This window comes from Hungatella effluvii (genome assembly GCF_003201875.1).
In the GTDB taxonomy this organism is placed as follows: Bacteria; Bacillota; Clostridia; order Lachnospirales; family Lachnospiraceae; genus Hungatella; species Hungatella effluvii.
This window is the reverse complement of record NZ_QJKD01000009.1, coordinates 115,343-230,685: the sequence shown is the minus strand read 5'-3', so window position 1 is coordinate 230,685 and position 115,343 is coordinate 115,343. Positions and strand designations below refer to the sequence as shown.

Here is a 115,343-nt window from a genome sequence, read left to right as displayed (position 1 = left end):
GTGTATAGTAACCAAATTGTTTATTTGATATTACCTATACCTTGTAAGTTACACGCCATAGGCTAATACTTACTTTATTACAAATAATCGAAATAGTCAATATTTCATTTCATTTCTTTTGTTATTTTTTTTACAATCTTGTAACAGTTCAGCCTTCGCTTCCGTCAGCCGCTGTCCGGTCCGGCGCTTCCGTTTCCCGAATCGTTCCTGTGACTTTGCAGGGTATTAGAAGTTCTTAACGCGCAAAATTTTTCGTTCAGGGGAAATGTCCACTTGTTTGAGCAACGCGAGTTTGGGCATTTCTCCTGGTTTTTAGAAAAATTCTGCACGTTTAGAACTTCTTATGCCCGAAACCGGAACTGGAACGATTCGGGAAACGGAAGCGCCGGACCGGACAGCGGCTGACGGAAGCGAAGGCTGAACTGTTACACAATCTTCCAGATTCATCCGCACAAATGAGGCAAATCTGATAGTGATTTTCATTTCCAACGTTTCCGGTAGGCAAGAGGCGTCACCCCCTCCATCTCCTTAAACACCTTGATAAAGTACTTATCGCTCTGGTAGCCCACCTTTAAATAGATCTCTGATACCAGCATATCGGTCTCCAGAAGAAGCTTTTTTGCCTCCTTCATCCGCTGCTTCGTCACAAAATCCGTCACGGTCGTATTCATCTCCCGCTTAAACAGTGTGGACAGATACGCCTTGCTCACATGGAGCGCCCCGGAAATGTCATTTAAAGAGGCTGCGCCGTCCAAGTGGCTGCTTATGTATTCCACGGCCTGTGATATCAGCTGGTTCTCGCTGGAGGGCGGAGTTTCCACCAGTTCCGGGAACTCCTTCACGATCTTCTGCGCCATCTTCATCTGGCTGCGCTTCTTCAGTTCTCCGATGGCCACCTCCGTCTCCTTTAAGATCTCCTCAATCGAAAATGGCTTCACGATGTAATTCTGAATCTGGTAATGGATCAAATCCCTGGCAATGGCAAAGTCCGTCATGGCCGTCAGAATGATCACAGGCATCTCGTACCCCTGTTCACGAATCCGGCGGACCAGCTCGGTGCCGTCTACCTCCGGCATGCGGATATCCGTAATGATGATATCCGGAACCCGTTCCTCCAAAAGCTCCAGCGCCTCCCGTCCATTTTCAGCGGTCAGAATATCAGTAACCTGGGGCTTGTGGCAGAGGATGGCATTCTTCATGCCATACAGAATATTCCGCTCATCCTCCACCAGCATTAGTGTATAGGTCCGTTCCATGGTTTCCCCCCTTCTCCGTCCGTCTTTATCAGTCTATTCCCATTCCGGTCCCTTCTCTGCGGTACACTGCATACTTGAAATACGCCCTGGCGCTGCGGTACGCCATGTCATGGCATCCCAGGCCAACCATGGCTCCCGTGTAAGCCCCTTCCTCCGGATACTCGTCAGACAGAAGCGAGGCATCCAGCGTATTTCCTGCCGGCTGCCACGCCCCCTGCTCCAGGCTGTAGTAACAGGAAGCCTCGGTCCGGCGCACCACCAGCTTAAGCCGGATGCTCCGCCCCTCCGGCACCGCAATGCCGCAGTCAGGCATATACTCCGTCTTTCCCCGGTTCATCTGCATTACATCGATAATCTTCTGTCCGCTCTGTCCGTGAGTCACACGAAGGTAGTAAAAATCACACTCGTCATAAAAATACAGAATTCCCGCCATCTGCCGCTCTGAGGATGGTTCAAAATCCAGTTCGGTCTCAAAGCTGAACGCGAAATCCTCCTGTCTCCGCGCGATCAGGCTCTGTTCAAACCTGGAATTGGGAGAATCCTTTCCCGTCAGCCGCAGACACCCCGGACGCTCTGTGAGTGACAATGCCTCCCCCAGAGGCACTCGGAGCGAAAAGAAATCCGGGCTTAAATCCGGCCCCTGGAACGAATACCGGATCTCCTCCTCCAGTTTCCGTTCCACCGGCCACGATACCGGAACGCGTACCTGCGGTTCCTTTCCCCCATCCGCGAGACAGAGCCATCCGTCCTCTGTCCATCTCACATGCTGGACCGCTGTCTCTCTCCCAAGAATGCACCGGCGAAACGGCGGCAGCGGCCGACCGCATAGATGCACCATATACCACTCCCCATCCGGCGCTTCCACGAGATCAGCATGTCCGGTCTTCTGTAAAGGAAGTGTCAGATCATTTCTTGACGTTAAAACCGGATTATAGGGCGACAGCTCGTAGGGACCGCCGATCCTCTCCGACCGGCCCATGGTGACCGCGTGGCCGTATTCCGTCCCGCCTTCCGCAGTCATGATATAGTAAAAGCCATCCTTCCGGTAGAGGTGAGGTCCTTCCGGAGCCGTCAGCCCGCTGCCCCCGAAGATCTCCGTCAGCAACCCCGTCATTTTCTTTAAAACAGGGTCGTATTCCTGCAGGGCGATCTTCTGAACGCGCATCTTCCGGTAATGCCTCACAATGCTGACCACCCATTTTCTCCCGTCATCATCGTGAAACAGCGACGGATCAAAGCCCATGCTGTGCAGATAGACGGGTTCTGACCACTCCCCCCGGATATCCGAGGCCGTCACCAGATAATTATGGCAGTCCATAAATTCGTACCAGTGTGTCCTCACATTGGTATAAACCAGGTAGAACACGCCGTTGTCATAGGAAAGACAGGGGGCAAACACTCCGCCGGAGGCATCATTGCCCTTCATGTCCAGCTGGGAGACACGGTCCAGCGGCCTGGCCGCCAGTTCCCAGTTCTGTAAATCTGTGGAATGGTAGATACAGACGCCAGGAAACCACTCAAAGGTGGACACGGCCATATAGTAGTCCATACCCACCCGTATAATGGACGGATCCGGATGAAATCCGGGTAAAACCGGATTAACAATATAATTTTCCATCGTATTCCCCCGTTCAGCTCTTCACCGCGCCCGAGACCATACCAGCCTGAATCTTTCCTGACATCAGGATATAGACTATGATAATCGGTATCGCGGAAATAGTCAACGCCGCACTGACCGCAGCGTAGTTCGTATTGTACGTTCCCTTTAACGCCAGAAGGCCTACCGGCAGAGTCTTCTTAAGCGGGTCAGAGATGATGATATTGGCAAATATGAACTCGTTCCACACGCTGATGGCCGTCAGGATCCCGATGGTGGAAATCACCGGCTTGGCCAGCGGCAGAAAGATGTAGAGAAACATCCGGATAACACCGCATCCATCCATTCTCGCCGCCTCCTCCAGTTCCATGGGAATCTGCTGGTAGTGGCCGTAAGTCAGGAAGATGGCCAGCGGCAGTCCCGACGCCACATAGGGAAAAAGCAGGGCCCATAAGCTGTCCAGCCATCCCAGTCCGTTCATCATACTATAGAGCGGAACGAGAGTACAGTGAACCGGAATCATCATGCCTGCAAAAAACATTCCAACCAGAAGTCCGCCCCCCTTAAACGGAAAACGGGCGACCATGAAGGAGAACGCACAGCTTAAAATAATGACGATAAAAAGCGTAGCGATGGTGATCACAATGCTGTTTATCATATAGTCCTGGATTCCTTCTTTCCAGGCCGTCACGTAATTGACAAACTGAGGATTCTTGGGTATGGACCATGGATCTGCAAAAAAGGATACGTTGTCCTTTAAAGAGGACACGATCATCCAGATCAGCGGGTACGTGGTGACTGCCGCCTGAATTGCCAGAATGAGGTACAGAATCCATTTGCCTGGTGATATACTGCGTTTTTTCATTCGGAAACCTCCTACGATAATATTTAATCACTGGCCGATGACGGAGCCAGTATCTTGTTATAGAGAACAATAAAGAAGATTCCCATAACCAGCAGAAGCACCGCCACTGTATTCGCATAGCCGATCCTCATGGAATTGAACGCGTTCTTTACCACATAGGAAGCCAGAACCTCGCTGGCGTGATTCGGTCCTCCGTTTGACATGATGTAGACTAAGTCAAAGTATTTTAAGGAGTTGACCGTAGCCAGTATCAGGGTCAGACGGATCACCGGCCACATCAGAGGCAGTTCAATATAACGGAACAGCTTCAGGACACCGGCTCCATCCAGCCTGGCCGACTCCAGCACATCCTCGGAAATATTATGCAGGGCCGTATAGTAGATCAGAATATAATTGCCGATAAACTGCCAGACCACCACCGCTATAATACATCCCAGCGCCAGCTTCATGTCCCCCAGCCAGATCTGCTGCAGCTGTTTTAATCCCACCGCCTCCAAAAGACCGTTTAACAGTCCGAAGTTGGGATCGTAGATCTGTCCCCATAAGATACCGATCATGGAGGAGGACAGCACCACCGGAAGGAAGTACACGGTCCTGAAAAATCCCCGTCCCTTCAGCTTCCGGTTAAAAAGAATGACGGAAAACGCCATGCCGATAGGCAGCTGAAGCAGAACGCACCAGAATGCCATCTTCAGGGAATTGGTAAGGGACTTCCAGACGACCGGATCCTTAAACAGTTCCCTGTAATTATCGAAGCGGATAAACACCTTGGCGGTCACCCCGTCCCAGCTGAAGAAGCTGTAATAGACCGCCATCAGGACCGGCACGATCACTGCCGCAAAAAACCACAGGACCGCAGGCAATATGAAGAGGCACCGCACCGCCGGATGTATTTTTTTCATACTCTGTACCTATTCCTTTCGGGGCCGCGTATTCGGAGGTGTTCCGTGCGCGGCCCCAATATTGTACCAATTTGTGAAATCTATTTGATCTTTGCAAGCTCCGCCTTGACGTCGGCATTGTCTTCCGCAACGATAGCGGTTAAAGCGTTTAATAAGTTCTCCGCCTGTTCCGGAGGCAGGGCCTGATCCGTATACGGAATGAAGCCTTCCACACCATCGGATACGTACTGGCTGAACTGGTATGCCAGCGGGTCCATGTTCTCTTCCTTCGGAGATACCTTCACGGTCGAGAAGGTTCCTGTGCGCTCTACACTTAAGGTCTGCTCTTCCTCACTCATCATGTACTTTAAGAACTTCACAACCGCGTCTTTATTCTTCGTTGACCTGCTGATCGCCAGGGTATTGGCAACGCCGCCGTATAAGTAGCCGGCCTCGTCCTCTTTTCCGCCCTCTGCCACCGGGAATGGGAAATAGGAGAAATCCTTTGCGCGCTCCGGGTCTTCCGTAAAGGTCGGAATCGACCAGGAACCGGTAATTAAGATTGCGCCCTTACCTGCCGCGAATAAGGCTTCTGCCGTCGTAGCATCTACGGACATGCATCCATTGATAAAGCCTTTCTTCGCCAGAGCCTTGATTTCCTCGCCAGCCTGTACATATGCGTCTTCCGTGAAGTTCTTATCTCCGGAACACACCTCATTGTAGAGATCGACACCGCCGATTCTCTGTGCCAGGTAGGAATACCAGCCGAGAAGTGGCCAGCGGTCCTTGGCTCCCACGATAATCGGTGTCACGCCCTTATCAGACAGTGTGTTGATCACACCCTTTAAGTCCTCAAATGTCTTCGGCACGTCCACTCCGTTCTCCTCGAAGATGGCCTTGTTATACCAGACAGCCATACACGTAATGGAGGTCGGCGCGCCGTAGACCTTGCCGTCATAGGATACCGCGTCTAAGCTGCCCGGCACAAAGGTATCGCGAAATGCCGTGTCCTCCTCAAAAACGGAAGACAAATCTTCCACATTTCCGGAGTTTACAAGCGTCTTAAACTGCTCTCCCACCCAGTATCCGAAGATATCCGGCAGATTGTTGGCGCTTACCACAGTCTTAATCTTAGTCTTGTAGGCCTCGCCTTCCATTCCCTCATATTTTACCGTGATTCCCGGGTTCTCTGCTTCGAACCGCTCGATCATGGCCAGCTTGGCCTCACGGTCCGACACGCTGCCGACCGTATCCCAGTATGTAATCTCCGCTGCTTCCTGGCTGGCCGCTGTTTCCCCGCCCGTCTCCGCCTTACTCTCTTCGCCTGCCGCCTTCTCCGCGGCCGCCGCTGCGGTCGTCTCCGTACCTGCAGCTGTAGTCTCCTGCTTTCCTGATGCACAGCCAGTGAGTGATGTAACCCCCAGCGCGGCTGCACAGACGATTGCTGCTAATCTTTTTTTCATCTGTAAATCCCTCCTTCATAAGATATGTTTAGTATATAATAGACAACAAAGAAAGAAACCACACTATTTTTTTGTAAAATTCCACTATTTTTTCTTCTTGATGCATATCTTTTGATTTTACCATATGAATTTGATATGATGATGCTGTAACATAAAAATATGCTGGTCCACACGCAACCGGAGGCGCCATGAAACAGAAACTGAAATTATTGGGAAACACCACATCGGGGCAGATCTTCATCTCCTCCATGCTGGTGATGGCCATCGCCTTTCTCTGCATCGGCGGTTACTTATATAAAAATATGTCCGGCTACATCCTTCAGCAGTCTTCCAAATATATAGAAATCACCGTCAAGCAGGCTCAGGAGCGTTTTAACTCCTCGCTGACCGAGATGGATTCATCTCTTCAACGTCTCTGCAACGACCTGGCGGTCCAGACCATTTTAAACGACTATAATCAGAACGCGTCATTTTCCTCGGAGAGTTTTTCCACTCTCCGGTTAAAAACCATGAATACGATCAATTACGCGGACAATTTAGAATCCATCGAACTCTACAGTAAAAAGGCCCAGATCTATCCTTACACTAAGGAGCCGCTCTCTGCCGCCATCCCGGAGACCGCCCTCGCCCTGGCCGACGAATACAACGGTAAGGCCGTATGGCTGCTGTCAGAATCGGAGTCCGGAGGCGGCCATACCATCATGGCGGTCAAGCGGATTCTCCTGGCGGACTACGCCTTTGAACACGGCGGATACGTCGTGGTTCATTTGAAGCCGGATTTAACGGTCTCCATCGCCCAGGATTTAAACGCCCTGGGCGACTGCACGCTGGAGCTGACCGACTGCGCCGGCACCCGTGTTTCCTATGGAAAGACGCTAAAGGACATGAACCCGGAAGCCTTCGAACGGAATTACCAGCTGGCCGATTCCACTTCCTCGTACTCCGGCTGGACATTTTCCATCTATATTCCGAAGGAACTGACCTCCAATGATATCTCCTGGATGAGCGGCATCGTGATCTGCGGCTTTCTCATCGGAACCGGCGTTTTCCTGATCTGCAGTCTCTTCATTGCGCGCATGATCTCAAAGCCATTGTCGGACATGAGAAAGTCCATGGTGATCGCCGACGGAAAGCTGCAGGCCAACGACCGGCATTACTCCAATTCCGACATCAATGAACTGAACATCCATTACAATGCGCTGGTGGAAAAGAACAACCGTCTGATCGAGCAGGTATTTGAAAAAGAACTTTTGCGGACCAAAGCGGAAATCACTGCGCTGCAATCCCAGGTCAACCCTCATTTCATCATCAATGCCCTGGAATCGGTCTACTGGAGCCTGATCCAGAAAAATGACATGGACAACGCCGGAATTCTCATGGCCATGGCCAAGCTGTTCCAGTACATTTTAAAAGGGAGCGACCGCATCACCATCGATCAGGAGCTGACCTTTGTGGAACAGTACCTGCAGGTGGAGAAGTTCCGGTTCGGGGACCGTCTGACCTGGGAATACCAGGTGGAGCCGGAGGTGCGCTCCATACAGATTCCCAAGCTGCTTATTCACCCGTTAGTAGAAAATTCCATGAAATACGCGGTAGAAACCACCTCTTCACCGGTTCACATCGTCATACGCATTGTGGAAAATGGCGACGGCTGTGTCATATCCGTCACCGACAACGGCCCCGGCATCGATCAGGAGACCATGGAACGGATCCAGGAATCCTTTAAAAATACGAATCCGGTGGGCTCGGTCTCGGGGAGCTACGGCCTGGCCAACCTCTATAAGCGGATCAAGCTCTATTTTAAAAAGTCGTCGGAGCTCACCATCGAGTCAGAACCGGGAAGCCGCCGTACCACCGTAACCATGAGTATTCATACAAACAATTTATCATAAAACAGGAGGAATTCACATGAAAACAACCGTAGCCATCGTCGGCCTTGGAAGCAGGGGAAGAATCACCTATGCGCCATTTGCCTTGCTTCACCCGGACAAAATGGAGATTACCGCAGCCGCGGATATCGATCCCGGCGCTCTTCGGGAGACCGCCGGGACGTACCACATTCCAAAGGAGCGCTGCTTTGCCAGTGCGGAGGAGCTGCTGGCCCATCCCAAGATGGCCGATGCCGTCTTTATCTGCACCCAGGACCGCGATCACGTCTCCCAGGCGCTTACCGCTCTGGAAAGAGGATACCACATTTTGATGGAAAAACCCATCTCCCCCGATCCCTCTGAGTGCCGCCAGCTCCTGGAAGCGTCAAAAAAATACGACCGGAAAATCGTTGTCTGTCACGTGCTCCGCTATACGCCATTTTTCTCGAAGATGAAGGAACTGATTGCTTCCGGCATCATCGGCGACGTCGTCACCATCCAGGCCATCGAAAACGTGGGCTACTGGCATCAGGCGCACAGCTTTGTCCGCGGAAACTGGAGAAACAGCGAGACGACCAGCCCCATGTGCCTTCAGAAGACGTGCCACGATTTCGACCTCTACTTATGGCTGGCTGACAAGACCCCGCTCCGCGTTACGTCCATGGGCAGCACCTATTTATTCAAGGAATCCTGCGCCCCGGAAGGCGCCGCGCATCGCTGCCTCGACGGCTGCGCTGCCAAAGACTCCTGTCCCTTCGATGCAGAAAAGATCTACGTTACCAACGAAAAGACCGGAATCGCCTGTGGCCACACCGAATGGCCGGTGGACATTTTAGCCCTTCATCCGACGACGGACACGATCTACGAAGCCATAAAGACAGGCCCCTACGGACGATGTGTCTACCACTGTGACAACAATGTGGTGGACCATCAGGTGACCAACATCGAAAACACCGACGGGAGCACCATTAATTTCACCATGAGCGGCTTTACCAGCGACGGCGCTTCCCGATACTGCAAGATCATGGGCACCAAAGGCGATCTCACCGGCGACATGTACAAAAACACCATCGAGATCGGTCTCTTTGGAAAACCGCGTCAGATTATTGACATCTCCCGGCTGGCCGAGGATTTCAGCGGCCACGCCGGCGGCGACAACCGCATGCTGGAAGAATTCCTCGACATGCTTCAGACCGGAAAAGAGCCGGAGGGGATCACCTCGCTGGAGCAGTCCATTAACAGCCACCTCGTCGCGTTTGCGGCGGAGGAGTCAAGACTTTCCAAGGGAAAAGTGATTGAAATTTAAAAGGGAAACCTCAGTATTTTACTGGTGTTGGATCATCAATAGGGGGGAAGGAAACGATCTGCGTTTCCTTTCCGCTATTGCTGGTCCCTCCCTTCTCTCACTTGATGCGGCTGCAAATTTACACTTACTGCAACTACAAATTTACTGCATGACATTACAGTAAATATATGTTATAATTACTTCATACTTGATTATTATTCTGTCCTTTGGGACGAAGACTGATCTCTCATTGTCCTTCAGACAATCTCCCGTACGGAAGTACGACAGAAGACCATCTCGGTCACAATTCCTGATATTTAACCACAAAAAATGTGCAGAAGGAGGAAATGCCTATGAATGCCTATTGCTGTTCATCCGAATTTTCTATATAATAAAAGGAGAACCATATGGAGCACAAACCCTTACAATGGCATCCGGCATTTCAAGCCGTGCTGCAGATTGAACTGGAGGGCGAGAAAGAGTATCTGCAGTTTCATGAAGAGTTTAACCTGACAAAAAAACCTCTTCAGATTGATACACTGATCATAAAAGAGTCCAATCGAAAAATTACCAAAAGTATCGGCCGTATTTTCAGCCGCTATAATATCGTGGAATATAAAAATCCTGGAGCTTCATTCGGGATCAATGACTTTTTCAAGGTAAACGGCTATGCCTGTCTTTATCAGGCCGCTGGACGGGAACCAAAAATTCAGCCTTCGGAGATAACGGTAACACTGGTTGTAAACCAGTATCCGGATAAGCTGATAACGTTTTTAAGAAAGACATATGGCAGTGATATTACAGAAAAATTCCCTGGAATCTATTACATATCCAAACTGCTGTTCAAATTTCAACTGCTGATTATTCATCAGCTATCACCGGTAGAAACGATATGGCTCAGCCGTCTGCGCTCTGATTTAAAGATAGGAGAGGATATCGAACCGCTGGCAAAAGCTTATAAAGGGAAAGAAAACACCCCCGTCTATGAGGCGGCCATGGATTTAATCATAAGGGCAAACTGGAAAAAATATAAGGAGGGATGCAATTTGTGTAACGCACTGGAAGAACTTTTTGCTGACAAACTGGAACAACGGGAACATTTAGGAATTGAAAAAGGCATTGAAAGAAGCATCATAGAACTGCTTTCAGAATTAGGCCCTGTTCCCGACGCACTTCATGACAGAATTCATTTACAAAAAGACGTAAATATCCTGACAGCCTGGCTGAAGTTAGCCGCCCGTTCTAAAAGTATCTCAGATTTTCAAAAAAATACAGACAATCCTGTATCATAGAATGAAACAAATCCCCGTCGCCTCCTGATCTCCAGAACTGTCAATAGAGAAAAATATTTTTTCTCTATTGACAGTTCTTTCGTTCCCGCATATACTTTTATTATAAACTTATAAAAGTTTCCAACAAAAGTTTCAAGGAGGCGTTCTTATGGACACATTAACCGCCAGACCACGGCTTTTAAAACAGGCGAATCTTTCACTGATCCGCAGAGTGATCAAAAACAGAGGCACTGCGACCAGGGCGGAAATCGCTGGTGAGACGCAGATCAGTTCTACGACGGTCCGCTCTCTTCTGGCCGAGATGATGGAAAACGGGGAAATCGAGAGCATTGGACACGACGAATCCAGCGGTGGACGAAAGGCGGAACGGTACCGCTTCAAGCCGGATAAGTACTACGGCGCGGCGATCTGTATCTCGGGCAGTGAGATGCACGGACTGCTTGTAGGAATCTGTGGAGAAATTTTAGAGACTTGCAGACTGGAGTTTACAGGCGACGACTACGAGCCGGCCATCACCGCGTACCTCGATGAACTAATTGCGCGAAAGGATATAAAGTCCATCGGAATCGGCGTACCGGGCATCGTCGAAGACGGTTCGTTCTGGAAAGGGAGCGGCAGCAGCGACGAATTATGCCGCCATGACTTAGGAGACCGCCTCGCCGGGCGGTATCACATTCCCATCGTTATGGAGAATGACTTAAATGCCACAGCCATCGGCTTCGGCCGCTGCTATGCCAGGGAATTTCCCTGCGAGGCCCCGGATCTCACGAATATGGCGTATCTTCACCTGGAAAAAACGTGTGTCAGTGCCGGTTTCATCGTCGGCGGGCGGGTCGTCCGCGGCTTTCGCAATTTCGCCGGGGAGCTGGGACTGGTTCCCATGGAGGATGGCCGGATTCTCGATGAGTGGCTGATGGAAGCAGCGGATGACAAAGCTTACACCAATCTGATGATCCGGATCATCGGCTGGATCTGCGGCATTTTAAATCCCCAGTATGTCGTCCTGGGCGGCCCCGATCTGCGCAAAGACTGTATCGGTCCCATCAGCGACGGCTTCTCCGCTCTTCTTCCGAGACACATGTCCGCGGAGATTCTGTATTCGGCCGATCTCTGGCACGACTATCACGACGGCATGGCGTACTTAACAGCCGGGAAAATCTTTGACGACGTTCAGTTTATAAAGGAGCAGCCATGAAACCCCGGCCCGGGGGTGAGGGCCTGCCGGACTCCCGGCCCCGTGCCTGCTTTCTCGTCCAGGCCGGATTCGGCACAGCGTTTACGTATCTGACCAGCGGCGTTTTCTTAAGCGGCCTCGCGATTCTCATGGGAGCCGGTGACATTCTGGTCAGTTATTTAAGCGTCATCGTCAATATCTGCGGCGTGCTGATCCTCGTATTTCCAGCATTTCTGGAGCGATTTACCAGCCGCAAAAAAATGACGATAGTACTCACGATCCTCTCCCGCCTGGCAACACTTTTCCTTGTCACCATACCGGTTCTGTTTCCAGCCAGGATGCAGCTTTACGTATTTGTTCCCACCGTCGTTGCTGCCTTCGCACTTCAGGCCCAGACGACAGTGGTGCTGAACCAGTGGATGCTGGGTTTTATCGATGAAAAAAGGAGCGGCCGGTACATTTCCCTAAGGCAGACGCTGACGCTCACGGTCACAGTGGTTCTGTCGCTGGCTGGCGGCCGTTTTATGGACCTCATGGAAGGGAAATATATCGGTTTCGCCATCCTGTTTGCCGCTGCAGCCCTGATGGGAATCTTTGAAGTGATTCTCCTGGCAGGAACACCAGACGGGGAACCGTACCAGTCCTCCAGCAGAGGCTGCCGCTTCCGGGACATCGCCGGACTGCCTCTCAAAAACCGATGCTTTACAGGCTTTGTGGCTTACATCTTTATCTTTTACCTGCTGCTTACCATTTCCGACAGCTATACCATGGTTTACATGATGAAATATCTGGCGCTCCCCTATCAGATCGTGACCGGACTATACATGATCATCTCTCTGCCGCAGATCGTTCTGCTCAGTTTCTGGGGAAGGTTAAGTGACCGCTGCGGCCATGAATTTACCTTAAAAATGTCCATCTGGTTCTTTGCAGGTGAGACTCTGTTCATGTCCTTCGCCTCCGCTCAGAACTGGTACCTTTTTATTCCGGCCGCGTTTCTCATATCCTCGGCAGCCAACGCCGGATTTGTGATCTCCGTATTTAACCGCAGATACGAACTGATGCCGGCGGATAACCGGATTGTCTATGATAATTTTTATACGGCAGCCATCGGTCTCGGCTCCATCCTCGGCCCGATGATCGGAGGCGCAGTCAAAGGATTGATCGACGCCCGCACCGCAGCGGCCGGTTCTGCTGCGGCCGGTCCCGCCGCATTTACCAGTATCCGGATTCTCTACCTGATCTCAACCGCAGGAATTCTGCTCCTGCAGTTTATTTACTTTTATTTCCGCAGGCGGCAGAAAACTCGGGAATCGCAGAAACATTGACCCGCCTTTATTTTGTAATAATCGCAGAGCCCAGTCACACCAAATAATACATCCATCAAAGAAACAGAAGGGAGATCTTCAATGTCAAAGCTTGATTTACACATCCATTCAGCAGCCAGTGACGACGGAGAATACACACCACAGGAAATCGTTGCAATGTCCAGGGCACAGGGCATGGACTTAATCGCCATAACGGATCACAACTCGGTCCGCAGCGTCGCCGCGGCCCAGTCAGAAGCCCTTTCGGACTGCGCCGCCTTCGGCCTTCGCGTCATCTCCGGAGTCGAGCTGGACTGCACCCATAAAGGCAGGAACTTCCACCTGCTTGGATACTGCTTCGACCATACGCGAAAGGAATTCGCACAGATCGAACAGGATATTCTGGAGCAGGAGAAAATGGCGGCCAGAGAGAAAATCCGATTATTTCAGAGCGCCACAGGAATCCCGGTCGATGAGGCTGAGGTCCTGACGGCCTCCAGCGACGGCGTCGTTCCAGGCGAGTTGATCGCGGATATTCTCCTCGCAAAAAAAGAAGCCCCGCAATATGAAATACTCCGCCCGTATCTTCCGGGCGGAGCAAAAAGCGACATGCCAAATGTGCGGTTTTATTGGGATTTCTTCTCAGAAGGTAAGCCTGCCTATGTACCGATCCACTACATTTCCCTTGCCGACGCCGTATCTCTGATCCACGATGCCGGAGGAATCAGCGTCCTGGCCCACCCCGGTCAGAATCTCGGCCGCGGCGAAACCGAGCTGCTGGAGAGTATGCTCTTTCGCGAAATCGACGGAATCGAAGCATTTTCCTCTTATCACGATGAGGAGACAGCGGCCTATTACGTGGAGGTCGCTGAGAAAAACCGTCTTCTTATCACCTGCGGCAGTGACTTTCACGGCAGACACAAGCCTGCAATCCGTCTCGGCGGCCACGGAGCCTTCTGGGATGACGGCCGGATTATGAGAGGTCTCGCAGCCCTTCCAGAAAGGACACCAGAACCGTAAAAACACCGTCTCCGTATTCGCAGACCAGACTGCCACCGTACTTTTCCACCACGCGCTCCGCGCTCTTAAGTCCCAGCCCATGGCCGGTTCCCTCCCGTTTCGTCGTCACCAGGCGGTTGTCCTTGACGGAGGGCCTGCCGGTCATGGAGTTGGAAAGTTCGATGAATATCATGTCTCCCGCCTTTCGCATTTTAACGGTAATCCAGCGATCTTCCTTTTCCACCCGGTCTGCTGCCTCCACGGCGTTGTCCAAAAGATTGGAAAACAGGCTGCACGTCTCCCGGTCTTCCATATCTCCCAGTGTCAGCGCATCCGCCTGAATGGTAAAGCGGATTTTTTTCTTTGCCGCGCTGCTTCTGGCATTGTTCAACAGCACATCCAGCACCGGATTGCCCGTCCATACCATCATCTCCAGCTGGCGCAGCGGCTCTCCCATTCGCTCCAGATACGTTTCCGCCTCTGTCATTTTCCCTTCTCCGATCATGGAAGAAAGCACAAGCAAATGATTTTTCATGTCATGCGACAGCTCTTCCTGCTCCTGCTGCTGCCGGACCATCAGATCGTACTCCCTGTCGATCATCTGCTCCTTCAATTCCAGGGCGAGGCGCTGCTTCTGCTCTCCCACGTATTTCGAGTAAAACAACAGTAGGAAATAGATGAGAAACAGCAAGATAATGCACATGCTCCACCCGAACAGCGCATGAAGGCTCGTCTCCTGAATCGTGAGCCATGACAGAAATCCGACGCCGCACAGCCCCAGCCCCGAGGTCAGGAACATCATCCGGGGATTATAGGCCAGCTCCCGGCGAAATGCTTTCCTCGCCAGAAAATACGCCCCGGTCAGCAGCAGCTTGTCTGCAGCCTGATACACCAGACGCCACTGCGACAGCTGTGCGATGACCATCTGTGCGAACTGCTGGTTCTTCAAAAATACCCCCATCACCGAAATACAGAAGAAATCAATAATGTAGACACACAGAATATAGAAGCTCACCAGGGAAACGGCATAAAACACATCCACGTGGAAAATGAGAACCGTAGTCATACAGATATAAAAGACAAACCACAGGGTAACCAGAAATGGATACACATGGAGAGAATCCGCAAGCTGCAGCGTCAGAAGCAGAACACCGGACAACAGGAAAAAGCTGAGTTTCCCCTTCGCTTTCTCCGGAAAAAACAGCTGGATAAAAAAATAGCAGATCAATGCCTCCAAAAAATAGGCCGCAAATTCACAAAGCTGAAATATGGTATTCATCAAATGCACATGGAGACTTGTGTCTTTAGACATGAGAGAAAATGTGCCCCTCCTGACTCTTTCGCGAGCTCCTTCTCCTTTTTAGTTTTTCAAACATTTGTTTGCCTTTTACTCTTTAATATGGTAAAATATACTTAGATCGTAAATCTATTATGAGGTATCAAATCTATGAAATCTATTACCATTACTGCTAAAATCAAACTATACCCTACCTCAGAACAGATGCTTATTTTGAATAAGACCCTGTCCGTTATTCGGGATGTTCTGAACTTTGTCTCCGTATTCGTTTTTGGACAGGAAGGAATACGCTATCTCGCATTAGACCATGCCTTATATTACCCTGTCAGACAGCAGTTCGGGCTCCGCTCTCAGATGACTCAGAGTGTATTTAAGACGGTCCTTGCAAAATATCAATCCATGAAAAGCAATGGACACCCTTTTACGAAAGTATCTTTTCGAAACTTCGAATATGATCTGGTCTGGAACCGGGATTACTCCATATCGAACCAGTCCATTAGCTTAAATACCCTTTCCGGCAGGTTACATATCCCCTTCGAACCCAAAGGGATGGAACACTGGTTTCGTGCCGGCGGACGCTTTGGCACTGCTAAACTGATTCGAAAAAACAGGAAATATTATCTACATATTCCGGTCACCCTGGAAGTAGAGAACAGGAATATCTTAAACCATATCGTTGGAATTGATCTGGGTGTGAACCATTTGGCAGTTTCCTTTGATGATAAAGGGTACACCAGGTTCTTTTCCGGCCGCGCGGTCAAGGAAAAGCGCGCGAAAGCCCTTGGCCTGCGGAAACGCCTGCAGGCATGTGGGACAAAATCAGCAAAGCGGAAACTAAAAAAGCTCCGGGAGAAAGAAAACCGTTACGTAACCGCGGTAAACCACGCAGTCACGAAGGCACTTATCTCACAGTATGGAGCCGGGACGCTTTTTATTATAGAAGATTTAACCGGGATACGCACTGTCACAGAACATGTCCGTTTAAAGTCCCGGTATGTAATGGTCTCCTGGGCATTCAGCCAGTTCCGGGAGATGCTGGAATACAAAGCCGTGCTGTCGCAGTCAGAAATCCTTGCGATCAACCCGAAGTACACCAGCCAGAGTTGCCCGGTCTGCGGGAATACGACAAAAGCTAACCGCAACAGAAAAAAACATGAATTTTGCTGTACTATATGCGGTTACCGAAGTAATGACGACCGAACCGGGGCCATAAACATCTACCATAAAGGCTGTAATACTCTGTTCGCAGAGGCCTGTCAGGCATAACCAAAACAGGCGGGCTGCCGTCAACTATTCCGCCGAACGTATGTGAGGGGGACTTTCCCGCAGCCTATTGTAGCCAGCGTTTGAGGTAGGAGACATGAACAACATGTCGTACTACGTGTAGTTGAGTTACAAGCCTGTGTCTGGGCCTGCCCCACTTCATCGGGCATTAGACATGGGTAATTGACAGATGCCTCCGGAAGAAACCGGTAATGGTCTCTCTCACTTCTTTTACATGGCTCTGGCTCACCGGCAGCACGGTCCCATCGTCCATAACCACGGATGCGCCTTCCATTTTTCTGACATGGTAAAGGTTGATCATGTAGCCTCTCTCAATCATCAGGAACTCCTCTCTGCCAAGCTCCTCTTTCACCTGTCCCAGCGCCTTTCGGACCGGCACCTCCTCCCCAGGCAGAACCAGACATGAATATTTCTGTTTTTTATAGATATAGAGAATGTCGCTCATCGCCACCTTCATGATCTGGCGCGGTGCTTCCACCACGTAACACTCCTTCACCTTCCAGGAAAGCAGCCGAATCCCATCCGAAACCGCCATGGATAAGCAGCTTTCCACCTCCGCCTTCGGTATATAGCGGAAGATGGAGAGCTCAAAGGACTTGACCGCGTACTTTGTATGGGAGGTTATAAAGGAGACAAGCGCCTGGGGCAGCGAATCCTTTATTAAATCCGCCAGCTCCATGCCGGAGAAACCAGGCATCTCGATATCGAGGAAAAGCATATCGAAATACCGCTTCTCCCCGATGTCATAGGCCAGCATGCCGCTGTCGGTATAGAGAACCGTCTCCGACGAAACGGAAAGCGCGCGGCACTCTGCTTCAATGAGCGTCTTCACCCGCTCTGCAAATGCGGGCTCATCATCACAAACTGCTATCCGAATCATGGTGTCACCTCACTCTCCCAATGCCTGTTTAATAATTTCTCCCCCGATCTCTTTCACCCGGTCTGAGTTCTGATAGTCCTGATCTTCGTATAGGAATTCATGAAGCGCCGTCACATTGGATTCCAGCGTGTTGGGAATCAGACAGCTTCCAAGCTTTCCAAGCGTGGCCGCCTTGTATACCGTCGGAAAGCCTTCGGTTTTTACAATTCGGTAGTTTCCGGCGTTCTTTCCCAGTTCCAGATAGTCGCCTGCGTCTATGCTGGTTGCGACCTGTGGCAGCACAGTCTCCAGAAGACGGTTGATCGTCGGAATATCCGCCTGCTTCAGCTTCTCCAATACGGCCTCGATCACCTTCCGCTGTCTCTCCGTCCGGTTCATGTCGGTGTCCATCAGACGCAGCCGGCTGTAGGCGACGGCCTGGACACCATCGAGATGAGTCGGCCCCGGGCCCGTTAAATGTACCGAAGGAATTCCCGTACTATCCACGGTTTCTGTGATAAATGCATTGATATACGCATACTCGGCCTTTGTGATATCCATATCGATTCCCCCCAGCAGGTTGACCGCGTCGGCAGCTGCCTTCCAGGAAAAGGAAACGTAATCCCCGATTTTCAAATCCAGGTTTTCATTTAATGCCGTGACGGCCTGCTCCGGTCCGCCTTCCGAATAACTGGAGTTTATCTTCCGGCACTTTCCTTCCTTCACATTGCTCATCAGCAGCGTATCGCGGTAAACGGATACCAGCCGGATTTCCCCGTTGGCGCGGTTAAGCGTGAGAAGCATCTGAGTGTCCGCGCTGGTTCCTTTTCCAAGGTCGCCGTTGCGGCTGTCCACGCCGAAAATAGCCACTGTCCAGTAATCGTCCATCTGCTTCTCCGTCGCTTCATTCAGATAATCATTGCTGATCGCCTTGATGTCCGCATCCGGGATTTTCTGTGTGGATGTCGCCAGCTTTGTTACATAAAGCAGCGCGGAGCAGGCAAAAAATAACAACAGCGCCAGAATACATGCCGCCGCCTTTTTCCATACGGGTTTCTTCGTTCCTTCTTCTTTCTTTTCTCTGAGTTCATACATAAACTGTCATTCCTTTCCGGGTCATTTGATGGTTTTATTATAGTCTTTTCCGGCCTGGGCCGTGTGATCTGACCGCGAATGACCATTTTTTTGCCGTAATTCATGCAGACAGCGAAAAACCTCAGGACCAGCCCGAGGTTTTCTATGTAATCACGCAGACACCAGTGTGGCTGCTCACCTATTCCTTTACTGTCCCGTCTGTAAATACGATCTGCGTCACCGTATACTCTGATTTTAAGTCTTCATACGCTGTCGTATACAGCTTCATATGCTCGTCGATAAAATCATTAATTTCAAAGCTCAGATCATCGTTGACCACGGTCTCCCCCGCCGGTATGGTATGTCCGGTAAAATCACATCCGGCTGTTAAAATCTCTTTGCCGAACAGATCCATGATCTTTAATTTTCCCTGGATTCCCTGTATATCTTTGTCCGTATTGTTTGTAATCTCAAAGTTCAAATTGCTGTAGCTGTTAAATATCCATTTGGAGGAGTCTTTCTCCACGTCCTCTTTCCCAATCAGTCTGACGACCACATCCCCAGCCTGGATTTCCGCTTCCTTAGCCATCTCGTCGATCGTCGCCTGTAGAGACGCGGCTTTCTTCCCAGCCTCTTCCTTCTGCTCCTTCGCCGACGCCAGTTCGGAGGAAAGGCTTTCCTTCTCGCCTTCAAGACTCTCCTTTACCGCTGACAGGCTCTCCACCTGCGACTTCAGCTCCTGGTTCTGAGCCTCCAGTTCCCCCGTACCGGAGCACCCGGAAAGCAGCCCCGCAGCCAGAAGACCAACGATTCCATATCTCAATACCAAACGCCTTGCCCCTCTTCTCCTCATCCTCTTTATCCCCCGTTTTTCCGGCATCGCTGCCTCATTTGTCATACTGCTTCTTCTAAACTATTATACTCGATCAAATGGTATTACACAACCGCCAACACAGTCCCCGTAATCCTGGTCCAATCGCTGAAAAGGTATGCCATGGGCCTTCATCCTTCGGTATTTCCGTGGTTTCAGGCAGCTTTTCCGCTATTTTGCTTCCTGTAAGCAAATTATTTTTCCATTTATTACCACATATTTGACTTGCTTCGGTAACATTTTTCCACTAATATGGGGAGAACCATGATAAGAGGTATCATATGAGCGAGACAGGCTGTCCCTGAAGGAGGAGATCAAACGGCAGACATCCTCCGGCAAAGTCTTCATGTATGAAAATCGGCTGATCACGAAAGGCGGGGAAGTCCGCTGGGTCTGGACCAGTGCCGAGCTGAGGCGGGACGCCCGGCAGCGCCATACTTTCACTGTATTTTCCATGACATTACCGCCACGAAAAAAGACCAGGAGAAGCTGGTCTTAAATAAAAAACGCTATGAGATTGTGCTCGGCCGAGGCCACTACTGCATATACGGAAACGAGGAATCCCCTGTTCGCCGGCTGTCATTTGAGGAGCCGCTCCAGTCCTATTCTTCTGGAATTTATCGGGCGCGTCTTCCGCGACGACCGCATTTACCTGTGCCAGAAAACAGGAGGAGAGCCGTTTAAAAATATTTATAACTGGTGCAGTGCCGGAACCCATTTCATGGCGGACTCTTTAGAGGAGCTCTGCTCGCTGGACTGGAATATCACTCCGGAGTTTCCCGCCGTCTCATTTCCTGACACCGCATCCGTTGAAGATCCCCGCCTCAGAAGCTGGTTTAAGGCACGCGGAGCAAAAGCCGCGTTTCTGTTCTGTCTCGGGGATCCCGGCAAGCTGATAACTATCATCGGTATTGAAGACTGTCCCCCCCCCCCCGGAGACACTGGAGGAGATGCGGTATTCTCTTCTTATGGTCAGTGAGATCTTAAACCTGTTCAGGAATTATATTTATTTCATTTCAACAGCCGGTATTTCTCGTACTCCTCTGTTATTTAATCTGCACCTTTAAGCTTTTTCCTAATGATCCAGCCACTTTTATTTGCATATGGCTGGACAGGAGATAACAAAAGCGTCAATTAGCCTAAAGAAAGTCCCAGGGGTGCAACTCTGGGACTTTCGCTTTGTGTATACATATATAATTAATCTCTTTCGCCTGCCTGTATTTTATCACACAGTCTGCAAAATCAAGCGGTAGTTTCTGTATAAATCGCAATATTACTTATTATTTAACTTCGCCTGAGCCGCAGCACCCTTGGCAGAGCATTCCCTCCCCCATAAAACTCCTCCCCTTTTCTCAACAAAATAATATAGTTCAACTTTGATATTTATGATATACTATTTGTGTTGTCGCACCCAATCTGGCAACAGAAAGGGGTGCGACAAATGCAAGATATAATCTCTTTTATTGTTTCTGTCATGGTAAATGTAATTGCCTATTACATATGCAAGTGGTTAGACAGAAATAAGGACGACAACTAACCCAAATAAAACCCTCAGGAATTGCGGTCCTGAGGGTTTCGCTTTGTGCTACAAATAGATATAATCTCTTTTGCCTGTTTACATTATATCAAACACCGATTACAAAATCAAGTAATAGTTTCGACTTGAACCGCAATGTTATTTGTTGTTCAACGCCGCCTGTGCCGCTGCGGCCATAGCAGAGCAATCCCAAACCCACTCGACATATCGATATCATTTCTACATTTTTATTATAGAACTACCCCATCACTCATGCTATACTATATTTGTTGTCGCACCCTATACTGGCAACAGGAAGGGGGTGTATACATAATGGAATTACTCTCTTTTATTCTCTCTATCACAGCAAGTGTTGTTGCCTACTTCATTTGCTAATGGCTAGATAGGAGATAACAGCGACAATTAGCCTAAAGAAAGTCCCAGAGTTGCACCTCTGGGACTTTCGCTTTGTGTATACATATAGAACTACTCTCTTTTGCCTGCTTATATTATATCAAACACTATATACAAAATCAAGCATAATTTCCCACCGAACAAACGGTCTCTATTTATTGTTCAGAGCCGCCTGAAACGCGGCGGCCTTGGCACAGCAAACTCTTCCCTATTAAAGCCTTCCCCTTTTATCGACAAAATAGTATAGTTCAACTTTGATATTTATGATATACTATTTGTGTTGTCGCACCCAATCTGGCAACAGGAAGGGGGTGCTTACATGGACTTAATGATTTCTTTCTTACTCTCTGTTATGGCAGGTGTAGTTGCCTACTACATATGCAAATGGTTAGACAGAGATAGCAGCGACAATTAGCCTAAAAGAAAACCCCAGAGTAGCCGCTCTGGGGTTTTCGCTTTGTGCCCACATGGACATCTGATTTCTTTTGCCTGTTTACATTATATCAAACATTACTTGCAAAATCAAGTATGGTTTTTTATCGAACAAACGGTCGCTTACTTTTGGTTAAGGGCCGCCTGAGCCGCAGCCAGTCTTGCGATCGGCACACGGAACGGAGAACAGGATACGTAGTTTAAGCCTACCTTGTGGCAGAACTCGATGGAGGACGGATCGCCGCCATGCTCGCCGCAGATACCAAGCTTGATGTCAGGTCTTGTCTTTCTGCCCTTTTCAGCAGCCATAGCAACAAGCTGTCCAACACCGGTCTGGTCAAGTCTTGCAAATGGATCAGACTCGTAGATCTTAGCCTTGTAATAGGAATCTAAGAACTTGCCAGCGTCATCACGGGAGAATCCGAATGTCATCTGTGTTAAGTCGTTGGTACCGAAGGAGAAGAATTCTGCTTCCTCAGCAACAGCGTCTGCTGTTAATGCAGCTCTCGGGATCTCAATCATGGTACCGATGTGGTACTGGATGTCAGAGCCTTTTTCTGCCTTAACTGCTTCTGCGGTCTCAACTACGATATCTTTTACAAACTTTAATTCCTTCTTCTCGCCTACGAGCGGGATCATGATCTCAGGAATGATGTCGTATCCTTCTTCTGCCTTTACTTCGATTGCAGCTTCCATAACGGCTCTTGTCTGCATCTTGGCAATCTCAGGATAAGTAACTGCCAGACGGCATCCTCTGTGGCCCATCATCGGGTTGAATTCGTGTAAATCCTCACATTTTTCTTTAATTGCTTCTACGGTTAAGCCCATATCAGCAGCTAAAGCTTCGATGTCCTCTTCCTTTGTCGGAAGGAACTCATGTAACGGCGGATCTAAGTAACGAACGGTCATTGGTCTGCCTTCCAGAGCCTTGTACATCGCCTTGAAGTCACCCTTCTGGAACGGAATCAGTTCATTTAATGCTTCTTCTCTTGCTTCAACCGTATCGGAAAGGATCATCTTTCTGATCTTCGGAATTCTGTCTTCTTCGAAGAACATATGCTCGGTACGGCAGAGGCCGATACCTTCTGCGCCTAACTTCACTGCGTTTAAGGTATCTGCAGGAGTATCAGCGTTTGTTCTTACATGGAGGGTTCTGAACTCATCAGCCCATCCCATGATTCTGCCGAAGTCACCGCTGACGGTAGCTTCCTGTGTAGCAATATCGCCAATGTAGATCTTACCTGTGGAACCGTCTAAGGAGATGTAATCGCCTTCTTTAATGGTATGTCCGCCAAGATCGAAGTACTTTGCTGCTTCATCAATCTTGATCTCGCCGCAGCCGGATACGCAAGCGGTACCCATACCACGTGCAACAACTGCTGCGTGAGAGGTCATGCCGCCGCGAACGGTTAAGATGCCTTCTGCCGCATGCATTCCTTCGATATCTTCCGGAGAGGTCTCAAGACGAACGAGAATGACTCTCTCACCAGCCTCATGATGAGCCTTTGCTTCCTCAGCGGTAAAGTAAACCTTACCAGCCGCAGCACCAGGAGATGCAGGAAGAGCGGAACCGATTACTTCGCCGGCTTTTAATGCAGCCGGATCAAATGTTGGATGCAGTAACTGATCGAGGGATTTTGCTTCGATTCTTAAAACTGCTTCCTTTGGTGTGATCTTTCCTTCATCGACTAAGTCGCAGGCAATCTTAATGGCCGCCGGAGCAGTTCTCTTGCCGTTACGTGTCTGTAAGAAGTATAATTTGCCTTCCTGGATCGTGAATTCCATATCCTGCATATCGCGGTAATGGTCTTCCAGCTTATGAGCGATTGCCATGAATTCCTTGTAGCATTCCGGTAAATCCTGCTCCAGCTTCGTGATCGGCTGCGGTGTACGGATACCGGCAACTACGTCCTCGCCCTGAGCGTTAATTAAGTACTCGCCGTAGATACCGTTCTCACCGGTAGATGGGTTACGTGTAAATGCAACGCCTGTACCGGAGGTATTGCCCATGTTTCCGAATACCATGGCCTGTACGTTAACCGCAGTACCCCAGTCGCCAGGGATATCGTTCATACGTCTGTAAACGATAGCACGAGGGTTGTCCCAGGAACGGAAAACAGCCTTAACAGCTTCCATTAACTGAACCTTCGGATCCTGTGGGAATTCTTCGCCCATTTTCTCTTTGTAGATAGATTTGTATTTTGCGATAACTTCCTTTAAATCATCAGCAGTTAAGTCTGTGTCGTACTTAGCTCCCTTAGATTCCTTTACTTCATCAAGGATGCCCTCGAAGAAAGTCTTGCTCATCTCCATAACAACGTCGGAGAACATCTGGATAAATCTTCTGTAAGAATCGTATGCAAATCTTGGGTTGCCTGTCTTCTTGGCAAAGCCTTCTACTGCAACGTCATTAAGTCCCAGGTTTAAGATTGTATCCATCATACCAGGCATGGACGCCCTTGCACCGGAACGTACAGATACTAATAACGGATCTTCTGTATCGCCGAACTTCTTACCCTGAATTTCCTCTAATGTTTTCAGTGCGTCAAAGATCTGCTCCTGAATTTCTTCAGTAATCTTCTTGCCGCTGGTATAGTAGTCTGTACAAGCCTCTGTCGTAACAGTAAAGCCCTGTGGAATCGGCAGACCTAAATTAGTCATCTCTGCTAAGTTAGAGCCCTTACCGCCTAACAGGTTTTTCATATCGGCACTGCCTTCTTTGAACAAATAAACCCATTTTGTTGCCATAAGTATTTCCTCCTCAAATAAAGTTATCGGTTCGCTTTCGCACCGTAAGAAAAAAAACGCGCAAAAGACCTGTCAATATTATATCATAATTCAATTTCTAGTAAAGAGGTTTTCTTGATTTGCTGGCAAAAATTCGCTCTTTTTTCAATACAATTTTATGAAAGTACTTTCAAATTCTGTCATTTTCTGATATGCGATTTTTGTTCGTATATACGATTTGAGAAACGCACCTTTTCAGGACGGAAGTGTCTGGAGGCGCGGTGAAAGACCTGGCGGAAAAGCAGTTCCTTTATAATATACAGCGTTTTTGCAAGGTATTCCTTTTTCGGCGTTTCCCGGAAAAAGTCGTCCTCCATTCCGTCGCGGCTGGAATTATCCAGAGTTCCCTCGTATAAGAAATACGGCTCCAGCAGTTCGGAAAACAGCTTTGGCGTATAACGGTAATAAGGCTGGTGGAGTTTGATTCCCGCCGCCTCCAGAACCTTCGCGACAAACTCGCCGCAGTGAAACGCCTTATAGAGTGGATGACCTCCGAAGACCGGGATCAGGAGCATATGGATTAAATTGTACATGATCTCGGGATCATTTTTCACGTCTTCCATGTATTGGATGGCGTTTTGGTATCCATCTTTGGTGACTGGCACCCGGAAAATCTTCGTGTAAATGGGCACATCCTCCCCCAGCGTATAATAGATCCTCTTCTCCTCAATATATCCGGAGATGGGAGGCGTCTTTGCCCGTAGCCTGGAAAACGCATAAAAATGGGTGTACGTATCGTCCAGCGACACCGCCGCATGGGTGTACCGGTAGCCCGTCGCCCGCTGTGTCAGGCGGCCGAAGCCGGAGGGAAGGTAGAGCAGAAGAATATAGATGTATTCCATCGGAGTTCCTTTCTTGCCTTTTTCCCTATTCTACCATATAATTTGATCAGAGGACAGCGCAATTGGAAGGAGGAATGGTATGATTCTGCTGGTAAAACCGGAGGCCGCAGACAGCGGCTTCAGTCTGGACATGGCTCTTAAGACGGAGCCGCTGGAACTGGAGTATATAAAAGCCATGCTGAAGGAATATGATGTGGAAAGCATGATCTATGAAGCCTCCTTCGACAGGCGCAGTTTTGATGAGATTTTAAACGAATACACCCCCGACGCGGTGGCCGTTACCGGCTATATCACGCAGGAAAAACTGATGCTCTCCTACGCCCGGCGCGCGAAGGCGCTGCGCCCCGGCTGCATCACCATCATCGGCGGCTCCCATGCACAGCTGAACCCGGAGCGTTTCTTTGATCCTGCCGTGTCTTACATATGCCGTTCCGACAATATCTATGCGATTGCGGAGGCACTGAAGGCGGAGGGGCTCATTCCGCCGGAAAATGGTTTTTGTCCGCCGGAGCTGTCTGTGATTGACGGACTTTGTTATCCTGAAAATGGGGGCTGGCACAAAAATCCCATGAAACCGTTTGATTTAAACAAACTCCCAATCCCCGACCGAAGCGCCTTTTCCACCTGTCAGGACCACTACCGCTACTTAGACGTCTCCCCTGTAGCCCTTTTAAAGACCTCATCTTCCTGTCCCTACCACTGCGCCTTCTGCTATGGCCGGGAGCTCAACTGCGGCACCTACTGCCAGCGGGACTTGGAAAAGATCATCGAGGAGCTGGAGACCATCCCCTGCGGCAATATTCAGATCGCCGATGACGACTTCCTGTTCGATGTTCCGAGGCTGAAAGAATTTATGCGGCTGCTCCGGGAGCGGAATATCAGGAAGACCTTTATCTGCTACGGACGCTCGGATTTTATCGCCGTTCATGAGGACTTGATCCGGGAACTGGCGGAGGCCGGCTTCCGTTACATCATGGTCGGTCTGGAGGCGGTTTCCGACAGCTTTCTGGACTCCTATCAGAAGCATTCCTCCCAGTCTCTCAACATTAAGACCATCCGGATGCTTCAAAAATACAACATTAATCTGGTGGGGCTCTTCATCATCGACAGCCGTTTCAAGAAAGAGGATTTCCGGAACATGCGGCGTTTTATCCACGCACACCGGATCACCTATACGGGAGTCTCCATTTTCACACCCATACCGGGCACGGCGCTGTTTAACGAATACCGTGACAGGCTTACCACGGAAAACTGTGAAAAATGGGACTTCATGCATTTGGTAGTCAAACCGGAATGCATGAGCCGCTTTCATTTTTACCTGGAATATTATCTTCTCGTTATGGATTTGTTTCGAATTGCGCAGAAAGCCGGGATATACAGCTTTCTGCGATTAAAAGACTATAAGAATATATTTCTGAAGCTGCTCTTTACAGACAGCTTTAAGTACTAGACGGCAGTTTTTTATTCTGACCTGCCAGCAGAAAACGGCAGATGATCAGCGTTACAAATTCCGTCACAGGCATGACGGACCAGATTCCGGTAACGCCGAAAGCGATCGGCAGAAGGAAAACGAGAATTCCGTTTATCACCATCCCTCTCATCATGCAGATGAACAGGGAGTATCCCGGCTTCATCACGGACTGGAAATAGGTGCCGTACAGGATATTAAAGCCCATGGCGAAGAATGACAGGAAATAGATCCGCACGGCCGGGACCGACATGGCCAGGATCTCCGCCGTCGGCTTCACGAAGGCCGCGGTCACCAGGGCCGGCAGAAGAAGGCCGATTCCCGTAAACAGAATGCCCGATATGGTCACCGCCATCTCTCCCATATGGCGCGTCTCTTTTAATCTGGACTTTCTGCCCGCACCGTAATTGGTGGCGAGAATCGGCTGTACGGCCTGGGAGATGCCGTTGCTGATGGACGCTACGATCAGCGCGCTGTTGGAGATAATTCCGTACACGACCACACCCAAATCGCCCACGTAGACAAGGAGCTGGCGGTTGAATAAAAATGTCACCACGCCGTTGCACATCTCCAGCAGGAAGCTGGCAAATCCGTTGACCACGACCTCCCACGCCTTCTTCCACCCGGGGCGGGCCACCACCTTCAGCGTGTTGTCCGGCGAGGTAAGATGGGTCAGCAGGATTCCAACCGTCAGGAGGGAACCGATCACCGAGGCGATCGCTGCCCCGGCCATTCCCATTTTCATTGGAAATATAAAAATATAATCCAGTACCACATTGGTCACACCGCCAGACACGACCGCCACCATGGATACCTTCGGCGCCCTGTCGTTCCTGACAAATGCCTGTAAAAAGGCCGAGAACAGGAAGACCGGAGCGCCTGTAACCAGAACGCGGCCGTACTCGTCGACGTAATTTCCCATGGTATCATTTCTGCCCAGAAATTCCGTCACAGGCTTAAAAAGCAGGTGCCCGCCAGCAATGTAAAAGACCGCAAAGGCCACGGCCAGCCAGAGGGCCACTGTAAAATACTCTTTTGCCGCCTGCTCGTCCCGGCGTCCCTTCGAGATTGAGAGGAGAACGCCTCCTCCGACGCCGAAGAGCATGCCCGTTCCAAAAAACAGGCTGAATAAGGGAAGCAGCAGGTTCAAGGCCGCGATTCCCACAGGCCCCACGCCCCGGCCGATCATCAGCGTGTCGGCCAAAATATAAATAGAAGTAACCAGCGTAGCACTGATGGACGGCATCAGATACTTGATAAACAGCTTTTGTACCGGCTCTTCCAGAAGATTTAGTTTCTGCACAATATTCCTCCTTCTGTTTAAATCCTTTATCAGTTTACCATTTTTTCTTTAAATAACAAGCTGCTTTATAATAATTCTGTAAAATTGCCCTACTTTACATTGTTTCTGTTTCCAAAATATGGTAAAGTAGAAGTAGCTCTAATAACAATCTTTCAAACGATAGGAGGAATTACGTATTATGAAAAAGAGAGTATTAGCAGTAACACTGGCGGTCATGATGGCTGCATCCTTAAGTGCATGCAGTTCTTCAAATTCCGGCTCCGGCAGCACGACAGCTGCTCCTGCTGAGACGACAACTGCCGCGGAAACCAAAGCGACAGAGGCCGAGACGACAGCCGATACCGCAGTAAAATCGGAATCTTCCAACGGTTATGAACTGGCTCTTGTTACCGACTTAGGTACCATTGACGACAAATCCTTCAACCAGGGCGCATGGGAAGGCATGAAGAAATACGCGGAAGAAAACAGCATTTCCTACAAGTACTACCAGCCTCAGGAAGGAACGACGGACTCTTATTTAGAGACCATCGGTCTGGCCATTGAGGGCGGTGCAAAACTGATCGTATGCCCTGGATTCTTATTTGAAGAGCCTGTTTATCTGGCCCAGGACCAGTACAAGGACGTACATTTCATCCTTCTGGACGGCGAGCCTCACAGCGGCGACTACTCCGAATACAGAACCGAAGCCAATGTTATGCCGATTCTGTTCCAGGAAGATGAGCCTGGCTTCCTGGCAGGCTACGCGGCAGTAAAAGACGGCTATACCAAGCTGGGCTTCTTAGGCGGTATGGCGGTTCCGGCCGTTATCCGTTACGGCTACGGCTTCGCGGAAGGCGCTGACTTCGCAGCCAAAGAGATGGGCGTGGACGGCATCGAGATCATGTACAACTATACAGGCGCATTTGCCGCGACACCGGAAGCGCAGTCCATGGCTGCCTCCTGGTATCAGAACGGCACGGAAGTCATCTTCGGATGCGGCGGCGCGGTAGGTAACTCTGTTATGGCGGCGGCAGAAGAAAAGAGCGCCAAGGTCGTTGGCGTGGACGTTGACCAGAGTTACGAATCCGACACTGTAATCACTTCCGCTATGAAACAGCTTTCCGTATCTGTTTACGACGGCGTAAGAGATTTCTACGCAGGCAGCTTCCCGGGCGGCAAGACCAGTATCTTCTCCGCGAAGAACGACGGTATCGGCCTTCCGATGGAGACCTCCAAGTTTACAGCTTTCACACAGGCGGATTACGACGCAGTCTATGCTCAGTTAAAGGATGGCAAGATCACTCTCGTACAGCCTTCTGAAGACAACAACGATCCAACCAAAGACTTAAAGCTTGAAAAGACAACTATCAACTTCGTAGAATAATCGGATCTACATAAGAAAGGAGATGTCGTTTGATTTCCCAGTCACAACTGAAGACGGGTATCTTACGGCATCTCCTTTTTTGCACTGCAAGGGGGTTCTCATGGATAATTATATTATCGAGATGCTGAATATTACGAAAGAATTTCCCGGCATCATCGCCAACGACAACATCACTCTGCAGCTGAAAAAGGGTGAAATTCACGCCCTTCTCGGCGAAAACGGCGCAGGGAAATCGACGCTCATGAGCGTGCTGTTCGGCCTCTATCAGCCGGAAGCGGGCGTCATTAAAGTCAGAGGAAAAGAAGAAAAGATTACCGGGCCGCTGGATGCCAACGCGCTGGGCATCGGCATGGTACATCAGCATTTCAAACTGGTACATAATTTTACGGTTCTCCAGAATATCGTCCTCGGCATGGAGACCACGAAACACGGCTTTTTGAAAATGGACGACGCACGGAAAAAAATCATGGATTTGAGTGAGAAATACCAGCTCACCATCGATCCCGACGCGCTCATCTCCGACATCACGGTCGGCATGCAGCAGAGAGTCGAGATTCTGAAGATGCTTTACCGCGACAATGAGATCATGATCTTCGATGAGCCCACGGCCGTCTTAACGCCTCAGGAAATCGACGAACTGATGCAGATCATGAGGGATCTGGTGAAGGAGGGAAAATCCATCCTCTTTATCACGCATAAGCTTAACGAAATCAAGGCGGTTGCCGACCGGTGCACGGTCCTGCGCCGTGGAAAATATATCGGAACCGTAGAGGTAAAGGACACCACACCGGAAGAAATGTCCGAGATGATGGTGGGACGCAAGGTGAATCTGACCGTGGAAAAAGGCGCCGCCTCCCCGAAGGATGTGGTGCTCGAAGTGAAGAATCTGTCCGTCAAGGCCAACAAAGAGGGCCACACAAAAAATCTGGTGAGCAACGTCACCTTCCAGGTTCGAAAGGGTGAGATCGTCTGTATCGCCGGTATCGACGGAAATGGTCAGACAGAGCTGATTCACGCCATCACCGGCCTGGCCGAGATGAGCGAGGGAATTGTGCTCTTAAACGGTCAGGATGTGACAAAAAAGAGCATCCGTTATAAAAACACCCACGGACTCTCTCATATCCCGGAGGACCGCCACAAACACGGACTTGTCCTGGACTATAATCTGGGCTATAACCTGGTGCTTCAGCAGTATTTTGAGAAGGGATTTCAGCAGTGCACTTTTCTAAAGAACGACAGCATCTACGGCTATTCAGAAAAGCTGATTGAAGATTACGATATCCGAAGCAGTGAAGGGCCCTACACCAGCGCCAGAAGCATGTCCGGCGGCAACCAGCAGAAGGCGATCGTAGCCAGAGAGGTCTCCAGGGATCATGACATCCTGCTGGCAGTACAGCCCACAAGAGGTCTTGACGTGGGGGCCATTGAATATATCCACAGGGAATTGATCAAGCAGCGTGACGCGGGGGCCGCGATTCTGCTGGTATCCCTGGAACTGGATGAGGTCATGAACTTAAGCGACAGGATTCTCGTCATGTTTGAGGGCTCCATTGTGGCTGACTTGGATCCCAAGAAGGTTACAGTGCAGGAATTAGGCCTTTACATGGCCGGTTCGAAGAAAGAAGGTGGCAAATCATGAAACAGAAGCAACCACGGGATTACAATGGAATACTATCTTCCATCTTTGCCATCGTGCTGGGACTTATTGTCGGCCTGATCATCCTGTTTCTCTGCAATCCTGCCCAGGCGCTGCCCGGATTTGCGACAATCCTGACGGGGGCGTTTACTCACGGGGCCAAGGGCATCGGACAGGTATTCTACTATGCGACGCCCATCATTTTAACCGGTCTCTCCGTTGGCTTCGCCTTTAAAACAGGACTCTTCAACATCGGTACACCGGGCCAGTTCATCATGGGCGGCTTTGGAGCCGTCTACGTGGGAATTCTCTGGACCTCCCTGGGGCCGGCTCACTGGTTTGTGGCGCTGCTGGCCAGCGTCGTCATGGGCGCCGTGTGGGGACTCGTACCAGGACTCTTAAAGGCTTACTATAACGTAAACGAGGTTATCGCCTCCATTATGATGAACTACATCGGCATGTATCTCGTCAACTGGATCGTAAAGAGCAGCAAGCCCCTGTTTAACAATCTGAGAAATGAATCGAGAAACGTGGCGGCTACCGCAAATATCCCGAAGATGGGCCTGGACAAGATTTTCCCCGGCTCCAGCGTCAACGGAGGCATTATCATCGCCATTATCGTCGTTATCCTGATTTATCTGCTGTTAAACAAGACCACCTTCGGTTATGAGCTGAAGGCGGTTGGCTTCAACCGCGATGCCAGCAAGTACGCCGGCATCAATGAGAAGAAAAGCATCATCATGTCCATGATGATCGCAGGCGCCATCGCCGGACTGGCCGGCGGCCTCCTCTATCTGGCCGGAACCGGAAAACATATTGAGATCAAGGATGTTCTGGCTTCCGAAGGCTTTACCGGAATCTCCGTCGCCCTGCTGGGCTTAAGCAACCCGATTGGCGTGCTGTTCTCCGGCATTTTTATCGCCTACTTAACGGCAGGCGGATTTTATCTGCAGCTGTTTGAATTTTCTACGGAAATCATCGATATCATTGTCGCGGTGATCATCTACTTCAGCGCCTTTGCCCTCATGGTAAAGATGCTGATCGGAAAGGTGCAGAAGGCGCGCCATGAAAAAGAAGAGGCACAGGCGAAAGGAGGAGGAGACGCATGAGTGTTATTTATTTTATATTTCAGCAGACCATGTATTTCATGATTCCTCTTATGATCGTGGCTCTGGGTGCCATGTTCTCGGAACGGAGCGGTATTATCAATATCGCGCTGGAGGGAATCATGACCATGGGCGCGTTTACCGGAATCCTGTTTATTCACTTTACGGGAGGCACCATGAGCGGCCAGATGCAGCTGATTCTGGCGGTCTTAATCTCCATGGCGACAGGCATGTTCTTCTCCCTGTTCCATGGATATGCGTCCATCAATATGAAGGCGAACCAGGTTATCAGCGGTACCGCCTTAAACATGTTCGCCCCCGCATTTGCCATCTTCGTGGCCCGTGTCATTCAGGGCGTGCAGCAGGTACAGTTTACCAATACCTTCCGGATCACCTCGGTTCCCGTACTCGGCAGGATCCCGTTTATCGGACCGCTGCTGTTCCAGAACGCCTACATTACCACCTACATCGGAATCGCAATCTTCGTACTCTCCACCGTCGTGCTCTACAAGACGCGGTTTGGACTTAGGCTGCGCTCCTGCGGCGAGCATCCCCAGGCGGCCGACGCGGCAGGCATCAACGTCTACCATATGCAGTACGCGGGCGTCCTGATCTCAGGTGCCCTCGGTGGCTTAGGCGGACTGGTATTCGTCGTTCCGACCTCCACCAACTTTAACGCCGATGTTGCCGGATACGGTTTCCTGGCTTTGGCCGTCCTGATCTTCGGTCAGTGGAAACCAGTGAAAATCATGCTGGCCTCCTTATTCTTCGGACTGATGAAGGCGGTGGCCGCCGCTTACTCTGGAATTCCGTTCTTAAGCAGTCTCGGAATACCCAGTTATTTTTACAAGATGGTGCCGTATATTATCACATTGATCGTACTGGTATTCACATCGAAGAATTCCCAGGCTCCGAAGGCAGAAGGCGTGCCTTACGACAAGGGACAGAGATAAACGGATTATACAGAAATCAAAGAAATCCTTCCAGCCATGGCGTTTTCAGACGCAGCCGTGGCTGGAAGGACTTTTTTGTCAGCAGGTTCTTTTTTTAATTACCATGCCTTCCGGCAGGTGAAGCAGGCCATGGATTCCACCGTCCGCACCGACGTTTTTTCAAACATTCCGGACAGCCTTTTTTTCAGGCTTCCCGCCGTCTCAAACGGGGGAGTGAAAAATCCTTTCGGCACATAAATATGATTGATAAACCAGTCGGTACGCTTATTTTCACCGATAATATAGAAGCAGCCGGTGAAAATGCCCCCCGGACGGAGCACACGAAGTATCTCCCGGTATGCCGCATCCTTGTCCGGAAATGCGTGGAATCCGTTGAGCGACAGCACGAGATCGAAGCTTGCATCCGCAAACGGCAGTTTTCCAACGTCTCCCTGCAGAAATCTTACATTGGATAATCCCATGTTCTTAGCCCGGCGCTTCGCTCTCGCCATCATGTCCGCTGAGTAGTCGAGGCACGTCACATCTGCACTTGGAAGCCCTTGATACACAGGCATGGTCAGCACACCGGTTCCCACTGGAACCTCCAGAATGCGGCCTTTGCATTTCCTCGAAATCCCGGCCATCGCATACTCCAGATAACGCATTGTCTTCTTTTTCCAGATTCCGGTAGGCGTCCCGGATTTCCAAATGTCTGCTCATTTATTTCTCCCCAAACTGAACAACCGCGCAGCGTACTGATTTTCCATCGGGTCCTGCTCCGCTGTTGGTTAGCTGTTTCTAACTTTCTCTGCTGTTCATTATAGAAACACCGCCGCTCTTTGTCAATACCGGAATCGCCTCACTCCCCGTTGCACCCTTTTATTTCCGTGTGGTATAATACCCGGAGGAGGAAACTATCATGACACCATTAAAAGAACTTTTACAGCAGACAGATCATTTAAGAGACAACAGACAGCAGGATATAACCATTACGGAAGACACCATAAAAGAGCTCCACAGAACGGCTATGGCAGACTGCAGCGCCGTGCCGTCTGATTCCTACCGTACCGGCATGCCGTCTGATACGGATTACGGGTATCAGCCGCCTCAGCCAGAGGATGTTCCAAGGCTGACAGGACATCTCACGGATCAGATCAGGTCCTCAAGGTCCTCGCTCCATCCCATTGAGCTGGCAGCCATGGCCGGTAAACGGCTGATTGATATTCAGCCATTTGATGCGGCCAATGAAGAGACCGCATTTCTTCTCATAAACTTAATTCTTGTTTCCGCGGGCTACCCTGCCATCTCCATCGGTAACGAACGCCGGGAAGCGTATCAGCAGGCGCTTATAGTCTCCAGAAAAGAGTACGATATGGAGCCGTTCTCCCGCCTGATCGCTGAATGTGTGTCAGAGCGAATTTAAAATTCATTTCCGCCATCTGCACATTCTGGGATAAGGGGCAGATGGCGGGCCTGCAGCCGCATTTATAAATCGGAACGGCTTACGGTTCTCTCATCTATAAATTAACGCCGTTGCTTTCGATGATGTCCCGATACCACCAGAATGACTTCTTTCTGTACCGCCTGAGGCTTCCTGTGCCGTCATCGCCCCGGTCCACATAGATATAGCCGTACCGTTTTCTCATCTCGGCCGTGGAAGCGCTCACCAGGTCAATACAGCCCCATGAGGTATACCCCATGATTTCCACACCGTCGCGGATAGCTTCGCGTACCTGGATCAGATGCTGCCGCAGATAGTCAATCCGGTAATCGTCGAGCACCGTCTTTTCCCCATTTTCCAGAGTCACCAGCTGGTCCTCCGCGCCGATACCGTTTTCCACGATAAACAGTGGAAGCTGGTACCTGTCGTAGAGGCGGTTCAGTGTGTATCGAAGCCCCTTGGGATCGATCTGCCAGCCCCAGGCAGTAGCCTTCAAGTATGGATTCTTATAGCCCCTCGATAAGTTGCCTCCGGTCGGCTCGCCCAGCTCTGTATGCGTGGTGGCGCAGACGCTGGAATAGTAGCTGAAGGAGATGAAATCCACTGTATTTTTCAGAATTTCTCCGTCCTCCGGTTCCATGCAAATCTCTATTTTGTGATCCTCGAAATAGTTTAAGAGATACTTCGGATACGTTCCCCTTGCGTGAATGTCTGCAAACAAAAGCGTTTCCCGGTCTTTCTCCATAGTTGCAATCATGTCATCCGGGTCCGGAGTCAGAGGATAAACCGTAATTCCCAGAATCATACAGCCGATCTTCGCACTGGGCATCAGCTCATGGCCCAGCTTCACGGCCATGGCGCTGGCTACCAGCTCGTGGTGCATGGCCTGGTACAAATCCTGTTCCGTCAGCTGTTCCGCCGGCGTCTTAATGCCTCCGCTCATAAATGGGGCGTGAAGAAGGGAATTGATCTCGTTAAAGGTCAGCCAGTATTTCACCTTATCCTTATATCTGGTAAAAACAGTACGGCAGTACCGCTCGAAAAATCCGATCAGCTTCCGGCTTCTCCAGCCGTCGTACTTTTCCGCCAGCCCCAGCGGGGTTTCATAATGAGATATGGTAACTAATGGTTCTATGCCGTATTTTAAGCACTCGTCAAACAGGCGGTCATAAAACTCCAGCCCTTTTTCATTGGGCGTCTCCTCGTCTCCCTCTGGAAAGATTCTCGACCAGGCGATGGAGGTTCTGAATACCTTGAACCCCATTTCTGCAAACAGACGAATATCTTCTTTGTAATTGTGGTAGAAATCGATCGCTTCCAGCTTCAGATTATCCGCGGTGGGCCCTTCCGTCCGCTCTCCACGCAGGCCGTGGGGCAGGACATCCTGAACCGAAAGGCCTTTCCCGTCTTCATTATACGCGCCCTCACACTGGTTGGCGGAAACCGCTCCGCCCCATAAAAAATTTTCCGGAAATGTCTTCATGGTTCCCTCCATCACAGCAGCCTCAAAAGCGGTTCTCCCGTCTTCACACGGCCCTCGGCCGCTGCTTCCACAGTACTGTAGTTAAAATGATTGGATATGATAACTGGTGTGATCACATCGTATCCTTCCGCTTTCATCGCTTCTAAATCAAATTCCAGAATGCAGTCTCCCACTTTTACCGTGTCTCCGGACTTCATTTTTACATGGAAATGCTTTCCCTTTAAGTTTACCGTGTCCAGTCCCACATGGATCAGAATCTCCGTCCCGTCCTCCGACACAAGCCCCATCGCGTGGCCGGTTTCAAAGATCGTGGCAATGGTTCCGTTCACAGGAGATACCACGCGGCCTTCGGAAGGCATAATCGCCATGCCTTTCCCCAGAATGCCTTCCGAAAATGTGGGATCATTGACTGTTTCCAGGGATACTGCTTCGCCGGTCAGCGGAGCGGCAATCACAACCTCCTTCTCTTTTCCGGAAGACTTTTCGGAAGCCTTTTCACCGCCTTCTTCCTGCGGATCCTTATAAAGAACATAGGAAATGATAAATGCGATTACAACACTGACAACCGCGCCCGCACAGGCAAAGTAGAAGCCGGTCAGCGTATCGCCGCCTAAATAGCTGGGCAGTGTCAAAAATCCCGGTGAACCGCCTGAGTAGTTCTTAACATTTAGGATTCCCATGAGGAAACCGCCCACACCTCCGCCGATCATAGCCGCGTACAGGGGTGTTTTGAAACGGATGTTGATACCGTAGAGCGCAGGTTCTGTAATTCCGCAGACAGCCGTAATTCCGGCGGAAGACGCCAGCTGCCTTATCTCTGACTTCTTACTCTTAATGGCGACCGCCAGGGCAGCTCCGCCCTGAGCCACGTTGGATCCAAGCATACCCGGATAGATCAGGGTATCGTAGCCCATAGTCATACGGTTGTTGATTCCGATGGGAATCAGGCCGTAATGGGTTCCCGTCATGACTAAAAGCGGTGTAAACGCACCTACCAGAGCCGGTACCAGCCAGCTGCAGTAATTGTTTAAACTGTGTACGCCTGAGGCAATTAAATTGCTGATAATGGTTCCGATCGGTCCGATGACCACCAGACCCACGATTCCCGTGACGATGGCAGTGATCAGAGGCTTTGTAAAGAATTTCACTGGTTTTGGAGAGATTCTGTCTGCAATCGGCTCTACATAGGACATGAACCATACGATCAGAATAATCGGAAGCACGGAGGATGAATATCCTGCGTTGGTGATCGGGAGCAGGAAGATACGGATCGCTTCCCCGCTCTCTTTCGACGCCGCCACCATATTGACGAAATCCGGGTGAAGCAGCATGCCGCCCAGCATCATTGCCAGGTAAGGGTTGCATTTAAACTTTTTAGCCGCGGAATTCGCCAGCAGTATCGGCAGGAAATAGAACGCCGCGTCCGCCATAAAATTCAGGGTCTGATAGGTGGTACCCGTCTTGTCCACAAGGCTGAACGCCGTTAAAAGTGCAAGGATAGCCTTAATCATACCCGCGGCGGTGATGGCCGGAAGAATCGGTGTAAAGATGCCGGAAAGTGTATCCACCATCCGCGCTACCACCTTCCTGTCGTCCTTTTTCTCTTTCCCTGAGCCGTTTTCTCCTTCCTCCGTGCGTTCGCACAGCTCTGTCAGCGGCTTATACACACTGGCCACATCACTGCCAATCACGACCTGATACTGGCCGCCTTTGCTGATGACGCCCATGACGCCGTTCACCTTCTTTAAGGCCTCCGTCTGTGCCTTTCCCTCGTCTTTTAAATTAAAGCGAAGTCTGGTTGCACAGTGGGTGAGTCCGGAGATATTCTCCTCTCCGCCGACTTTTATAAGGATTTCTTCTGCAAGTTTTTTATAATCCATTTACTCGGTCCCCTCTTTTCTTTTAATGGACTCATCGTAACACATCATGCCCATATCTTCACTACGGAAAACGTGAAATGGTTCACCGTTTCAAAATTCATCAAAAAAACCGCCGTTTTTTTGAAACAGCGGTTCAAAAACAGATTCTGATATGACTTCAGGCGATTGATACGGCTTTATTATGAGTTCTCCTCTTCATCCGTTGGTTCCTTCAGATTCCAGTAGTCCACCCCGATCCTGAGGGTCTCGTGGCAAACCATTTCAAGAGACGATTTTACATGACTTTCATAGGTCTGTGCGAGAAGCATGGAGAAGAAGATGTCCAGCACATAGGTGGTGGCTGTAAAGGAGGTAATCACTTTTAAGCTGAGCAGGGAGTCCCTGGACGGGATTTCCACGATCTCATGACACCATTTGCGGATTTCCTCATTGTGACGGCCCACGATTCCCACCACATACGATCCCGTCGTCTCCTTTAAATATCGGGCGGTCTCAATCATATTCTTGTTTGCCCCGGTAAATGTGATGACAAAGGACACCGCCTTTTTCTTTTTCCCTGCGGAGAGATAATGAGCGTTGACACTCTCATAAGCCGCGCACTCCATCCCGAGAGTGGCAAACTTAAATGCCGCCGACTGGGCCAGAATATAGCTGATGCCGCTGCCATAGATATCGATCCTGTCCGCCGACTTAATCCTGTTGCAGACGCGGATCATAACATTCCTGTCCATGCACAGCTCCGTGTCGGTAATGGCCTTGTCATACAGTTTCGGCAGTGTATTGATGATATCCGTAAATGTACTTTTCTCCGTAATTGGCTCCTTGCTTAAGAGCTGGTTGACCCGGATATTCTGCACCATCTCTGAGACCAGCTTTAATTTCAGCTCCTGATATCCCTCCACCTCCAGCTTTTTGCACAGCCGGACCACCGTAGCCTTGCTGGTATAGGATACCCTGGCCAGTTCCTCCGTGGACATCTGCTGGATTTCCTCCACGTGATCCAGAATATACCGTGCCACCGCCTGCTCCTGGTGGGTAAAACCTTCCATCTGCTTCAATTTCTCCAGAATCATCCGATCACCCCCTTCAAAAGTCAAGAGTCTGGTTTAACCTGTTTTATGAACTGTAAACTGAAATCGGACCGGCCGCCACCGGATCTGTATTCTTATCCGGAGACGGTCGGCCCGGCTCAGTCGCTAAAAGCGAAATTTATCCTCGAAATAATTCTTCAGTTCTGTGATCGGAACTCTCACCTGCTCCATGGTGTCGCGGTCGCGGACCGTAACTGCATGATCTTCTTCAGAATCAAAATCGTATGTTACGCAGAACGGTGTTCCAATCTCATCCTGTCTTCTGTAGCGTTTTCCGATGTTGCCTCTGTCGTCAAATTCACAGTTATAATACTTGGAAAGCTCAGAGTACACCTTCTCGGCGCCCTCGTTCAGTTTCTTGGAAAGCGGAAGCACACCGATCTTCACCGGCGCAATGGCCGGATGGAAATGGAGAACGGTACGCACGTCGCCTTCTCCGATTTCTTCCTCGTCGTATGCGGAACATAAGAACGCCAGGGTCACACGGTCAGCGCCGAGTGACGGCTCAATTACGTACGGAATATATTTCTCTTTCTTCTCATCATCAAAGTAGGACATGTCCTGACCGGACGTGTTCTGATGCTGCGTTAAGTCGTAATCCGTTCTGTCCGCAACACCCCAGAGCTCACCCCATCCAAACGGGAATAAGAACTCGATATCCGTAGTAGCCTTGCTGTAGAAGCAGAGCTCTTCCGGAGCATGGTCACGGGCGCGCATCTCGTCTTCTTTCATGCCCAGCGTCTTCAGCCAGTCAATACAGAACTGTTTCCAATAGGAGAACCACTCCAAATCGGTTCCAGGCTCACAGAAGAATTCCAGCTCCATCTGTTCAAACTCTCTGGTACGGAAGGTAAAGTTACCCGGCGTAATCTCGTTGCGGAAGGATTTACCAACCTGCCCGATGCCGAACGGGATTTTCTTTCTGGAGGTTCTCTGTACATTCTTAAAGTTTACAAAGATTCCCTGTGCCGTCTCTGGTCTTAAGTATACGGTGTTCTTCGCATCTTCCGTAACACCCTGGAATGTCTTAAACATTAAGTTGAACTGGCGGATATCAGTGAAATCATGCTTTCCGCAGCTCGGACAGCAGATGTTGTTGTCCTCGATGTACTTTTTCATCTCTTCCTGAGACCAGGCGTCTACAGAACCTTCGATCGTGATTCCGTGTTCAGCCATGTAATCCTCGATCAGCTTATCCGCGCGGAAACGCTCCTTGCAGGCCTTACAGTCCATCAACGGATCGGAGAAGCCGCCTAAATGGCCGGAAGCCACCCAGGTCTGTGAGTTCATTAAGATAGCGCAGTCCACACCCACGTTATACGGGCTTTCCTGAACGAATTTCTGCCACCACGCCTTTTTTACATTGTTCTTCAGTTCCACACCTAAATTGCCGTAATCCCAGGTATTTGCAAGGCCGCCGTAAATCTCAGAACCCGGATAAACGAATCCCCTTGATTTTGCCAGCGCTACAATTTTTTCCATTGTCTTTTCCATGTCCTCAAACCTCTCTTATTTTATTCCATCCGCTCCGGATTCTTTATTTGAATATGATGTAATTCTTTCCTTCCGACAGCTCCGCTATGAAGCTGCTGTTTAATTTTACCCCGTCGGAGGTGTACATGATCTTTCCTTCTGTCTGAATCTTTATCGGTCCGCCGTCCACGGCAACGACGTGATAGTCGGTCTTCTTCGCGATCTCATCTGTGGATGCCGTCTTGCCGTCCGCTGTCTTGATAAAGATCGTTCCGGCCGCCCCCGCTTCTTCCAGGGCCTGGGCCACAGGAATAATATCGATGGAGTTCACCTGATTGGCCGTGTCCTCATAAATGGCAGTAAACTGCGCTAAGTCGCTTCCTGTCGCATAATCGAAGATCATGCTGGCCGTACCTTCCTTTAAACTGCATGACTGTAAGGTAACCGCTCCCTCTCCGTGTTCGGCGTTATACGCCGCCACGTTTTCTTCAAGGAAGGACTTCCATTCCTCTTCACTATAATAATCCTGGCTGTCGTACGTCTCAACGGTAGCCGTTGAAAAAGTTCCCGCATCCGTCACGAAAATGCCGCTGCTCTTAGGTTCAAAGGTACTTGTTCCCCCTCTTCCGGCACATCCGGCAAGTATCCCCGCTGTGATGAGAACCGCCAGGACCGCTTTCATTTTTTTCATTTATCATCCTCCTGCATTTGGCGCATACGAAAGCATTATACCATAAACACCAGGTTCGCGAAAGACCTCATTATGTGTTTAGGCGTGCATTCTTACCAGGTTTGTTAAAAAACTCACCAAGTGTTCATAGTATACCAAATGCATCCCGTCATTTCAATACTTTATAGATCCTCCAATTAAGAAATTTCCCAATCACCATAGCAGCCCCATTATCACAGAGGCCGCCGCCCTGTCATCGCCTCCAGAATATCCAGTGAATGAAATTCCCTGTCGATAAACCGCTTCTTATTGATCTCCACGCACCGCCCAAATTCCCTGGATACATCATCGGTCAGCGCAAAGGTATAGAGATGCTCGACCGGCGACAGCACGACGAACTCCCATGTGTAATTGGCCGAATCGCTGACTTCCCTGGGGGGCTTTTCCGTGTACTCCCCGTTGATGGCCATGGCCTTCAGTTCGTACACGCGCCGGACCAGTTCGTTGGGAACCGCCGGCTTTAAAAGGGCCCTCACCGACTGGTATAACAGCTTCAGCATGGCCGTGCCGTCCATATTCTCCCTGGTATAGTAGTCCGTAAACTCCAGGAAATAGGAGCCGTAGCACGTTCCCTCCACGTCCATGGAAAGCTCGTCAAAGTAATTGGAGATTTCCGCCGACTGCAGGGAATAGGCATCCCGCCCTTCATATAACGTAAACTGCCCGAAGGCAAAGGGACGGCCGCAGGCCATGAGCATGCTGCCCGGCCTTCTGGCGCCCCTGGCAAACGCCGTAATTTTACCGCGTTCCTTCGTAAGGATCACCAGACGTTTGTCCATCTCCCCGGACGGAACGGCCTTTAACACCATCCCTGTAAGCCTGACAGCCTCTCTCACTTCGATCACCCGTTTCTAAATTTCTTTTCCATTGTATCCGTAGTTTTTCATATACAGTTCGCTGTCACGCCATTCCTTCCGTACCTTGACCCAGATCTGTAAGTTCACCTGGGTGTCCATCAGACCCTCGATCTCCCGGCGCGCCGCGCTGCCGATTCTCTTTAGCATGGCGCCTCCCTTGCCGATGATGATTCCCTTGTGGGAGTCGCGCTCACAGATAATCGTGGCCTCAATGTCCATCATGCCGTTTTTCCGCTCTGTCATCTTCTCGATGGTGACGGCGATTCCGTGGGGAATCTCGTCGCTCAGCAGCCTCAGCGCTTTTTCACGGATCAGCTCCGCTGCGATCTGGCGCATGGGCTGGTCCGTAACGGTGTCCTCATCGTAGTACTGAGGTCCGGAGGGCAGATACTTGTAGATTAAATCCAGCATCAGATCCGTGTTTTTATCCTTCAGCGCCGACACCGGAACGATCTCCGCAAAGCTGCATACATCCTTGTAGGCAGAGATAAACTCCAGGATCTCCTCCTGATTCTTTATGGTGTCGGTCTTGTTGATAACCAGGATCACCGGTGTCTTCACGTTCTGAAGCTGCTCCGCGATATGGCGCTCTCCCGCTCCGATAAACGTGGTCGGCTCCACCAGCCACAGCACCACATCCACTTCCTTCAGGGTATGCTCCGCCACACTCACCATATACTCGCCAAGCTTATTCTTTGCCTTGTGGATTCCCGGAGTGTCCAGAAAGATGATCTGTCCCCTCTCGTCCGTATAGACGGTCTGAATACGGTTTCTGGTGGTCTGGGGCTTATCTGACGTGATGGCGATCTTCTGGCCGATCAGATGGTTCATCAGTGTGGATTTTCCCACATTGGGACGTCCGATCAACGTTACAAAACCTGATTTATAATTCTTATCCATTCATTCTCCTTCGTGATAGATGTCAATTTTCGTTTTTCTATGGTGCGGCCTTTTCTGTAACTTTTTATGAGTGGAATAAGGTCTCTATTTCATGGAACATCGCCTTATTTGCCTCTATCTTTTCCTCATTGCCGATCACACATAGGCTTCCTGTTGAAAGAACCGCTTTAACGATCGGCGCGAGCGCCCGGATATCTTCCTTTGTCGCATTTAAAATCTCGTCTCTCTCCTGCTGCATCATGGCATCATCCACACCGGAAAGGTATGCAGACAATCCGCGGCTTCCCTTCGTGGAAGGCGGATACGGCACATCCATGTCGCTGATGGTGCCAATGACATACTTCGTCATGTCACGGTCATCCACATCAAAATTCTTCAGATATTCCACGATTCCCTCGTAGATCTCATTCGTCTCTCTTAAGTTCGGATCACGGTAGGAGGTTAAATACCCTTCCCCCGAACGTCCGAAGCCGCTCATGCAGCCGTAGGCACCGCCCTTGACCCTTAAATTGATCCACAGATAGTCATAGCTCAAGATAACCTTTAAAATACGCAGCGCGCCCGTATAGGAGAAGCCGCTTCCCGCAAAGGTTCCGCACCTGGCCACGTAATTAACCTGGGAGGCCGTCTTAAATCCCTCATTCCGGTTTCCGTCCGGAAACGCAAACGGATACGTCTCGCCGCTGCCTTCCGGGAGTATTTCCTTTAATGTCCGCAGCGCCGCCGGCAGCCGCCGGAAGCCCTCCTCATCGGCCGTATAGCTGACCAGCAGGTTTTTAACGGTGAAAAGGCGCTCCATCACCTGTTTTAACCTGGCAATGATCTCATTCTTATGGTCTGCATAATCTCTGTCTATCTGCTCTAAGAACTGGTAATACCCGATTCCGCCTGTGTTGTCATTATAATAGGAGGTCGGAGAAAAATAGGAGGTTGCTCTGGCTACAGCCGCCGAATGGCATGCTCCCTCCAGCTTCATCCTGCCTCTGGATCTGGTCTCACTGATCACCTCTCCCAGCCGTTTCTCGTCGTCCAGAATGGAATTTTTCAGGATCTCACCGAGAATGGAGAAGCCGAAGTCCAGCTTATCATACAGCACTCTGATGCTGGCGGTAAACACGCCTTTAAAATCAGCGCTGTTCTTTAAGTTCGGATAGGATGTGACACTAAAATTAATGCCGCCGCTGTTCAAATGGATCTCACTCGTCAGATCCCCATACGTATAGTGCTCCGTATCTACAAAGCCCAGAACAGATTTCAGCAGGCCCACATAACACAAGTCTTCTTTTGGCACCCGGGAGGTGTCAAACAGCAGCTTCAAATAGCCGATGCCTGAGGTAAACATCTCATGATGAATCACCTTCACGCCTTCGACTTCCTTCTCTTCCCAGATAATCTCCTCCGGCTCCCTGCCGATATCCTCTCTGGAGAGCATGGGAATCTTCTTTAATTCCTCCTGAGAAGACGGTGCTTCCTGGTATTCCCGAAGCGCTTTGGTCTGCTCCACGAGAGCATTGATCTCCTCCTCAGAAAGCGAGGCCTTGTAGGCGGCCAGACGTCCGGCAGTCTTCTCGTCTTCCTTCGCTGTCAGGTTCTTCTCCGGGCTTACCACGAGAACAGCTTCAAACGGATTATCCAGCAGATAATCGCGGATCAGCTGCTCAAAATAGCCGTCGTCCACCACATTTTTCAGGTAATCGAAGGTCTTCTGATAGGTCAGGTGCATCATCGGATCTCCGTCGTACAGCCAGCTGTCCATACACTGAAGGCCATACATCAGTCCTTTGGGCGCGGAACCGTAATCTGCCTCACGGTAGCGGAATTCATAGAAATTCAGCCCGGCCTTTAAGCTCTTTTTGTTGATTCCCTGATCCGCCAGCCTGCGGAGCGTTCCCTTTACTACGGCCAGGAATTCCCCTTTCTGCTCCTTATCCGCATTCTTTGCGATAATGGAAAAATAGGGCTGAAGGATTCCGTTTTGATATCCGCCAAGAATATCCTGTCCGATTCCCGCATCGATGAGCGCCTGCTTAAGCGGTGCTCCCGGAGCATCCAACAGGGTGTATTCCAGAACCTGGAACGCTACATAAAGCTGCGGGTCTAAATCATTGCCAACCACGGTATTGATGGAAAGATAGGTGGCCTGCTCCTCGGATTCTCCGTCGGTGATGGAATAATGAGTCTCTTCTTCCACCGGCCGGTCAAACGGTTCCTGCGGCAGAATCCCCGAATCGATCTTTGCGGTATCGTATTTGGAGAGATACTGGTCATTCAGCCATTCCAGCTTCTCCGCCATATCCATGTCTCCATACAGATAGATATAGCTGTTGGAGGGATGGTAATATCTCTTATGAAAATTCAGAAACTGCTCATATGTCAAGTCCGGGATAAACGCGGGATCTCCGCCGGATTCCTGCCCATAGCAGTTATCCGGAAACAGAACCTTTCTCGTATAACGGTCCAGAACCTCCTCCGGGGAGGAAAACGCGCCCTTCATTTCATTATAGACGACGCCGTTGTAGATTAAATCCGCTTCCTGGCTCTCCAGCTCATAGTGCCAGCCCTCCTGCATGAATATCTTCGGTTCGTTATAAATATTGGGATTAAAAACAGCGTCCATATAGACATCCATCAGGTTCTGGAAGTCCTTTTCGTTGCAGCTCGCCACAGGATAAACAGTCTTATCAGGATACGTCATGGCGTTTAAAAATGTGTTTAAGGAGCCTTTTACCAGTTCCACAAACGGATCCTTTACCGGGAACTTTTCGGAACCGCATAGAGTGCTGTGTTCCAGTATATGCGCCACGCCGGTACTGTCCTCCGGCGGCGTGCGGAATCCGATGGAAAATACCTTATTCTCATCGTCACACGATACAGCAAAAATTCGCGCTCCGCTTTTCTTATGGCGCAGCACGGTTCCCGTGGCTTTCATCTCATCCAGCTGTTTTTCTTCCACAACCTCATAGGCTGTCAAATTCTCTAACTGTCTCATATATTCTTTATTCCTTCCTTAACATTTTCTCTTTCTTACCATCTTGCCCATTCTCTGGCGATTTCATTATAATGTGTAAAAGAAGAACGGAACTTTACTTTTCCAGTCTAATATAGCATACCACAAGTGGGGCGGTTCTACAACAGAATGAAATAGGATGATACGCTGACCGATTTCCATATTTTACCATCCTAATTGTCTAAAATGACGGGCGTACCGCACACCTTACTGTAGCAAAACAGCGGGGAATTATCCCCGCCTGCGGCAGTCCTGTGCCTTCGCCCGTCTATCATCCATCTTCTTTTTCTTCTCTGCCTACATATTGCCTACCAGTTTATCTTTTAAGATCGCAGCACATTCCCGCACACAGAAATGCACCAGCAGCACCGGATCTGATTCACTGGAAATTCCATAAATATCCGGAATCCCCCATTTCTTTGCGATCTGTTCCGCTCGGAACACATGGAAATCGCTGGTCAGAACGCCGATTCTTATGGGTTTATCCGGAATTTCCTCGTAGGTTCCAGGTTCCATCGTGATGTCGGATCTGGCGCGGCGCGCTTTGCGCTTCGCCTGATCTTCCTCGATGGCGATCCTGCTGTAGGCAATGTTCTCCACTGTACTGAAAGAACGTGTCTCCAGGATCATCTGCTGCTCTCTCACGCCGTTAAATACGAGATAGTCCCGCATCGCAGACGCCTCGGTAACCGGTTCATCCTCGCCCTGACCGCCGGAAAGTACGAGTACGGTTCCCGGATTCTCCTCCAGATACTCGATTGCTTTATCGAGACGGCTCTTTAACGATTTGCTGAGCCCGTCTTCTTTTACTCTGGCTCCAAGCACAATGAGATAATCGAGATTCGAGGTGTCCCGGCTGGCCACTCCTGTAAAGATCAGGATCTCCACCATGGAAAACACCAGAATACCCGTACAGCAGAATGTAATAACCGACACGGGCAGCCAGAGCGGCACCCGGTCCTTATGCTTCATATAATATTCCCAGCCCAGCGCCAGTAAAAGGCAGGCAGCCGCAAATACCATCCAAATAAAGGAAAATGAAGTGGTAAAACCCGAATAAATGACGATAACTACATAGTATATGACACAGGCAGCCGCCAAAAGCCATAAAATCCATGTCATGATTGAAACCTCCGCTTCCATCAGAGTCAAACCCCGATAAGTTCGTGGTATACCTCACTAAGTCTTCATAGTATACCATAATCGAAGATTTTCTACAAGAAAAAGCAGAAGCATGTTCGGCTTCCTGCAAAAAGCAGAAGTGCCTGTAAGAACTGCGGTATCATTTATTTTACAGGAAACAGGCTAAAAGAAAAGACGTAAAGATATTCTCTTCACGCCTTTTCACATATAAAATATTTGATAGAACTACTGAACCCACACGCCGTTTTCATCCACCCTGTAACCGTCGGGTGTGGTGGTATTAACCAGCATTTTTCCTCTTGTTCCATCAGACACAGGATTAAAGTAATACCACTTCATGCTGCCGTCCGCATCTTTAACCTGTACCCATCCGGTCATCATGCGTCCCTCTGAACCATTGACTTCTTCCTGGAAATAATATTTGGCGCCGTCCGTATCTGTAAACCAGCCGGTAATCATATAGCCATTTTCGTCAAACCGGTACCAGGCATACGTCTCCTGTCCCTTGGAGGCATCTGCATTCGGAATGGTGACTGCCGCCCATTCATTTTTATACTGCTGCCCTCCGGAAGTAAACTGCCACGCTCCATTCTGCGTCATAGTCCATGTTCCCGTAACTGCGTTCACACCAGGACTGCTTACTGCAGGCGTATATGAACTGTCAGAACCGCTGTCACTGCTCGATCCGGAATCTGGTGTCGGCTCTGGTGTCGGCTCTGGCTCCGGCTCTGGTGTTTTTTCCAAACCGTTTCTCGCATCCGCCAAGTCTTTCATCATACGTTCAATCTTCTGCTGTGCCGCATCCTCATCTTCAGCCACTGCCTCGGCCTGCTTAAGAGCTGCTTGCAGTTTATCCCAGGATTCCTGCGTATAATCTTTGCTGTTTAATGCAGACAGTTCCTCTTTCAGCCGGTCGATCGCCGCTTTCAGTTTTTCCCTGGCCTCTTCTGCCGGATCTGTCGGATCTGGCTCCGGCTCCGGCTCCGGTTCCTCATCTGAAATCACATTGACTTCCACAGTTACAGACTTGCCCTGATAGGTAAACTGAACTTCCTTAACACCGATTTCAAGAGAATCAAAACCGGTTACCTCACAATCATTACCGGAAATCTCTTCGCTCGTCCCGTCTGTGTAATATGCAGTAAATGTGTAGCCGGATGGATCAAATTCATCACCTAACGCATACTCTGTCCTGCCTTCTGTCTCCAGCTTAACGCCCATCACCTCCAGTAAGGATTTTTGCCCGAATGGAATGATCTCCGCTTCACTTTCCTTCACTTTATAGGTGAAATTCTCAAATACCGCCGGACTGTTGGGAGCCTGAGGTTTACCCGAAGGCTGGTCATTACCGGCATATACGCCAACCTTAATAATCTCTGCACCGTTTAGCTTGACATTTTCCCCTGTTCCCAACTGTTCCCAGGTGATTCCATCCTCACTGGTATAAGAAGTTATCGTATTGCCGTCCTTCACCAGCTTCAGCCATATCGGATCATTTACCGCATGATCCGCCTTTTGATCATCCTCACCCAGCTTTCCGTTGTAATTTACCATATTCAGCACATTTCCGCCAAAGCTGCTGTGGTATCTCCTCCACAGTCCCGCATAGGACTCGGCCTTGTGGCTGCTGGACGGACTTTCATCTCCCAGAATCAGGAGGCCTGCGGCCTGATAGTCTGCCTCCGGTGCAAATGTCAGCTTTACGGAAGCTTCAAAATCACGGTCTGCTTTAATCATAAACTCGTTATTCGCAGTATTTTTACTGTTCGTGTAGATTCCGCCGGACTGAGTGGTAACGGTCAGGACATTTTCACTGTTCAGTGTCCAGTACTCCAGATCTTCATTTATAACTTCCCATCTGTCCAGCTTCAAGTACTCATCCGGATACACCCTCACTTCACAGACGGCCGCTGCGCTTCCGCAGGATGCCTTCACGGTTGCAATGCCGATTCCAACAGGAGTTAATCTTCCTTTTTCAACCTTGACAACCTTCTCATCGCTGCTCTCCCATATCACATTCTTGATCTTCGCGTCATCAGGTGCCACCGATGCAGTCAGAGTCTCGGTCTTTCCCATCGTCAGTTCCACCAGTTCCTTATTCAGGGTAATCTCTGTAACTTCCGACAGCGCTTCACTCTGTATCATGATCAAAGCTCCGCCCGCTTCTTTTAACTCCAGTGAGATCATATCCTCACTCGTTACTTTCTCGGTGCGGATTGTTAAAACATCCGGCCCATTGCCATCCTCTACAATATAAGCGTAGAATTCCCCGTCCTCCGGAAGGAAGCTCATATCTAAATCTGCCTGTCTTGCTTCATCGTTAATCACGCCGATATACCATCTGCCGTCAGAGGTTTCCCTCTCAATCACAACGTAGCTGCCAAGATCTGCATCCAGCACGCTGCTGTTGTCCCATGCCGCCGGCATACGCTCATACAGCGGTCGTGTTGCAGAGTTCAAATAGATGTCCGCTCTGTCTGCCATACAGTTAATACCTGTTTCAATGATTACCGGCATGGCTGCCATCTGTCCGGCTGTATAATGGCCCTGGTAGGAGTAGGTATTTCCGCCGCCGTACGGGCTGTTATGCTTATCGACAGAAAGCATAGGCGTATAATCAGCCGGTCCCACTGCATTCCTTACGAATGGAAGCATACAGTTATGTCTTGCCGTTACACCTGCAGAATCAAACAGAATCTGCTCCGCTCCATGGATTCCCTCTCTCGTAAGCAGATGCGGATAGGTTCTTCTCTCACCTGTAGCCTTAGGCGCGCCGTGAATATTCAGGATCATGTGGTTTTCCGCTGTTTTCTGTATCAGCTGCATATAGATCTTCATCTGTTCCTGGCTGTGTGAATTAAAGAAATCCGGTTTCACGCCCTTGACGCCCTTTGCTGCCCACTCGCTGATTACTTCCTGTTTCTCCGGTGTATTCAAATCAGCATTGTTGGCCCAGACGAAAACACCGACACCTTTCTCATCTGCGTACTCCATCAGATCATCAAACCAGTCAAAGTAGCCTTTGTATACGTAGCCGCCCGAATCCACTTTAGGCTGCCAGCCTTCATCCAAAAGCACATACTCCCAGCCCATTTCTGCCGCCAGATCTACATATTTCTTGTATGTATCAAAGCTGCTGGTACCTTCACCGTTCAGCCATGTCCATGCGCATGCCCCCGGTTCGATCCAGTCAGTGTCAATCACCGCTTCAGGACTAAGAGTCTCTGCCATGGTATTACTGTTGATCGTATTTAAATCTCCCATAACAACAAATCTCCAGGGCGATTCCCATGGATGTTCCTCTCCCTCAGCCCATGGATCCTGCACGGATGTGGAGGTTTCTACTTTTGTAGTTGGTTTTAGATCACCTGAGGAGAATCGGACATCCAGCTTTCCGGTTCCATCGCCATAGAATGCCGCACCAGCATATTCCTGGGAAAGAGCCGCCTCGGATATCAGGCCGTACGTACCGTTTGACTCGTACAGAAGGGGCATACAGTAAGCTCCGGTCAGCTGGCTGTTGGTCTTCTCCTTTTCCCTTGCTTCGTTATGATTCACAAATTCCATGGCCTGGGAAACGGCTTCATCCGGAAGTACAAACGCAGTCTTTTCCTCGCTGATGGTCAGCTTCTTTTTCTCCTCTGCCGAGATCTGGTAACGGAAGGCGACACCGTCGTCATACGCTCTCGCAATGACACGAAATGTAACATCCTCCGCACCTTTTGCAGGTTCTTTCTTTTTAAACGATAATACCATCTCATTACCGGCAGCTTCCACATGAGACTTTTTCGCTCCCAGTAACTCATAGGAATCGGTAACCTCCGAAGTCTTCACAGACTCGTCCGCCCATTCCAGATCATTGGAAAAGTCCCCCAGATTCGTATCCAGACCGGCTGTAACGCCGGCAGCCATGACATTCATCTCCTCGTTTGCATCGGTTACAACACGGTACTGAAGCTTGCCTGCGGGCGTTAAAGTGAAGAGAAGCTTATGCTCGCCGTTTGGTGATTCCACGCTTCTTGTATTTTCTTCATCCTCTCCAACCAGTATCTCTACACTCTGCTCCAGATACTCACCTGTGTTTTCATTGACGGCGGTTACTGTAATGACAGCAATTCCGTCTCCGATCCCGTTTACCTTCCAGGATCCGCCTTCGCCATCAACTGTGGCTATGTCCTCATTATCGCTTTCACAGCTGACGATAATATCTTCGCCGAATCTGGCTTCCGTCTCATCAAACAGCTTGCCGCGCACCGTCATTTTCCCCTCTGCCCCTACCTCCAGATAGGAAGGTGCGTTAACGCTCAGAGTTTCCATCGCTTTCAGCATAGCTTTATTTTCCACAATGCTTGCCTTGGCCCAGACACCGTGATCGTATTTCCCGTCATCGCCGCCCTTGCCAATCCAAAGCTTTAATTCTTTTGCACCTTCCGGAATCTCCACGACTGCCTTTTCCGCAATATCAGCAGCACTTAAAACTTTTGATGATTCCCATTTTGTGACGCCGTCAATCTCCACTTTAAAGTCACAGTCGCCGCTGCCGCTGGGAGCCGAGATCTGGCCATAGTGTACTCCAGCATATGCAAAAAATATCTTTCCGCCATATTCGCTCACGTCATAGGTGATCCATGCCTCAGCATTAGCTGTCATTCCCTTTTCAAATATCGTTGTGCTGTCTTCCGACAGTTTTAACTCGATGGGTTTATTCGTATCAAAATCCTTGTCCATCGTCCATTTGCCGTAGCCCGCCTGGCTTCCGGTGAACTCCATACTGCTTAAGTACGCTGGCGGAGTAGCTGAATTTCTCATCAGCCATGCTTTCGCATCGGAAGGTGAAGCCTTATCGGCAGCGTTTGAAGAAGATGCCTTCCTGTTCGCATTGGAATCCGAGGCTTTCCTTCTGACCGGTGCTGGCTGTTCTTCCCGCGTGCTCTGCCCGCTTTCCAGATCCACTGACGCACAGGCAGGCGACAGTGATGTCGTCGTCATCGCCGCACATAAGCCAGCCACCATGGCTCTTTTCATAAATTTCTTTTTCATAGTAACCTCCTTTTTAGTCAATACGTTATACCATTTCCCCTAATTTCGTTGTTCATTTGACATTGTATCTAAATATCCTCCAATATTACATTGGATTTTATTGTTTATTATGTGGATTTTTTAACTACTTTTTCAAGTGAAGTGTTTTTTTATATCACTTTTCACCAATCCATATCACTTTTTTACAATAATGTTTAAAGAGCAGAGAGTCTGGAAAGCCCGACTCGCGCGCCGAAGCGCAAATAAAAAGACAGCAGAACTCATCCTGCTGTCCGATTTTATTATTCATATTATTTTTTATTCCGGTATCGTTCATTCATGACCTGTTCCAGCCGGTCTACTCCCGCTTTCTCCATGTCGGCCAGCATATCGGCGTAAATCCGTTCTGACTCTTCCGGAGTTTTGGCACACACAGCCAGATAACAGGCGTTTTGGCCTATAGCCGTGATTTCCTGTTGGATAGCTGCCTCTGCCGTCCCCGCCTCCGGAGCGATTCCCGCATAAGGGGCTGTATCCCAGTAATCTCCTGACAAGTTTGTATACGCTCTTCTGGCTGATTCCGATAACCGCAGCTTCGTTGCCATATCATAGGGGGAACCATCTGACCCATTCCCATTTTTCGTCATCCATGTCCATTTCCGGATGCCTGTTTCGTCCCGTGTTTTTTCTATATTTACCTCAAATGAATCCAGGATTTCTTTTCTGGGTACGCGTTTTCCATCTACCTGGTCCCAGTCTTCTCCCTCGATCCCCCACAAGGTCAGATACTGCCCTTCCTCACTGGCCAAAAAGTTAAGCACCTTCATAGCTGCTTCCACATTCTCACAATTGTCTGTTATGCCGATACAGTCCCAGCCCAGAGAATTCCTGCCATTATAAGCAGTCTCTCCGTCTTTTATGCCGTCACCAAGAACTTTATAGCTGTAAAACTGCGCATCCCCGCCATACTTTTCTTTTAATACCACATTAATGGAATCCATATCCCAATACGCGCCTGCCGTCATGAATACTCTGCCGGATTTCAGCTTTTCTTCATAGCTCTGTGCTTTATTAACGAGCCAGTCCTTATCCAGAAGCTCTTCTCTGTACAGTTGATTTAAAAAGAGCAGCATGGGTAAATATTCCGGCGCTTTATAAATGGTCTGAATTTCACCTTCGTCTGTCTCATGGTAATATTTTAATCCAAACATCCCGTAGAGAGTCCGGCCGGAATTCTCCTGGTTAAAAGTAAAAGGGATGGAGGCCTGGCCATCGATCTCCGGGTACCGTTGATGGAAGGAACGAAGCAGTTCTGTTATCTCCTTTTGTGTAAATGCCTCGCTGCTGTCCGCCCGCTCCTGTCCGGCCAGTTCTTTTAAAATATCGTAACGAATCTGAAATCCGGCTACCGGCTCTAAATTTTCCCCATACCAGCTGGTAAGGTAATAGATATGTCCATCCTCATGCCTTAAGTCTTCCAATGTATCCCCGTACATGGACATAATGTCAGGTCCCATTGTTTCAATATGCACCTCCAAAAGGATTAACGCACCGGCTTCTGCGTATTTGTCAGCCATGATACCTGCTGTGTTTCCAGCAGCCAGATCTGTAATCACAATATCAGGGTAATCCCTGTTAGCAAGCATCAGCCGGGCTTTTTGAGAAGGCGCTTCCGTCGGATTGATCAATTCAATCCGTACCCCTGTTCTTTTCTGGATTTCCAGAGCAATTTTGTCATCAAACCGGCTGTTTCCTGACGACTTATCAAATACAGTAATAACCGGCTCCATGTCTTCCTGATTTTTAACGGAACTGCTTTCATGCCGCGTTATTCCACACCCGGCACAGACTGCGATAAGAATCATAAAACCTGCAATGCAAAACCACCTTTTTATCATAGCACTATCCCCGCATTTTTATAAAAGGAATCTCTATTGTCACTTTTGTACCAAATTCATACTCACTTTCCAGAGACAGCCCATACTCCTCTCCATAGGATTGTCTGATACGCGCATTTACATTCCGAAGGCCAAAACCGCCTGTTCCATTTTTCAGATCTTCATGTATCTTCCACACTTCCTCAGGATGCATACCGTTTCCATCATCTATAATTTCAAAAAAGATATGATCGTTCTGCAAAAATACACGCAGCAGAATTACCAGTAATTCCTGATCCCTTTCCCTTCCGTGACGAATCGCATTTTCTACAACCGGCTGTAAGATTAATTTTAACGTTTCGCAGGTGAGCAGCTCCTCCTCTATCTCAAATTCCATACGTACCATATCTCTAAACCGGGCATTCTGGACCTTTAAATAGCTTTTCAACAAGTCTATTTCTTCCCCGATCTGCAGGGTCTTCTTCCCATGATTTAAGGAAATCCGATAAAAATCCGAAAGGCTGCAGGCCATATCACTAACGTTTTCCTCCCCGTGCTGAATTGCCAGTGCAGACAGCATGGCCAGGGAATTGTAAAGAAAATGAGGATTTATCTGCTCCTGAAGCAGCTCCAGCTCCATCCGTTTTATCTCCAGTTCCTTTTTATAAGATGCCGCGATCACAAGCTCCAACCGCTCAGCCAGACCATTCACCCATCCCGCAATCTCTCCTATTTCGTCCGTTCCCAGAGCCGGAAGCCTGTGACTTAAGTCCCCGCTGCCGATGGTTCCGATTCCCTCTCTGACACATTCTACACGTTTTCTGAAAAAACAGGTAATATAAGCGTACATGCAGATAAATGCAATTCCGGATATCACAAAACAGCGAAAAAATATGACTATGGCGCTCCTGCGTATCTCCCGCAGAAGACTCTTTTTATCTGCCAGCACAATCGCTGTTCCGAAATCTTTAATCTCCTCTGATACAGCCATGAGCGGCCCTGGATACGTAACCGGATTTGCGATTCCTTCCTCCCCATACCGGGAAACGACAACACCGGCGGTATCTGTCACGAGCTGCGCAGTGCCGGGACTGGTATTCATCAGAAGCTGATAAACAGCATGTTCCGATACCTCAATTTTTATGATATGGGTATTTCCTGCTGTCTCGTATAAATTCAGCTTTGTAAGAAAAATCAAAGATTCTTCATGGACCATGGTCCGTCCCGGCTTCTGGACCTCCTGATACCATTCAGGCTCCTGCCCCTCCTTCAGATGGTAAAAATAGTAGGAATCCTCAGGAATCGTCTCATTCGTACTGTATATGGATATGCTCAGAATATCAGGATACAGAGCCATAATGTTGCGAAACAACCCTTCGGTGTAATAAAACAGTCCTTCATAGCTCTGGTTTTCATAGTTTGTATTCAGATAATTCAGCAGTTCTCTGTTTATATACAGTTGATCCATAATGGCATAATAACCGTTTACCGTTTCCCTGATTCCGTAAGTAAGCTGCTTTAAACTGGCTGTCATATCTTTCTGGGTTCGTTCAAGAAGATAGTCCCTGGTATTGTGATACGTATATATTGTTATCATGACAAGCGGCAGAACACCGAACAGCAGGTAAGCAGCAATCAGCTTTTTCCGTATATTCATACTCCCAAGCCATGTTTCTATCTTTCGCATTTTTTCTCCCCCATTTCATATCAGCCTACAAAGAATTACGGTATTCGCTGGGGCTGACCCCATAGCGCTTCGTAAAGACTGAACAGAAATAAGAGACATTATCATATCCAACCTGCCGGCTTACTTCCCGTACCTTTAAGTTTTTATCCTTCAGCAGACTGCAGGCCGTGGAAAAACGGTAATCCATGATGTATTCCAATATCGTCTGTCCCGTCTCCGCCTTGAATATTGCTCTGATATAATTGGGCGATAAATTCAGTCTGGTTCCTAATTTCTCCATGCTGATCTGTCCCTGGTAATTGTTTTTAATGTACTCTTTCACCTTCAGCACAACGTAACTGTTTCTTCCCTGTCTCTGCATCTCAAAATATGAACATATCTGATGCAGATATGTTGTCAGTATCTGCTCTGCCTCCAAAGAATGGAGGCTTTCCCCGATTTTTTCTATGGCCGTCTCTGCATTTAAAGCCATAAACTGGCTGATTCTGTCATTTCCTCTGACAAAATGGCAGTCCAGTTCCCAGACAAGTGCACATAAATATCTGACCGCTTCTTCTACCTCACACCGATATGCCTCCAGACTGTCAAACAGGTTCCTGGTAATTTCATAAATCCTGTTCTCTTCTGCATCTGGAATTCCTTCTTGATACCGGCTTACAGTCTCCATGTATACGTCCTGTATGGCCCCCGTTTTCCCAGGCTTCGGCTCCCTTGTCATTGTGTCTGCAATATCCGCCCGCTCTGCGCTTACTATCACTCCATCTGCTTTATAATACAACTGTGTATGGTACGAACAACTGACCAGATACGCCTCATGAAGATGTTGTATATCAATCGGCTCTTTGATATAGATCGAATTAAGTATCTGCGAACTGTCCTTTTTCCCCTCTGCGAGAATCTCCGCCGCCATTGTCTCTGTCTTTTTCGAAGGCTTTAACAGAAACGTAGTTTTATCGCGTTCCCATATCTCATAACGAATCTCAGGAAAACGGCTGCATATCTTTTCACAGGATACCTTGTTCATACCACCGTAGATCTGAAGCATCGTAAAAGATCCTGATAACTTATCTCCAAGCTTAACTGCTGTCTTTTTTACTTCTCTTCCCTGTAAAACAAGTTCTTCCATCATCGCATGCCTGGAAATTTCAAATGATTGCTCCGCCTCTTTCTCCTTTTTTATCAAAGCAGCAGAACGTCCAATTACATCCTTTACCACAGCCGGCACCACCGGTTTTAGTATGTAGTCAACCGCATCCATTTTGAATGCTGCTTTGATATACGCAAAGTTATCGTACCCGGTAAGATAAATAATCTTGATATTCAATCCCATTGCGCGGATTTTGCGGGACAGGGTAATTCCATCCATCACCGGCATCTCAATATCTGTAATTACAATATCCGGTTTCCTGTCCTGTACGATCTGTAATGCCCTTCTTCCATTACCGGCCGTATAAACCTTCTCCACTCCCAGAGAATCCCATTCCACACAGTGTTCCAGCATGTCCAGTTCGACTCTCTCATCATCGACCAAAAGTACAACCACTTCCGCTTCCCCCTTTTGTTACATCCCCATAGTTTATTCCTTAATCTGCTTTCTTCTATAGAAGTTTAGCACAATTATTTTTCGTACACAATATCAATTTGCCTTGATCCCTCCATGTAATACCGTGGCAAACCAGGCAAATTGCTCGTTCTCCTCACGGTCTTCGGCTCTTTTGGGAGCCTGTAAATAAGAGTATATGAATAAAAATATCCGGGAACCATGCAGAGCAGACTCACACATGGTTCACCGGATATTCATTTCTATCTTATGTTTGAATAAATTTCTCAGCTCTCACATCTCCGCAGAATATCGTATTTCTCCATCTCAATTCCCAGATCCACTTTAATCCTCTGCTGTGCATGGGGGGCGCTCTCCTGGGGATTCCCATCCTCATCATAAATCCCCTTAACAACAACCTCGATATTCCTTCCATCCGGCTTCATCACCTCGATGGTCTCTCCCACAGAGAACTTATTCTTCTGCTCCAGCCCTCCGTATCCACGGCCGTCCACAGACGCCACAGTCCCCAGATACGTGTAATCCTTCACATACGTGCTGTTTTCATAGATCTGCGCGGACGCATCCGGCCTGCCAAAGTAGAAGCCTGTCGTAAACTCCCGGTTGACACACTTGGCAATCTCCTCCCGGTACCAGTCCAGATTCGCTTCATAAAGCTTCGGATCCTTTCGGTAATCGTCGATCGCCTTACGGTAGGCCCTGGCCACTGTCGCCACATAGAGCGCCGTCTTCATGCGGCCTTCGATCTTGAAGCTGTCGATTCCTGCATCGATCATCTCCGGGATATGATCGACCATACATAAATCCTTGGAATTAAAGATAAAGGTGCCGCGCTCATTCTCATAAACCGGCATATACTCTCCCGGACGCTTCTCCTCAACGATGGAATACTTCCAACGGCAGGGATGGGTACAGGCGCCCTGATTGGCGTCCCTTCCTGTCATGAAATTGCTTAAAAGGCATCGGCCCGAATAGGAGATACACATAGCTCCGTGAATAAAGCTCTCGATCTCCATATCCTCCGGAATGTGGTCTCTGATCTCCTTAATCTCCTTTAAGGAAAGCTCGCGCGCCGTTACCACGCGCTTTGCCCCCAGATCATACCAGAATCGGTACGTTCCGTAGTTCGTATTATTAGCCTGGGTGCTGATATGAATCTCCATATCGGGTATTACCCGCCTGGCAATGGTAAATACTCCCGGATCTGAGATTATCAGCGCATCCGGCCTGATCTCCTTCAGTTCCTCAAAATACGCCTCCACGCCCGCTAAATCATCGTTATGGGCCAGGATATTGGCAGTTATATAGACCTTCACGCCATGTTCATGGGCAAAGACAATTCCCTTTTTGATCTCTTCGTTAGTGAAATTTTTAGCTTTCGCTCTCAGTCCGAAGGCCTCGCCGCCGATGTAGACCGCATCCGCACCGTAGATCACGGCGGTCTTCAGCACATCGAGGCTTCCAGCCGGAATAAGCAGTTCTGTCTTTCTCATCTTTTTACATCTCTTTCTATCTCCCGCCAATGGCAGGCATACATTTGTAATCTCTGGCCGCTTATCTCTGACTCGCACCTCTCTGACTCATACCTCTCTGGCTCACCTAACCCGCTCTCTTAAAACGCTTAAGGCGACGCCGTCCCCGATGGGGACAATCGACGTGGCCAGGCAGTCCGTATGTTTCAGCTCATATAAATACTCCCGCATCCGCCCATGAATCGTCCGGTTGCGCCGTTCCACCGCGTAACGGGATTCGATAATATCGCCATCCTGGAGCACATTGTCCGAGACAAGCATACTTCCCGGAACCATGAGTCTCATGATTTCGGGAAGCCATACGAGATACTGGCCCTTCGCCGCGTCCATGAATATAAAATCATAAGGACCGGTTAATTCCTTCAAGATCTCTCCGGCATCGCCGGGGAGCAGGGTGATTCGTTCACTCTCCCCTGCTCTCTCGAAGTTTTGAAGGGCTTCTGGTATCCGTTTTTCATATTTTTCAATCGTTGTTATGCGGCATTTCTCCGGCATGGCACCCGCCATCAAAAGCGTCGAGTAGCCCACCGCGGTGCCAACCTCCAGGATAGCCGCCGGTCGCTTCGCCTCCACCAGAGAGATCAGGAATGAGGCTGTCTCCTCGCGGATGACCGGCACCCGTTCCTTCCGGGCCTTTGACGCAATCTCCGTCAGGAGCGGTCCCCGGCTTCTCTCCAGCGAATTGATGTAGTCCGTGACTCTGTCGTTAACAATCATTCCTTCTCTTCCTCTTCTCCGGTATTTTCATTCATCAACTGAAGAATCTCCTTGGAGGTCATAGAGGTATTCACGGTATACGTCCCGGGATTCACTTCGTAGTCGAAGAAGATGGCCTGTATAACAAATGAATATTCATTCGCAATCAGCCCGTATGACTTAAGGAGCTTTGCCGCATCCGTGATGGAGGTGCCTTCCTCCACAGTAACGCTCCTGTCTCTTCCCGGAGCAGCTTCCACAGGCGTGGCATAGAAAATTTCATGTCCAAATTCATAGCCCTTTGTCACGCCTTCATAAAGAAGCAGCACAACCAGCGCGCAGACAATCAGCCTTCCGGATATTCCGATGATGGCTCCCGTTATTCTGTTGATCTCTTTTGTAGCACGGCTCATACTGTCATCCCTTTCATCACGAAAGTCCTGATTCTTTGATGCTTATATTGCTTCTGATTCTTATATTATTCTTCTGCTTCTTATACTTCCATAATAATCGGCAGAATCATTGGATTCCGTTTCATTCGTTTCCATAAGAAATCGCTTAAGCTGTCACGGATAATATTCTTGATTTTGCCCCAGTCGTTGACATGACGGTCGAGGCAGTCCTGCACGGCGTCGTTTACGACCGCTCTTGCATCCTCCATCAGATCCTCGGATTCTCTCACATAGACGAAGCCTCTGGACACGATGTCCGGGCCAGCCAAAAGCTGGTTGCTGTATTTTTCCAGCGTCAGCACGACAATAATGATACCGTTCTGAGCAAGGTTCTGTCTGTCACGCAGCACGATATTGCCGACGTCGCCGACACCCAGTCCGTCTACCAGGATTCCGCCTGCTGAAACGTGATCTACGATGCCCCATGACTCCTGTCCCAGTTCTACCACGTCTCCCGAGGACATGATCACGATATTGTCCTTCGGAATGCCCATAGCCTGTACCAGATTCTTCTGAGCCATCAGATGGCGGTACTCTCCATGAACCGGAATCGCGTATTTCGGACGCACCAGGGCGTAGATCAGCTTGATCTCTTCCTGACAGGCATGTCCCGATACGTGGGTATCCTGATTGATTACTTCAGCGCCCTTCATGGCCAGTTCGTTGATAACCTTGGATACAGCCTTCTCGTTACCCGGAATCGGGGTGGAACTGAGCACTATCACATCGGTCGGTTTAATCGATACCTTCTTGTGGGTGCTTCCCGCCATACGGGAAAGGGCCGCCATGGATTCTCCCTGGCTTCCTGTGGTGATAAGCACAGTCTGCTCGTCCGGATAATTCTTCAGCTGGTCGATATCAATTAAGGTTCCCTCCGGGATGTCGATATAGCCCAGTTCGCTGGCCGTTCCGATGACGTTCACCATGCTTCGTCCCTCTACCACGACCTTGCGTCCGTATTTAGCCGCTGAGTTGATCACCTGCTGCACACGGTCCACATTAGAGGCAAAAGAGGCAACGATGATACGGTTAAATTTATGATCTGCAAAGATATTGTCAAATGTCTTTCCCACCGTCTTTTCCGATGGGGTAAATCCCGGGCGGATGGCGTTGGTGCTGTCGCACATCAGGGCCAGAACGCCCTTCTTGCCCAGCTCTGCGAAACGCTCTAAATCGGCCGGTTCGCCGAATACCGGCGTATAGTCGATCTTAAAGTCGCCGGTGTGCAGGATCACGCCCGCCGGTGAATAGATGGCCAGTGCGGAAGCGTCTGCGATACTGTGGTTTGTCTTTATAAATTCAATACGGAAGCATCCAAGGTTAATGGACTGACCGTGCTTGATTACTTTCCTCTTCGTATTCTTTAATAAATTATGCTCTTTTAACTTATTCTCGATCAGTGCAATGGTCAGCTTGGTCCCGTAGACCGGCACGTTGACCTCTTTCAAAATATACGGCAGGGCCCCGATATGGTCCTCATGGCCGTGGGTGATCACAAATCCCTTCACCTTGTCGATGTTCTGCTTTAAATACGTTACGTCCGGAATGACTAAGTCGATGCCCAGCATGTCGTCGCTGGGGAAAGCAAGTCCGCAGTCCACTACGATGATGCTGTCCTCGTATTCGAACGCGGTAATATTCATACCAATCTGTTCCATTCCACCAAGGGGAATGATCTTAATTTTTGCATTGCTGTCCTGTTTCTTCAATCTGTTACCTCCATTTTTCTATTATTTTCCGTCCTGTTCTTCTTTTTCCATGATTTTCTGACAATCCCTGCAGTACCCGTAGAGCTTTACCTCATGATCCGTCACCTTAAATCCCATGGTATCGGAAATGGCCTGCTCCAGCGTATCAAGGAGGTCTCCTTCAAATGAAAATACTCTGCCGCAGCGGCTGCATATTGCGTGATGATGGTGATGTCTGGACTCACTTTCAAGACCCCCTAATTCATAGCGGGCAAAACCGTCGTCAAAGCTCACCTTATCGATTACCGAAAGATCCACCAGTACCTGCACGGTCCTGTATATCGTAGCCAGTCCGATCTCCGGGCATTTCTTTTTCGCGAGGTCATAGATGTCCTCCGCCGTTAAATGTTCACCCGGGCGCTCCGCCATGATTTCCAGTACCAGCATGCGCTGATTTGTCACTTTGAGTCCCTTTTTACGAAGCATGTCTTTAAAAACTTCCTGTTCCATATTCTTCATCACTTTTCAATATCCACGTCCGCGTCTTCCAGCAGTTCGGAAAATATTTTAAATAAATAATCTATCTCGTTATCATCCTCTACGAACTCGTAAAGAGCATCCGCATCGTCGCTCTCCGATAAGTCCTTCAGAATGTAACATTCTCCTTCTTCGTCGTCATCCGCTGCATCTGTCACCAGCAGATAACTCATTCCATTAATTCTGGTCTCTTCCAGAACGTAAAAATCCACGGCTCCGCCGTCATCTGTCACCAATGTGATCTTCTTTTCTTCGTTGCTCATCGTTCGTCATTCTCCTCTGGTCGTGCCGCCTGGCAGACTGTCCAAATAGCCCTGCAGAATCAATCCGGCCGCCACTTTGTCGATGACCGCCTTCCGGTTTTCCCGTCTGACTCCGCTCTCCTGTAAGATCCGTTCCGACTGAACGGTTGTAAGCCTCTCATCCCAGAGTACCACCGGCAGTCCGGTCCTGCGCTCCAGCATGGTTTTAAAGCTCTCTGTTTTCTCTGCACGGTCTCCCAGAGTATTGTTCATATTCTTAGGATAACCCAAAACAATGGTTTCAATCTCATATTCCCGAATCAATTCTTCAATTCGGGCGCAAGTCTTTCTTAATTTGTTCTCGTCTTCTCTCGTAATCGTCTCCACCGCCTGGGCAGTAATGCCAAGGGAATCGGATACGGCAACGCCAACAGTCTTGGAACCGTAGTCAAGGCCCATTATTCTCATATTTATTTTCTCCATATTCGTCAAACCTTCCGCCGCTAACGGCAGTGTCCCTGACCCTCGCGGCCGCCGGACAGACATGCGGGCATGTCCTCCCGACTCATTGCCTGCGGAAATAAAAGCTCCAGTTCAGCCGTTCTATCGGTTATCTGAGGAACTGCAGCAAAATTCAAATACCCCGCCGCGGACAACGGGGCATCACATTTGCGCCCCGCAGGTGGCGGGGTATTGGCTCCCGCAGAAGTTACCGGATGAACATGCCCGCATGTCTCTCCGATCGCTGCCGCTGGAAATAAAACCGGTATTTTTCCAACACGAAAAAACAACTGCCAGAGTCCGTTTATTCCTTCATCTGACAGTCAAATTACAGATTCTCTTTACCGTGTAAAACTACTTAAGCATCGTATCGATATAGACCCTCATAAGCTCCTCCAGGATCTCATCCCGTTCTACCTTCATGATGAGACTTCTGGCGTTCTTATGACTGGTTATATAAGTAGGATCTCCAGACATGATATAACCCACGATCTGGTTGACCGGATTATACCCTTTCTCTGAAAGGGCAATATAGACCTGCTCCAGAACCTGGCTTACATCCAGCTTGTTTTCCTGTACTGAACCAAAAAATTGTGTATTATGAATATCGCCCATTACGCTCACGTCCTTTAACTGTTCTTCTCTATTCTAAACCATATTTGCTGTTTCGGCAAGAAAAAAATAAAAATTCCTGATTTTCCTGAATTTTCCATGGATGAGTTACGCCGAAATTCCGCAGGGCGGGGACGCATGTTTATTCCGTGTCCGTCTTGCTTCCTACTCGCGATAAGAAAGTCCGGACCTGACGTACACACCAAAACCGGGCGTGTTCGCCCTGCCCGGACTTTCTTATAACTCATATCCAGATGCCGGCACACTGGAATAAACATGCGTCCCCGCCCTGCGGAATTTCGGCTGTGTACTGGCTCCGCTGCGATAAAAAGCAGGAAAGCGGCGGAGGGTGGAAGAAAAACTGTATCATTGTATTTTATTGACTAAAAGGCTAAGTAAGTGGTAAGGAGATATATCTTCTTAGTTTTTCAGGAGAAATACCTCGTCATTTAGCAGGGTCTCAAGTATTCCGGAAATCATACTTCCTTTCAGGTCTTCCTGAAACGGTACCGCTGCCTTGATATATTCTTTTGTATGGCCAATCATATATCGGTTTCCTTCCCACTCATATTCTTCTTCCATCAGTACCTCAGTAGTCTTTCCGAGATGCTGCTTCCGGTATTCGAGGGACATTTCTTTTTCCAGTGACAGAAGGACTCCGCTTCGTTCGGTTTTCACCGGCTCCGGAACCTGTGACGGCATGACGGCCGCGCGGGTGCCTTCGCGTTTGGAGTATTTGAAGACGTGCATTTCGTAAAAATGAACCTTCTTCAAGAACGCCTCTGTTGTCTGGAACTCTTCTTTTGTCTCCCCCGGGAAGCCTACGATGACATCGGTGGTGATCGCCGGACATTCAAACGCCGCCCGCAGGATCTCACAACGGCTTAAATAGTCTTCCGTCGTGTAGTGGCGGTTCATCCGCGCAAGCGTCCCATCACATCCACTCTGAAGGGACAGATGGAAATGAGGACAGATTTTGGGTAGAGACGCCAGAGCTTCCGCGAACTCTTTTGTGATGATCCGCGGTTCTAAAGAGCCCAGACGGATTCTTAAGAGTCCCTCTACCTCATGAAGGCACTCAATCAGGTCGAGAAGCGTCTTCTTCTCCCCGCCTTCAAAATCCACGCCGTAAGAGCTTAAATGAATCCCTGTCAGCACGATCTCCTTATATCCGGCCTTCACCAGCCGCTCGACCTCGGCGCGCACGTCCTCCAGCTTTCTGGAACGCACCCGTCCTCTCGTATAAGGGATGATGCAGTAGCTGCAGAACTGGTTGCATCCGTCTGTGACCTTGATGAACGCCCTGGTGTGGTCGGCGATCCGTTTGATGGTCAGGGCCTCGTAATCCTTTGCCGCTCCGATATCGATTACCGTCTCTTCCACAATGTGGTCTTCGTTTGCAAAGTAGTCATCCAGGATTCTCACAAGTTCGGTCTTTTTGTTGTTTCCTATGACCAGATCCACCGCTTCGTCCAGTTTGAGCGCCTCTCCTGCCGACTGCACGTAACAGCCTGCCGCCACTACCACAGCCTGCGGGTTCATCTTCTTTGCCCGGTGAAGCATCTGCCTCGATTTGCGGTCGGCTATATTAGTTACTGAACAGGTGTTGATGATGTACACATCCGCGCCTTCGGCAAATGGAACAATCTCATATCCCGCCTCTTCCAGAAGCTGCTGCATAGCCTCCGTTTCGTATGAATTCACCTTGCATCCAAGGTTATGCAGGGCTGCCTTTCTCATTTTATTTTCTCCTATCTAAATAAACAGTATGTGAAGTTTATTTTCATGTAAAATTACCATTGACTTTTAACCCATATACCAGTAGTATTGAACTTGAACAAGCGGGGATTCCCTGATCAAAAAAAGAACAATCTCAAGGAGGTTTTTTCACATGAAAACAGTGCGTATATCTTTAAACTCCATCGACAAAGTAAAATCTTTTGTAAATGACTTAACCAAGTTCGATACCGATTTTGATCTGGTATCTGGAAGATACGTTATTGATGCCAAGTCCATTATGGGCATCTTCAGTTTAGACTTATCCAAGCCGATCGATTTAAACATTCATTCTGAGAGCAGCGTGGATGAGATCGTAAGCATCTTAAAGCCATACATCGTTGATTAATCGGACAAGTAAGCGCTTCAACCGTGTCCCACGGTTGAAGCTTTTTATTTAATAGGAAGGTGCTCCTATTACATAAAAATCCCCGGGCGGGACAGCGTGCCCCGCTTTATCGGGTATGCGTACTCCGCGCTTAGGAAATTGGGCTGCTGAAGCCACCGCGCTCCGGCGCGAGAGTCCGGCGGGCCGGACTCTTTGTTCTTTCACGGGAAAGTTCGTCCGATGCATCAGCACCATACCTTTTCCACAGTATTGATGGCAGTCTCCACCATCTCGTCGATTTTTTCTTTCAGCTTTTCTTCCGAACGCTCAATCATCTTCAAATTCGGCTTTGTAACCGGATGCTTTGCCACAAAGATGGTACAGCAGTCTTCGAAGGGCAGAACCGATGTCTCGTACGTTCCGATCTTCTCAGCTACATCCACGATTTCCTGTTTGTCAAATCCAATAACCGGACGGAATACCGGCATCGTACAGGCCGCGTCCGTGGCGGCTAAGGACTGCATTGTCTGGGAAGCCACCTGGCCGATGCTCTCCCCTGTGATCAAAGCCTGTGCTCCGGCATCCACTGCCAGTCTCTCGGCGATCCGCATCATGTAACGTCTCATGATAATGGTCAGCTCCTCATGAGGACACTGATCATAGATATAGAGCTGGATATCCGTAAAATTCACGATATGAAGATGAACTGGTCCCGAATACCTCGATACCAGCTTCGCTAAATCGACCACCTTCTGCTTTGCGCGCTCACTCGTATAAGGCGGCGCATGGAAATAAACGGCGTCAATCTTCACACCGCGCTTTGAGATCATATAACCGGCCACCGGGCTGTCGATACCGCCGCTTAAGAGCAGCATGGCCTTTCCATTAGTTCCCACCGGCATACCGCCCGGTCCCGGAATGACGATGGAGTAAATGTTGATCCGGTTTCTCACCTCCACATGGAGCATGACCTCGGGATGATGAACATCCACCTTCGTCTCGGGAAACGCATCCAGAATCACTTCCCCTAAATCCCTGTTGATCTGGTCGGAATTTACCGGATACTTTTTATTGCCGCGTCTGGCATTTACCTTGAAGGTAAAATTCTTATCCTCATAAACCTCATCCACATAGGCGAGCACCTGTTTCTTTAAGTCCTCATATCCATTGTCGTCCACCTGAACCATGGGACAGATGGCGGCAATGCCGAAAATACGCTTAAGCGTCTCGACTGCCTCGTCAAAATCATACTCAGATTCCGCTGTGGCGTAGATTCTTCCCGACTCCTTCACCACCATAAAATCTCCATCGATATCCTTTAATGCGTGACGGATCTGTGTCACCAGAGCGTCCTCAAACATAAAACGGTTCTTTCCCTTTACACCGATCTCGGCGTACTTTATCAAAAATGATTTATACTGCATATTGATCCTTTCTTTTCTCTGCCGGGCATTGCGTTCTGAATGCCTGATGCCTCTTACGGCCTTCTGCCAGGTCAGCCGTTCTGATTGTTCATGGCTGTCAGCCTCTCTGATACCTCCGGAGCACCGGAAGCAGCTCCTTAAGCGCTGCGATACAGATATCCACCTCGTTCTTCGTATTAAATACACCGAAGCTGAAACGCAGTGTGGAATCCAGCAGTTCCTGTTTTACCCCGATTCCCTTTAAGGTTCCGCTGACCGCCGGGTGATTGGAGGAGCACGCGGATCCGGAGGAAACGTAGATTCCCTTGTCCTCGAGTGCGTGAAGCAGCACCTCGCTCCTCACTCCGGAAAAGCTGGCGCTCACGATCTGAGGCGCGGACAACTCTCCCGGAAGGCTGTTGACCGTGGTTCCCTCGACCTCATCCAGCCGTTTTATCATGTAATCCTTTAACTCATAGAGCTGTTTCATCTTCTCGCCATGGTTCTGATACATCTCCCTGGCCGCCTCACCGAGTCCGGCGATCCCCGGTACGTTTTCCGTGCCGGAGCGCATGCCCCGCTGCTGGCCGCCGCCGTAGATGAGCGGCTTTATCTTAACCCGGCTGTCCACATACAGAAAACCGATTCCCTTCGGAGCATGAATCTTATGGCCGCTGACCGAGAGTAAATCGATACCCTGCCGTTTCGGCCGGATGACAAACTTTCCGTACGCCTGAATACCATCGACGTGGAACAGAATCGCCGGATTCTTCTTTTTGATCCGCTTTGCGATCTCTTCCACCGGCTCCACCGCGCCGATCTCATTGTTCACATACATGATGGATACAAGGATCGTATCCTCGCGGATGGCGTTTTCCAAATCCTCCAGGCTGATATGGCCGTCATGATCCACCGGCAGATACGTCACCTCAAAGCCCTGTTCCTCCAAATACGCCAGCGGATTGTAGACCGAGGCGTGTTCAATGGAGGTGCTGATGATATGACTGCCGGCCCGTTTATTGGCTATGGCTGTCCGGGTCAGCGCCATATTGTTGGACTCTGAGCCGCCGGAGGTGAATATAATCTCCTTCGGAGATACCTTCAGTGTACCGGCGATGATCTCTGCGGCCTCTTTGATATACTGTTCCGCGCGCATGCCCTTTCCATGCTTCGCGGACGGATTTCCATAATCCTCCGTCATCACTTTCATTACAAGATCGGCCACTGGCGGAAACACCTTCGTCGTTGCCGAATTATCAAAATAAACTTCCATTTAAATTCTCCTCGTTATGAGCACTTTTGGCTCGTCAATTCTCCATCTGGAACATTAAGACAGACAACACTGCCAGCCCGGCCGTCTCCGTGCGCAGAATTCGTTTTCCAAGTGTCACCGGCTTCACTCCGGCCTCCGAGGCCATCGCGATCTCGTCATCCTCAAATCCGCCCTCCGGGCCGATGAAGATTCCGCAGCTCATGCCCGGCCTGATTCCTGCGAAATACGCCTTTGTGTCCGCCATCCCTTCCGCATGCTCAAACGGAATGATGTTCTTATTGAATCCACCCGCGTACTGGAGCGCTTCTCGAAATGACATCACACCGGTCACCTCCGGAATAATCAGGCGTTTCGACTGCTTCGCCGCGCTCTCCGAGACGGCGTTCCATCTGCGCACCTTTGCGTCTTCCTTCTTCGCGTCCAGCTTCACGATGGTACGCCTTGTCTCTACCGGAATCACCTGATAGACGCCCAGTTCAACCGCCTTCTGGATGATAAGCTCCATCTTGTCGCTCTTCGGAAGCCCCTGAAATAAGTAAAATTTCACGGGCAGCTCCGTGCCGCCCTCCGTAACCGAGACGATCGCCGCGGTCACGCTGTCCGCCGCGATCGTCTCAAGTTTACATAAATAGTCCCTGTCCACACCGTTGCTGATCAGGACTTCTTCTCCCGGCCTCATGCGCAGCACATTTTTTATATGGTTCACGTCCGGCCCCGTGACTGTGACAGTCTCCGGCCCGATCTGATCCTGATTTACGAAAAAATGATACATACTCTCCCTATTTCTTCCTGGCCGTAACCGACAGCCACTCACCCTGATACGTTACCTCGATTACTTCAAAGGCGTCGTTGGCCGCAAATGCCGCCCTCACTGCCTCTTCCTTCATATTAATGATGCCGGAGGTGATGAAGATTCCTCCCTTTTTCAAGTGTACCGGAACTTCCTTCTGAAGCAGAATGATGACATCCGCCAGAATATTTGCCACCGCCACGTCATACTTTTCATATCCCGCCGCGTCCTGAACATCTTTATCGTCGATAATATTACCCTGGAGGACTGCAAATTTCTCTGAATCAATTCCATTGGCCTCCAGGTTCTCACCGACCGCCGTGATGGCATTCTCGTCGAGATCCGTGCCAAACACCGTCTTTGCACCAAGCTTTAAGGCTGTGATTCCCAGAATTCCGCTTCCCGTTCCCACATCGAGAAGAACCGTCTCCGGCGTCACATATCTGCGGAGCTGACGGATACAGAGCTGAGTCGTCTCATGCTGGCCTGTGCCGAACGCTGTTCCCGGATCAATCTGAATGAGAAGCTTATCCTTATGTTCCTCCGGAATCTCCTCCCAGGTAGGCTTGATCAGGATATCATCCACGGTAAACGGCTTGAAATACTGTTTCCAGTTGTTGATCCAGTCCTTATCCTCTGTTTCGCTCTCGGTGATGGTCCGCTCTCCCAGATCCGTAAACATGGAAAGGTCATCAAGTCCCTCATCCACACTCTTCAGGATGCCGGCGATGTCCTGGCTGTCGTCGAGATAGAAGCTGACAAACGCCACGCCCTCATCCGGCGGCAGCTCCGGAAGGATATCGATGAACATCCCCTTCGTCTCCTCCGCCGTAAGCGGAATATTGTCCTCGATCTCGATTCCCTCGATTCCGATCTCATCAAACATGCTGCTGACTAAATCCACGGCCTGTGTCGTGGTCTTCAGCGTAAATTTCTTCCATTTCATAGCAATCCCTTACCCTTTCACAATTTTCACAAAAAGACACAACAGCACCGCCAGAACAACTGGACGCACGACCTTCCGGCCGCTCTTTACCACCATACCGGAGCCGATATAATGGCCCGCAATACAGAAGACGCCCGCTGTAATTCCCAGCGGAAGCAATACTTTTCCATTTATTAAAAATGTCACCAGCGCTGCAATATTGGAGGACAGGTTGATCACCTTTGTCGTCCCCGATGCGGTCTTAAGGTTCATCTTCGCCGCCCCTGTTAAAACTAACAGAAGGAAGGTACCCGTTCCCGGTCCGTAGAAGCCGTCATATGTACCGATCACCAGCGCGGCAGCCATGCTGATCAGCATCATCTGCTTCTCCGTAAGACTTCCCGTATTCTGATTATCGCCCATATCCTTATTTTTCAAAACATAGAAAGCCACAACCGGCAGGGCGAACAACATCATTCCCTTTAAAAACTTCTCACTGGCAAGCAGGGATAAATTCGAACCGATAATGGAACCGACAATCGCGCAGGCTGCCGCAAATAAGGACAGCTTCCATTTGATGTAGCCGCTCTTCGCAAACCTCGCCGTGGAGATGACCGTTCCCATGGTCGATCCCATCTTATTCGTTCCCAGCGCCAAATGAGGCGGAACCCCTGCTGCCAAATAGGCAGGAAGTGAGATCAGACCGCCGCCGCCGGCAATGGAATCTACGAAACCGGCTAAGAATACCAGCGGACATACAATCAGATACTGGTGCATTATATTCGTTTCCTCTCTTTCATCTGTGACTGGTTCCAGTCAATCAGATAATCCGACATGATCCGCCGCCTGCGAAAATCACCTATTGGACATGCAGACATGTCCGTCTGGCACTTTACTCGCTGCTCACGGAAATAAACCACATGATATCATAGCATAGTTTTGATATCGCTGCAACAGCAACTGTATTTACCGGGGTCTTCTTCTTTCAAAAATGGCGGATTTACGCCATTTTTCGACTTATCGGGCTGTCTGTTCCATCATAACGCATGGAAGTGAAAAAGAAAAATAAATTTTTTTTATTTTTTTTTGAAATAGATGCAATAAAACACGATCCTCATGCATTAATCTATTGAACGGATGAAAATCACTTCTGTTCCATACCGATCACAAGGGGCAAAAAATATCAAGAAAAACGAAATTCCTTGATGCATTACACCACATCACACTCGCCCTGAGTCATGAGGGACCGGATACAGAACGAATTTTCACATATTACAATCTAACGGCAATTAGAGTTTGTAATCGAAACGAAAAAGGCTGAACCCGCGGCAAGCAGGTTCAGCCTTTTTCTGTCTCATTTGATATGCCTCATCTGTTATTTCCTATCTGTTATTTCCTATCTGTTATTTCCTATCTGTTATTTCTTATCTGTCATCCATGTTTTCAGGCTGTTCAGAGTACGGGGTCTCCCGCCCTTCCGCCCCGGCTACCGTGCCATGATGCCGTCGGTACCCACATGGTAGCCATCCGGCGTCGTCGTATTCACAAGGAGACGTCCCAGCGTACCGTCGGACATCGTGTTAAAATAGTAGGCCTTTCCGTTGACGATCTGCCAGCCGATTCTCATGGAACCCAGCGTACCGTCGTCAGTCGGATTTAAGTAAAATTTATTGCCGTTTCCATCGGTGTACCATCCGGTCATCATGTGGCCGCCATTGTCAAACATATACCATCTGCCGTCGATGTGCTTCCATCCATTGGACGGCCAGCTCCCATCACTGTTCTGGAACCACCAGCCGCCCGGGCTGTAGCGCCAGCCCCTCTTATACGTATAGGCACCCGGTCCGCCATCGTCATCATCGCTGTCGTCGTCATCGTACCAGCAGTCATAGGAGACGCTGCCCTCGATTGGTCCGACCTGCTTCGATCCGGAACCGTTAAATCCCGGAAAATCCCGTACCTCCTGCGTATCATCCGCAAACGCCGCCATAGAAAACCACAGGATCGCACAGAATGCCAGTGCCGCCGTCAGTGTAAGTCTTTTAATTTTTTTCATTTTTCTTCCTCCTAGCTATTTTCTGGTTCCTCTCTCTGTTTTTCCAGCCCTTCCACAATGCGGCAGCTGATCATGCACGCCTCTCTTCCTCCCGGCCACAATACAGCCTGGGCGCGGGTATGCACGTAGCATTTCCTATTCCGGTTCCAGACGAGGCTCGACGCACTGGTCCTGACGGAATCCAGCAGCAGCATGGGACAGCCCTCGCACATCCGGTCCGCCCCGAAGAACACGCGGTAACAGACACCGCCGCAGACGACCGCCGGATCTTGTTCCTGAACCTTTCTGCTGGTGTAAAGAAACTGACACGTCTCCATGTCCAGAATATAGAACCAGTCTCTCTGCTCCTCCAATGCTGCGGAAAATCCGTTCATTGCCCTGCCAAGCCGCTCCTGCGCCCTTCCCTTCATTAAGAAGATACCGAGAATCCTGGAAATGGTCTGAAGCAGCCGGATCTGATTGCCGGTCCAGTAACGGTTTTCCATGCATTCGTCGAAACCGATGAATCCCTTCGGCTTCCCCTGGTCCATGATCCGGCACTGCAGCACGGACTTAATCCCCTGATTTTCCAGAATCATGCGCTGATGTGTCAGAAGCGTACTGACATCCCGGCAGAAAAAGATGCCTTCTTCGTTAAAGTTATCGTAGTAATGATCGAGCGCCTCCATATCTATGCTCTGCAGATTTTTCTTTTCGGGCTGGACCCCCTCCTTGCACCACTCAAACGTGTTGGAGGACCGGATTCCATCTTCGTCATCCTCGAAAATGTAGACACGGCACACATCCACCTGTCTTCCGACAATCTCCAGCAGCTGATTAATGGATTTTTCCATGCTGTGGGAGCGGCTCAGGATATCCAGCACATAGCCTGTCAGGTTCTGGTCTGCAAGTTTTTGATCCATAACTGCCGCTCCAGCCACGTCTGTCTGTCCCTCCGGTGTGATGACATCCTCCAGCGATTCCGCATAGAGGGCATATCTGTTTTTCCCCTGCCGTTTGGCCTGATAGAGCGCTGCATCGGCGTTTTTGTAGATGCTTGCGAAGTTATCGCCGTTCTCGGGAGCGATGGAGATACCGATCGAACAGGATATGATATCTTTTTGCTGCCTTAAAATCGACCGGAAGTTTTTAAGAATACCATCTGCCTTCTCCTCCACCTCACTCAAAGTTTTCACGTGGTACAAAAGGACCGCAAACTCATCTCCGCCGACTCTCGCCAGAACCGCATTTTCCGGAAACAGCCTGCGAAGCATGTCTGCAATGTCTCTTAACATCGCGTCACCGCTTAAATGGCCGTAAATATCATTAACCTTCTTAAAATTATCCACGTCAAGGATCATCAGCGCACAGCGGTCCGACGGCAGCGCCTTCACCACATACCGCTGGATCAGCGTCTGAACCGCGCCCCGGTTGTAGAGGCCGGTCAGAGAGTCCTGTTCCGCCAGTTCCAGCAGCCGCTCTTTTTCCCGCTTCTCCTTGTCGATGTCCGCGATCAGCCCGATGGCCCGTGCCGGCCGCTTGTCCTGGTCCGTCTGAAGCGTGTAGCGCACCCTGCACCAGATAAATCGCCCATCCTTTGTGGCTATCCGTATCTCATTTTCCCCGTAGGGGGAACCTAAGAGGACTTCTTTCTGCATCTGCACAAAGATCTTTTTATCATCGTTATGTAAATTGCCCCGTCTCAATACCTCTTCCGATATGTGATCACGGACCACCTGATATCCGAATTTTTTGATCCAGTTCGGCGAGCAGGTCAGTGTATCGCTCTTGATATCCCACTCGAAAATAATGTCTGTGGCCTGATTTAAGATAATCTGGCACCGTTCCAGACTCATCTTCAGCTCCTCATCCGCCTTTCTGCGCTCTGTAATGTCGATCAGAATGCAGTAAAAAACGGGCTGGCCGTCCCGCATGACCAGCTGTCCATTATCCTGAATGACAAGATGACTTCCGTCCCGGCAGATCACACGGTATTCGATCTCCTTGGTATTTCCGTTCTTCATCTGACGGATCACGTCCAGACGCGTGCTCTGCAAATCTTCCGGCACGATCATCCGACTGAACTTATTCTCAAGGACCGTCTCCATCTCATCTCTTGTATAGCCGAACATCTTTAAAAAACCATCGCTGTAAAATATAAGTTCCAGATCCTCGTCGTCCCTGCAGCAGATAACGCCGCCGGGGATATTCTGAATCAGCGCGTCCAAGTTAGAGTTTTTCTCCTCCAGTTCCTTTGACTGCAAACCGACCAGACTCCGCAGCACCCGCACATCTTCCTGTGTCATGCGCTGCAGATCGGATTCCCACGCACGGTTCGGAAGAGAGTGATGAAGTCTCATCATATACCCGACGCCGTCCTCAAACCGGCAGACGCCCGTTGTGCGCACCACACGCTCGCCGTCCTCCAGCCCCCCCTGGGTTCCTCTGACATAACAGATTCCTGAAAAGGAATAAACGTGTCCGGCGAGAAGCGATACCGCATAATCCGCATTCAGAATCTGATAATCGTACTTCTTTCCGTTCTGATCCGCCTCAAAGGCGTTTAAGATGTTCTCACGTCCCTTTACTCTATTGCATCTTCCTGCACCAGTCCATTCGATATCGTCAGAAATCATCTGACCGACCTGTTCCATATCCTGCTCTTCCAGACAGACCTGGTGAAACCGCCTGACAAACTCTAAAACCTGCCGCTCTTCTTCTGTCATCCCTTACCCTTTCCGGATTTCCCCAAAACCGAAACTGATATGTTTCTTTTACTGATTCCTATTCTACTGGTTTTTACTGTTTTTTACAAGATAGAACCAATTATATTTTGTGTATTGTATAAAATTGTAAGGATTCATAATTTTTTGCGAGAATTATCAGTAAATGAAAATGCCGCCATCAGGGATTACTGCCTGATGACGGCCTTATCGATAACTGCTATTTAAAAATTCCTTTTTTCTTATGCTTCTCGCCCTCGGAACTGTCGCCGCCCATCGCCTCATCGAACCTGCGCAGCGCCTCCTTCTGAGCCTCATTCATACGCTCCGGCACCTGTACAACCAGTGTGACATAATGGTCGCCGCGGACTGCCTTGTTTCTCAGAGACGGAACGCCCTTGCCCTTTAAGCGGACCTTGGTGTCTGTCTGGGTTCCGGCCTTCACCTCGTATTCCACGTCTCCATCCACCGTCTTGATGCGGATCGGACCGCCCAGCGCCGCCCTGGTAAAGGAAATCGGCACGGTGGAGAAAATGCTGGTATCCTGACGTTTGAAGATCGGATGGCCGGATACTACGGCCTCGACCAGTAAATCGCCCCGCTCTCCGCCATTGGTTCCCGGTTCACCGGCTCCGGCCAGACGCACGCTCTGTCCGTTATCGATGCCCGCAGGAATCGTGACCTTAAACTTCTTACGCTTCGTAATATATCCTGTTCCATAACAATCCGGACATTTTTCTTTTATGATACGGCCTGTTCCGCCGCAGTCCGGACAAGTCTGGACATTCTGTACCTGACCGAAGAAGGACTGCTGGGTATACATGATCTTACCTTTTCCGTTACACTTCGGACAGGTAACGGGTGAGGTTCCCGCTTTCGCCCCGCTTCCGTGACACGACGCACATTCCTCTTTATAATTAAGCTCGATCTCTTTTTCGCATCCGAAAATCGCATCTTCAAATGTGATCCGGACACTGGTCCTGACATTGGCGCCCCTCGATGGTCCATTATAACGGGCACCGCTTCTGGATCGTCCGCCGCCAAAAATATCGCCGAAGATATCGCCAAAGATATCTCCCATATCTGCGCCGGAAAAATCGAAACCGCCAAATCCGCCCGGTCCGCCGTTTCCGTCAAACGCAGCGGAACCAAACTGGTCGTACTGGCGTCTCTTATCGGGATCACTGAGCACGCTGTACGCCTCGGAAGCTTCTTTAAACTTCTCCGCTGCGGCAGCGTCGCCGGGGTTCGTATCAGGATGGTATTTTTTTGCTAATGCCCTGTAGGCCTTCTTAATCGCCGCATCGTCTGCGTCTTTGGGAATGCCGAGGACTTCATAATAATCTCTCTTTTCTGCCATCTTAGGTCTACCTTTCACTCATCGCTTTACCTGGTCCCGGCCCTTCATGCCTGCCGGACAACCAAATATGAAAACTGCGGAAAAAGTGCTGTATCACTACAACACTTTTTCCAAAGCCCTGTCAACTGACCAGACTATCTTACACCTCTTTGTAGTCTCCGTCAACTACATCGCTGTCCTGATAGGAAGCTCCGCCGCCTGCGCTATCCGCGCCAGCGCCCATATCAGGGCCGGCACCTGCAGAACCCTGGGCAGCCTCATATACTTTTGCAAACAGTGCCTGAGCGCTGTTCATCAGCTTCTCTTTGCCTGCCTTAATATCTTCGATCTGAGCGTCTGTCATCTCTTCGATCGGAGCTCTGTTGATGGCTTCTTTTAAAGCGTTTAAATCAGCTTCTACGGCAGCCTTATCATTGGCGTCTATCTTGTCGCCTACTTCCTGTAAAGCCTTCTCTGTCTGGAATACCATGGAGTCGGCGTCATTTCTCGCATCAATGCCTTCCTTGCGCTTCTTATCCTGAGCCTCGAATTCAGCCGCTTCTTTTACAGCCTTATCGATATCATCATCGGACATGTTGGAGCCGGAAGTGATGGTGATGTGCTGTTCCTTGCCTGTTCCAAGATCCTTAGCGGATACGTTTACGATACCGTTGGCATCGATATCAAAGGTAACCTCGATCTGCGGAACGCCTCTTCTTGCAGGCGGAATTCCGTCTAAGCGGAACTGGCCGAGTGTCTTGTTATCTCTTGCGAACTGTCTCTCGCCCTGTACAACGTGGATATCAACCGCAGTCTGGTTGTCAGCCGCTGTGGAGAAGATCTGGCTCTTCTTTGTCGGGATTGTGGTGTTTCTCTCAATCAGTCTTGTCGCTACGCCGCCCATGGTCTCGATGGATAAGGACAGTGGAGTAACGTCCAGAAGAAGAATATCGCCTGCGCCGGCATCGCCTGCCAGCTTACCACCCTGGATGCTGGCGCCGATCGCCACACACTCGTCAGGATTTAAGGTCTTGGACGGTTCTTTTCCTGTCAGCTGTTTTACTTTTTCCTGTGCTGCCAGCATACGGGTGGAACCGCCTACCAGCAGAACTTTTCCAAGCTCGGAAGATGTGATTCCGGCATCTCTTAATGCGTTCTGTACCGGAACAGCCGTGCGCTCGATCAGATCGAGTGTCAGTTCATCAAATTTCGCTCTCGTTAAGTTCATATCGAGATGCTTCGGGCCTTCTGCCGTAGCAGTGATGAACGGTAAGTTGATGTTGGTGGTTGTGGAGGAAGATAATTCCTTCTTAGCCTTCTCTGCAGCTTCTTTTAATCTCTGCATAGCCATCTTGTCACCGGATAAGTCTACGCCCTCTGTCTTCTTGAATTCGTCTACCATCCACTGGGTGATGCGGTTGTCGAAATCATCGCCGCCCAGACGGGTGTCGCCGTTTGTGGAAAGTACTTCGATTACGCCGTCGCCGATTTCGATGATGGAAACATCGAATGTACCGCCGCCTAAATCGTATACCATGATCTTCTGCTCTTTTTCATTGTCAAGGCCGTATGCCAGCGCTGCTGCCGTCGGCTCGTTGATAATACGCTTTACATCAAGACCGGCAATCCTGCCTGCGTCCTTGGTTGCCTGACGCTGTGCGTCGTTGAAGTATGCAGGAACCGTGATAACGGCCTCTGTTACCTTCTCGCCCAGATAAGCCTCTGCGTCTGCTTTTAACTTCTGCAGAATCATCGCGGAGATTTCCTGCGGTGTGTAGTTCTTTCCGTCGATCGCTACCTTGTAGTCTGTACCCATATGTCTCTTAATGGAAGAGATGGTTCTGTCCGCATTGGTAACCGCCTGACGCTTTGCAGGCTCACCTACCAGTCTCTCACCGTTTTTTGTAAATGCTACGATAGATGGTGTTGTTCTTACACCCTCACTGTTCGGAATAACAACCGGTTTTCCACCTTCCATAACAGCCACACAGCTGTTAGTAGTACCTAAGTCAATACCAATAATCTTGCCCATAGTTTTTTCCTCCTGAAATATTGTAATTGAATAAATTTTATGCTTACGGGTATGTTCACTCATCTAAGCTCGAGAAGACCTCGCTAAGATTCGTGAACGACGTTCGCACTAAGCTCGAAAGAACCTCGCTAAGTGCTCACAGTCAATTGGCTACCTGAACCATGGAGTGTCTCACCACGGTATCCCGGTAGGTATAACCCTTCTGAAGTTCCATGGCGATCGTATTCTCGCCAAGGGATTCGTCATCAATATGCATCACTGCGTTGTGGAAATTCGGGTCAAATGGCTGACCCACCGCTTCGATCGGTTTTACACCTGCATCTTCCAGCGTCTTCATAAGCTGTCTATATATTTTTTCCATTCCTTCTGCAAACGGAGCGCCCTTATCCTCCTCCGGAACGGCTGCAAGGCCTCTCTCGAAATTGTCGACAACCGGAAGTATCTTTTCAATAATATCTCTGGCGCCGATTTCAAACATGGCAGATTTTTCTTTTTCGGTTCTCTTTCTATAGTTATCGAACTCGGCCATATTCCGCTGCAGACGGTCGGTCAGTTCCTCTATCTTGGCGTCTTTCGGATCTTTCTTCTCTTTCTTCTTTCCAAAAAATCCTTTCTTCTCCGGTTCTGCCTGCGTTTCTTCTGCCGGCTCTTCTTCTCCGGTTTTTTCCTCAGCGGCGTCCTCGGCACACGCGTCTGTCTCCGCGGCCTCTTTATCGCCTTTTTCTATTTCCTTTTCAACGGAACCGGCGTCTTCAGCCTTCATGGCCTCTTCTACCAGTTCCTCTTCTATTCTCGTCTCTTCGCTGCTCACTGTTCTTCCCTTCACCTTTCATCTTTTTTCAGGATCGAATCCAGCTGCGTCATGAGATTCCGCAACGTATTCAAAACCTTTTCATAGTCCATACGCTTTGGACCGATGATACCGATCGTTCCCCTCAAGCCCTCGCCCAGCTCGTAATTCGCTGTGACGATACTGCAGTCCCTCATCGTCTGCACCGGCGCTTCCTCGCCGATATAGACCTGAATTCCCGAACTGCTCTCTGAACTGTTCACATCATCGACCAGCTCCTGAAGGAGTTCTTTCTGTTCCAGCGTACCGATCAGACGGCTTGCCATCTCTCCGTCGCTTAACTCCGGATACTTGAAAATGTTCGTGGCACCGCTGGTGTAAATCTGCAAATCATCGTCGTCCGCCCGGATTGCTTCCGCAACCTCGCCCAGAACCCGGTCGACCACCTCGCTGTGTATGCCGGCCTGCTCCTTTAATCTGCTGATCACGTCCAGATTGATTTCCTCTATGGTCAGCCCGTTTAAGGCATTATTAAGAAGAATGTTAAGATTTAAAAGCCCTTCATCGCTTAGCTGCTGGCTGACGGGGATCATGGTGTTCTTAATCATATTTCCCTCTACAACGATGACCACCAGAAGCTTTCCATCATCAACCTTGGACAGCTGGATAAATTTCAGCTTGTTTCTGTGATACTGGGGAGCACTGATCAAAGCCGCGTAATTCGTGTTCTGCGCCAGGATTCTTGCCATCTGCTTCAGCAGAAGCTCGACCCGGTCCACACGCTTTAGCATCAGCTCCTTGATTTCAGTAAACTCTTCTTCTTTCTCCTGCATGATCTGATCCACATAAAAGCGGTATCCCTTATCGGAGGGAATCCGCCCGGCCGACGTATGCGGCTGTACAATGTATCCCAGCTCCTCCAGATCAGACATCTCATTCCGGATCGTGGCTGAACTCAAATTCAGATCGGTGTACTTGGAAATAGTTCTGGAACCAACCGGTTCGCCGGTTTCTAAGTACGTTTTAATAATGGCCTTCAAGATCGTAACCTTACGGCCGTCCAACTGGTCCTTATCGTTCAACCCGCCACACTTCCTTTCTGAGTCTTCCTGTTAGCACTCAACGTTTGGGAGTGCTAACATCTTCATTTCATAATATATTCTTTTTTCCCTCATTTGTCAATACATACGCTTGAAAATTTTTTGAGAATTTTCTGTGAACTTCTTCTTTATAAATTATAAAGCATTTTATTAAAATAAGACAAATGTTCGCTACAGTTCCCCGCCCCCGCCACCCTCTGCTTCCCGTTCGGTCCCGGCTGGCTCCTTGGCTTTTCCTGTGACTTTACAGGGTATTAGCAATTCTTAACGCGCAGGATTTTTCGTTCAGGGGAAATATCCACCTGTCTGAGCACAGCGAGTTTGGGAATTTTCCCTGGCTTTTAGAAAAATTCTGCACGTTTAGAAATGCTTATGCCCGAAACTGGAACTGGAAGGAGCCAGCCGGGACAGAACGGAAAGCAGAGGGCGGCGGGGGCGGGGAACTGTGACAAATGTTACAAACGTATTGCCAGTATTCCCTTGACATTTAACAGTTTTGTAATATAATGAAAATTGATACACCATAACAACACATTTTTCTATCATATTTCACAGAAAAATCATAATATTGCGAGGTAAATCATGAAAAAGAAATCAGGAAAGCTTCTTCTGATGCTGTGTGTGACGCTCCTCTGTACTCTGCTTTTATCCATAACGGCTCTGGCTGCCGAAGAAAAGGGCGCTCTCACGGCCGTGGATGAAAACCATATTACAGGGTGGCTGAAGGACAGCGCGGAATCAGACGAGACTGCAGCGGTTGAACTGCATATTTACAAAGACGGAGCCGCCAAAGCGGCAAAGGTCATCACAGTACCGGAAGAAAGCACCAGCGAAGAGATCGGCCCCGGAATCCCGAAAAAAGAGGAGAAACCGGTGGAAGAAACCTTCGGAGGATATAAAAAGGGAGAGTCCCTTGGAATCTTCAAGACCACCGGATACTGCGGTTGCAGTCAATGTTCCGGCGGCAGCGGCCTCACCTATTCCGGTACCGTGCCGCAGGCAAACCACACCATATCAGCAGACATCACCGTACTTCCCCTTGGAACAAAGGTGATGATCGGTGAAACCGTTTATACTGTGGAGGACATCGGAAGCGGAGTGGACGGCCACACCGTGGATCTCTACTTCTCCAGCCACCAGGAAGCACTGGACTATGGAGTAAAAAAACAGGAAGTATTTCAGGCAATTGCGGAGTAAATCCTGAATTATAATATAAGAAGAAAAACCTTTCAATCGACACATTAGAACGAATAGAGACGCCTTATGAAACATCGGGCGCCTCTTTTTTTTATTCATATCCTTGACAAATCTGGAAAATAGTGTAAAATGTGTACTTGTACCTCATTTATTACAAAACTGTTACATATATTTATAATATATTAAGATATGTTACAGTTAGTAAAAAAGAAAGGATGTATTTATTACATGAAACGATTGAAACGAAATCAACTGTTCTTCGGAACTTTACTTATGATGACATTTTTATTAGGTACCGCCGTCCCGGCTCTCGCAGGGCAGACACCCGGAGTTCTGGATTGTGTGGAGGGCGACAGCGTCCGGGGCTGGGCCTGGAACAGCTCCGATCCCGCTTCCGCGGTAGAAGTCAAGGTCACAGTCACCAATCAGGCGACAGGACAGACAGAGGCCGAGTACACGGCTCCCGCCGATGACTATCGGGAAGACCTGGTTAGGAAAGGCACCGGAACCGGCAATTACGGATTTGAAGTGATCGTACCTTGGGAATCGTATGAAGATGGTTCCTATCTCGTTGAAGCCTATGCGTCAGGAATGAAGCTCTCCAGCCCGAAGGTACACAGTGTCGGCGACATGCAGGTCATGAGCTCTGACGGAAGCGCAGGAACGCTCCGCTCCCTCGGTGTCTTTAAGACCACCGGCTACTGCCCATGTTCCGCCTGCTCCGAAGGGTGGGGACGCCACACCAGCACAGGAGCCATCGCCTCCGCCAACCACACGATCGCGGTTGACCCGAGAGTGATTCCTTACGGAAGCAGGATTATGATCAACGGCGTGATTTATACCGCAGAGGACCGCGGCGGCGCAGTGAAAGGAAACCATGTCGATATCTTCTTTAATACTCACGGGGAGACGAGGGCATATGGTACCAGAAGTGCAGAAGTGTTCCTGGTTCAGTAAAGAAAATAATTAGGGCAGACCCTGTATGGTAATAAAAAGGGACAATACAAAAACCGCTGTTAAATTAGAATGGGAAACTTTCTAATTTAACAGCGGTTTTCTGTACCATTTATTTTCATCAGTCCAGCAGGAAAAGGCTCATCGCATAGTTGCTCAAATCAAGCCCCCGCTCGGTCAGATGGTAGTAGCCGTTTTTATGTTCCAGCAGGCCCTCCCGCTCCAGTTTGTCGATCACACCGCCATAGACGTTTCGTATACTCTGTCCGAACCGGGTGATAAAGCCTTCTGCCGATACGCCCCGTGTCAGGCGGAGCCCCAGGAACATGAACTCTTCCATCTTGGACTTTACGCTCAGCTGCTCCATATCCTGTCTGAGCGCCTGACAAAACTCTGCTTCGTCGTCGAAATGGGCCGATACGTAGCTTTGGAAATCGGATGTGTTGTGGAAACGGCATCCCTCCAAATAGGAGGAGGCGCCCAGTCCCAGTCCAAGATACCCGGTTCCGGTCCAGTATCCCACATTGTGGCGGCATTCAAAGCCGGGTCTGGCATAGTTGGATATCTCATACCGCTCATATCCCTGTTCGGCCAGACAGTTCCTGGTCATGTAATACATTTCCCGCTCGGTGTCCTCGTCCGGAAGGTCCGGAAGCGCCATTAAACGGCGGCGTTCCTCCGGAGACATCTCATAGCTCTCCATCTCCACATGGCCGCCGTAACGGTCGTAAAACGGCGTTCCTTCCTCTACGATCAGACTGTAGGCGGATATGTGTTCCGGCTTCAGCATAGCCGTCTTTTTCAGCGTATTTCTCCATGATTCCGGAGTCTGTCCCGGAATGGCGGAAATCAGGTCCACATTGACATTCGTAAATCCTGCCATGCGCACCCTCTGGAAACTCTTTAAGAATTCGTCGTAGGTGTGGATTCTCCCAAGATAGCGAAGCTCCGTGTCATCCGCCGACTGAAGTCCCATGCTGACGCGGTTGATTCCAGCTTCCCGGTAGGCGACGAGACCTTCCATCTTCACCGTCCCCGGATTGACTTCGATCGTTATCTCCGCATCGGGCGCGATGTCATAGTGTTCCTTAAGCGCCCCCATGATAGCTGTAATATCGCTCACATCCAGGACCGAAGGCGTTCCCCCTCCCAGGAAAATGGTATCAACCTGATACTCCCGTACAAAGCTGCTCTGAATGCGTATCTCTTCCAGCAGCTTGTCCGTATACTCCCGGCGCATCCGCATGTTACCCGGAAACGACAGGAAATCGCAATAGGCGCATTTCTTTGCACAGAAAGGAATGTGCACATAGATTTCCAATTTCTTTTTATTCATCATCTAACTTCAGTACGCTCATAAATGCCTTCTGTGGTATCTCTACGTTACCAATCTGGCGCATACGTTTTTTACCTTCCTTCTGCTTTTCAAGGAGTTTTTTCTTACGGGTTATGTCACCGCCGTAGCACTTGGCAAGTACATCCTTGCGCATGGCCTTGACGGTCTCTCTTGCAATGATCTTTCCTCCGACGGCCGCCTGGATAGGAATCTCGAACAGCTGTCTCGGGATCTCCTCCTTCAGCTTTTCGCACATCCGGCGTCCCCGGTCGTAAGCGGATTCCGCATGTACGATGAAGGACAGCGCATCCACCTCTTCCTTATTCACCAGGATATCCAGTTTCACCAGTTCGGAACGCTCGTACCCCTTTAAGTCGTAATCGAAGGAGGCGTAACCTCTGGAACGTGATTTCAAAGCGTCAAAGAAGTCATAGATGATCTCATTGAGCGGAAGCTCGTACTTCAAAAGGGCACGGGTTGCTTCCATATATTCCATTCCCAGATAGACGCCGCGTCTCTCCTGGCACAGCTTCATGATCGCTCCCACAAACTCAGTGGTCACCATGATCTCCGCGCTGACAATCGGCTCTTCCATGTATTCGATTTCGGACGGATCAGGGAGATTCGACGGGTTCGTCAGCTGTATCATCTCACCGGTCTTCTTATAGACCCGGTAAATAACACTTGGCGCCGTGGTTACCAGGTCCAGGTTATACTCTCTCTCCAGACGTTCCTGGATAACCTCGAGATGCAGAAGTCCCAGAAAACCGCACCGAAAGCCGAAGCCCAGTGCCAGAGACGTCTCCGGCTCGAAGAACAGGGATGCATCATTAAGCTGAAGCTTCTCCAGCGCGTCCCTTAAATCGTTATATCTGGCACCATCCGCCGGGTACATACCGCAGTACACCATGGAGGTGACTTTCTTATAACCCGGGAGCGGTTTATTACAGGGATTGTCTGCGTCCGTAATCGTATCACCCACAGCGGTGTCCTTCACATTTTTGATACTGGCTGTCACGTAGCCAACCATACCCGCGCTCAGTTCATCACAGGGGATAAACTGGCCCGCGCCGAAATAGCCGACCTCCACGACCTCTTCCACCGCTCCTGTAGCCATCATACGGATTCTGACGCCCTTTTTTACACGGCCTTCCATGATACGGCAGAATACAATGACGCCTTTGTAGGAATCGTACAGAGAGTCAAAGATCAGAGCCTGGAGCGGCGCATCCGGATTCCCCTTGGGTGCGGGAATCTTCTTTACGATGGCCTCTAAGACCTCCTCAATGTTCTCGCCTGTCTTAGCCGAGATCCTTGGAGCGTCGTGGGCTTCAATTCCGATCACATCCTCAATCTCTCCCACCACACGTTCCGGCTCCGCACTCGGTAAATCGATCTTATTCAGAACCGGAAATACGTCCAGGTCATGATCCAGCGCCAGATAGACATTGGCCAGCGTCTGGGCCTCGATACCCTGAGATGAATCCACCACGAGCACGGCGCCGTCACAGGCCGCCAGGCTCCGGGACACCTCATAGTTAAAATCTACATGCCCCGGCGTATCGATCATATTGAAAATGTATTCCTCTCCGTCTTCCGCCTTGTATACGGTACGGACGGTCTGGGCCTTGATGGTGATTCCGCGTTCCCGCTCCAAATCCATGTTGTCTAAAACCTGGGCCTGCATTTCCCGGCTTGTCAAAAGTCCGGTCTTCTCTATGATTCTGTCCGCAAGGGTTGACTTCCCATGATCAATATGGGCGATAATGCAAAAATTGCGTATTTTACTCTGGTCAACAGTTGCCATTTACTTTCCTCTTTTCCATTTTTCTGCAGTTGATGATACCAGAGCGTATCTGAAAATTGCTTTTCGTCAACTGTACGTCACACTTTGTGGGAGACCGGGCCCCGATGAAGGAGGCGTAGCGGGCTACGCTGACTGAATTGGGGCCCGGTATACCGCGAAGTGAGGCGTGCAGATGGCGGAAATGAATTTTCAGATATGCTCTGATACAAAATGACACGGCAATGATGTTCCTGCTTTAAAAATATACCATTTTTTTAATTTCCTTGCAACACCATATTCAGAACTTCCGCAAGCGGTTCCATGGCATTTCGTGCTTCCTGGTATGTATTTGTCTGTGCGCCGACCTCAATTAACACGGACCTTGGACGAAGATGGAGATTATACCGGAGACCCTTGATATAAATTTTCCTGGTCAGACCTGGGAAATAGGCCGCCGCATCCAGCTGCATCTGAAAACTGAATGCCAGATTATCACTGCGGTACGGATTGGGCAGATACTCGATCGGTCCCTCCGGAGTCTGGCTGACACCATTGAAAAACATAATGGGAGCCGTCGGTTTTCCATTCACCTCATTGACCAGGTGAAGGCTTTCATTGACCCCATCCCGGTGCAGATCCAGGATGACCTCGATGGAGGGATTCTCCTGAAGAATCCTCGTGACCCCGTCCAGGGCGTATGTATACGCTTTATTCCGGTCCAGCTTTCCGTTCTGAAGGTCATAGACCGATTTGTCATGGATCACATGATAACCCTTGGCCGTCAGAAGCTCCGTCAGATAATTTCCGATCCCAATCACGGTTGCTTCCTTATTATCAGGCCCGTAATCGGAGAATTCCTCCTGGGAATGGGTATGGTAAATTAAAATCTGCGGTTTGTCATTACTTCCCTCCAGTGTAAAGTCCTTTGCCAGAAATTCATCCGCCTTCATAAGATCACGTCCCGCTGTCGTCGAGGTGTGCACACTGTAAAAATGCTTCATCATGTAGTCGTAGTCGGCCAGCTGCTCTTTCCTGTAGGTTGTGCCTATGAGAGGCAGGACGCTGGCAGCACACGTCATATTATCGTCTTTTTTGGGGAGAGCTGCAGCGTTCCCATTCATTCCTGCATTTTCGACGGCTCCTGCGTTTTCGTCATTCCCTGCATTCCCGCCGGCTGTTGTCCCCGGCGCTCCGGAAGTTCCTTCTCCGCCGGCTCCATCGCCATTAGCGGCCAGCACCGTCGTGCCGGCCTGCTCCATGGTACCGGCTCCGGTCTCTTCACCGCCGTCATACATCAGGTACTGATGTTCTTCATAGAATTTTCCGCTTTCCAGATACCCAGCAAATGCCGGATCTTCTTCCTTGTAGTTTATTTCACCGCCCTCTTCCCTGCCCAGATACCGGTACAGAGGTGACTGCCCAAATATGAAGCGGCAGATAAGACCGCTGATGCTTTCCTCTTCCGCTTTAACCATCTTCGTCTCATTTTCTTCTGCCCGTCCAGCAGCAGGATAATTCATACGCCAGATCCACTCGAGCCCGGCATCCGCCTGGTCATTTATCAAGGCAGTAAGCCGCTCTCTGCCTGCCGCCCGTCCGGTTCCCGCCGCTCCCCTGAACAAGAGGAGGACGGCAAGTACCAGGCCGGTGATAAGCATCATATGTCTGATGAGCCAGTTAATCCTTCCGCCCTTCTCCTTCATAAACACCTTCCTGCATTTCTTTCACGGCGCCCCGGAAAGAAAAAAGTCCCTCGCTTATATACTATGCAGGAAAATCACCATTTACCCCTTACTCCTCTTCCTCTCCCATAAAAGCGAGATGGATTCCCTCGGAAATGGTATAGCTCAATTCTTTTACCGTCTCATCGATATCCGGAGGAGTCACATAAAGTGGGCCGAATTCCGGCTCCAGCAGTTCCCGGATCAGATCATACTGCTCGTCAGAGCTCATGCTTCCCACAAAATCCCCCATTCCTTTCGTCTCCATCCCCTTAGACAGGGCGGCAATCATGGCGGATACGGTGTCATGCACGATAGCTGCCGCTCCCACCACGGTAGGCACACCGATTGCCATAACCGGAACCCCCAGACTTTCCCTCGTTAAGCTGTGACGGTGATTGCCAACGCCGGAACCCGGATGAATTCCCGTATCGGTCAGCTGAATGGTGGTTCCCAGCCGTTTCACGCTCCTTGCGGCCAGCGCGTCGATTGCAATAATCAGATTTGGCTTCGTCTCATGAATAATACCCTTTAAAATTTCCGCACTCTCCATCCCGGTCTGAGCCATGACGCCTGGAACAATACCGCTGATGACCGGCATACTGCGCCCATTCCAGAACTCATCCCCATACTGCACCTTCAAATGTCTCGTGACCTGGAGATTGTTAAGCACTCTCGGCCCCAGAGAGTCCGGTGTCACAGAACTGTTGCCGAGACCGACCACCAGAACATGGAAGCCGGAGGCCCGGTAGTCTTCGCCCTCCAGAAGCTGCCCAATCTGCCGTGCCAGCTCTTCCGACACCTCTCTGTGATAATTTTCATCTTTTCTGGATAACTGGTCTGCCTCCAGTGTAATATAGGAGCCCATCGGTTTCCCCATGGCCTTTTCGCCCTTCTTATCCAGTATTTTCACTTCCGTCATCTTGATGCGGCTGTCCGCCCGATGCCACTCTCTTAAGGATACCCCACTTATTTCTCCGCCATTTCCTGGAAAGCTTTCCTTCTCCTCTACTGCAAGATCCGTCCGAACTTCGAATGTATTTTTCATATTTCTCACCTTTCTTTAACAGTTCACGACCCGTCGGCACCTGCTGTCCGGTCTGCCCCGGCCGGTTTACCCGACCTTTTCTGTGACTTTGCAGGGTATTAGCAATTCTTAACGCGCAGGATTTTTCGTTCAGGGGAAATCCCCACCTGTTTGAGTGCAGCGAGTTTGGGGATTTCCTCTGGTTTTTAAAAAAATTCTGCACGTTTAGAAGTGTTTGTGCCCGAAACCGGAACAGGAAAGGTCGGGTAAACCGGCCGGGGCAGACCGGACAGCAGGTGCCGACGGGTCGTGAACTGCGACTTTTTTTCTTTTCTCTGGTATTTTCTGCAAAAAATCAGGAATTATGTATTGACATTAGAAGCTTTATTCGTTAAAATACTAAGGTATGTTTACATTGAACTGTCCGTGTCCAGGCTTTGATGCAAAACAAAGAATAACCATATATCAATTAAAATTGGAGGTGTACAGATTTGGCTAACATTAAATCCGCGAAAAAAAGAATTTTAGTTAACGAGACTAAGGCTGCTAGAAACAAAGCGATCAGATCCAGAGTGAAAACATCGATTAAGAAGGTTGACGCTGCTATTACTGCCGGTGACAAGGCTGCTGCACAGGTATGTTTAATAAGCGCAATCGCTGAGATCGATAAGGCTGCTACTAAGGGAGTATATCATAAGAATACTGCTTCCAGAAAAGTATCCCGTATCTCTAAGGCTGTTAACGCAATGGCTTAATTCATAGAAAAACCTGATAAATAAAGGAATTCCCCGTTCGGCTTAACCCACTGGATGGGGATTTTTTTGTTTTATTATATTTAGATTTGTTGCTACTTTGTTACTATTTATAGAAAGTTTCTAATATTTGTAATAGGAAGAAACAGGATATATAATTCATATACTTCCATGACTTTTCCATATACTCAGATATATTGTTGGAATAAGGGAATGATAATATGAAGGTCAAAGATGTTCTATTTTTAAGTGCATAAGATATATTAATAACACGGCACGTAAGAATAGATACCAGACTGCTTGAAAAACGGTTTAAAAGATATGGCCGCTGACTCCAGCCAGCGGCATTTTTTTATTTAAGTTGGCGGATATCAACAGATATGAATACTGTTATAAGGAAACGTGTGGCTGCGGGAAGACCATTCTATCATGAAAACGGTTATTGCAAACACAAATACAAGGAATACTTAAGGCGGCCCAAACGGACCGCCCTTTTTATAGATATCATTAGCAACCACAGTTATCCTGCCTGCAGGAGGCATTGTTACAGCCGTCTCTAAATCCGGCCTCATAAGCTTCTTTTCTTTCTCTGGCACATGGATCGAAGCAGCAATTATTGTTGTTATTGTTGTTATTGCCGCAGTTGCAATTCCAATTGTTATTACAATTATTTTCACAGGGATTGTTGCATACGCATCTGCAGCAATTATTACAGCTATTATTACAGCTATTATTTCTACAACCACACCAGTTACCACAGAGACATCTACATATATTACACATAATTTATTTCCCCTTTTTTATATATGTTAAATTATAATTTATTATATGCAGAGAGAGGACAAAGGTGACAAGTCGTGATTATTCTGTCCACTGTACCACGAGATTCCCTGTCTTAAATTATTCGTAACCAGTAATGCCCCCATATGCTGCCAGATCAGCCTTCCGGGCTGTCCACCCTCTTGCGTGGGCACCACTTCATTTGACGTCGCAATGCCGGATCACGCGATTCGTTGGGAGCCTCGTCTCCTGGATCAGATGCCGTCCCAGATCCATGCAGTTAAGCCGGGCCTAATGGACCGAAGCAGCCAGCTTTCCATTCTTGTGCGCCTGGCATGAGCAACGGTCCAGTCCCACGGTTAAAACGGTCACTCTCATAAGGAAATAGCTTATAACGCCTTATTTATCTTATAGTTCAATCTATTTTATCACAATCTTGCTCTACTTTTAAAACATTTTGTCTATTTCAAAAAAATGCATCACAAACAGAAACTATATACGTTATTAAAGTGAGTTGTATTTTGCAGCTCATCCCCCCAGGGGCGGAGGTTATCCTTCTCCTCCTCCGCCCTTTAAAAAAGAAAACACTTCTCACTGCACGCTTCCCGCCAGCATATGATAGAAAAAGCGCATAAGGACGTTACCCTTGACCAATCTAACTTATCATTATCCATTCACCAATCCCCCGCTGCCATACGCCTATCAGGCACTCGAACCCTATATTGATGAAAAGACCATGAAGCTTCACCACGACCGTCATCTTCAGACCTACGTTGACAACCTTAACAAGGCGCTGGCTGATTATTCCCGTTTTCATAACTGGACGCTGGAACAGCTTATATACAATATTGCCAGCCTTCCTGAGGAGATCCAGACAGCGGTACGAAATAACGGCGGCGGAGTTTACAACCACCTGCTCTACTTCACCGGCCTGGCTCCCGCTTCGAACCAAATGCCAACCGGAGCACTGGCCGATGCCATCCGCAGGGAATACGGAAGTCTTGACGCCTTTTTAAAGAAGTTTAAGGAGGCCGCGTTATCCGTCTTCGGCTCCGGATACGCCTGGCTGGTAGTCGCCGCAGATGGTTCTCTCATGATTACTACCACGAAAAATCAGGATACTCCGCTCCCACTGGGCTTGTGCCCCGTCTTCAATCTCGATGTCTGGGAACACGCCTACTATTTAAAGCACTACAATCTCAGAGCCGACTATATCGACGATTTATTCCATGTAATAAATTGGGAACAGGCAGGCCAGCGTTATATGGCATGTTTTCAGATGCAATAAAATTCAATATCTCAATTTGTATAGAAAAAGGAAGGAAGCATACCATCAACGGTATCTTCCTTCCTTTTTTTCTTTTTCATTCCGCCATAAAGACTACTCAACGTCTTAAAATTTTCTTGTAATCAGCAGTTCGACCGCCATCCGGTCATTCAGCCGCCCGGTCTTAACCGCTTCTTCCGCTTCCACGCACTGGGTCACACAGGAAAGAATCTGCTCTCGGGTAAATGTCTTGGCCTGGGGCATCATCTTGCCTGCCACAAACGGCGGCACCTTGATTCGGGAGGCGATGGCCCCTTTATCCATCCCCTTTGCCATCAGTTCCTTCACCTGCAGAATCTGATTAAACTGTCTGGCAATCAGAAACAGAATTCTCATCGGCGGTTCCTTGAGCGTAAGTAAGTCTTCGTACAAATCCATGGCCTTTTTCGTCTGACGGTTCACAATGGCTGTCACCATATCAAATATCTTATTGGTCACACGAACTGTACAGATCGCTTCCACATCCTCGTCCGTAATCACGTCGCGCCCCATAGTGAAGCTTACCAGTTTTTCCAGCTCCATCCGTATATTTTCCATATCATCTCCGGTCATATTTAAGAGAAGCTCCATGGTGCGCCCGGTAATCTTCTTTCCCTCTCTGGCCAGAATTCCTCCTGCCCACCTGGAAAGCTGTGCAAAATCCTGTCTGGCCATCTCCGCCGCATAGCCGATTTCCTTCACCTTTTTGAACATCCGGCTGCGCTTGTCCACTTCAGATTCCACAAAAATGATGCAGGTCGTATCCGGCATCTGGGGCAAATAAGCGACCAGCTCGTCTGACGCACCCTTGAAGAATCCACTGTCCTCGACCATAATCAGACGTTTTTCCGAGAAGAAAGGCATTGTGTCTGCAAGACTGATGAGTTCGTTCAAATCCAGCCCCTTCCCCTCGAAATAGTTATAATTCATGGTATCATCGCCGGATATGGCGGTTCTCATCTGGTTTTTATAGCTGTTTTTTAAAAATGCCTCATCGCCGTACAGCAAATACACCGGTTTGAAGCTATGATTTTTAATATCCTGAGTGAGATTCTGCATGATGTCTTTCCTTTCTACCTGCCTTTCGTCACTGGTACCATTATACTAAGGGAATTCCGATGCGTCAACGAACAAAAACCGCTCTCAATCCAAAAACGCCTTCCACCTCACCCTTTTCCCATCCGTCTTCATCGTAATCGCTCCCCTTTCCGCCGTTCCATAGATTTTCACGCTTCGGTCACCCAGACGTTCCAGCACCTCCTTATGAGGATGGCCGTAGGAATTCCCTTCCGCATAGGAAATCACCGCCCATTTAACGCCCAGGGCGTCTAAAAATGTCTCTCCGGAAGAAAACCGGGAACCATGGTGAGCAGTTTTCAATATCTGAATCTCCGAAAGCACGCCCGGTTTTTCCGATAAGGCAGACAAAAGACGCAGCTCTCCCTCGCCGCTCATATCTCCGGTAAATAAAATATGGCAATTTCCATAGTCCACCTTCAATACCTCGGACTCCTCGTTCTTATCCGCAGGCAGATCAGAAATTCCCGGATAGAGACAGGTCACGCCGATCCCTTCCATATAAAAGCTATCTCCAGCTTCAATCAATGATACTTTTGTCCCCCTGGCCCTGGCCAGTTCAGCAAGGCTTAGGAGCGCATCATCTTCCCTTCCCTGGCAGGGCAGAAGCAGATTGCGTATCTCGATCTCCTCACAGGACTCCAGAAGATAGCGGACACCGCTTATATGGTCCAGGTCGCCATGACTGACAAAGGCATACTCAATCACCGATACCCCACAGCTCTTCAGGCACGGCTCCAGCCGGTACTCTCCCAGCTTCTTCTCCGAGGTACTCCCCCCATCTATCAGCATGGCGCCGCGGCCGGAACGAAGCAGAATTCCATCCCCCTGTCCCACATCCAGAAACAGAATCTCCATCCCGTCAACAGGGCGCGGCATCAGAATACAGGGCAGAAATACGCAGATACAGAAAAACAGGGCCGTTCTCAGCCATATTGGGCGGGATTTTTCGGCCATTCCAATTATTTCGTCTCCTTCTATTCCCCCTTTTACCTCTTCTCTCTCTTTTACCTCTTGTTTCTCTTTTACCTCTTCTCTCTTTTTTTCCGCCTCGTCTCTCTTCCCTACCGCTCTCTTCATCCCGATCAGCACCACCAGCAGCACCATATAATAAAGAATCACAGCCGCAGCAGCCGACCTTCCCATCACCAGCGTATGATACGGAAGGCGTTCCGTCCCATGGCAGAGCCATCCATAAAACCGCAGTATATAGTGACCGGTTCCCGCGGCCAGCGCACCCGCCTTATAGGAAATCCCGCCCAGCAGAGCCGTCCCGATCCCGGAGCATATGACGCCTCCCATCAGCGGGATCACCAGCAGATTCAGGAAAATTCCGTAAACAGGGAACTGAAAGAAATCCCACAGAATTACCGGGAGCGTCACCAGCTGAATCGCAGCGCTCACCGCCAGCGCGCCCAGAATCTTTCGTCCCTTTCCCAGATAATCCTGAATGACAGGAAGCACACTTCCCACGGCAAAGACAGCGCCGAACGACAGCTGAACACCTCCCTGCGTCAAAAGCTCCGGTGTTTCCCATACCAGCATCAGAAGCGCCAGGGACAGCGCCGACAGAAGATCGTAGGTCCTTCCCAGATAAGAAGCCAGGAAACCGGTGCTCATCATGACGACGGCCCGCACCACGGAAGGTGATCCGCCGGTCATCGCGCCGTAGCAGAAGATAAAAGCAGTTCCCGCCAGTCCGGCTCCTTTATAGCCTAAACCGGCTTTTCTTAACAGCTTATATCCCCCCATTCCGATAATTGATAAATGAAGGCCGCTGATGGCCAGCAGATGGGCGATACCGTTCTTCTGATATAAATCCCTGATCTCGCTGTCCAGCGCTTTCTTATCCCCCAAAACGGCCGCAGAAAAGATACCCGCGTCTTCCGCCGCCGCAGATCTCATAATATTCTGCTTCGCCTTTTCCCGGATTTGCCGCAAAAGCTCCGGAAGCGGGGAGACGTCTCCTCCCGAAATCTCCGCTTCTTCCCCGTACATGCGGCAGTCCACTCCCTGTCCGCGGTAATAACTCCTGGAATCAAACTCTCCCGGATTCCTGGCGCGTGCAAATAACTCCAGCTTGCCTCTCACAGTAACATTACTGCCAATCTTAAAGTCCCGGGCGTCCGGCATATCTTCCGTCGCATCCGTTTTCCACGATACCAGTACACAAGGAATCTGCCGGCTCATGCTGAAGGACCGGCCCTCTCCGCCCCCAGCCAGCGGCCGCACCACATTCTCCTCAAGCGTAATCTGTACCTTTCCCTCAGACTCCTCCACCGCACTCACCCGTCCATGCAGTTCTGAAAAAATGCCGGCCATATCCATACAGGCCCGTTCCCGCATCTCCCATTTCTGCTTTGTATCCCCTGCCCGCCCCATTCCAAGCAGCACAAAAAGGAGGAACACAGGCAGCCACACGGCACCTTTGCTCCTCCTTTTTAAGCATACTGCACCTGTTCCCGCCGCCAGAAGCGCCGGAATCAGAAGTCCTGATGTCAGAGAAAGCAGAACGACGGTCTCTCCAAGTACGAATCCCCCTGCTATCAGACATAATGGACGTTTTATAAATACTTTCCTCCTGTTTACTGCGGACTGTCCTCGTTCTCCGCGTTGTAATCCAAGTTACGTTCAAACAGCTGGTTTAAGGAAATGGAATCCCGGAACATCACATCCTGGGAACCATTGACCGCGATCTGTACTTTATTGACAGACGAAACCGCAGCCAGAGAATTCACAATGGAATAGATTGGGATATATTCCTTAACATCCAGCGAATTATTTAAAAATGATGCGTCAAAATTCAAATAACAGACGTTTTCATTGACCGATACGTTTAACAGCTTCGTATCCTTTGGAAGCGTCGCGCCTATTCCCGGCCTGTCCGGCCCGGCGATCAGCTGTTCCACCACCAGCTTCTCCAGTGAGGTGGTCACGTTATGTACGACCTCCCGCTGCTCTTTCACCAGTTTTTCCCCGGTGCTGTCCGCAAAATACAGGGTCAGCTCCGTCTTCTCAAACGCGTTGACATTGCTGATATTATCGATAAAATCGGCCCCTGTCATGGCGCCCACCGGCACGCCGGTGCTGTCCATCAAAGGCTGTTCCGCCGTATAGATGGCCACATAGTCCACTCCCTCCGCCTGGGTCAGTGTCCGCACGAGAGCGGCCCTGCATAATATCTCCCTTGTCGGATTCATCATTGCGTAATTATTGTCAAAATAGAGGTAGAGTACCGTATCCTCCAGCTTATACCGTTCAAATCCCACTTTATCCGGGACAGCCGACTGGCGGTCTAAATCCTGCGGCACCGTCTTGAGCTGCTCCATCAGATTGGTGATCTTCCAGTCCGTCTCGGTGGCCGTCCCATCCGCCGGCATCTGCGGCATCGTATAGTCCTGCGGTTCCAGCCTCGTCATGGAGGAATTCATATAGTAGATCTGGTACACTCCCTCCGTCTGTTCCTCATTCCCGTCTCTCCTCTGGCAGCCTGCCAGAACGACAAGAAGCACCAGGAGGAGCAGACTGTATATCCATCGTTTCATAAATTACGTCCTCCTGTTTCTATGGAATATAGGTGAGCGGGATTCTCACGGTAAACGTGGTTCCCTCGCCTTCCTTGCTGGAAAGCCGGATCGCCCCCTGATGCATCAGGATAATATTCTTCGTAATGGCGAGCCCCAGGCCGGTACCCCCGGTCTCCCTGGAACGGGCCTTGTCCACGCGGTAAAATCGTTCAAATATGTGCTCCTGGAATTCCTCCGATATGCCGATTCCGGAGTCTGCCACCTTGACATAAAAAAACTTGTGATCCGCGTCGAGAGTGACGCGCACCCATCCGCCTTCCTCGTTATATTTAATGGCGTTTTCCACCAGATTGTTGAGAGCCAGGGACAGTTTTACCTCGTCCACGTCCGCCGTCACTTCACGGATGCTCTCAAAGGTCAGCTCCACGTTGCGTTTTCCGGCGATTGGACGGAGCCTCTTTAAAATCAGTTCCAGCAGTCCATTGACATTTACCTGCGCAATATTTAACTCAGCCCCCGCCGTCTTGTCCATACGGACAAGAGCCAGAAGGTCGTCGATAATCTTGCTCTCCCGGTCGATCTCATCCGAAATATCCGTCATAAATTCCCGGTACAGCTCCACCGGTACGTCATCCATACTCATCAGGGAATCCGCCAGAACACGGATGGAGGTGATGGGCGTCTTCAGCTCATGGGATACATTCGATACGAATTCCTCCCTTGACTGATCCACCGCCTTTAGTTTTTTCAGCGTCTTGCTGATCGATTCCGTGATCTGCCGCGTCTCCGTATACGCGTTGGAGGAGAGTTCCTCATCCAGGTTGCCTTCCTCCACCCGTTTCAGCTTCCACTGCAGCTCCTTAAACGGGTTCATCAGAAGCTTGACGAGAAGCACGACGAGAATCGCCAGGATGGAAAATATCATAAGGTGCAGGAAGCTGCCCTTTTCCGACACGGAGGACAGCCTCGTCAGCAGATCCTCGGTAGACGCAGTCACGATCATGACACCGTCGATTACCTTGTCCTCGCTGTTGGAGTAAACCGGGATCGTCAGAGCCGCGTAATTCTTGTCGGAATTATACTTGCTGCTGTTCTCCCCGTTGAAGCATCGGATCACCTCCTCCGATACGTTCAGCTTGCCCAGAGACAGCGAAAATGTATCGGAAACAATCCGGAAATTCTTATTGACGATGACAATTCTGCCATTGAACATGTCCGCTTTCACGGACATCTCATTGTCTAACAGCGTATCCCTGGGTTCATTCACCAGGTAGCCGCCCCGCGTCATCTTATTGCTCAGGATCGAGCACTGGTTCTGAATATCCTGAATCCGAGCGTCGATCTGGTTCTGCCTGTAGGTTCCCAGCATGATCTTATTCTGGATCAGCATGGGAGCCAGACCGATGATCAGGAAGAACAGGATCAGCACCAGCCTTAAGCTTACGGTGTGTTTCAGTTTAATCGGTTTTACCTGGAAGAACATCTTAAGCACACCTCCCGGTCTGTTCCGCTCATAGAGACAGCTTCTTCGTACAGGCGACGGCCAGCGCTCCCGGTCCGATGTGGCAGGATACGCTTAAGGATAAGTGGTCCACGTAGATATCTCCGGCCTTCGGGAACAGCTCCATCAGTTCCTTTTTAAATTCAAGAGCCGCCGTCTCATTATCCGTATGGGCTACCGCCATATGGACAGCCGCGCCCTCCGGATCGGAAAAACGCTCCTCCAAATCCTTCTTAATGGCTGTAACCATCATACTCTTTGCCTGCTTCATGGTTCTCGCCTTGGCAAATGCATCCAGTTTTTCTCCCTGAATCGTCAAAACCGGCTTAATCTTCAAAAATGTTCCCAGCAGTGCTGCTGCCGGCGTAATCCGGCCGCCCTTTTTTAAATACTCCAGGGTGTCCACCGTAATATAGATGGTAGAATCGAAGGCCGTCTCTTCCAGCACCCTCTTAATCTCTTCCGCGCTCATTCCCTGATCCGCCATGGCCTTCGCCTCGAGAACGGACTGCCGCTGTGTAACAGAAATTCTCTGGTTGTTGACCACCAGCACCTTTCCGCCAAAGTCGGCGGCCAGCGCGTGGGCCGTCTCGCAGGAGCTGCTTAAGCCGCTGGACATGGGAATGTGAATCACAGAGTCGTGATCCTTTAACAACTCGTTCCATAAGTCGATCAGAGACGCGGGTGACGGCTGTGACGTGGAGATATCCGCGCCCTCCGCCAGCCTCTCATAAAATGATTTCTGTGTAAGGCTGATATCCTCAAAATACGTCTCTCCAGCCATCATAAAGGGCATCGGAACCACATAGATTCCCGCCTGTCTTCCCTGCTCCTGTGTAATTCCGCTGTTACTGTCCGTAACAATCGCTACTCTCATCTGCTATTCTCCTTCATTTTCCATCAAGTGCATCCCGGCGTAAATACACTGGACCGCACTAATTCTGCTCCGCTTCGCCTGCGGAGGTGTACAGCTGGTAATAGATTCCCTGCTTCTTAATCAGTTCCTCGTGATTTCCTTCTTCTATAATATTACTGCCGGACAGGACAAGGATTCTGTCCGCGTTCCGGATGGTTGTCAGCCTGTGTGCAATCGTAAGGGTTGTCCTGCCCGCAGCCAGACGTTCCAGGGACTGCGATACCAGGTGTTCGCTCTCGTTGTCCAGGGCAGATGTGGCCTCATCCAGAATCAGGACGGGCGGATTCTTTAAAAATACCCTCGCTATGCTGATCCGCTGCTTCTGGCCGCCTGAAAGCTTCACACCGCGCTCGCCCACATACGTGTCGTAGCCGTCCTTCAGCCCCATGATGAATTCATGGGCTCCCGCCATCTTCGCCGCCCCAAGGATTTCTTCCCTGGAGGCACCCGGATGGCCGTACTCGATGTTCTCATAAACCGTACCCGAGAATAAATACACATCCTGCTGCACGACGCCGACGCTTCCGCGAAGGCTCTGCAGCGTTACATTCTTAATATCCTGTCCGTCCAGCAGAATCCGTCCCTCGGTAGGATCATAAAAACGCGGGATCAGATTGCACAGCGTTGTCTTTCCGCCGCCCGACGGCCCCACCAGGGCAACCTTCTCCCCCGGCCTGATCTTTAAATCGATATTCGAAAGGACCGGATTATGATCATCCGGATATTCAAAGGACACACGGTCAAATGTGATGCTTCCGTGTACATCCCGTAAGGGAACCGCCCCTTCTTCATCAAAAATATCCACCGACGCGTCCATCAGCTCCGTAAAACGCTCGATTCCCGTCATTCCTCTCTGGAACTGCTCCGCAAATTCGATAATTCTGCGGATTGTCGCCAGAAGCGTTGTCACATACATGGTATAGGCCACTAAATCACCGGGATCAATCAGCCCCTTAATCATAAAGATACCGCCCGCAACGATGACTACCACATACATCAGTCCGTCAAACATGCGGATCGTATTCTGAAACGCCGCCATATACTTATAGGTCTGGCGTTTGATATTTAAAAATTCCTGATTGTCCCGGTTGAATTTCTCGATCTCGACACCCTCGTTGGCGAAGGCGCGTACCACCTTGTTGCCAAGTAAACTGTCCTCGATTCTGGCGTTCAGCTCACCGATATGGTTACGCTGCTTCTTGAATGCCCTCTTCACCTGAATGTTGAAGTAAGAGCAGGAGACCGCCATCACGGGGATAAACACAAATATGATCACCGTCAGGGGAAGATTGATTCCCGCCAGTATGACAAAGGACACAGCGGTCTTCAAAAAGGCGATAAAAAACTCTTCCGGACAATGGTGGGCAAACTCCGTCACATCGAACAAATCGCTGGTGATCCTGGACATGATCTGTCCCACCTTCGTATTGTTGAAATAATTATCCGACAGCTTCTGCAGATGTTCAAACGCATCCTGACGCATATCCGTCTCAATGGCGGCTCCCATCACATGGCCGGTGTACGCCATATAGAAGCTGGCCAGACCGTCCACAATCCGGAGGGCGAAGTAGAGCACACCGATGCCCACTATCGTCTGAACGGTCAGTGAGGCCAGATCCTTCAGTCCCTGATTGGTGATATAGCGCAGGATCAGGGGCAGTATCAGCTCGCAGACCGTGGTCAGCGAGGCGCACAGCAGATCCAACACCATGATACGCGTGTATTTCTTATAATAGGGAACAAACCGTTTTAAGAGTGTTCCCGTCTTCATCTCTTTCTGTTCCATAAAATCCTCTATTCCGTTATTGTAATCTTCTTTACCAGATCAAGAGCCCACTCCATCTCCCCGGGCTTCCTGCAGGTTATGTTAATATTGGTTCTCTGTTCTTTGTAGAGAACCTGGGCGGACATGTTGTAAAGCACCTCTCCGTCCTTCTCTTCGGGCGCATAAAAGACCGCTTTTCCCTTTCCTTTATCCACATCAAACAGGAACTCCTCTTCCGGCGTCCCCTGTTCGAACCATGCTTTTTTAAATTTGGATGTGCCGCCTGTACCTAATACCACCGCGTAAATGTAGAGATCATGACCGCCGTATTCCACGCCGTCGTAGTAATGATCCATGCCGTTGCGGCAGTTTTCGTCAAACATAAAAGATCCCGGCAGGCAGAATTTCATATTGCCCAGCTTCCGGTAAATGAGATGTCTCCGGCAGCCCACGAAAAGCTCTCTCGAAAGCGGCTCCGCATGGCTTACATCCACCGGTTCATGCTCTGCAAGGCGGCATATCTCCAGATATTCTTTTAATGGAAACGGCAGGCTGGAATCCATGGACAGCGCCTTCTCCAGGCACTCGATAATCCTGTCATTGATCTTCTTATCCGTCTCGCACCTGCTGGAGGGCATAAAAAAGCAGCTCTGATTCAAAAGCACCAGTGCGCAGTTTCTGTAGTAAACGGCATCCTTTTCAATCTCATTCCAAATAAAAAAATCCCTGGCAAATGCCATACTGAGTCCTGAATTCACGACTCCGCGAATTTCCATAAACGAAAAAGGGCGGATATGTGTAATCAGCTTTCCGTCCTGCTTCTCCGGTATATAGTAGCTGGAAGGCCAGCAAAATGTATATTCCGGCCCATTCTCCCATCCGGACACCAGTTTCATCAGATCCATAAACCACTGATAGAAATACTTTCTCCGCATAGTCAGAAAATCTCTTCTCCAGTAATAGCCCGTCTTGTCATCAACTTTTAATTTTAATTTTCCTTGCCCGGCCAGCTGCTCTAAAAATGCTATGACAGCCACATGAAAGCCGGGCCCCACGATGTTGGTCTGGGACTCCCCCTTAAGGACCCGTTTATCCCAGTGGAACCATATATATCCCTCTGGACAGAGCCTGCAAAGCAGACATCCGGATAGAGACTCGCATGTATAGCCCTGCTCTCCAGCCAGTTCCTTAATCATCGTCTCCGCGGCATCCGGCGTCCATTCACGGTAGCCGGTCAGCCGGTTCTTTGGCCTTAACGCAAACCTGATCCTAATACTCATCTGAAACCCTTCCTAATATGTCTTTCTCTATTCTATCGTATTTTGCTCAGAAAGGGAAGCATAAAACGCCCTTACTTTTTTCTATTTTCATTTCTTCATAGACGAATTTACGATTGAGAGGTATAATTTACCTATATTACCATATGCAAAGGAGAACGTCATGCCATACTGTCCTAAATGTGACATGGAATTTATCAAAGGAGTTACCGTCTGTTCCGACTGCGGCGGTCCCCTGTTTGAATCGAAGGAGGAAGCCCTGGCCATGCAGAAGGCGGCGCTGGAGGAAGAGCCGGACGCCCTGATACAGGAAGACCTGGACAGCGAGACCTCCGAAGAGGAATCCGGGGCGATGCCAAAGGCGGAAAAGCCGGTGCGTCCGCCCGCTGCCTACGTGAAGAAATCTCAGAAATACGAAGACCGCAAATCCAGCGCCTCCGCATTTTTACTGGTTGGAGGAGCCATCACCGTCTTTGCCGTCTTATGCTGGGCAGGCATTTTCGACATGCCCATGGCGGGCTTTTCCAAGTACCTGATTCAGGGTACGCTGACCGTCATGGGGATCGGCTGTCTGATCATCGCCTTCCTGACATTCCGCTCCGCCAGGGGCATGGCCAGTGAGATTGAGGAAGAAGAAAAACAGACGGAGGAGCTGATCTCCTGGTTCCTCTCTGCCTACCGCAGGGAAGATATTGACGGGCGCCTCGATGCTGATTTTTCTGATTTGGGCGAGGATGAGAGGAATCTCAAGCGGTTCGAGCTGATTTCTGATCTCCTCATTACCTCGAAGGACCTTCCCGACCAGGCTTACGTGGATGCGCTGTGTGAAGAGATCTATTCAAAGCTGTTTGACGAGTAATGCGTGAATAACGAAGGAACCGCCGCCTGCAGGTCTTGCCTGCCGGCGGCGGTTCTTTTATACTGGTTTATTCCTTTGTCAGGCTGCCCTTCTTGGACCGTGTCTTGCTGTAGAGTACCAGCAGGATCGAACCGATGACGCCTGCAGAAATCGCATTGCTGATAGCAGCTACGACGCCCTGTGTCACGACCAGATTTGCCGGCTCTGCATAGACTACGACATCCAGAAGCGGAGCTACGATAACCCACGCAACAAAGTTACCGATAATCTGGTAAATGTTGAAAAGAACGATATCCTTCTTTCCAAATTCACCGTCTTCCACATGAAGCTTCGGATATACAAGACCGATAATGAAGCAGGAAATGCCGCTGGCAACTACCCAGCTCCACCATATAGACCCATACTGAATACCGTCAGACAGCGCATGTCCGATGAATGCAATCAGTCCGCCCGCGATCGGTCCGAACAGAGCGGCGAAAAACGCGCCGATGCCGTATGCGGTCTGAATGTCGGTTTCCGGAATTCCGGTCGGAATCTTCACATACATGAATAACAGGGTGAATAAAGCCGCGCCAAGTCCGGTTGCAACGATGGTCTTTGTTTTGAACTCAAATAACTTTTTCATGATTACCCTCCTTTGGTTGGTAGATTACGAGTTAAGACTACTCAAATTCCCATAATTTGTCAAGTAAATTCTACTTTGTAAACTCAACCGTCCATTCTGGCCCGTATCCCAGATTATACTTGTCACAGAAGCTTCCCTGGCTGACGGCCAGAGACACCTTCATAAGCTCATTGTTATAAATCATCGGATCGCCCTTTTCAGCGAAACCGAAGCTCTGATGGAATAATACCTTCTGCTGGAAAGCCACCTCTCCGTCATGCTTTACTGTTACATTGACATAGTCACCGTAAGCAAATCCCGCGCGGTTAAAGTCTTCCAGTCTGATATTCGTCCATAAGTTTCCAAAGTTAGGATCATTGATTTCGAATACGCCGCAGGCCTTTCCTTCTGTAATCTCCGGTTCCAGAATCGGGTGCTCCACGATCTCCTCCACCGGGTACTCCGGTCCTACGCCCTCAAAATCGATGATTCCGCTGGCCAGACGAGCCGCTGTATAGCCGAATAAATCACGGCCGTGGAAGATGGCAACACCTTCCGTGCCTTTTCCTCTCAGACGGTTTACTGTCTCGTCGATCTCACGCACCGCTTCGATGCCGATCATCTTCTTTACATGTGTCAGAGAACCATTATCCGGCGTTACGATATAGTATCCGTCAACAGTCTTTGCCACACAGGCGCGGCGCTTCGTTCCTACTCCAGGATCCACGACAGACACGTAAACGGTTCCTTCCGGCCAGAACTGAAGGCTCTGATATAAGCGGTAGCTGGCGCTCCAGGTGTCATACTGCGGAAGCTCATGGGTACCATCCATGATCTCCAGCTCACGGTCCACACACTTCACCACGCCGTACATGGAGCTGACTGCGCCTTCTTTGTAAGTAAAATCTGTCTGAAATACTAAAATTGGTTTCATAGTTTTTCTCCTTTATGATTGTTTAAATGAATGGGTTATAGAATCTGGAACCTCCATTGACAAAAAATGTCATAGCCAGAGATCCCAGGAAAATCGCCAATGCTGCCGCCATCGCGCACCAGTCCACAGTCTTTAATGGCTTTGCCACGTACCATGTCCGATTTTTCTTCTTTCCGAAGCCGCGTAAATCCATGGCGTTGCTGATCAGCTCTATCCGGTCCAGCGTGGAAAAGATCAGGGGCACACAGATATTCATCACGTTTTTCACCCTCGTTCCGAGCTTTTCCTTCCTGGATAAATCCAGTCCTCTGCTCTGCTGTGCCAGCGCGATATCCTGGTAATTCCGGATAGTGTCCGGAAAATACCGAAGCGTCAAAGACAGCGCGTAGGCCGCCTTGTAATTACAGCCCACACGGTTGATGGAGGCCGCAAACTCACTGGGGTTGGTCGTCAGTAAGAAAATCATTCCCAGAGGTACCACGGAGGCGTATTTGGCCACCTTGGTCACCTGATAGAGCAGCTGCTCTTCCGTCACCGTGTAGCGGCTGTTGAACCGAAACAGCTCGTGGGTCGTTCCGTAAATTTCCGTTCCGTACTGCGGACTGAAGATATAGGTCAGCACAAAGTTGATGGCAAGAAATACGACAACGTAAATCGCCATCAGCTTAATCTGTTTAAACTGCAGGCCCGACATGGCGAAGAAGATGACGGACAGCACCATAACAAACAGGATGTAGCGGATATCGTAGGAAAACATGACCGCGAAGGTCAAACCGATGAAGCATACCAGCTTCGTAAGCCCTGATAAATTAAAGATTAAATTATCCCGGTCTATGTAGTCGAACAATTTGCTTTTCATGCGTGACGAAGCCCCCTTTCGTAATCGATGAAGTTCTGGACGAAGCCCTCCGGATTCTCCACCCCGCATGCCACGGCCAGCTCATAGAGGGAGGTGATCTTTAAGTTCGCCTGCTCCGTTATCGTCTCATTGGTCAGTATCTCCGCCGAGGTTGCATCTCCGATCTTCTGCCCGTCGGAGATCACAATGGCGTGAGGCGTATACTCCAGCATCAGATGCATGTCGTGGGTAATCATGATAATGGTGACCCCCTCGCTGTTCAGGCTCTTTAAAAATTCCATGATCTCCGTATAGTGGTGGAAATCCTGGCCCGCCGTGGGCTCATCCAGAATCAGGATCTTCGGATCCAGAACCAGCGCGGAGGCAATGGTAACGCGCTTCTTCTGGCCAAAGCTCAGCGCGGAGATGGGCCATTTCTTAAATGGAGCCAGGCCGCAGATCTTCAGCGCTTTTTCCACACGTTTTTCCGTCTCCGCCTCATCTACCCCCCGAATTCTCAGTCCAAGCGCCACTTCATCGTAAATCATGGGCTTACAGATCATCTGATTGGGATTCTGCATCACGAAACCGATCATCCGAGAACGTTCCTTGATCGTCTTCCCCTTCAAATCTTCGCCCTCGTACAGAAGACGTCCCTCGTCCTCTGTGACAAATCCGCAGATTACCTTGGCCAGGGTGCTCTTGCCCGCGCCGTTGGTTCCCACGATGCTGACCATCTCCCCTTCCCTGATGTGGAAATTGATGTCCTTCAGAATTCTCCGTTTCTTCGTATACTGGAAGCTTAAATGTTCCGCCGCCAGAATATCGGGCCTGTTATTCACTTCCCGGTCCGGCACACGGCTCAGCGCCCATTTCTGCACCGCCTCCTTTACCAAGTCAATCCGCAGCGTCTCCATACGGCCGGGGCGCATCTCCGGCGTCACCCTGACTCCCGCATACTTCAGCGCGGTGGCATAGAGGGGCTCCCGGATTCCCATTCCCGGAAGGATGTCCGCCGCGATCAGCTCGTCCGGCGACATATCTGCTGCAATCCGACCGTCATTCACCACCACGATCCGGTCCACATCGCGGTAAAGCACATCCTCCAGACGGTGCTCGATAATCACAACCGTCTTTCCCAGTTCCTTCCACACATGATCGATCAGATCGATGGCCGTCTTTCCCGTGGCCGGGTCTAAATTGGCCAGCGGCTCGTCAAAGAGCAGGATATCCACGTCATCAACCATGACGCCTGCGAAGGATACTCTCTGCTTCTGTCCCCCGGACAGCTCGAAAGGAGAAGATTTCAAAAGATTTCCCATGTCCACCATGTCCGCCACCTTCTGGACGGCTTCCTTCATCTTACCCTGGTCCACACAGTCGTTTTCCAGTGCAAACGCGATGTCCTCGCCCACCGTCAGTCCGATGAACTGGCCATCCGCGTCCTGAAGCACGGTGCCCACCATTTTCGACAGCTCGAAGATATTCATCTCCCTCGTCTCCCTGCCGTTGATTTTAAGGCTTCCTTCAATCTCCCCCTTATAGGCAAAAGGGATCAGACCGTTTAAACAGTTTCCCAGGGTGCTCTTACCGCTTCCGCTGGGGCCGACGATGAGAACCTTTTCCCCTTCACAGATCGTTAAATTAATATCATGAAGGGTCGGTTCCGCCTGGCTGAAATAGTGAAACTGGAATGAATTGAACTGAATAATTGGTTTCTTATTCGTATCCATATATGCCTCCTAGTTATGAGCATTCGGCGGTTACGCCTGCAGCTGACAGTCAACCTGATATTTGTCAGGAATGAAATAATATTTAATCCGGGCGGCAGGTGTATAATCCGGCCCGTATAAAATCTGTTCCATATGAAGAAGCACAGTTCCCTCCGGTATATCCATATAGGAGATCACCTGTTCATCGGCGGCCACCACCTGAATGGTCATGTGGGCTTTCACCGCCTTCTGATAAATCAAACTGTCCATAAAATGAAGAAGCTGTTCCTCGTCGGGTTCCTTTTCGTCTATGCCGCTCCCCATGATCACCTCCATGGGAATCTGCAGAAAGGACTGGCCGATGGGACCTTCTTCGCCCCAGTATACGTTATTGCTCGCCAGGACTTCGTCGCCGTCCTTAAGCTTTAGCTTCTGTTTTGCAATATTCGTCGGAAGTCCGATATTGTAATCCATAGTCACCCGGCTCACCGGTTCCTTGGCACACTCTCTCAAAAAATTATACAGGTTCTTCTTTTCATTTCTGCGGCAGTCGTAGGATACGAAGGTTCCCTTTCCCTGCCGTTTATAGATAAATCCGTCCTGTGTCAGGATGGTCAGCGCCTGTCTCAGCGTGTTCCGGCTCACCTTGTAGGCCGCCGCCAGCACATTTTCACTGGGAAGAAGGCTGTCCTTCTCATAGACGCCATCCATTAAATCCTGAAACAGCCGGTTATAAACCAGTATGTAGGATGGCAGCCGGCTCTTTCCCTCTTCCGGCTTCCTGGGTGTCAGAGTTCCCCAGATTCCGGCCTTCTGAAAGCCGATCTGCACGAATAGATTATGTTCTTCCCCTCTGTCGCAGAAGAGACACGGTTTCTTCCCCTCCGCCAGAATATCGCGGCTTATCCGGCTGACCAGCAGGGCCTCTAAATTCTTTCCTCGTTCCTTTTCCTTCACAGCCGCGCCGCCTAACATAACAGTAAACGGGCTCTTCGCCGCGCTGTTCACATGGGCGATCATTTCCCCGTTCCGCTCCAGATAGAGGTGGGTCCCGTCTCCGCTCTTTAACCGGTCCGCGATCATCTCTTTTGAAGCATAAAGCGCGCGTATCTCCGGAATCGTCATGAGAAATGCATGAATCTTATCCTCGTCTCCCGGCATGCCCTTTTTCATGGTCACGCCCTCCGGCAGTCCGGCCTCGCCGATGAGGTGCGCACTGTCCTCCAGGAGATAGAGGTTCTTCTCCGCCAGCTCATATCCAGGAATCCATCTGCCGGCCGCTTTCGTCAGCTCCGCCTTTCCCATGATCACATCCGGCTTCCATTCTTCGGTGAGTGTTCTTAAAAACTCCCCGTCGATGTTCCCTGCCTCCCCTGCCACAATTAAGTTCCCGTAAAACTTCAGATAAACATGAGTAATCCGGTCTTCTTCCAGCCCCGCGTATACGGTCTGAAACTCCTGATCGAATCCGTAATTGCCGATATCTGCCAGCAGAAATGTGTGATAGACCGCATCATTCTGCAAAAAATCCAGCAGCCGGCTCTCATCTTCCCCGGTACATCTCTTAACCATAGGCACCTCCCTTCCAACTTGTTCAACAAGTTAAGTTTAGTACAGAGATTCCCTTCTGTCAACACATTTCTACAAAGTTTACAGGTAAAATCAAATAGTTTTTGTTCAGTCTTTCGGATATGCTTTCGGATAACAGTTCAGCCTCTGCTGCGAGCTGCCGCTGTCTGGCCCGGCGTTTTCGCTTCCCGGACCTTTTCTGTGACTTTGCAGGGCATTAGCAGTTCTTAACGCGCAGAATTTTTCGTTCAGGGGAAATCCCCACCTGTTTGAGCGCAGCGAGTTTGGGGATTTTCACTGGTTTTTAGAAAAATCCTGCACGTTTAGAAATGCTTATGCCCGAAACCGGAACAGAAAAGGTCCGGGAAGCGAAAACACCGGGCCAGACAGCGGCAGCTCGCAGCAGAGACTGAACTGTTACACTTCCGGATATTTTTCGAGGCATGCGCATTGACAATTGGGAGGCCATTGACTAGACTATTATACAGAGTATAGTAAGAGGTATTTTTACCGCTTTTAAAGTATGGAGAGGAGAAGCTTATGTCACAAAATCAGGTATCACAGAACCATACATCACAGAACCATACATCACAAAACCTTCCCCGTAAGGAAACCATGAAGGCCGTCGTCTACGAAGGCAGTGGAATCCTGCGTTTAGAGGAACGGCCAATCCCACATATCATGACCCCCAGGGATGCCGTCGTGAGAGTTACGCTCACAACCATCTGCTCCAGCGATATCCATATCCTGCACGGCGCAGTTCCCAGGGCCGTTCCGGGCACCATACTGGGCCATGAATTTGTGGGGATCGTGGAAGAGGCCGGAAGTGAGGTGACACGGGTAAAACCCGGCGACAGGGTTGCCGTCAATGTGGAGACCTTCTGCGGGGAGTGCTTTTACTGCCAGCGCGGCTATGTCAATAACTGTACTGATGAGCATGGCGGCTGGGCTCTCGGCTGCCGGATCGACGGAGGTCAGTCGGAGTATGTCCGCATTCCATTTGCGGACAACGGCCTCACGCCGATTCCCGATTCTGTGACCGATGAAGCCGCCCTTTTTACGGGGGACATCCTATCCACCGGCTACTGGGGCGCGGGGCTTGCGGAAATCGGGGAGGGCGGCACGGCGGCCGTCATCGGAGCCGGCCCTACCGGCTTATGCACCATGATGTGTGCCCGCCTCTATCATCCGGGGAAGCTGATCGCCATCGATACCTCCCAGGAGCGCCTGGAGCTTGCCAAACGCCGCGGTCTTGCCGATTACACCTTAAACCCGCGCTATGAAAATGTCCTGGAGAGAGTGCTGGAACTCACATCCGGCCGGGGCGCCGACTCCGTTCTCGAGGTGGCCGGAGGGAAGGACACCTTCCAGATGGCCTGGCAGATCGCCCGTCCCAACGCGGTTGTCTGCGTCGTCGCACTCTATGAGGAACCGCAGGTACTCCCTCTGCCTTCTATGTATGGGAAAAATCTGATTTTCAAGACAGGAGGCGTCGATGCCAATTCCTGCAGTGAAATTTTGAAGCTGATTGAGGAAGGAAAGCTGGATACCGGCTGCCTCATCACACACCGGACGGATTTAGCCCATATCCTGGAGGCTTACGAGATATTTGAAAAGCAGGCCGATCATGTCATAAAATACGCGATTACCATCTGACCGGACGATCATAAGACAAAAAAGCAAGAGCAAAGACTCCGGCCCGCCGGACTCTCGCGCCGGAGCGCGGTCGCTTCAGCGGCCATACTTCCTTAGCGCGATAAAGACGGCTGTCCCGCCGCTCCTTCTTCCGGAGCGGCGGGACAGCCGTCTTCAATGTCTATTCACTTTTTCATCCTTTATCTGTTAAATCAGATAAAATGTTTAGTCTTCGTATATAATCTTAGGCGCCTTACGCATCGTAATCTGCCACTTATTCCCTGTTCCAATGTTATAGGCCTTTGCAAAGCTGCCCTGATTGATGGCAACCGCCATGCAGTCTAGGCTGTTCACATAGATGAGCGGTTCGCCTACATAAACGTCGGCAAAGCTCTTTGCATAAACCAGAATATTCTTGTACAGGGTTCTCGTCTCATTCTCAATACTGATTTCCACACGCTGTCCGTGTTTTACACCAATCTTTAAAAACAGGTCTCTGGAGATATTGGTCCACAGGCTTCCGAATCTGACGTCGAGCACATCGATGGTACCGCTCACTCTGTCTCCGTTATAAGCCGCTTCCACAACAGGAAGTTCGATGACGCTTTCCGCTTCCACGGAAGGGCCCACTCCCTCGAAGGTGATGACACCGGCAGCCAGCCTCGCTCCGGTATAAGCGTAAATGTCACGGCCATGGAACGTATAACTCTCTCCCGATCCCGGCAGACGGTTCACATTCTCATCGATGATACGTGCTTCCGTGATTCCGCACATCCGCTTCACATGGGTCAGTGTTCCATTGTCAGGTGTCACTATGTACTGTCCCGTGGTGGTCTTCGCCACAATGCTTCGTCTCGTCGATCCCACTCCCGGATCCACAACGCTGACAAATACCGAGCCCTCCGGCCAGTAGTTTACCGTCTGTATCAGCCGGTAGGATGCTTCCCAGATATCATACTGGGGAATATCGTGTGTCAAGTCCGTAATCCGAAGTTCCGGGTCTACCCCATAGGATACTCCATACATCGCGCAGACAGCTCCGTCCGCAGTGCCAAAATCTGTTTGAATAATAAGTGGTTTTCTCATATTCATCTTTCCTTTAGTGCTAAGGGAGTTGTTTAGAAACCCTTGCACTTTTAGTATAGATTTCTTTGCTGCGCTTGTCAAGCGGCTCTGTCTGCTGGTTAAGCTCAGGCCTTTTTCTCACTCTGTTTCTTCAACTGCTTTTTCGCATACTTCTTCACCCGGCACTCACAATGGCCGCATTTCAGGGAAACTCCCGTCTTCTTTTTCACTTTCTTAAAGGAATCCGCGCCGCCCGCGATCGCCTCCTTGATATCCTTTTTTGTGATCTTCAGGCACGGACAGAGATATTCATTCTTTCCCATTACAGCACCAGGGACGGAGCGGTGTATACGCGGGCCGCCATCTCAGAATCCAGCATGTATAACCCCTTCGGATCATGGCCAAAGAGCTCGAAACGTTTCACCAGATTCTCTGCATTCTTCTCTTCCTCGCCCTGCTCCTTCACAAACCAGTCGAGAAACTGCATGGTGCGGAAATCCTTTACGGAGTATGCCGCATCATAGATCGCATGGATAAGTCCGGTCACATAGACCTCATGCTCCAGACCTGCCTTCAGCGGACCGACGTAGTCCTCAAACTTTTTATCGGGCTTATCAATGGCCTCAAGAGTCACTTTGCCGCTGTTATTCTGCAGATACTGAATAAACAGCATGGCATGGTCTCTCTCCTCCTGCGCCTGCACCTGATACCAGTTTGCAAATCCGTTCAGCTCTGCTTCGCGGTAGTAATTTGCAAAATCGAGATACAGATACGCCGAGTAAAATTCCTTATTCACCTGCACATTAATAAGTTCTGCAACTTTTTGATCCAACATGGTAATTCCCCTTTCTCTTGTTTTCTTCCCATATTATATCATCCGCCAGTTAGACGAACAACCACCATTCGTTCCCACGGATGCTGGAAAAAGGCCGTCACTCTGTCCCCTCTTCCCCGTCGGTAATCACTGCGGTTCCTAAGGTTCAAATATGCGGCCTTTTTCGACTTTTCATAACTATTTTTTTATGTTTTAGATCATATCATGACTTTTCTTTTATATTTTTGCCATTTTTACAGGATTTTTCCAGTATCTTACTTCACTAATAATGACTTTCCAGTCATCTCTTTCGGCTGTTCCATGCCCATTAACTCAATTAATGTCGGAGCGATGTCTGCCAGGCAGCCGCCTTCCCGCAGCTTATAGGACGGATCTGCGTTTACAAGAATGAACGGAACCGGATTCGTGGTATGAGCGGTGAACGGTGTTCCTGTCTCGTAATCTACCAGCTGCTCTGCATTTCCGTGGTCAGCGCAGATGAACAGTACGCCGTCCATCTCCTTGACTGCGTCTACAGCTCTTCCCACACAGGCGTCTACGGTCTCGATCGCCTTGATCGCAGCATCCTCAATTCCCGTATGGCCAACCATATCCGGGTTCGCGAAGTTGATGATGACAACGTCGTATTTTCCGGATTTGATCGCTTCCACCAGCTTGTCACAAACAGCCGGGGCGCTCATCTCAGGCTGAAGGTCGTAGGTAGCCACCTTCGGAGACGGAACCAGAATTCTGTCCTCACCCTTATTCGGCTCCTCGACACCGCCGTTAAAGAAGAATGTCACATGTGCGTACTTCTCTGTCTCGGCGATTCTGGCCTGGGTCATGTCGTGGTCTGCAAGGAACTGGCCAAAGGTATTCGCAATGGCTTCCTTCTTAAATGCAACCAGCTTATTTGCAATAGTGTCATCGTAATCGGTAAAGCATACATACGTTAAGTTCAGACGTCTGTCTCTGGCAAATCCCTTGAAATCGTCATCACAGAACGCTCTCGTGATCTCTCTTGCACGGTCGGGACGGAAATTGAAGAAAATAACGGAATCGTTATCTTTTACGGTAGCAACCGGTTTTCCATCTTCCACTACGACAAACGGCTCCACGAACTCGTCGTTCACTTCCGCGTCATAAGAAGCCTGAATTCCTGCCGGAGCGCTGGCAGCAGTACCGCCTTCTCCCCTGGTCAGGGCGTTGTAAGCGCGCTCCACACGATCCCAGCGGTTGTCACGGTCCATCGCATAATAACGGCCCATCACAGAGGCTACTTTGCCCACTCCGATTTCCTTCATCTTCGCTTCCAGCTCTTCCACATAGCCCTTGCCGGAAGCTGGCGGTGTGTCACGGCCGTCTAAGAAGCAGTGTACGTAAACCTTGTCGAGGCCATTTCTCCTGGCAAGTTCCAGGAGTCCGTAAATATGGGTATTGTGGCTGTGAACGCCTCCGTCGGAGACAAGTCCCCATAAATGAAGGGCAGAATCATTCTTCCTGCAGTTCTCTACAGCCTGTAAAAACTCAGGAACATCGAAGAAATCTCCGTCCTGGATCGATTTTGTAATTCTGGTCAGTTCCTGATAAACGATACGGCCGGCACCCATGTTTAAGTGGCCAACCTCGGAATTCCCCATCTGGCCATCCGGAAGTCCTACGGCAAGGCCGCTGGCGTTGCCCTTTACAAACGGGCACTGGCTCATCAGCTGGTCCATAATCGGTGTTCTGCCTTCGCAGACTGCGTTATGGTCACAGTTATCATTCAGTCCATATCCATCAAGTATCATAAGTACAACAGGTTTCTTGCTCATAACTTAATCTCCTTATCTTGTTTTTCTATATAATGGTAATTATCTTCTCACAACTCTATATTCTACATGATTTGCGGATATCTTGCAACTGCTGAATGACAAATTTTTATCATAACCCCTGGTTTAAGGCCGCTCTTCTACGGCTTTCATGGGATAGCAGTGGTGCAGCAGCACCTGGTCCGCTCCCTCGCCCAGTCTCTGGTAAAATGCATCCGCAATTCTCTTCGCAACCATATCGGCATCCGCCTCGGATAAGTCTGTCACCATAATGAGAAACTGACAGCTGCTGTATTTCGTATAGACATCCCCGCAGCGGATCGAATACTGGATCAGTTCCCTCAAAATCTCCATCTGCCCGTTTCTGCTCTCGAGACAGGGCAGTTCTCCCTTCCGGTCCGTCAGGGTCAGCAGGATGATATAGGCGCTCTCATTCGTGCGCTTCAGCCTCCGCGCCACAAACCGGTATATCACTTTGAATATCTCGTATTCCTGGCAGTACGCTCCCGGAAGCAGCTCCTGTTCACTCAGTTCCTTACGGATTTGCTCCATGTCGATCTCAATACTCCTCTGCATCAGTCCCGGCTCTTTTGTATCCATAACTCCTCCTCCTTTACCCATTCTGCGCACCCTGATATCGGTATATTCATTACTATTATTTACTTTTTCTCATCACTTGTCAACCGTATGCGCATAACCGGGCTTTTCAGCGGAATAAAAAGTTACTGCACACGCTGCGACCGGCAGTACGCTTCGCGAAATACCGGCCATGTACAGAACAATAAAAAGGCAGAGAAGCCGCGTTTGCGACTGTCCCCACCTTTTTCATTACAGGACACTTCATAATCCTGTATTATTCATTACTTATTTGTTATAGCAAACGATCTTTCCGAAGTCTGGCTTCAGGGAAGCTCCGCCTACTAAGCCGCCGTCGATGTCCGGCTGTGCGAACAGTTCCGGTGCGCTTCCAGCGGATACAGAACCGCCGTACTGGATACGGATCGCTTCTGCTGTGGCTTCGTCATAGATCTCAGCGATGCATGCACGGATCGCTCCGCATACTTCCTGAGCCTGCTCAGTCGTAGCGACCTTGCCGGTACCGATTGCCCAGATCGGCTCATAAGCGATAACAGCTTCTGCAGCCTTGTCTGCCGGTACGTTTAAGAAGGCGATCTTGATCTGCTGACGGATCCAGTCGATGGTGATTCCCTGCTCTCTCTGAGTTAAGGACTCTCCGCAGCATACGATCGGAGTCATGCCGTATTCGAATGCCTTTAAGACCTTTTTATTTACAGTCTCGTCACTCTCAGCGAAGTACTCTCTTCTCTCAGAATGGCCGATTACTACGTATTTAACGCCAGCATCCACTAACATGGCAGGGGAAATCTCGCCGGTGTAGGCGCCCTTGTCCTCATAGTACATATTCTCGGCACCAACGAAGATGTTGGTTCCCTTTGCTGCTTCCATAACCGGAATGATATCAATGGCCGGTACACAGAATACTACATCTACATCCTCATTAACAACCAGCGGCTTTAAGGTATTAACCAGCTCTACAGCCTCTGTTGGTGTCATGTTCATCTTCCAGTTACCAGCAATAATTTTTTTCCTTGCCATTTTATCTTATTCTCCTCTTACTTACTTATTTATTATCTGCAGCAGCTACGCCTGGCAGCTCTTTGCCTTCCAGGAACTCTAAGGATGCACCGCCGCCTGTGGAGATATGAGTCATCTTGTCAGCGAAGCCAAGTCTCTTCACAGCGTTTACGGAATCTCCGCCGCCGATTACGGTTGTTGCGTCCTGTAAATCAGCAACGGCGCGGCATACTTCCAGAGTACCTTCCGCAAAGTTGGAGAATTCGAATACGCCCATCGGTCCGTTCCATACAACAGTCTTAGCGCCTTCCAGAGCAGCCTTGTAAAGAGCGATGGTCTTCGGTCCGATATCGAATCCTGACCAGCCGGCATCGATCACATCAACGACCTTGCGTTCTGTATCGTTGGAGAATTCCTTACCTTCTACATGGTCAACCGGAAGTAATAACTTCACGCCTTTTTCTTCGGCCTTCTTGATCATCTCCAGAGCGTAATCCAGCTTGTCTTCCTCACATAAGGAATTGCCGATCTCCTCGCCCTGTGCCTTCTCAAATGTATAAGCCATACCGCCGCCGATGATCAGGGTATCTACCTTGTCAAGCAGGTTGTTGATTACGTTAATCTTATCGGAAACCTTCGCTCCGCCTAAGATAGCAACGAACGGACGAACCGGATTCTCAACGGCCTGTCCTAAGAACTTGATTTCCTTTTCCATTAAGTATCCAACTACATTGGTATTGGTGTATTTTGTAACGCCTACGTTGGAGCAGTGAGCTCTGTGGGCCGTACCGAACGCGTCGTTTACAAAGATACCGTCGCAGAGATCAGCCAGTTCTTTCGCATAGCTTTCGGCGTTCTCATCTTTTCCGTACTTTGTCTCTTCGATTCTGTAA

At 49.7% G+C, this 115,343-nt stretch carries 92 protein-coding genes and 2 pseudogenes (1 of these 94 cut by a window edge); 23 read left to right on the top strand and 71 right to left on the bottom strand.

Annotation, left to right across the window (positions count from 1 at the left end; translation table 11 throughout):
* Positions 1-479: 479 nt before the first annotated feature.
* The 5 genes from DFR60_RS17870 to DFR60_RS17850 all read right to left on the bottom strand — a co-directional run bounded on the left by DFR60_RS17870 (position 480) and on the right by DFR60_RS17850 (position 6,062).
* Positions 480-1,256, bottom strand: coding sequence for a response regulator transcription factor (locus tag DFR60_RS17870; RefSeq protein ID WP_110324107.1), 777 nt, complete (start codon positions 1,254-1,256; stop codon positions 480-482).
* A 28-nt stretch (positions 1,257-1,284) separates the two neighbouring features.
* Positions 1,285-2,874 (bottom strand): glycoside hydrolase family 43 protein, encoded by a 1,590-nt coding sequence (locus DFR60_RS17865; RefSeq protein ID WP_110324106.1) that lies wholly within the window; start codon positions 2,872-2,874, stop codon positions 1,285-1,287.
* Positions 2,875-2,887: 13 nt separating this feature from the next.
* A complete protein-coding gene (locus DFR60_RS17860; RefSeq protein ID WP_110324105.1) occupies positions 2,888-3,718 on the bottom strand; it encodes a carbohydrate ABC transporter permease in 831 nt (276 codons plus the stop codon).
* A 23-nt stretch (positions 3,719-3,741) separates the two neighbouring features.
* Positions 3,742-4,620 (bottom strand): carbohydrate ABC transporter permease, encoded by an 879-nt coding sequence (locus DFR60_RS17855; protein ID WP_110324104.1) that lies wholly within the window; start codon positions 4,618-4,620, stop codon positions 3,742-3,744.
* Between the two features lie 80 nt (positions 4,621-4,700).
* Positions 4,701-6,062 (bottom strand): ABC transporter substrate-binding protein, encoded by a 1,362-nt coding sequence (locus DFR60_RS17850; RefSeq protein ID WP_110324103.1) that lies wholly within the window; start codon positions 6,060-6,062, stop codon positions 4,701-4,703.
* Between the two features lie 188 nt (positions 6,063-6,250).
* On the opposite strand from DFR60_RS17850, the gene DFR60_RS17845 reads away from it, so the two are divergent.
* The 6 genes from DFR60_RS17845 (at position 6,251) to DFR60_RS17820 (ending at position 14,005) form a co-directional block, all read left to right on the top strand.
* Complete coding sequence (locus DFR60_RS17845) at positions 6,251-7,954, top strand: sensor histidine kinase (protein ID WP_110324102.1); 1,704 nt, start codon at positions 6,251-6,253, stop codon at positions 7,952-7,954.
* Positions 7,955-7,970: 16 nt separating this feature from the next.
* Positions 7,971-9,236 carry a Gfo/Idh/MocA family oxidoreductase gene (locus DFR60_RS17840; protein WP_110324101.1) on the top strand — a complete coding sequence of 422 codons (1,266 nt, stop codon included), beginning with the start codon at positions 7,971-7,973 and terminating at the stop codon, positions 9,234-9,236.
* 386 nt (positions 9,237-9,622) lie between these two features.
* On the top strand, positions 9,623-10,507 hold the full coding sequence (locus tag DFR60_RS17835; RefSeq protein ID WP_110324100.1) for a 3-isopropylmalate dehydrogenase: 885 nt from the start codon (positions 9,623-9,625) through the stop codon (positions 10,505-10,507).
* Between the two features lie 148 nt (positions 10,508-10,655).
* The gene (locus DFR60_RS17830) at positions 10,656-11,702 is read left to right on the top strand and encodes an ROK family transcriptional regulator (RefSeq protein ID WP_110324099.1); all 1,047 of its coding nucleotides are present in this window, start codon (positions 10,656-10,658) and stop codon (positions 11,700-11,702) included.
* On the top strand, positions 11,699-13,006 hold the full coding sequence (locus tag DFR60_RS17825; RefSeq protein ID WP_110324098.1) for an MFS transporter: 1,308 nt from the start codon (positions 11,699-11,701) through the stop codon (positions 13,004-13,006). The genes DFR60_RS17830 and DFR60_RS17825 overlap by 4 nt, the downstream gene beginning before the upstream one ends.
* Positions 13,007-13,087: 81 nt before the next feature.
* Positions 13,088-14,005 (top strand): PHP domain-containing protein, encoded by a 918-nt coding sequence (locus DFR60_RS17820; protein WP_110324097.1) that lies wholly within the window; start codon positions 13,088-13,090, stop codon positions 14,003-14,005.
* On the opposite strand, the gene DFR60_RS17815 is transcribed toward DFR60_RS17820, so the two are convergent.
* Positions 13,959-15,296 carry a sensor histidine kinase gene (locus DFR60_RS17815; RefSeq protein WP_243005112.1) on the bottom strand — a complete coding sequence of 446 codons (1,338 nt, stop codon included), beginning with the start codon at positions 15,294-15,296 and terminating at the stop codon, positions 13,959-13,961. The genes DFR60_RS17820 and DFR60_RS17815 overlap by 47 nt on opposite strands.
* Positions 15,297-15,431: 135 nt before the next feature.
* Here DFR60_RS17815 and DFR60_RS17810 point away from each other — a divergent pair, with 135 nt between their 5' ends.
* On the top strand, positions 15,432-16,547 hold the full coding sequence (locus DFR60_RS17810) for an RNA-guided endonuclease InsQ/TnpB family protein (RefSeq protein WP_110324096.1): 1,116 nt from the start codon (positions 15,432-15,434) through the stop codon (positions 16,545-16,547).
* Between the two features lie 166 nt (positions 16,548-16,713).
* Here the strand turns inward: DFR60_RS17810 and DFR60_RS17805 are convergent, their stop codons facing one another.
* The 3 genes from DFR60_RS17805 to DFR60_RS17795 all read right to left on the bottom strand — a co-directional run bounded on the left by DFR60_RS17805 (position 16,714) and on the right by DFR60_RS17795 (position 19,396).
* Positions 16,714-17,445 carry a LytR/AlgR family response regulator transcription factor gene (locus tag DFR60_RS17805; RefSeq protein WP_110324095.1) on the bottom strand — a complete coding sequence of 244 codons (732 nt, stop codon included), beginning with the start codon at positions 17,443-17,445 and terminating at the stop codon, positions 16,714-16,716.
* 9 nt (positions 17,446-17,454) lie between these two features.
* Complete coding sequence (locus DFR60_RS17800; protein WP_110324094.1) at positions 17,455-18,519, bottom strand: LCP family protein; 1,065 nt, start codon at positions 18,517-18,519, stop codon at positions 17,455-17,457.
* Positions 18,520-18,697: 178 nt separating this feature from the next.
* Positions 18,698-19,396, bottom strand: a complete 699-nt coding sequence (locus DFR60_RS17795; protein WP_243005111.1) for a hypothetical protein — start codon at positions 19,394-19,396, stop codon at positions 18,698-18,700.
* 268 nt (positions 19,397-19,664) lie between these two features.
* Between DFR60_RS17795 and DFR60_RS31470 the strand changes: the two genes are divergently transcribed.
* Both DFR60_RS31470 and DFR60_RS17785 read left to right on the top strand, forming a co-directional pair.
* The gene (locus DFR60_RS31470; protein ID WP_110324093.1) at positions 19,665-19,868 is read left to right on the top strand and encodes a PAS domain-containing protein; all 204 of its coding nucleotides are present in this window, start codon (positions 19,665-19,667) and stop codon (positions 19,866-19,868) included.
* Positions 19,869-19,880: 12 nt separating this feature from the next.
* A complete protein-coding gene (locus DFR60_RS17785; RefSeq protein ID WP_110324092.1) occupies positions 19,881-20,348 on the top strand; it encodes a hypothetical protein in 468 nt (155 codons plus the stop codon).
* A gap of 1,506 nt (positions 20,349-21,854) precedes the next feature.
* Here DFR60_RS17785 and ppdK read toward each other — a convergent pair.
* Positions 21,855-24,479: a pyruvate, phosphate dikinase gene (gene ppdK, locus DFR60_RS17780; RefSeq protein ID WP_110324091.1), complete on the bottom strand. Its 2,625-nt coding sequence runs from the start codon at positions 24,477-24,479 to the stop codon at positions 21,855-21,857.
* Between the two features lie 179 nt (positions 24,480-24,658).
* Complete coding sequence (locus DFR60_RS17775) at positions 24,659-25,360, bottom strand: hypothetical protein (RefSeq protein WP_110324090.1); 702 nt, start codon at positions 25,358-25,360, stop codon at positions 24,659-24,661.
* 79 nt (positions 25,361-25,439) lie between these two features.
* Between DFR60_RS17775 and DFR60_RS17770 the strand changes: the two genes are divergently transcribed.
* Positions 25,440-26,810 (top strand): B12-binding domain-containing radical SAM protein, encoded by a 1,371-nt coding sequence (locus tag DFR60_RS17770; RefSeq protein ID WP_110324089.1) that lies wholly within the window; start codon positions 25,440-25,442, stop codon positions 26,808-26,810.
* Here the strand turns inward: DFR60_RS17770 and DFR60_RS17765 are convergent.
* Entirely contained in the window at positions 26,800-28,131 is a 1,332-nt protein-coding gene (locus DFR60_RS17765) for an MATE family efflux transporter (protein WP_110324088.1), read from the bottom strand. The two genes, DFR60_RS17770 and DFR60_RS17765, sit on opposite strands and share 11 nt — an antisense overlap.
* Before the next feature lie 178 nt (positions 28,132-28,309).
* On the opposite strand from DFR60_RS17765, the gene DFR60_RS17760 reads away from it, so the two are divergent.
* The 4 genes from DFR60_RS17760 to DFR60_RS17745 all read left to right on the top strand — a co-directional run bounded on the left by DFR60_RS17760 (position 28,310) and on the right by DFR60_RS17745 (position 33,189).
* Positions 28,310-29,494, top strand: a complete 1,185-nt coding sequence (locus DFR60_RS17760; protein WP_110324087.1) for a BMP family lipoprotein — start codon at positions 28,310-28,312, stop codon at positions 29,492-29,494.
* A 100-nt stretch (positions 29,495-29,594) separates the two neighbouring features.
* Positions 29,595-31,133, top strand: coding sequence for an ABC transporter ATP-binding protein (locus DFR60_RS17755; protein ID WP_110324086.1), 1,539 nt, complete (start codon positions 29,595-29,597; stop codon positions 31,131-31,133).
* Entirely contained in the window at positions 31,130-32,239 is a 1,110-nt protein-coding gene (locus tag DFR60_RS17750; RefSeq protein WP_110324085.1) for an ABC transporter permease, read from the top strand. The genes DFR60_RS17755 and DFR60_RS17750 overlap by 4 nt, the downstream gene beginning before the upstream one ends.
* Positions 32,236-33,189 (top strand): ABC transporter permease, encoded by a 954-nt coding sequence (locus tag DFR60_RS17745; protein ID WP_110324084.1) that lies wholly within the window; start codon positions 32,236-32,238, stop codon positions 33,187-33,189. Before DFR60_RS17750 ends, DFR60_RS17745 begins: the two co-directional genes overlap by 4 nt.
* Positions 33,190-33,287: 98 nt before the next feature.
* On the opposite strand, the gene DFR60_RS17740 is transcribed toward DFR60_RS17745, so the two are convergent.
* Positions 33,288-33,851: a class I SAM-dependent methyltransferase gene (locus DFR60_RS17740; RefSeq protein WP_110324083.1), complete on the bottom strand. Its 564-nt coding sequence runs from the start codon at positions 33,849-33,851 to the stop codon at positions 33,288-33,290.
* 236 nt (positions 33,852-34,087) lie between these two features.
* On the opposite strand from DFR60_RS17740, the gene DFR60_RS17735 reads away from it, so the two are divergent.
* A complete protein-coding gene (locus tag DFR60_RS17735) occupies positions 34,088-34,591 on the top strand; it encodes a Fic family protein (protein WP_110324082.1) in 504 nt (167 codons plus the stop codon).
* 94 nt (positions 34,592-34,685) lie between these two features.
* Here DFR60_RS17735 and DFR60_RS17730 read toward each other — a convergent pair whose 3' ends face one another.
* The 22 genes from DFR60_RS17730 to mtaB all read right to left on the bottom strand — a co-directional run bounded on the left by DFR60_RS17730 (position 34,686) and on the right by mtaB (position 65,317).
* Complete coding sequence (locus DFR60_RS17730; RefSeq protein WP_110324150.1) at positions 34,686-36,092, bottom strand: glycoside hydrolase family 1 protein; 1,407 nt, start codon at positions 36,090-36,092, stop codon at positions 34,686-34,688.
* Between the two features lie 11 nt (positions 36,093-36,103).
* The gene (locus DFR60_RS17725) at positions 36,104-37,972 is read right to left on the bottom strand and encodes a beta-glucoside-specific PTS transporter subunit IIABC (protein WP_110324081.1); all 1,869 of its coding nucleotides are present in this window, start codon (positions 37,970-37,972) and stop codon (positions 36,104-36,106) included.
* A 179-nt stretch (positions 37,973-38,151) separates the two neighbouring features.
* Positions 38,152-39,045, bottom strand: a complete 894-nt coding sequence (locus tag DFR60_RS17720; RefSeq protein ID WP_110324080.1) for a MurR/RpiR family transcriptional regulator — start codon at positions 39,043-39,045, stop codon at positions 38,152-38,154.
* Between the two features lie 123 nt (positions 39,046-39,168).
* Positions 39,169-40,557: a glycine--tRNA ligase gene (locus DFR60_RS17715; RefSeq protein WP_110324079.1), complete on the bottom strand. Its 1,389-nt coding sequence runs from the start codon at positions 40,555-40,557 to the stop codon at positions 39,169-39,171.
* A gap of 43 nt (positions 40,558-40,600) precedes the next feature.
* On the bottom strand, positions 40,601-41,227 hold the full coding sequence (locus DFR60_RS17710) for a hypothetical protein (RefSeq protein WP_110324078.1): 627 nt from the start codon (positions 41,225-41,227) through the stop codon (positions 40,601-40,603).
* A 212-nt stretch (positions 41,228-41,439) separates the two neighbouring features.
* On the bottom strand, positions 41,440-42,102 hold the full coding sequence (recO, locus tag DFR60_RS17705; protein WP_110324149.1) for a DNA repair protein RecO: 663 nt from the start codon (positions 42,100-42,102) through the stop codon (positions 41,440-41,442).
* Between the two features lie 15 nt (positions 42,103-42,117).
* Positions 42,118-43,023 (bottom strand): GTPase Era, encoded by a 906-nt coding sequence (gene era / locus DFR60_RS17700; protein WP_110324077.1) that lies wholly within the window; start codon positions 43,021-43,023, stop codon positions 42,118-42,120.
* 64 nt (positions 43,024-43,087) lie between these two features.
* Entirely contained in the window at positions 43,088-46,012 is a 2,925-nt protein-coding gene (locus DFR60_RS17695) for an insulinase family protein (RefSeq protein ID WP_110324076.1), read from the bottom strand.
* A gap of 315 nt (positions 46,013-46,327) precedes the next feature.
* Entirely contained in the window at positions 46,328-47,152 is an 825-nt protein-coding gene (locus tag DFR60_RS17690; protein ID WP_110324075.1) for a YdcF family protein, read from the bottom strand.
* Positions 47,153-47,398: 246 nt separating this feature from the next.
* Positions 47,399-52,213: a glycoside hydrolase family 97 N-terminal domain-containing protein gene (locus DFR60_RS17685; RefSeq protein WP_110324074.1), complete on the bottom strand. Its 4,815-nt coding sequence runs from the start codon at positions 52,211-52,213 to the stop codon at positions 47,399-47,401.
* A gap of 290 nt (positions 52,214-52,503) precedes the next feature.
* Entirely contained in the window at positions 52,504-54,090 is a 1,587-nt protein-coding gene (locus DFR60_RS17680; RefSeq protein WP_110324073.1) for a type 2 periplasmic-binding domain-containing protein, read from the bottom strand.
* A gap of 4 nt (positions 54,091-54,094) precedes the next feature.
* A complete protein-coding gene (locus DFR60_RS17675) occupies positions 54,095-55,756 on the bottom strand; it encodes a sensor histidine kinase (RefSeq protein WP_110324072.1) in 1,662 nt (553 codons plus the stop codon).
* Positions 55,757-55,781: 25 nt separating this feature from the next.
* Positions 55,782-57,299, bottom strand: a complete 1,518-nt coding sequence (locus DFR60_RS17670; protein WP_110324071.1) for a response regulator — start codon at positions 57,297-57,299, stop codon at positions 55,782-55,784.
* A gap of 284 nt (positions 57,300-57,583) precedes the next feature.
* Positions 57,584-58,810, bottom strand: a complete 1,227-nt coding sequence (locus DFR60_RS17665; protein ID WP_110324070.1) for a peptidase U32 family protein — start codon at positions 58,808-58,810, stop codon at positions 57,584-57,586.
* A gap of 102 nt (positions 58,811-58,912) precedes the next feature.
* Positions 58,913-59,566 carry an O-methyltransferase gene (locus tag DFR60_RS17660; RefSeq protein WP_110324069.1) on the bottom strand — a complete coding sequence of 218 codons (654 nt, stop codon included), beginning with the start codon at positions 59,564-59,566 and terminating at the stop codon, positions 58,913-58,915.
* The gene (locus DFR60_RS17655; protein ID WP_110324068.1) at positions 59,563-59,958 is read right to left on the bottom strand and encodes an MltG/YceG/YrrL family protein; all 396 of its coding nucleotides are present in this window, start codon (positions 59,956-59,958) and stop codon (positions 59,563-59,565) included. Before DFR60_RS17655 ends, DFR60_RS17660 begins: the two co-directional genes overlap by 4 nt.
* An 80-nt stretch (positions 59,959-60,038) precedes the next feature.
* Entirely contained in the window at positions 60,039-61,706 is a 1,668-nt protein-coding gene (locus DFR60_RS17650) for a ribonuclease J (RefSeq protein ID WP_110324067.1), read from the bottom strand.
* 21 nt (positions 61,707-61,727) lie between these two features.
* Positions 61,728-62,195, bottom strand: a complete 468-nt coding sequence (locus tag DFR60_RS17645; RefSeq protein WP_110324148.1) for a Fur family transcriptional regulator — start codon at positions 62,193-62,195, stop codon at positions 61,728-61,730.
* 8 nt (positions 62,196-62,203) lie between these two features.
* A complete protein-coding gene (locus DFR60_RS17640; protein ID WP_025530574.1) occupies positions 62,204-62,485 on the bottom strand; it encodes a DUF1292 domain-containing protein in 282 nt (93 codons plus the stop codon).
* Between the two features lie 6 nt (positions 62,486-62,491).
* The gene (gene ruvX / locus DFR60_RS17635) at positions 62,492-62,932 is read right to left on the bottom strand and encodes a Holliday junction resolvase RuvX (protein ID WP_110324147.1); all 441 of its coding nucleotides are present in this window, start codon (positions 62,930-62,932) and stop codon (positions 62,492-62,494) included.
* A gap of 387 nt (positions 62,933-63,319) precedes the next feature.
* The gene (locus DFR60_RS17630; protein ID WP_002602485.1) at positions 63,320-63,580 is read right to left on the bottom strand and encodes an IreB family regulatory phosphoprotein; all 261 of its coding nucleotides are present in this window, start codon (positions 63,578-63,580) and stop codon (positions 63,320-63,322) included.
* A gap of 417 nt (positions 63,581-63,997) precedes the next feature.
* Positions 63,998-65,317, bottom strand: coding sequence for a tRNA (N(6)-L-threonylcarbamoyladenosine(37)-C(2))-methylthiotransferase MtaB (gene mtaB, locus DFR60_RS17625; RefSeq protein ID WP_110324066.1), 1,320 nt, complete (start codon positions 65,315-65,317; stop codon positions 63,998-64,000).
* A gap of 151 nt (positions 65,318-65,468) precedes the next feature.
* Here mtaB and DFR60_RS17620 point away from each other — a divergent pair, with 151 nt between their 5' ends.
* Complete coding sequence (locus tag DFR60_RS17620) at positions 65,469-65,702, top strand: HPr family phosphocarrier protein (RefSeq protein ID WP_110324065.1); 234 nt, start codon at positions 65,469-65,471, stop codon at positions 65,700-65,702.
* Positions 65,703-65,926: 224 nt separating this feature from the next.
* On the opposite strand, the gene thiI is transcribed toward DFR60_RS17620, so the two are convergent.
* From thiI to hrcA, 11 genes are all read right to left on the bottom strand, one after another.
* Complete coding sequence (gene thiI / locus DFR60_RS17615) at positions 65,927-67,105, bottom strand: tRNA uracil 4-sulfurtransferase ThiI (RefSeq protein ID WP_110324064.1); 1,179 nt, start codon at positions 67,103-67,105, stop codon at positions 65,927-65,929.
* 97 nt (positions 67,106-67,202) lie between these two features.
* Positions 67,203-68,357, bottom strand: coding sequence for a cysteine desulfurase family protein (locus DFR60_RS17610; RefSeq protein ID WP_110324063.1), 1,155 nt, complete (start codon positions 68,355-68,357; stop codon positions 67,203-67,205).
* 34 nt (positions 68,358-68,391) lie between these two features.
* On the bottom strand, positions 68,392-69,129 hold the full coding sequence (locus tag DFR60_RS17605) for a 16S rRNA (uracil(1498)-N(3))-methyltransferase (RefSeq protein ID WP_110324062.1): 738 nt from the start codon (positions 69,127-69,129) through the stop codon (positions 68,392-68,394).
* A gap of 7 nt (positions 69,130-69,136) precedes the next feature.
* Positions 69,137-70,093: a 50S ribosomal protein L11 methyltransferase gene (gene prmA / locus DFR60_RS17600; protein WP_110324061.1), complete on the bottom strand. Its 957-nt coding sequence runs from the start codon at positions 70,091-70,093 to the stop codon at positions 69,137-69,139.
* Positions 70,094-70,102: 9 nt separating this feature from the next.
* The gene (locus DFR60_RS17595) at positions 70,103-70,849 is read right to left on the bottom strand and encodes a sulfite exporter TauE/SafE family protein (protein WP_110324060.1); all 747 of its coding nucleotides are present in this window, start codon (positions 70,847-70,849) and stop codon (positions 70,103-70,105) included.
* Positions 70,850-71,558: 709 nt separating this feature from the next.
* A complete protein-coding gene (locus DFR60_RS17590) occupies positions 71,559-72,128 on the bottom strand; it encodes a glucan-binding protein (protein ID WP_110324059.1) in 570 nt (189 codons plus the stop codon).
* A gap of 11 nt (positions 72,129-72,139) precedes the next feature.
* Positions 72,140-74,833: a diguanylate cyclase domain-containing protein gene (locus DFR60_RS17585; RefSeq protein ID WP_110324058.1), complete on the bottom strand. Its 2,694-nt coding sequence runs from the start codon at positions 74,831-74,833 to the stop codon at positions 72,140-72,142.
* 217 nt (positions 74,834-75,050) lie between these two features.
* Positions 75,051-76,190, bottom strand: coding sequence for a molecular chaperone DnaJ (gene dnaJ / locus DFR60_RS17580; protein WP_055653984.1), 1,140 nt, complete (start codon positions 76,188-76,190; stop codon positions 75,051-75,053).
* Between the two features lie 139 nt (positions 76,191-76,329).
* Positions 76,330-78,201, bottom strand: coding sequence for a molecular chaperone DnaK (gene dnaK, locus DFR60_RS17575; protein WP_110324057.1), 1,872 nt, complete (start codon positions 78,199-78,201; stop codon positions 76,330-76,332).
* 142 nt (positions 78,202-78,343) lie between these two features.
* Entirely contained in the window at positions 78,344-78,964 is a 621-nt protein-coding gene (gene grpE, locus DFR60_RS17570) for a nucleotide exchange factor GrpE (protein ID WP_110324146.1), read from the bottom strand.
* Positions 78,965-79,023: 59 nt separating this feature from the next.
* The gene (gene hrcA, locus DFR60_RS17565; protein ID WP_110324056.1) at positions 79,024-80,073 is read right to left on the bottom strand and encodes a heat-inducible transcriptional repressor HrcA; all 1,050 of its coding nucleotides are present in this window, start codon (positions 80,071-80,073) and stop codon (positions 79,024-79,026) included.
* A 600-nt stretch (positions 80,074-80,673) separates the two neighbouring features.
* Between hrcA and DFR60_RS17560 the strand changes: the two genes are divergently transcribed.
* Both DFR60_RS17560 and DFR60_RS17555 read left to right on the top strand, forming a co-directional pair.
* On the top strand, positions 80,674-81,288 hold the full coding sequence (locus DFR60_RS17560) for a 3D domain-containing protein (protein ID WP_110324055.1): 615 nt from the start codon (positions 80,674-80,676) through the stop codon (positions 81,286-81,288).
* Positions 81,289-81,516: 228 nt separating this feature from the next.
* A complete protein-coding gene (locus tag DFR60_RS17555; protein ID WP_110324054.1) occupies positions 81,517-82,245 on the top strand; it encodes a 3D domain-containing protein in 729 nt (242 codons plus the stop codon).
* A gap of 118 nt (positions 82,246-82,363) precedes the next feature.
* Here DFR60_RS17555 and hemW read toward each other — a convergent pair whose 3' ends face one another.
* Positions 82,364-83,581: a radical SAM family heme chaperone HemW gene (hemW, locus tag DFR60_RS17550; RefSeq protein WP_110324053.1), complete on the bottom strand. Its 1,218-nt coding sequence runs from the start codon at positions 83,579-83,581 to the stop codon at positions 82,364-82,366.
* Positions 83,571-85,385 carry a translation elongation factor 4 gene (gene lepA, locus DFR60_RS17545; protein ID WP_110324052.1) on the bottom strand — a complete coding sequence of 605 codons (1,815 nt, stop codon included), beginning with the start codon at positions 85,383-85,385 and terminating at the stop codon, positions 83,571-83,573. Before lepA ends, hemW begins: the two co-directional genes overlap by 11 nt.
* On the opposite strand from lepA, the pseudogene DFR60_RS31330 reads away from it, so the two are divergent.
* A pseudogene (locus DFR60_RS31330) lies at positions 85,345-85,479 on the top strand (hypothetical protein); the annotation flags it as partial. The gene lepA and the pseudogene DFR60_RS31330 sit on opposite strands and share 41 nt — an antisense overlap.
* On the opposite strand, the pseudogene DFR60_RS31325 reads toward DFR60_RS31330, so the two are convergent.
* From DFR60_RS31325 to gpr, 3 genes and pseudogenes are all read right to left on the bottom strand, one after another.
* A pseudogene (locus DFR60_RS31325) lies at positions 85,417-85,602 on the bottom strand (DUF6783 domain-containing protein); the annotation flags it as partial. The pseudogenes DFR60_RS31330 and DFR60_RS31325 sit on opposite strands and share 63 nt — an antisense overlap.
* A gap of 37 nt (positions 85,603-85,639) precedes the next feature.
* Positions 85,640-87,067 carry a stage II sporulation protein P gene (gene spoIIP, locus DFR60_RS17535; protein ID WP_110324051.1) on the bottom strand — a complete coding sequence of 476 codons (1,428 nt, stop codon included), beginning with the start codon at positions 87,065-87,067 and terminating at the stop codon, positions 85,640-85,642.
* Positions 87,068-87,155: 88 nt separating this feature from the next.
* Positions 87,156-88,133: a GPR endopeptidase gene (gene gpr / locus DFR60_RS17530; protein WP_110324050.1), complete on the bottom strand. Its 978-nt coding sequence runs from the start codon at positions 88,131-88,133 to the stop codon at positions 87,156-87,158.
* Between the two features lie 470 nt (positions 88,134-88,603).
* Here gpr and rpsT point away from each other — a divergent pair, with 470 nt between their 5' ends.
* Positions 88,604-88,867 carry a 30S ribosomal protein S20 gene (gene rpsT / locus DFR60_RS17525; RefSeq protein WP_002602465.1) on the top strand — a complete coding sequence of 88 codons (264 nt, stop codon included), beginning with the start codon at positions 88,604-88,606 and terminating at the stop codon, positions 88,865-88,867.
* A 464-nt stretch (positions 88,868-89,331) separates the two neighbouring features.
* Here rpsT and DFR60_RS17520 read toward each other — a convergent pair whose 3' ends face one another.
* Entirely contained in the window at positions 89,332-89,622 is a 291-nt protein-coding gene (locus DFR60_RS17520; RefSeq protein WP_025530560.1) for a hypothetical protein, read from the bottom strand.
* 668 nt (positions 89,623-90,290) lie between these two features.
* Here DFR60_RS17520 and DFR60_RS17515 point away from each other — a divergent pair.
* On the top strand, positions 90,291-90,932 hold the full coding sequence (locus tag DFR60_RS17515) for a superoxide dismutase (RefSeq protein ID WP_110324049.1): 642 nt from the start codon (positions 90,291-90,293) through the stop codon (positions 90,930-90,932).
* Between the two features lie 105 nt (positions 90,933-91,037).
* On the opposite strand, the gene holA is transcribed toward DFR60_RS17515, so the two are convergent.
* The 7 genes from holA to DFR60_RS17480 all read right to left on the bottom strand — a co-directional run bounded on the left by holA (position 91,038) and on the right by DFR60_RS17480 (position 101,016).
* Positions 91,038-92,009, bottom strand: a complete 972-nt coding sequence (gene holA, locus DFR60_RS17510; protein WP_002602463.1) for a DNA polymerase III subunit delta — start codon at positions 92,007-92,009, stop codon at positions 91,038-91,040.
* An 84-nt stretch (positions 92,010-92,093) separates the two neighbouring features.
* A complete protein-coding gene (locus tag DFR60_RS17505) occupies positions 92,094-94,499 on the bottom strand; it encodes a ComEC/Rec2 family competence protein (RefSeq protein ID WP_243005115.1) in 2,406 nt (801 codons plus the stop codon).
* A 113-nt stretch (positions 94,500-94,612) separates the two neighbouring features.
* Positions 94,613-95,572, bottom strand: coding sequence for a GerMN domain-containing protein (locus DFR60_RS17500; protein ID WP_110324047.1), 960 nt, complete (start codon positions 95,570-95,572; stop codon positions 94,613-94,615).
* A gap of 19 nt (positions 95,573-95,591) precedes the next feature.
* A complete protein-coding gene (locus DFR60_RS17495) occupies positions 95,592-97,037 on the bottom strand; it encodes a sensor histidine kinase (RefSeq protein WP_110324046.1) in 1,446 nt (481 codons plus the stop codon).
* A 28-nt stretch (positions 97,038-97,065) separates the two neighbouring features.
* Positions 97,066-97,932: a DegV family protein gene (locus DFR60_RS17490; RefSeq protein WP_002602459.1), complete on the bottom strand. Its 867-nt coding sequence runs from the start codon at positions 97,930-97,932 to the stop codon at positions 97,066-97,068.
* A gap of 58 nt (positions 97,933-97,990) precedes the next feature.
* Positions 97,991-99,757, bottom strand: a complete 1,767-nt coding sequence (locus DFR60_RS17485) for an ABC transporter ATP-binding protein (protein ID WP_110324045.1) — start codon at positions 99,755-99,757, stop codon at positions 97,991-97,993.
* Between the two features lie 8 nt (positions 99,758-99,765).
* Positions 99,766-101,016: a hypothetical protein gene (locus DFR60_RS17480; RefSeq protein WP_110324044.1), complete on the bottom strand. Its 1,251-nt coding sequence runs from the start codon at positions 101,014-101,016 to the stop codon at positions 99,766-99,768.
* 160 nt (positions 101,017-101,176) lie between these two features.
* On the opposite strand from DFR60_RS17480, the gene DFR60_RS17475 reads away from it, so the two are divergent.
* Positions 101,177-101,872 carry a hypothetical protein gene (locus tag DFR60_RS17475; RefSeq protein ID WP_110324043.1) on the top strand — a complete coding sequence of 232 codons (696 nt, stop codon included), beginning with the start codon at positions 101,177-101,179 and terminating at the stop codon, positions 101,870-101,872.
* A gap of 67 nt (positions 101,873-101,939) precedes the next feature.
* Here DFR60_RS17475 and DFR60_RS17470 read toward each other — a convergent pair whose 3' ends face one another.
* The 5 genes from DFR60_RS17470 to DFR60_RS17450 form a co-directional block, all read right to left on the bottom strand.
* Entirely contained in the window at positions 101,940-102,497 is a 558-nt protein-coding gene (locus DFR60_RS17470) for an ECF-type riboflavin transporter substrate-binding protein (RefSeq protein ID WP_002602455.1), read from the bottom strand.
* Positions 102,498-102,567: 70 nt separating this feature from the next.
* On the bottom strand, positions 102,568-103,410 hold the full coding sequence (locus tag DFR60_RS17465) for an SAM hydrolase/SAM-dependent halogenase family protein (protein WP_002602454.1): 843 nt from the start codon (positions 103,408-103,410) through the stop codon (positions 102,568-102,570).
* A gap of 22 nt (positions 103,411-103,432) precedes the next feature.
* On the bottom strand, positions 103,433-104,269 hold the full coding sequence (locus DFR60_RS17460; protein ID WP_002602453.1) for an energy-coupling factor transporter transmembrane component T family protein: 837 nt from the start codon (positions 104,267-104,269) through the stop codon (positions 103,433-103,435).
* Entirely contained in the window at positions 104,266-105,981 is a 1,716-nt protein-coding gene (locus tag DFR60_RS17455; protein WP_110324042.1) for an ABC transporter ATP-binding protein, read from the bottom strand. The genes DFR60_RS17460 and DFR60_RS17455 overlap by 4 nt, the downstream gene beginning before the upstream one ends.
* Positions 105,982-106,011: 30 nt before the next feature.
* Positions 106,012-107,532, bottom strand: coding sequence for a GntR family transcriptional regulator (locus DFR60_RS17450; protein ID WP_110324041.1), 1,521 nt, complete (start codon positions 107,530-107,532; stop codon positions 106,012-106,014).
* 612 nt (positions 107,533-108,144) lie between these two features.
* Here DFR60_RS17450 and DFR60_RS17445 point away from each other — a divergent pair.
* Positions 108,145-109,185 carry an alcohol dehydrogenase gene (locus tag DFR60_RS17445; protein WP_432764120.1) on the top strand — a complete coding sequence of 347 codons (1,041 nt, stop codon included), beginning with the start codon at positions 108,145-108,147 and terminating at the stop codon, positions 109,183-109,185.
* Positions 109,186-109,389: 204 nt separating this feature from the next.
* Here the strand turns inward: DFR60_RS17445 and DFR60_RS17440 are convergent, their stop codons facing one another.
* The 7 genes from DFR60_RS17440 to DFR60_RS17410 form a co-directional block, all read right to left on the bottom strand.
* A complete protein-coding gene (locus DFR60_RS17440; protein WP_110324039.1) occupies positions 109,390-110,250 on the bottom strand; it encodes an SAM hydrolase/SAM-dependent halogenase family protein in 861 nt (286 codons plus the stop codon).
* A 104-nt stretch (positions 110,251-110,354) separates the two neighbouring features.
* The gene (locus tag DFR60_RS17435; RefSeq protein WP_110324038.1) at positions 110,355-110,552 is read right to left on the bottom strand and encodes a (2Fe-2S)-binding protein; all 198 of its coding nucleotides are present in this window, start codon (positions 110,550-110,552) and stop codon (positions 110,355-110,357) included.
* A complete protein-coding gene (locus tag DFR60_RS17430; protein WP_110324037.1) occupies positions 110,552-111,064 on the bottom strand; it encodes a ferritin in 513 nt (170 codons plus the stop codon). Before DFR60_RS17430 ends, DFR60_RS17435 begins: the two co-directional genes overlap by 1 nt.
* Before the next feature lie 254 nt (positions 111,065-111,318).
* Positions 111,319-112,857, bottom strand: coding sequence for a 2,3-bisphosphoglycerate-independent phosphoglycerate mutase (gene gpmI / locus DFR60_RS17425; RefSeq protein ID WP_110324036.1), 1,539 nt, complete (start codon positions 112,855-112,857; stop codon positions 111,319-111,321).
* 123 nt (positions 112,858-112,980) lie between these two features.
* Complete coding sequence (locus DFR60_RS17420) at positions 112,981-113,454, bottom strand: hypothetical protein (protein WP_110324035.1); 474 nt, start codon at positions 113,452-113,454, stop codon at positions 112,981-112,983.
* 264 nt (positions 113,455-113,718) lie between these two features.
* Complete coding sequence (tpiA, locus tag DFR60_RS17415) at positions 113,719-114,471, bottom strand: triose-phosphate isomerase (protein ID WP_110324034.1); 753 nt, start codon at positions 114,469-114,471, stop codon at positions 113,719-113,721.
* 25 nt (positions 114,472-114,496) lie between these two features.
* Positions 114,497-115,343, bottom strand: partial view of a phosphoglycerate kinase gene (locus tag DFR60_RS17410; RefSeq protein ID WP_025530551.1) — the 3' portion only. 365 nt of this gene lie beyond the right edge of the window; 847 of the gene's 1,212 nt are visible here — the last part of the coding sequence; its start codon lies beyond the right edge, outside the window; it ends in the stop codon at positions 114,497-114,499.

What these genes read in the sequence shown, in the direction of transcription:
- DFR60_RS17870 (WP_110324107.1), bottom strand. Translation starts at nt 1,256, where the DNA reads ATGGAACGGACCTATACACTAATGCTGGTGGAGGATGAGCGGAATATT.
- DFR60_RS17865 (WP_110324106.1), bottom strand. Translation starts at nt 2,874, where the DNA reads ATGGAAAATTATATTGTTAATCCGGTTTTACCCGGATTTCATCCGGAT.
- DFR60_RS17860 (WP_110324105.1), bottom strand. Translation starts at nt 3,718, where the DNA reads ATGAAAAAACGCAGTATATCACCAGGCAAATGGATTCTGTACCTCATT.
- DFR60_RS17855 (WP_110324104.1), bottom strand. Translation starts at nt 4,620, where the DNA reads ATGAAAAAAATACATCCGGCGGTGCGGTGCCTCTTCATATTGCCTGCG.
- DFR60_RS17850 (WP_110324103.1), bottom strand. Translation starts at nt 6,062, where the DNA reads ATGAAAAAAAGATTAGCAGCAATCGTCTGTGCAGCCGCGCTGGGGGTT.
- DFR60_RS17845 (WP_110324102.1), top strand. Translation starts at nt 6,251, where the DNA reads ATGAAACAGAAACTGAAATTATTGGGAAACACCACATCGGGGCAGATC.
- DFR60_RS17840 (WP_110324101.1), top strand. Translation starts at nt 7,971, where the DNA reads ATGAAAACAACCGTAGCCATCGTCGGCCTTGGAAGCAGGGGAAGAATC.
- DFR60_RS17835 (WP_110324100.1), top strand. Translation starts at nt 9,623, where the DNA reads ATGGAGCACAAACCCTTACAATGGCATCCGGCATTTCAAGCCGTGCTG.
- DFR60_RS17830 (WP_110324099.1), top strand. Translation starts at nt 10,656, where the DNA reads ATGGACACATTAACCGCCAGACCACGGCTTTTAAAACAGGCGAATCTT.
- DFR60_RS17825 (WP_110324098.1), top strand. Translation starts at nt 11,699, where the DNA reads ATGAAACCCCGGCCCGGGGGTGAGGGCCTGCCGGACTCCCGGCCCCGT.
- DFR60_RS17820 (WP_110324097.1), top strand. Translation starts at nt 13,088, where the DNA reads ATGTCAAAGCTTGATTTACACATCCATTCAGCAGCCAGTGACGACGGA.
- DFR60_RS17815 (WP_243005112.1), bottom strand. Translation starts at nt 15,296, where the DNA reads ATGTCTAAAGACACAAGTCTCCATGTGCATTTGATGAATACCATATTT.
- DFR60_RS17810 (WP_110324096.1), top strand. Translation starts at nt 15,432, where the DNA reads ATGAAATCTATTACCATTACTGCTAAAATCAAACTATACCCTACCTCA.
- DFR60_RS17805 (WP_110324095.1), bottom strand. Translation starts at nt 17,445, where the DNA reads ATGATTCGGATAGCAGTTTGTGATGATGAGCCCGCATTTGCAGAGCGG.
- DFR60_RS17800 (WP_110324094.1), bottom strand. Translation starts at nt 18,519, where the DNA reads ATGTATGAACTCAGAGAAAAGAAAGAAGAAGGAACGAAGAAACCCGTA.
- DFR60_RS17795 (WP_243005111.1), bottom strand. Translation starts at nt 19,396, where the DNA reads ATGACAAATGAGGCAGCGATGCCGGAAAAACGGGGGATAAAGAGGATG.
- DFR60_RS17785 (WP_110324092.1), top strand. Translation starts at nt 19,881, where the DNA reads ATGAGATTGTGCTCGGCCGAGGCCACTACTGCATATACGGAAACGAGG.
- ppdK (WP_110324091.1), bottom strand. Translation starts at nt 24,479, where the DNA reads ATGGCAACAAAATGGGTTTATTTGTTCAAAGAAGGCAGTGCCGATATG.
- DFR60_RS17775 (WP_110324090.1), bottom strand. Translation starts at nt 25,360, where the DNA reads ATGGAATACATCTATATTCTTCTGCTCTACCTTCCCTCCGGCTTCGGC.
- DFR60_RS17770 (WP_110324089.1), top strand. Translation starts at nt 25,440, where the DNA reads ATGATTCTGCTGGTAAAACCGGAGGCCGCAGACAGCGGCTTCAGTCTG.
- DFR60_RS17760 (WP_110324087.1), top strand. Translation starts at nt 28,310, where the DNA reads ATGAAAAAGAGAGTATTAGCAGTAACACTGGCGGTCATGATGGCTGCA.
- DFR60_RS17755 (WP_110324086.1), top strand. Translation starts at nt 29,595, where the DNA reads ATGGATAATTATATTATCGAGATGCTGAATATTACGAAAGAATTTCCC.
- DFR60_RS17750 (WP_110324085.1), top strand. Translation starts at nt 31,130, where the DNA reads ATGAAACAGAAGCAACCACGGGATTACAATGGAATACTATCTTCCATC.
- DFR60_RS17745 (WP_110324084.1), top strand. Translation starts at nt 32,236, where the DNA reads ATGAGTGTTATTTATTTTATATTTCAGCAGACCATGTATTTCATGATT.
- DFR60_RS17735 (WP_110324082.1), top strand. Translation starts at nt 34,088, where the DNA reads ATGACACCATTAAAAGAACTTTTACAGCAGACAGATCATTTAAGAGAC.
- DFR60_RS17730 (WP_110324150.1), bottom strand. Translation starts at nt 36,092, where the DNA reads ATGAAGACATTTCCGGAAAATTTTTTATGGGGCGGAGCGGTTTCCGCC.
- DFR60_RS17725 (WP_110324081.1), bottom strand. Translation starts at nt 37,972, where the DNA reads ATGGATTATAAAAAACTTGCAGAAGAAATCCTTATAAAAGTCGGCGGA.
- DFR60_RS17720 (WP_110324080.1), bottom strand. Translation starts at nt 39,045, where the DNA reads ATGATTCTGGAGAAATTGAAGCAGATGGAAGGTTTTACCCACCAGGAG.
- DFR60_RS17715 (WP_110324079.1), bottom strand. Translation starts at nt 40,557, where the DNA reads ATGGAAAAGACAATGGAAAAAATTGTAGCGCTGGCAAAATCAAGGGGA.
- DFR60_RS17710 (WP_110324078.1), bottom strand. Translation starts at nt 41,227, where the DNA reads ATGAAAAAAATGAAAGCGGTCCTGGCGGTTCTCATCACAGCGGGGATA.
- era (WP_110324077.1), bottom strand. Translation starts at nt 43,023, where the DNA reads ATGGATAAGAATTATAAATCAGGTTTTGTAACGTTGATCGGACGTCCC.
- DFR60_RS17695 (WP_110324076.1), bottom strand. Translation starts at nt 46,012, where the DNA reads ATGAGACAGTTAGAGAATTTGACAGCCTATGAGGTTGTGGAAGAAAAA.
- DFR60_RS17690 (WP_110324075.1), bottom strand. Translation starts at nt 47,152, where the DNA reads ATGACATGGATTTTATGGCTTTTGGCGGCTGCCTGTGTCATATACTAT.
- DFR60_RS17685 (WP_110324074.1), bottom strand. Translation starts at nt 52,213, where the DNA reads ATGAAAAAGAAATTTATGAAAAGAGCCATGGTGGCTGGCTTATGTGCG.
- DFR60_RS17680 (WP_110324073.1), bottom strand. Translation starts at nt 54,090, where the DNA reads ATGATAAAAAGGTGGTTTTGCATTGCAGGTTTTATGATTCTTATCGCA.
- DFR60_RS17675 (WP_110324072.1), bottom strand. Translation starts at nt 55,756, where the DNA reads ATGCGAAAGATAGAAACATGGCTTGGGAGTATGAATATACGGAAAAAG.
- DFR60_RS17665 (WP_110324070.1), bottom strand. Translation starts at nt 58,810, where the DNA reads ATGAGAAAGACAGAACTGCTTATTCCGGCTGGAAGCCTCGATGTGCTG.
- DFR60_RS17660 (WP_110324069.1), bottom strand. Translation starts at nt 59,566, where the DNA reads ATGATTGTTAACGACAGAGTCACGGACTACATCAATTCGCTGGAGAGA.
- DFR60_RS17655 (WP_110324068.1), bottom strand. Translation starts at nt 59,958, where the DNA reads ATGAGCCGTGCTACAAAAGAGATCAACAGAATAACGGGAGCCATCATC.
- DFR60_RS17645 (WP_110324148.1), bottom strand. Translation starts at nt 62,195, where the DNA reads ATGGAACAGGAAGTTTTTAAAGACATGCTTCGTAAAAAGGGACTCAAA.
- DFR60_RS17640 (WP_025530574.1), bottom strand. Translation starts at nt 62,485, where the DNA reads ATGAGCAACGAAGAAAAGAAGATCACATTGGTGACAGATGACGGCGGA.
- ruvX (WP_110324147.1), bottom strand. Translation starts at nt 62,932, where the DNA reads ATGAGAATAATGGGCCTTGACTACGGTTCCAAGACTGTTGGCGTTGCC.
- DFR60_RS17630 (WP_002602485.1), bottom strand. Translation starts at nt 63,580, where the DNA reads ATGGGCGATATTCATAATACACAATTTTTTGGTTCAGTACAGGAAAAC.
- mtaB (WP_110324066.1), bottom strand. Translation starts at nt 65,317, where the DNA reads ATGAGAAAGGCAGCCCTGCATAACCTTGGATGCAAGGTGAATTCATAC.
- DFR60_RS17620 (WP_110324065.1), top strand. Translation starts at nt 65,469, where the DNA reads ATGAAAACAGTGCGTATATCTTTAAACTCCATCGACAAAGTAAAATCT.
- thiI (WP_110324064.1), bottom strand. Translation starts at nt 67,105, where the DNA reads ATGCAGTATAAATCATTTTTGATAAAGTACGCCGAGATCGGTGTAAAG.
- DFR60_RS17610 (WP_110324063.1), bottom strand. Translation starts at nt 68,357, where the DNA reads ATGGAAGTTTATTTTGATAATTCGGCAACGACGAAGGTGTTTCCGCCA.
- DFR60_RS17605 (WP_110324062.1), bottom strand. Translation starts at nt 69,129, where the DNA reads ATGTATCATTTTTTCGTAAATCAGGATCAGATCGGGCCGGAGACTGTC.
- prmA (WP_110324061.1), bottom strand. Translation starts at nt 70,093, where the DNA reads ATGAAATGGAAGAAATTTACGCTGAAGACCACGACACAGGCCGTGGAT.
- DFR60_RS17595 (WP_110324060.1), bottom strand. Translation starts at nt 70,849, where the DNA reads ATGCACCAGTATCTGATTGTATGTCCGCTGGTATTCTTAGCCGGTTTC.
- DFR60_RS17590 (WP_110324059.1), bottom strand. Translation starts at nt 72,128, where the DNA reads ATGAAAAAAATTAAAAGACTTACACTGACGGCGGCACTGGCATTCTGT.
- DFR60_RS17585 (WP_110324058.1), bottom strand. Translation starts at nt 74,833, where the DNA reads ATGACAGAAGAAGAGCGGCAGGTTTTAGAGTTTGTCAGGCGGTTTCAC.
- dnaJ (WP_055653984.1), bottom strand. Translation starts at nt 76,190, where the DNA reads ATGGCAGAAAAGAGAGATTATTATGAAGTCCTCGGCATTCCCAAAGAC.
- dnaK (WP_110324057.1), bottom strand. Translation starts at nt 78,201, where the DNA reads ATGGGCAAGATTATTGGTATTGACTTAGGTACTACTAACAGCTGTGTG.
- grpE (WP_110324146.1), bottom strand. Translation starts at nt 78,964, where the DNA reads ATGAAGGCTGAAGACGCCGGTTCCGTTGAAAAGGAAATAGAAAAAGGC.
- DFR60_RS17560 (WP_110324055.1), top strand. Translation starts at nt 80,674, where the DNA reads ATGAAAAAGAAATCAGGAAAGCTTCTTCTGATGCTGTGTGTGACGCTC.
- DFR60_RS17555 (WP_110324054.1), top strand. Translation starts at nt 81,517, where the DNA reads ATGAAACGATTGAAACGAAATCAACTGTTCTTCGGAACTTTACTTATG.
- hemW (WP_110324053.1), bottom strand. Translation starts at nt 83,581, where the DNA reads ATGATGAATAAAAAGAAATTGGAAATCTATGTGCACATTCCTTTCTGT.
- lepA (WP_110324052.1), bottom strand. Translation starts at nt 85,385, where the DNA reads ATGGCAACTGTTGACCAGAGTAAAATACGCAATTTTTGCATTATCGCC.
- spoIIP (WP_110324051.1), bottom strand. Translation starts at nt 87,067, where the DNA reads ATGAAGGAGAAGGGCGGAAGGATTAACTGGCTCATCAGACATATGATG.
- gpr (WP_110324050.1), bottom strand. Translation starts at nt 88,133, where the DNA reads ATGAAAAATACATTCGAAGTTCGGACGGATCTTGCAGTAGAGGAGAAG.
- holA (WP_002602463.1), bottom strand. Translation starts at nt 92,009, where the DNA reads ATGCAGAATCTCACTCAGGATATTAAAAATCATAGCTTCAAACCGGTG.
- DFR60_RS17500 (WP_110324047.1), bottom strand. Translation starts at nt 95,572, where the DNA reads ATGAAACGATGGATATACAGTCTGCTCCTCCTGGTGCTTCTTGTCGTT.
- DFR60_RS17495 (WP_110324046.1), bottom strand. Translation starts at nt 97,037, where the DNA reads ATGTTCTTCCAGGTAAAACCGATTAAACTGAAACACACCGTAAGCTTA.
- DFR60_RS17490 (WP_002602459.1), bottom strand. Translation starts at nt 97,932, where the DNA reads ATGAGAGTAGCGATTGTTACGGACAGTAACAGCGGAATTACACAGGAG.
- DFR60_RS17485 (WP_110324045.1), bottom strand. Translation starts at nt 99,757, where the DNA reads ATGGAACAGAAAGAGATGAAGACGGGAACACTCTTAAAACGGTTTGTT.
- DFR60_RS17480 (WP_110324044.1), bottom strand. Translation starts at nt 101,016, where the DNA reads ATGAGTATTAGGATCAGGTTTGCGTTAAGGCCAAAGAACCGGCTGACC.
- DFR60_RS17475 (WP_110324043.1), top strand. Translation starts at nt 101,177, where the DNA reads ATGCCATACTGTCCTAAATGTGACATGGAATTTATCAAAGGAGTTACC.
- DFR60_RS17470 (WP_002602455.1), bottom strand. Translation starts at nt 102,497, where the DNA reads ATGAAAAAGTTATTTGAGTTCAAAACAAAGACCATCGTTGCAACCGGA.
- DFR60_RS17465 (WP_002602454.1), bottom strand. Translation starts at nt 103,410, where the DNA reads ATGAAACCAATTTTAGTATTTCAGACAGATTTTACTTACAAAGAAGGC.
- DFR60_RS17460 (WP_002602453.1), bottom strand. Translation starts at nt 104,269, where the DNA reads ATGAAAAGCAAATTGTTCGACTACATAGACCGGGATAATTTAATCTTT.
- DFR60_RS17455 (WP_110324042.1), bottom strand. Translation starts at nt 105,981, where the DNA reads ATGGATACGAATAAGAAACCAATTATTCAGTTCAATTCATTCCAGTTT.
- DFR60_RS17450 (WP_110324041.1), bottom strand. Translation starts at nt 107,532, where the DNA reads ATGGTTAAGAGATGTACCGGGGAAGATGAGAGCCGGCTGCTGGATTTT.
- DFR60_RS17445 (WP_432764120.1), top strand. Translation starts at nt 108,145, where the DNA reads ATGAAGGCCGTCGTCTACGAAGGCAGTGGAATCCTGCGTTTAGAGGAA.
- DFR60_RS17440 (WP_110324039.1), bottom strand. Translation starts at nt 110,250, where the DNA reads ATGAGAAAACCACTTATTATTCAAACAGATTTTGGCACTGCGGACGGA.
- DFR60_RS17435 (WP_110324038.1), bottom strand. Translation starts at nt 110,552, where the DNA reads ATGGGAAAGAATGAATATCTCTGTCCGTGCCTGAAGATCACAAAAAAG.
- DFR60_RS17430 (WP_110324037.1), bottom strand. Translation starts at nt 111,064, where the DNA reads ATGTTGGATCAAAAAGTTGCAGAACTTATTAATGTGCAGGTGAATAAG.
- gpmI (WP_110324036.1), bottom strand. Translation starts at nt 112,857, where the DNA reads ATGAGCAAGAAACCTGTTGTACTTATGATACTTGATGGATATGGACTG.
- DFR60_RS17420 (WP_110324035.1), bottom strand. Translation starts at nt 113,454, where the DNA reads ATGGATACAAAAGAGCCGGGACTGATGCAGAGGAGTATTGAGATCGAC.
- tpiA (WP_110324034.1), bottom strand. Translation starts at nt 114,471, where the DNA reads ATGGCAAGGAAAAAAATTATTGCTGGTAACTGGAAGATGAACATGACA.